Genomic DNA, 115,343 nt, shown 5'->3' on the forward strand with positions numbered 1-115,343 from the left:
CGGCGCCGCGCCGGCTGCGCCGCCGGGGCAGGCCGGCCGTCGTCGGGGCGGGCACGCCGGCCGGCTCGGGGGCGTCGTCGCGTACGCCTGCCGGGGGGACGGCGGGCACGACGGGCTCGGCCGGTTCGATCGAGGAGCGGCGGTGTGCGGCGGGCCTCGGCAGCGGGTCGGTCAGCAGCCGGAACGGTACGAACATCACGGCCCGTGTGCCGCCGTACGCCGAAGACCCGCTCAGCTCCACGTTGAAGCCCAGCTCCCGGCTCCAGCGCCCGACGGACGCCAGGCCGAGCCGGGGCACCGCACCCAGGCGGGTCAGGTCCAGGTCGTCGCGAAGATGGCCGAGGGCCTGGTGCAGGACGTCCGGCGGCATCCCGAGCCCGGCGTCGTCGATCTCGATGACCGCACCGGAGCCCACCTCCCGCACGCTGACGACCACGGGGGAGCTGGACGGTGAGAACACCGTGGCGTTCTCCAGCAGTTCGGCGATGGAGTGCATCAGCCCCTCCACGGCCGGGGGCACCGCGTACAGGGTCTGTCCGCCGTGCACCTCGATCCGCCCGAACTCCACGATCCGGGACTGGGCGCCCCGTACGCAGTCGTAGAGCGAGACCGGCCGGGTCTCCCGACGGGCGGGCCAGATTCCGCACATCACCAGCAGGGTCTGCGCCTTGCGGGTCATCTGGGAGGCCGCGTGGTCGGCCTTCATCACGTTGGCCATCAGCAGAGGGTCTTCGATGGAGCGCTCGACCTCGTCCAGGACCTGCTGCTGCACGGTCGCCATCACGTGCATGGTGCGCGCCACGGATTCGAAGGCGGCCTGCACCGAGTCGCGCAGGGTGCGCTCGCGGTGCACGGCCGTGTCCGAGCCGAGTGCGACGACGACCGATTCCAGCGCCCGGCCGAACTCCTCACCGGTCTCCTCCGGCGGCGCCATCGGCCCCGGCACGCCGTCCAGCCGCTGTCCGGTGTGCAGTCGCTCGGCGATGGCCGGGACGCGTACCGCGGCCAGATGCGCCACCTCGGCGCCCCGGGCGGCGGCCACTTCGGCCTCCCGGGCACGGTGTGCGCGTTCGGCGGACAGCCGCCGAGCGAGGACCAGTACGAGGGCGATCAGCAGGACGACGGCCGCGGCACAGGCTCCCGCGAGCGCCTGGTGCCACTCGGCGTCCACGCTGACGGCGACCCACCCCGCACAGGCGGCGGCCGCCAGGGAGACGGCCCATCCGGCGACGGCGGCGCTCGCACCGGGGGCGCGTCCTGGCTCCCTCGACGGCCGGCTCACCGCAGAGGCCCCGACCTGACGACCCTGCAGATACCGGTGCCAGCCACGAGAAGCGAAACCTTTCACGACATGTCGAACCCACGTTCGGGGTTTGGGGGCACGCAAAGCGTAGGTCAACCAGCCTCGAATTGTGCGGCGTTGATGCCTTTCAGTCACAACAGGAGGCTGAAAATCGCCCGTTGACGCCCCTGCGTGCCGTCCCGTTCCGGTGGTGCGTCACGTTCTTTCGGCCGGCGGGGAGCCACCGGCGGTACGGTGTGGCGCCGCGGCCTTCACCGGCACGGACCGCGCCCCCGCACCGCGCTCAGCTCTCGGGCGGCGGCGGCGCCGTGCTCTTCCGTACGACCAGGGTCGTCGCCAACTCCAGCCGGGTGGACACCGGTTCCTCGGCCCGTAGCCGCATCAGCATCTGTGTGGCCTCCTCGGCCATCCGACGCAGCGGCTGGTGGACCGTGGTCAGCGCCGGGCTCGCCCAGCGGGCGATCGATACGTCGTCGTAGCCGACCACCGAGAGGTCGTGCGGGACGCGCAGGCCGTGCGCCCGGGCGGCTTCCAGCACGCCGAGGGCCTGCAGGTCGCTGCCCGCGAAGATGGCGGTGGGCGGCTGGGGGCGGGACAGCATCTCGGTGGCGCGGTCGTATCCGCCCTCCACGTGGAAGTCGCCGAACAGGACGAGCTCGGGATCCATCTCCAGCCCCGCCATGGTCATCGCCGACCGGTAGCCGTCGAGCCGGGCGCGGGAGCAGAGCATGTCCTCGGGGCCGGTGACGATCCCGATGCGCCGGTGTCCGCGCTCGATGAGATGGCGGGTGGCGGCCAGTCCGCCGTTCCAGTTGGCGGAGCCGACCGAGGGCACGTCGGGGTCGGGGTCGCCCGCCGGGTCGATGATGACGAAGGGGATCGAGCGGGATCTGAGCTGCTGTTTCACTTCGCTGGGCAGCGTGGAGAAGACCAGCACGACACCGAGCGGCCTGCGCTGGAGCATCGCCTCCATCCAGTCCGGGCCGGGCGCGTGGCGGGTTCCGCTCTCGGTGAGGACGACCCCGGCGTTGTGGGCCTTGGCGACGTTCTCCACCCCTCGGATCAACTCCATCGCCCAGATGCTCTCCAGCTCGTGGAACACGATCTCGATGAGCGGCGCCTCGCGGGCCGACCGGGTGGTGCGCCGGTAGGCGTGGGCCTCCAGCAGGCGCTCCACCTTGACCCTCGTGGGGGTCGCCACGTCCTGTCGGCCGTTGAGGACCTTCGAAACTGTCGAAATGGAGACGCCGGCCCGCTCGGCCACCTGGGCCAGGGTGATGCGGCCCATTTCCTCGTCATCGCGCATGCCGAGGAGCATAAAGCACGGCTCGACCCCCAACCGTACGTAACGCTTCGATAACGCTGTGACCGAGGGTTGACCCCTCGGAGGGGGAGTCCTAGCGTCCCGACTCAGAAGTTTCGGCAATTGCTCCGAAACAGTTTCGAGAGGCGAGTCGATGAAGCAACGCGCACGGTTCTCGCGGACCGTCGTCGGTGGTGCCGCGCTGGCCCTGGTGCTGTCCCTGTCCGGGTGCGGGGGAGACTCCGACGCGGCCGGCGACGACACCATCCACGTCCTGGTCTACGGCGACGCGGCGAACAAGGTGGAGAAGGAACTCGTCGCCACCTTCAACAGGACGTCGGACGTGAAGGCCGTCCTGGACACGATCCCGGGCGCCGACTACCAGGCCAAACTTCAGACGATCATCAGCGGCAAGCAGGCGCCGGACGTCTTCTTCAACTGGGGCGGCGGCAGCATCAAGCCGTTCGTCGACGCCGGCCTGCTGCTCCCGCTGGATCCCTTCATCGCCGAGGACCCCGGCCTCAAGGCGAAGTTCCTGCCGTCCGTGTTCAACAGCGCGGTGGTCGACGGCACGTCCTACGGGGTCCCCATGCGCGGCACGCAGCCCGTGCTGCTGTTCAACAACGGCAAGGTCCTCGACAAGGCGGGCGTCGAACCCCCGGAGACCTGGGAAGACCTGCTGGCGGCGGTCGAGGCGCTGAAGGCCGACGGCGTCACCCCGATCGCGCTGGGCGGCGGCGACCGGTGGCCGACGCTGATGTGGTTCGAGTACCTCTACGACCGCATCGCCGGGCCCGAGCTCTTCCAGAAGGCACTGGACGGCGACAAGGACGCCTGGGCGAGCCCGGACAGCCGGAAGGCGCTGGGCAAGATCAGGGAGTTGGTGGACGCCGGGGCCTTCGGCACCAACTACGACTCGGTGAAGTTCACCGACCAGGGTTCCCCCACGCTCCTGGCGACCGGCCGGGCCGGCTTCGAGCTGATGGGCTCCTGGGAGTACTCGACGCAGCAGGACGCACACCCGGAGTTCGCGAAGAGCGACCTCGGATACAGCGCCTTCCCCTCCGTCGAAGGCGGCAAGGGCGACCGGGCGAACCTCGTCGGCAACACCAACAACTTCTACTCCGTGGTGAAGAGGACGAAGCACCCGAAGGCCGTCGCCGAGTTCCTGAAACTCATGTACTCGGACCAGTTCGTCAAGGCGCAGCTCTCCATCGGCAATCTGCCGACCACGACCAACACCGAAGGCCTCCTGGACACCGCCGCCAGCCCCGAGTTCGCGGAGTTCCAGTACGACATGGTCAAGGCGGCCCCGGCGTTCCAGCTCTCCTGGGACCAGGCGTACCCGCAGTCGGCTGCCACCGCGATGTACCAGTCCCTCCAGCAGTTCTTCAACGGCTCGATGGACGAGGACGCCTTCATCGAGGCCATGCAGGCGCTGCCGACCTCGTGACCTCACTCGAATCCGGACGCCCGGGGTTCCTCTGGGCGGCCCCCGCCGCCGTCTTCTTCGGCCTCTTCGCCATCGTCCCGCTGATCATGGTCGCCGTACTCTCCTTCGCCGGCTGGGACGGTCTGAGCGACCCGGAGTTCGCCGGCCTCGCCAACTGGAAGAAGCTCCTCGACGACCCCGTCATGATCAAGAGCCTCTGGCTGAGCGTCCTGCTCACCCTGCTCGGGGTCTGGGCGGCGGGGCGCCAGCGCAACCGGGCCGTCCTGTCCGCCATCTACTTCGTCCCGATGCTGCTGTCCATCGCGGCCGTGTCCGTGCTGTGGCGCGCTCTCCTCGACCCCAACCTCGGCGTCCCCGCGCAGGCCACCTGGCTGTTCGGCGACGGCAACCTCTTCGGGATGCAGGCGAGCGCGATCGGCGTACTGGTCTTCGTCAGCACCTGGCAGTTCACCCCGCTGCACACGCTGATCTACCAGGGCGCGGCGCGCGCGGTGCCGCCGGTCCTCTACCAGGCGGCGCAGATCGACGGCGCGGGCAGGGTGCGGCAGTTCTTCCACATCACGCTGCCACAGCTGCGCAACGCGATCATCACCTCGATGATCCTGATGGTGGTCGGCGGACTCACGACCTTCGACACCGTGCTCATCCTGACCCAGGGCGGACCGGGGAGCGACACCACCATCAGCGCGTACTACATGTATCAGAAGGCGTTCAAGAGTTTCGACTACGGATCGGCGTCGGCCATCGCCCTCCTCCTGGTGCTCGTCTCCACGCTCATCTCGCTGATCGTGGTGCGGCTCTCGGGTTACGACAGGATGCGCAGCACCATGGAGGGACTGTGAGGAAGAGCCGTCCCAACTACTTCGCCGGTTTCGGCTCGCTGGTCTGGCTCCTCGTGGTGGGGCTGCCGCTGTACGTGATGCTCATCGCCACGTTCCAGTCGCGCCCCGACTACGCGGCGAACGGCCCGCTGGCCTTCCCCGAGCACTTCACGCTCGACAACTACGTCAAGGACCTCGACAGCGGCTTCGCGCAGTACTTCCTCAACACGGTCGTCGTCACCGTGTGCGTGGTGGGCATCGTCGTCCTCCTCGTCCCGCCGCTGGCGTACACCATCGTCAGGAGCCGGGGCCGGGCCGCCACCACGGTCTTCCGGCTGTTCCTCCTGGGCCTGGCGATCCCCTCGCAGGCCGTCATCGTCCCGATGTTCTTCGTCATCAGCGAGGCCGGTCTCTACGACAACCTCATCGGCGTCATCCTGCCGACCGCGGCCTTCGCCATGCCGGTGTGCGCCCTGATCCTCACGGGCGTGATGCGTGACATCACCCCCGATCTGTACGAGGCGATGACGATGGACGGAGCCTCGTCCCGGCGCGTCTTCTTCCAGCTGGTGCTGCCGCTGTCCAAAAGCGGGCTCGCGACGATCGTCGTCTTCTCCGCCCTCCAGGCGTGGAACGGCTTCCTCTTCCCCCTCGTACTGACGCAGTCCGCGGAGACCAAGGTCATCACCATGGGGCTCTACGAATTCCAGACGGAACACGGCGTCGACACCCCGGGCCTGCTCGCCGCGGTCGTCCTGTCCATGCTCCCCATCCTGATCGTCTACCTGTTCGCTCGTCGTGCCCTGGTACAGGGGCTGATGGGGGTCGGAGGAAAGTGACCGCCGACATCGACAACGCCGGTGTGCGGAAAGCCGCCGGGACCACCGATTCCGCGGCGCCGGGAGTCGGCGCCACGGACCGCCGCACCGGGCCCTGGCACGATCCCGCCCTCACCCACGAGGCCAGGGCCGACGCCCTGATCGACGCCATGACTCTCCAGGAGAAGATCTCCCAGCTCGTCGGCGTCTGGGTCGGCGCATCCGACGAGGGCGCCGAAGTCGCGCCGTTCCAGCACGACATGGAGGAGGCCGTAGCCCTCGACGACCTTCTTCCGCACGGCCTCGGCCAGCTGACCCGCCCGTTCGGAACGGCTCCGGTCGACCCGGCCGTGGGCGCCCTCTCGCTGTCCCGCACCCAGGAGCGGATCGCCGGAGCGAACCGATTCGGCATCCCGGCGCTCGCCCATGAGGAGTGCCTCGCGGGCTTCGCCACCTGGGGCGCGACGGCCTACCCGGTGCCGCTGTCCTGGGGCGCCACCTTCCATCCGGAGCTGATCCGCGAGATGGCCGCCGCGATCGGCCGCGACATGCGCTCCGTCGGCGTGCACCAGGGGCTCGCCCCCGTACTCGACGTCGTACGCGACGCACGCTGGGGGCGCGTCGAGGAGACGATCGGCGAGGACCCGTACCTGGTGGGAACCGTCGCCACCGCCTATGTACGGGGACTGGAGTCGGCCGGAATCGTCGCCACGCTCAAGCACTTCGCCGGATACTCCGCCTCACGGGCGGGCCGCAACCTCGCCCCCGTCGGCATGGGGGCGCGGGAGCGGGCCGACATCATCCTGACGCCGTTCGAGATGGCCGTACGCGAAAGCGGCGTCCGGTCCGTGATGCACGCCTACACCGACACCGACGGGATCCCCTCCGCGGCCGACGGGCCGTTGCTGACCGGTCTGCTCCGTGACACCTGGGGCTTCGACGGGACCGTTGTCGCGGACTACTTCGGCATCGCGTTCCTGAAGACGCTGCACGGTGTGGCGGGAACCTTCGGGGAAGCGGCCGGCGCCGCACTCGCCGCGGGGGTGGACGTGGAACTGCCGACCGTGAAGACGTTCGGCAGCCCGCTGGCCGACGCGATCGCCGACGGCCTCGTCCCCGAGGCGCTGGTGGACCGTGCCGTACGTCGAGTCCTCGTCCAGAAAGCCCAGTTGGGGCTGTTGGACGCGGACTGGCGGCCTGAGCCGGCGGTGCTCACCGAAGCCGCAGGTGCGGACGGGTCCACAGGCGGGAACTCGGAGGCGCTGCGCGGGACCGTCCGTCTCGACAGCGACGAGAACCGCGCGCTCGCCCGGCGCGTCGCCGAACAGGCCGTCGTGCTCCTGCGCAACGACGGCATCCTGCCCCTGGCGGCGGGCGCCGCGGCCCCGGCCCGTATCGCACTCGTCGGGCCCAACGCCGACGCCCCGACGGCCGTCCTCGGCTGCTACGCCTTTCCCGTCCACGTCGGCGGCCAGCACCCCAGGACGCCGCTCGGCATCGAACTGCCCACCCTGCGCGAGGCATGTGCGGCGGAGTTCCCCCACAGCGAGCTCGTCACCGCGCCGGGTGCGGACATCGACGGCACGGACACCGGCGGGTTCGATGAGGCCGTCGAACTGGCCAGGGGCGCCGACCTCGTGATCCTCGCACTCGGCGACCGGGCCGGACTCTTCGGGCGCGGTACGAGCGGGGAGGGCTGTGACGCGCAGGACCTGGCCCTTCCCGGTGTCCAGCAGCAGCTGCTCGACGCCCTCCTCGACGCGGGCACGCCCGTCGTCGTCACCCTGCTGGCCGGACGCCCGTACGCCCTCGGGCGTGCGGTGGACGAGGCGGCCGCGATCGTGCAGTCGTTCTTCCCCGGCGAGGAGGGAACGACGGCCATCGCCTCGGTGCTCAGCGGTCGCGCCGCGCCGTCCGGCCGGCTGCCCGTCGGCGTGCCGCGTCACGCGGGCTCCCAGCCCTCCACCTACCTGGCGGCGCGGCTGGCCCACTCCAGCGATGTGTCCAGCGTCGACCCGACCCCGGCGTTCGCGTTCGGCCACGGTCTCACATACACCGCCTTCGAGTGGGGCGACCTCGTCGTGGAGCGCGGACGGGCCACGACGGAAGGGGAGTTCACGTTCTCCTGCACTATCCGCAACACCGGTGCGCGGGAGGGGACCGAAGTGGTCCAGGTGTATCTCCACGACCCGGTCGCCTCGGTGGTCCAGCCGGTACAGCGCCTCATCGGGTACGTACGTCTCGACCTGGGTCCGGGGCGGGCGGCCCGAGTGCGGGCGACGGTCCCGGCGGACCTCGCGTCCTTCACGGGCCGCGACGGCCACCGGATCGTCGAACCGGGCGATCTCGAACTGCGGTTGAGCGCGTCGAGCGACGACCCGCGCCTGACCGCCCGGGTCGCGCTGACCGGGCCGGTGCGAACGGTCGATCACACCCGGCACCTGCACATGGGCATCGCGACGGAGATCCTCACGGACGCCCCGTAGGCCGGACCGCGCCGACGGGGAGAGCAGGCGGTGGCACACGCTCCCCGGCGGCGCGGGTCAGCCGAGGACGAGGGGCAGGGTGGTCAGGCCACGGGTGAGGCGGGTCCGGCGCCAGGCCAGGGATTCCGTCGGGACGGCCAGGCGGGTGTCCGGGAAGCGGGTCAGCAGGGCGCGGAGTGCGATGTCGGCCTCGGCCCGGGCCAGCGGAGCGCCCGGGCAGCGGTGGATGCCGTGGCCGAAGGAGAGATGGCCCCCGGCGTCGCGGTCGAGGTCGAGGCGGTGCGGGTCGGGGAACGCGGCCGGGTCGCGGTTCGCCGCCCCGGGGGCGATGAGCACCGGGAAGCCCGCCGGGATGTCGACCCCGCCGACGCTCAGCTCCTCCGTGCTGTGGCGGAAGGTGGCCACACTAACCGGCGAGTCGTAGCGGAGCAGTTCGTCGAGGGCGCCGGGGATCAGGTCCGGGTCCCGGCGCAGGCGGTCGAACTCCTCCGGGTGCCGGAGCAGGGCCAGGACGGCGTTGCCGATGAACTGGGTGGTGGTCTCGTGCCCGGCGACCAGCAGGAGGGCGGCCAGGGAGACGGCCTCGTCCCGGTCGAGGCCGCCCTCGTCGCAGTCGCGCAGGAAGGAGTGGAGCCGGCCGTCGCCGGGGGTGGCGCGGGCCGTGTCGACGAGGTGGGTCAGATAGTCGCCGATCCGGTGCGACGCGGCGTCGACGCGGTCGGTGTCGGTCGCGTCGAAGAGGTCGTGGGACCAGCCGGCGAGCGCGGCGCGGTCGGATTCCGGCACCCCCAGCAGCTCGCAGACGACGGTGACCGGCAGTGGAACCGCCAGTTCCGCCACCAGGTCCACTTCCGCGCCCGGTCGCCACGCGGCCATGAGGTCGTCGACGACCCGGGTGATGTACGGGCGCAGTTCCCGGACGCGTCCGGTGGTGAACAGCGGCGTCGCCACCCGCCGGTGGCGGGTGTGCGCGGGCGGGTCGCTGGCCAGCATGTTGCGGGAGATCGCCGGGTGCAGATCGCGGTTCGAGGGCCGGTCGGCGAAGAAGCGGGCGGTTTCCTTGGACAGCCGGGGATCGGTGAACGCCGTGCGGGCCTCGGGGTGGCCGGTGATCAGATACGCGTGGTGTCCGCCGGAGCCGGTGGGAATCCGCTGGACCGGGCAGCCTTCGCGCAGCCGGTCGTAGGTGGGGTAGGGATCGGCGAAGAAGCGCGGGTCGCGCAGGGGGTCCTGCCGCGGGGCGGTCACGAGGCCGCTCCCGCGTTCTCGGCCACCGGGCGCCGCGCGTAGGCGTCCGCCACGAGCAGCAGCCACGCGGTCTCCGCCGGGAGGTCGCCCTTGCGGGAGCCGGTGCCGGCGGCGGGCGGGGCCTCGTCGCCGTCGAGGGGCAGTCCGGCGCGCTTCGCTTCGACGGCCGCGGCGATGACCGCCGCCTCCACCTCGGCCTCGCCCTCGGGGGTTTCGGCCGTGCCCCGGCGCGCGGCCTCGGCCGCCGCGGCGTCCCGTACCGACGCTCGACGGTACGGGCGCAGGGCCAGCACGCAGTCGTTGATCTCGATGACCCGGCGGTGCAGATGGAAGTCGAGGTCGTGGGCGTCCACTTCGGTGTCGCCCGGGTCGAGCACGACCTCGGGGACCGCCGAGGTGACCTCCCGCCACAGCGGTTCCAGCGCGGTGAACGAGTTGCGTTCCCAGCGGCGGCGGCGCAGTTGGCTGAGCGGCCACAGCAGGGCGGGGAGGGTGAGCCCGGCGGTGATGAGGAGGACGGCGACGGCGGGCGCGGTCACGCTGAACGCGCAGCGGAAGGGGGTCAACGGACCGGAGCAGCGGGCGTGGTCGGGAACGAGCCCCAGACCGAGGCCGATGGAGATCAGGGCGAACAGCTTGTACGCGGCGTAGACGAGGGCGAAGCCACAGCCGACCGAGGTGGTGCGCAGGCCCCAGCGCTGGCTGCGGCGGGTAGAGCGCTGGGAGTGGGCCCAGGTCTGCAGGAGGAAGTCCTTGGCCGTGTACGCCAGGTAGGAGATGTAGATGAGTACGTAGCAGGCGTACAACACCGGGTTCCGGCCCGTGAGTTGCTCGGCGACGAAGAACACGGTCATGCCGGCGACGGAGATCGCGAGGGCGATGACGCGCAGCCGGATCTGCCGCTCGGCCCGCTCGCGGTCCAGATTGAGCTGGAAGAGGAAGGCGAGGACCGAGGTGGCCGCCGTCAGGGTGAAGGTGTTGCTGAGGAGTCGGGCGACGTGGGGGACCACCGATTCGACCGCGCGCTCCACGGCGGGTGCGTAGGAGGCGAAGGCGAGGGCGAACGAGGTCATCAGCGCCGCCATCGCCCAGGTGCCGGTGGGGCGGTGGCCGCCGCGTCCGCGCACCCAGTAGACGGCGAAACACAGCAGCACGACGGCCGTGCCCGTGAACAGGATGTTGATCATTTCCGGTGGCGCTTCTTCCTGTGTGGCTCGGCGAACAGTGCGTCCCAGCTCTCGGCGCCGCTGGCGGGCCGGCTCGACGGGCCTTCGCGTCCCCGGTACATGAGTTGTCGGATCACGCTGGCCATCACCTCGGCCTCGCGCTCGTCCTCGCTCGTGTAGCTGGTCCGGCCGGACATGCGCCGCACGAGGGTGGGGTCGAACCCGATCGCGCGCAGGGTGTCCTGGTCCAGTTCCAGGCTGCCGGCGTGGTCGCAGATGATGTGGCTGATCTCGTGGGCGAGGATGTGGTTCTGGTGGAGGGGCGAGGTGGCTTCCTCGTAGAACAACAGGTCGGCGTCCGGAGTCTCCAGGCGGATGCCGCACGGGGCGTCCATGACGCCCAGGGTGCTCAGGGGGCGCAGGATGATGGGGCGTCCGCGCTCTTCGGCCACGGCGTCGCGGAGGTCGCGGGTGCTGAAGCGGTGCGGGAGCCGAAGCGCCTCGACGCGCGCCTCGCACGCGGCGCGAAGCTGCTCGAAGTCCATGTCCTCACTCTGGTGACGCCGGTCGGGTGGTCGGCCCGGGGCGGATCACCCCCTGAAGCCCGTGCGAGCGCACCAATGTTGACATGTTCGAGACGCCACCCGGCGGGCGGGGTGGGTGGTTCAGTCGTCCAGGTTCAGGTCGTGCGGGCTGTCGTCGGTGGTGAGCCCTTCGAGCTTCCGGGCCTGTTCGATCACGGTCGACAGCATCTTCAGGCTGTCGACGCTCAGGCCGTTGGCGCGCAGGGCCACCTTGCGGACGTCCTGGTCGCGCATGGCGGCGAGGAGGCCGATCTCCGCCTTCGTGCGTTCGGCCGCCGCACTGTCGACGAAGTAGCCCGCCGGTACGCCGAAGAAGTCGGCCAGGGCCTTGATGGTGTGCCGCGTCGGGTTCCGCTTGGCGCCGGTGCGCAGTTGCTGGATGGCGCTCGCCGTCACCCCGCGCCCCTCGGCGGTGGCCGCCTTACGGATGCCCTCGGCGACCTCCGCGTAGGTGTACGGCCCCCGGGAAGGGGGGTGCACCTCGCGGAAGAGGTGGTCCAGGAGTTCGGCGAAGGTGGGCGACTGGTCATCCTCCACGTACACGACCTCCTTGGCGTGATGCCGAGCCTTTGCCCACCACAGTGTTTCTCGAAGCCCTTCGGGCCGGCCCCGGCGACACTTTGGTTGACGCCGGGCAGTCACTCTGGTGTACGTTACCAATGCTTCGTCGCCACTGGAGTGTCGAGGGTGCAGGTGGCGGCGCCGGCCGGGCCGGGTCGAGCTTCACGGGGGTGAGCTCGTCCGTCAGCCCGGACCGCCGCCGCGACACCCGGGCCGCGGCGGCGGGGCCCATAGCCTCAGAGCCGCTTCGCGCTGCGCAGGGTCTTCGCGTAGTAGCCGTTGCCGTCCAGCCGGGAGACTCCGCCGACGTCGCCGATGGTCGGGCCGTTGATCTCCTCGCGGCTGGAGATGAAGATCAGGTGGCCCTCGGTGTCGTAGCCGAGGACGATGCCGACGTGGTCGAGGCGGTCCTTGGTGCGGGCGTCCAGCTTGAAGAAGACGAGGTCGCCGGGCTGGAGCTGGTCGATGGCGGACGGGCGGTCGTCGGCGCTCACCCCGGTCAGCGGAAGCACGTCGGCGCCCTCGTCGGAGCGGGCCATGCCGTTGGCGGTGCGCGGGAGGCCGTCGCCGGAGGTGTCCGACGACATCAGCGGGTAGCGGGTGCGGTAGCCGAGCACCATCCGTACGAAGCCCGAGCAGTCCAGGGACTTGGCGCGCATGGACTCCGGGGTGCCGGTCCGGCCGTCGCGGAAGGGGTAGGGCAGGCCGAGGTAGTCGTAGAAGTCGGACTGCTCCAGGCGCAGGTCGCCGCCCTCCGCACCGGTGGTGTTCAGCGGCCCGAAGTTGGCGTCACCGGCGTAGGCGACACCCTGCTCGTCCTTCTTCTGCGGGGCGCCGGCCACGTACTGGAAGGAGACGGCGAAGAGGTCGTCCTCCTTGCTGTCCTCGTACTCCGCGTACCAGTCCTTGAACCACTTCTCCTTCTCGGCGCCCTTCTTCCAGGGCTCCGGCATCAGACGCACCCAGTCCGTGGTGGAGACCTTGGAGGAAGTGGAGGCCGGTTCGGTGAAGGTGCGGGCCGGGCCGGTGAGGGTGGCCAGGCGCGCCCCGTCGGTGAACACCGCCTTGATCTGGCCGTCGGAGCCGCGCAGCACCGAGCGCGCGGGGTTCTCCAGCCGGGACCACGCGGCCTCGCCCTTGTCGTCGGAGGCGGCGCCGGAGGCCTTGCCGCCGTCCAGGACGCCGACGTTGCGGACCTCGGTCACCCCGGGCATCTCCTGCTTGCGCAGTTCCAGGGTGAGGTAGCCGGAGGTCGCGACGAGCGCCAGCACCACCAGACCCGAGACGACGGGCCGCGACTTCTTCTTCCCTGCCATCGGTTACTCCTCGGTTGTTCGTGGGCGGGCTGTCAGACAGCGGGCATGATGCCGAGCAGCAGCCCGGCGGCGACGACGATGTAGGCCATGAGCGAGACCGTGCCGGTGGCCAGCAGGGTGGGGCCCTTGGGCTGGCGCACCAGCTGGTAGGCGATCAGGCCCGGCACGATGAAGCCGAGCGTCTGGTTGCCGTAGAGCAGCGGGAACTCCAGCGAGAGCAGGATCATCACCGTGCTCTGGAGCAGCACGCCGAGCAGCACCACCGACGCGAACAGCCGCTTGCCGTAGAGGATCACCAGCCGCTGCATGACCTTGGTGCCGGCGTAGGTGAGGGCGGTGACGCCCAGCACCATGGCCGCGCGCTGGACGTCCTCGATCAGCGTCAGGGCGAGCCAGCCCGGAGTGATCATGCCGCCGGGCGAGAGGTTGGTCGTGAGATAGCACAACAGCGAGAAGAACAGCCCTATCGCGATACCCAGGGCGGCCATCTCAGGGGTCAGTGCGGCGGTGGTCAACGGGATCTCCGGGCGTCGTCGTGCGGCTCGTCGTGGGGCGGCCAGGTCTGCTGGGCGGGTTCGTACGGCTGCTGCCGCGCGCCGCCGAAGAACTCGAAGGGTCGGTCCTGGCTCCGGTCCTGCCCCTGGCCCTGCTGGGCGTACGGCTCCTGCTGCGCGTACTGCTCCTGCTGGGCGTACGGCCCCCGCTGTGCGTACTGCTCGTGGTGCTCGGGCTGCCGCCGGTAGGAGTCCGACGGCTGGGCCGGGATGCGGACCACCGGGATCTCCTGGGTCTGCGAGGCCTGGTAGCGCTCCTCGTACGCCGGGTGGTACGAGGCGAACGGGTCCAGGCGGGGCGCCTGCGCCGGGGTCGCGGCGACGGGGCCCGGTGCCTCCTCGTCCACCTCGCTCTCGTCGGCGGGGAGTTCGGCGAGGTACTCCAGCAGCTCCTCGCCCTGGCCGTGGATGTTGCCGATGGCCACCAGCGACGCGCCGTCGGACATCCGGCCGAGCATCGCCGGCATGAACTCCTCGGCGGCCCGCTTCTCACCGCCCAGGTCGACCGCCCGGTCCTGCCAGTCGGCGGGGATGGCGTCGATGGCGCTCTTGGCCGGGTGCCCGATGACGAAGACGTTGTCGGGCTGGAGGTCGGGGATGATCTCGCCCATCTGCCCGTTGCGCTCCACGCGGTCGGGGCGGCAGTTGATCACCACGTTCAGCGGGCGGCGGATGGCGCCGAGGTCGAGCAGCTGGTTGATGTTCATCAGCGTCGACTCGGGGTCGTTGGCCGCGAAGACGTTGGCGAAGGCGAGCCGGTTGCCGTCGGGGGCCACATAGCGCTCCACGGAGAGCACACCCGGGTCCGGCGGGGCGTCGTACATGCCCTGGAGGGCGACCTCGCGCTCCACGCCCAGGAGATCGGCGACGACCAGGGCGATCGCCACGTTCTCCTTGAAGGTGAACCAGCTGAAGCCGCGCAGCTCCTCGTCGCTGACGGTCTCCGGATCGGCGTACACCAGTTGGCAGTTCCGGGCGTCCGCCTCCTCCTGGAGGATGTGGAAACGTTCCTTCTCGGCGGTGACGCAGATCCCGTCCTCGGGCATCGAGCGGCACAGCGAGCGGGCCACGTCGTCGAGGGTGGGGCCCATCTCCGCGAGGTGGTCCTCGCGTACGTTGCACAGCACGCCGATCGTCGAGCGGATCAGCTTGCTCTGGTTGACCTCCTGGAGGGCCGGCATCACGGCCATGCACTCGATGACGAGCGCGTCGGGCCGGTAGGTGGCGGCCCGGCGGACGATGCCGATCTGCTCCACCACGTTGGCGATGCCGAACTTCCGGTAGACCGGCTCCTCGGTGGCGTCCGGGTGGATGAAGCGGGCGGCCGTGCCGGTCGTCTTGGCGACGGTGATCAGGTCACCGCCCCGCAGCGCACCCGCGCAGAGCCGGGTGATGGAAGACTTGCCGCGGATGCCGTTGACGAGCACCCGCGAGGGGATCGTGTGCAGCGCGGCGTAGTGCCGGCGCTGCTCCACGATGCCCGCGACGAGCAGGAACAGACTGCCGGTCAACAGGACGAAGTAGAGATAGAGCACGCTTGGTCACCTTCCTCCGGCGCCGGGCCGGGGCTCGGCGGGCCGACGCGCCTGGGTCTGCCGGCGGGCCTGCAACTGCTGGCGGATCAGTTCGAGGCTCCGGACGACAGCACCGACCTCGTCCTGGTAGCGGGGATAGTGCACGGTCTTGAGGTCTCCGTCGGCGAGCTTCTCGGCGCCGGCCGCGAGGGCCCGCAGGGGCCGTACGACGACGAGGTGGATCCAGCCCAGGCAGACCACGATCAGGGCGAGGCCCAGCAGACTGGCGAGCACGCTGCGGTCCTCGCGCTCGTAGGCGGTGATCTCGAACCGGGCGGCGTTCTGCCAGCTGACGACGGTCCAGCCGAGGTCGGATGCGACACCGCCGCCGGTGAACGGCGCGGCGGCGGCCACGGTGACCGCGCCACCGTCCCGGATGAGCAGCCCGTTCTCCAACGGCCCGGCGCCCACCCGCACATTGGCGGCGCGCACCAGGTCGGGCAGCACGTCGTTCGGCAGCCCCTCGAAGGCGCGGAAGCCGTCGCTGGCGGCGAGCGTCCGCGCTTCGGTGTTCACGATCCGGACCTCGCCGAGGCCGGGCCGCTTCAGGAGCGAGTTGAGGAACTCCACCCGCACCTCGCCGACGAGGGTCATGCCCTTGTGCTCCGGCACGGGCGCCCCGGCCTGGACGACGGGCTTCTTCTCGCCCTGGCCGGAGACGCGGACCAGCGAGGAGTCCTTCTCCGCGGTCCACGGGTGGGGGTCGCCGCCGGCCCGGGCGACGACGGCGCCGTCCTTGCCGACGACGTACAGCGCCTGATAGCGGGAGTGCTCCCGCAGGGCGCCCTTCAGCAGGGTCTCGGTCGCGGCGGGGTCGTCGGTGTCGAGCAGACGCGAGGTGGACACGAGGTCGGCCTGGGCCTCGTTGAGCGCCCGGCGGGCCCGGTCGGCGACCAGGTCGGTGCGGTCACGCTGGTCGTTGACCATGACGGCGGGGATGCTGACGGTCCCGTCCGTGCGGTTGAGCAGGAGCCCGACGGGAACGCACCACAGCAGCAGGAGGATCGCCGTCAGCACCAGCGGTCCTCGCGCACCGCCCCGGAATCTGCCGGGCGGCCGGGTACCGGCGGCGCCGTCCTGGGCGTCCGCGCCGCCGAGCTGACCGCGGATACGCTCCAGCGCGGCGCCGATCCGGGCGGCCTCGCCCCAGCGGGGCACCGTGACCGGGCGGATCAGATCGCCGCGGGCGAGCCGGCGGGACTCCAGGAACAGGCCGAGCAGCGGACGCTGCACGGTCATCCACAGCACGGCGACCGAGAGCAGTCCGAGCAGGACCAGGCCGCCCGCCGCGAGCAGACCGAAGAGCTGCCGGTTGTCCTCGGCGAGGGTCTGCTGCTGGACCACGGGAAGCATGGCGACGACCGTGAGGCCGAGGCCGGCGGCGACGCTCTCCCCGTCCTCCGGGTCGGAGGCGGCGAGGGAGGCGTACCCCATGGTGGCGACACGGCCGTTGTACGCCCCGCCCAGCAGGGTGCCGCTGACCCCGGGGTAGCCGCGGGAGCCGGGCTCCCGGGCGCTGACCGGGTTCTGCTCGGTCTCCTCGGCCGCCTGGTCGGACAGCCGGGTCATCTGCTTCTGCAGGAAGGTGAGTTCCTTGCGTTCCGCGTCCGAGTTGAGCGCCTCGGACTGCTCGAAGCCGGCGGTGGCGAGGATCTCGCCGCCCCGCGCGACGACGGCCATGCTGCGGAACGGGCCCAGGTTGATCGGGGGCACGGAGAGGCTGTTGGAGGCGACCAGCAGCTGCTGCGCCCCCTCCTTCCCCTCCAGCACGGCCATCGTCATCAGCCGTACGTCACCGGTCTCCAGCCGCACCATGCGCGGGGTGAGGGCCTTGTCGCCGGTGAGGACGTCCTTGTCCACCCAGGCGAGCGGGATGCGCTCCCCGCGGGCGGCGAGCACCTTGCCGGTGCCCAGGTCCAGCACCGTGGTGCCGGTCCACTTCTGGTACGCCTTGCTCAGGTCCGACAGCACGCGCTCGGGGTCCGCCGTACTGCCCGCTTTCAGCGCGGTGGCGGTGCGTTCGAGGTCCGTGACCCGCTCGTCGATCGAGGCGCGCAGGGCGATGGCGCCGTCCTGGGCGAAGTACTGCTGCGAGGAGAGCACCGCCTTGGGCACCACCGGTTCCGAACCCGGCCCCAGCACCTTGGCCGTGAGGCCGGCGAGAGCGAGGATCAGCACGCACAGCAACGCGATCGGCGGCCGGATGCCACCCAGCAGCGGCATGTCCGCACGTCTGCGGCTGCGCCGCCGGCCTTTCGGCACGAGGGGCGCGGCAGGAGTCGATGTCACCGGTTTTCTTCCTTGGTCGCTGCGGGTGCTCAGTGCCCGGAGGAAGCACCGCTGTCGCATGGCTGCGAGACGCTGTCACATAAAAGACGGATAAGCGCCTAATAGGTTGCGTCTGTCAGCGTGCGGAAATATGTGGGCCTGATCACTTGTCCAGCGACAGCCGCTTCAGGCCGTCACCGCCCGGCGCTCCACGGTTGTAGAGGAAGCCGCGCGTGCGGTCCTCGGCCAGCCGGTAGCGGGCGATCCGGTCGGCGGACAGCCCTTCGGGGCTGTCCAGCGCCTGCTGCACATCGACCAGACGGAGGTTCTCCACCGCGCCCTCGGGAGCCTTCTCCCCGGGCTCGACCTCGGGCGGGATGTCCATCTGCGTGGTGCGGTAACGGGCGGAGACGTCCCAGCCGTCGGCGGTCTCGCGGAACTCGAACCAGCCGATGGCCCCCTCCTCGGTGAGACCGGTCGGCGAGGAGTGCCGGGCCACCTGGTTGCCGAGGCCGTACGCGACCCAGGTGCCGTTGACCTTCTGGATCGGCTGCACCACATGGGCGTGATGGCCGATCACCAGGTCTATGCCGGTCTCCTCGGTGATCCGCTGGGCCATGTCCAACTGCGGGACGCTCGGCTCGTTGTAGTGCTCCAGGCCCCAGTGCAGCGAGAGCAGCACCACTTCGGCGCCCTGGGTGCGGGCCTGCTTCTCGGCCTTCTTGATCTCGTCCGTGCTGGAACGCTTGAAGGCCCAGCTCTGCTTCTTGGGCGTGGGGTTGAGGAAGGACTCCCAGGAGTACGAGAGGTGGGCCACCTTGACGCCGTTGACGTCCAGGATGTTGATCTGCTCCGCTTCCTTCGGCGTCCGCGCCGACCCGCTGTGCCCGAGGCCCACCTTGTCCATGGCGTCCAGCGTGCGCCGCACGGCTTTCAGCCCATGGTCGAAGGTGTGATTGGAGGCCGTCGAGCAGGTGTCGTACCCGACGTCCTTCAGGCCGGTCAGGATCTGCGGCGGAACCAGGAACTCCGGGTAACCCTGGAACGGCCCCTCGGGCTTCCCGACGGGCGTCTCCATGTGACAGATCGCGAGGTCGGCCTTGCTGATCACGGGCTTCACCCCGGCGAGCAGCGGTCCGAAGTCCAGTCCGGCCTCTCCGCGCCCGGTCTCCTCGGCATCCTTGGCGGCCTGTTCGACCAGCTCGGGATGGATGAGGACGTCGCCGGCCGCGGCCACGCTGAAGCTGCGCCCGCCGGCCTTGGCCTGGGGCTGCGCCGGCTCGGTGCCGCACGATGCGGTCAGGCCGACGGCTATCGCCAGGAGAGCCAGCGAACGACCCATACCGAGAGAATTACGGATTGTCACTGAGTCATACTTACATGACCCTCATGACCGACCTTCGGATTGTCATCACGGGATGGTCACATTTGCTGCGCATTTTCATCGCACTAGGTTTGCTCCTGGTTCTGGCCGGTTGCCAGGCCGATACGTCCCCGACCCCGGAGGATTCGGTTCCGCGCGCCCGGGAATTGGTCGACCTGCGCAGCCGCGTCCTCGGATACACGGCGAAGCTCCGCGCGGATGCTCCGTACAGTCCGCCGGACAAGGCGCAGCGCGTACGGCTGGCGAAGGCGGTCGGGAGTCTGCTGTCGGGTGACGCCCAGGAGGCGGAGCGGCAGCTCGCCCCGCTCGGTCTCGGCCTCACCCGGCTCACCGACACCGACTCGGGCCGCCGTTACGACGAGATCGCCGCCACCGGGCCGGGCCGGAGCGCCCGTTGGGGCCGGCTGTATCTGAACGCCGACTCCACAGTCCGCTGGAACGCCCAGGTCCCGCACCCCGTCTCCGACCGCGACACCGAGGTCCTCGGCGTCCGGCTCCTGGAACAGAACCCCGGCGGCGCTCTCGTTCTCGCGGGTGCCCACCGCCGGGCCGGCGAGAGTGACGCGGCCGATGTCGCCCACCGCGAGGACAGTGCCTTCCACGCGATCGTCGTGGAGCTGCAGAAGCGTGGCGTGCCCGGCGTCCAGCTGCACGGATTCGCCGACTCCGCCGACCGCCCCTACGACGCCGTCGTCTCCACCGGCGCCGTCGAGACGGCGCCCGCCGAGGTGGTGGCCATGGCCGACCGCATGGACGACAAGGGGCTGCGGGTCTGCCGGGCCTGGGCGGCGCGCTGCCCGCTGGAGGGCCGGGCCAACGTCCAGGGCCGCTCGGCGGATCGCGAACACGCCGGCTTCGTCCATGTCGAGCTGGCCCGGCACGCCCGCGCGGACGACGGGCGCGACACCGAGGAGGCCGTCGACGCCCTCGCCGGGCTGGTCGCGGGGTGGAATGCCGGCTAGGGCCTGTCGTCAAACCGCCGCCTGCCGCGCGACGACGGCAGTTTGACGAGAGTCCCTGGTCCGGCGCGAGTGTTCGGAGCGGGCGCCCCGGAGTTCACGCCCCCGGCGTGAGATCGGACCCGCTCCGGCGGGGAACCCGCAGCGGGTTGTCGTCGCGGAGTTCGGAGGGCAGGAGCGCGTCGGGCAAGGACTGGTAGCAGACCGGGCGCAGCCAGCGCTCGACGGCGAGGGTGCCGACGCTCGTCGTTCCGGGGGAGCTGGTCGCGGGCCACGGGCCGCCGTGCACCATCGCGTGGCAGACCTCCACGCCGGTCGGCCAGCCGCCCCACAGGACCCGGCCCGCCCGCTCCTCCAGTACCGGCAGCAGCTCCAGGGCCGCCGCCCGGTCGGCGCCCGTGCCGTGCAGGGTCGCCGTCAGCTGTCCCTCCAACTCCTCCAGGAGGCGCAGGAGTTCTTCGGCGTCCGACCAGCGCACGACGAGCCCGGCGGCCCCGAAGACCTCACCGGCGAGCTCCTCGTGCGCGGTGTACGTGGCCGCGTCGCACGTCAGGACCGCGGGCGGCGGTGCGTACGGGCCGGGACCGGCCGTGCCTCGGGCCACCTCCCGTACACCTGGGATGTTCTCCCACCGCCGTACGCCCTCGGTGTACGCCCGGGCGATGTCCGGGGTGAGCATGACCTGCCCCTCCGTGCCCTTCAGGGTCCGGGCCACGGCCGAGAGGAAGGCGTCGCCCGCCGGGCCGGCCGGCAGCAGCAGAAGGCCGGGGTTCGTGCAGAACTGCCCCGCGCCGGCCGTCAGCGACGCCACGTACGCCCCGGCCGCAGGCTCCGGTTCGGCGAGCGCTCCGTCGAGCATGATCACGGGGTTGACCGCGGACATCTCGGCGTGGACCGGGATGGGCGCCGGACGTGAGCGGCCGGCGGCGACCAGCGCCAGCCCGCCGGCCCGGGAGCCGGTGAATCCCACGGCGGTGATCCGCGGATCGCCGACCAGGGCGAGGCCGATGTCGTGGCCCCGCCCCACCAGCAGCGAGAACACCCCGGCCGGCATGCCGGTCCGCGCGGCGGCCGTGACCGCGCGGGCCACCGCCTCGCCGGTCCCCGGGTGCGCCGGGTGCGCCTTGACCACCACGGGGCAGCCGGCGGCCAGCGCCGACGCGGTGTCGCCGCCCGCGACCGAGAACGCCAGCGGGAAGTTGCTCGCACCGAACACGGCCACCGGGCCGAGCGGGATGCGCCGCAGCCGTACGTCCGTGCCCGAGGGCCCGGAGTCGATCCGGGCGTCGAGCGCCGTCCCGCTCCTGACCAGGTCGGCGAAGAGGCGCAACTGGCCGCAAGTACGGGCCCGTTCACCGGTCAGCCGGGCCGTCGTGAGCCCGGTCTCCCGGGCCGCGAGCTCCAGCAGGGCGTCGCCGAGCGCCTCGATCTCCGCGGCGCAGGCGTCGAGGAAGGCGGCCCGTCGCTCGGCTGGCAGGGTGCGGAAGGCGCGGGCGTCCGCGGCGGCGAGCCGGGCCGCCTCGGCGACCTGCTCCGTCGAGGCGTCCCGGAGCGGAGGGCCGAACGGTTCGCCGGTCGCGGCGGCGACCGCGTGCCAGGCCTCCCCGGTGCCGGGGACCTCGCGGCCGGCCAGGAGCGAATGCCCGGTCAGGAGCGAATGTCCGGTCAGGGGCGAGTGTCCGGTCGGGGGTGCGTGCTCGGTCCGGGGTGCGTGCCCGGCCGGGAGCGCGTTCCCGGTCGCGGGCGAGTGCTCCGCTCCGGTGAAGTGTTCGGCCCGGTGCGGGTGTTCGGTCGGGTTCACGGCGATGCGTCTCCCTGTGCGCGCCTGTGCGTGGCGCGCCGTCGTCGGGTGCCCGGGCGAAAGTCACCGGGGCGGCGGCGTTGTCCTGGGGTCGTCCGGATGTATAGCCTAAGCAATGGCATGTGACATTGCACTAGCGGTGCCGCGAACACACGTGAGGGCATGAAGGCGCTGTGGCCGTGTGAAACGGCACTAAGGGGTGGCCATGAAAGTCGTAGTCGTCGGCGCGGGCATCGTGGGCGCCGCATGCGCGTTCCATGCCGTCGCGGCCGGCCTCGACGTCACGGTTCTCGACCGGGGCCCCGTCGGCGCGGGCACGACCAGCCGGGGGGAGGGCAACATCCTCCTCTCCGACAAGGAGCCGGGGCCCGAACTGGAGCTGGCCCGGCTCAGCCGTGGTCTGTGGGACGAGGCCGTCGAGGAACTCGGCCCGGAGACCGTCGAGTTCGAGACCAAGGGCGGCCTGGTCGTCGCGAGCACACCCGAAGCCCTCACCGCCCTGCACGCGTTCGCCGCGGGCCAGGCGGCGGCCGGCGTCCGCACCGAACCGGTCGAGCGCCTCGGCGACCTCGAACCGCATATCGCGCCCGGCCTGCCCGGCGGCGTCCACTACCCGCAGGACGCCCAGGTGCAGCCCGTTCTCGCGGCGGCCGGTCTGCTGCGCGCCGCCGTGCGCCGCGGAGCCCGTACGTACACCGGCGAGGCCGCCGCCGCGGTCACCGCGGCCGACGGCCGGATCGTCGGAGTGCGTACCGCCGACGGCACGGTGCTGCCCGCCGACGCCGTGGTCAACGCCGCCGGCACCTGGGGCGGCGAGGTCGGCCGCCGGCTCGGCGCACCCGTCGAGATCCTGCCGCGCCGGGGCTTCGTCCTCGTCACCGAGCCGCTGCCGCCGATGATCCGGCGCAAGGTCTACTCCGCCGACTACGTCGCCAATGTCGCCTCCAGCGACGAGGGCCTGGAGACCTCGTGCGTCGTCGAGGGCACCCGCGCGGGCACCGTCCTGATCGGCGCCAGCCGTGAACGGGTCGGCTTCGACACCGCGATGAACCCGGCCGTGGTGGCCGCGCTCGCCGCGCAGGCGTGCCGCATCTTCCCGTTCCTGCGCGGCGTCCACCTGATCCGCGCCTACCGGGGCTTCCGGCCGTACTGCCCCGACCATCTGCCGGTCGTCGGCCCGGACCCCCGCGTTCCCGGCGTCGTCCACGCGTGCGGACACGAGGGCGCCGGCATCGGCCTCGCCCCCGCGACCGGCGCCCTGGTCACCGCCCATCTGCTCGGCAAGCCCTGGCGCGGCGCCGATCCGGCCGCCCACACCGGCCTGCTGCCCGACCGATTCCTCACCACCGGAGGTGTGCCGAAGTGACCGCAGAGACCGCAGAGACCGCAGAGATCGCAGAGATCGCAGCGACCGTGTTCACCGTGGACGGCGAGCCGTTGCCGTTCATCCCCGGACAGACCTTGGCCGCCGCGCTCGTCGCCTCGGGCCGGGTGGCCTGGCGGACCACCCGGGGCGGGCAGCGGCCCCGGGGGATCTTCTGCGGGATCGGCGTCTGTTTCGACTGCCTGGTGTCCGTCGACGGCACGGGCGGGCAGCGCGCCTGTCTGGTCCAGGCTCGGGCGGGCATGGCCGTCACGACCGGAGAGGCCGACGATGAGTGAGCCCCGGGACCCCGTGATGACGAGCGGGCCCCATGGCCTCGTGACGACGAATGAGCCCCGTGACCTCGTGGTGGTGGGCGCCGGCCCGGCCGGTCTGGCCGCCGCAGCCACCGCCCTGGACGGCGGGCTGCGGGTCGTCCTCGTCGACTCGGGCGTCGCTTTGGGCGGCCAGTTCTGGCGCCACCCACCGCCCCAGGTGCAGGGGGCCGTTCCGACCGCGGACCTCCACCACGGCCTGGGCGCCTACCGGGAGTTGTGCGCCACCCTGGCCGCCCACGAGCACACCGGCCGGCTCACGCTGCTGCTCAACCACCATGTGTGGACCACGGCTCGCGAGCGCGAGCACGACGGATTCACCGTCCACGCGGTGGACCGGAGCCGGGCGCCCGAGGAGCGGCCCGTCGTCCTGCGCGCCTCGGCCCTGCTGGTGGCGACCGGCGCCTACGACCGCCAACTCCCCTTCCCCGGCTGGGACCTGCCCGGTGTGCTCACCGCCGGTGGGCTCCAGTCGCTGCTCAAGGGCGGGGGAGTGGTGGCAGGCCGCCGGGTGGTCCTCGGCGGCACGGGTCCCTTCCTGCTGCCGGTCGCCGCCGCCCTCGCCGCACGCGGGGCGAAGGTCGTCGCCGTGTGCGAGGCGGCCGCGCCTTCGGCCTGGCTGCGCCACCCCTCGGCACTGCTGCGCAACCCCGCCAAGTGGGCCGAGGCCGCCCGATACGCCGGCACCCTCGCCCGGCACCGGGTCCCGGTCCGCACCCGTACCGCGATCGTCGGCGCTGAAGGAGGAGAGACCCAAGGCGAAGAGCCCCAAGGCGAAGAGCCCCAAGGAGGAGAGACCCAAAGCGAAGAGACCGAAGGCGGAGAGGCCCAAGGCGGAGCGGGGCGGGTCGCCGTCGTGCGCATCGCCTCCCTGGCCGCCGACGGGCGCCCGCTCCCGGGCACGGAGCGCCGGATCGAGGCCGACACCGTGGGCGTCGGCTGGGGCTTCGTCCCCCAGCTCGACCTCCTGCTCCCGCTCGGCTGCGACCTCGCCGACGCGGGCGACGGCACCATGGCCGCAGCCGTCGACGACGGACAGCGCACCACGGTGCCCGGGCTGTACACGGCGGGCGAGACCTGCGGTGTGGGCGGGGCCGCGCTCGCGGTGAGCGAGGGCCGCGTCGCCGCCGTCTCGGTCCTCGCCGACCTCGCCGCGCCGGGCCTGCCGAACGCCCGGCGGCTCGCCGCGGAGCGCCGGGCGGTGACCCGGCACCGCGCCTTCGCCCGGGCGATGGCACAGGCCCACCCCCTGCCACCGGCCTGGCCCGCCTGGCTGACCGACGACACCCAGGTCTGCCGGTGCGAGGAGGTCACCGCGGGGACGGTCCGGTCCGCCCGCGCCGACGACGCGGCAGCCGACCACCGGCAGGTCAAACAGCTGACCCGGGCCGGCATGGGCTGGTGCCAGGGCCGGATGTGCGGGCCCGCCGTGCACTGCCTCGTGGCCCGCGACGAGCCGTACGCCCCCGCCGAACGGCTGATCGCGACCCCCGTCACCCTCGGTGCGCTTGCCGATGCCGGCGAGTTCACCTCCGATCCCAGCGCCGATCCCGCCTCCGATCCCACCTGAGGAGTTCCCATGGACCGCACCTCCACCCGCACCCGTATGCCCTGGCACGGCGTCATCGTCGCGACGAGCCTCCCCTTCGACCGGGACCTGGCCGTCGACCACGGCGCCTACGGCGACAACGTCGCCTGGCTCGCCGAACAGGGCCTGCACGGCGTCGCCCCGAACGGCTCGCTGGGCGAGTACCAGACCCTGACGTACGAGGAACGCGACCGCGTCGTGGAGACCGCCGTCGCGAACGCCCCCGAGGGCTTCACCGTGATGCCGGGCGTCGGAGCGTACGGCGCGATCGAGGCGCGGCGGCACGCGCTGTTCGCCAAGGACGCCGGCTGCCAGGCCGTCATGTGCCTGCCGCCCAACGCCTACCGGGCCGACGACCGCGCCGTCCTGGAGCACTACGCGATGGTGGCCTCCGCCGGACTTCCCGTCACCGCCTACAACAACCCCATCGACACCAAGGTCGACCTGCGCCCGGAGCTGCTGGCCAAACTGCACGCCGAGGGCTTCATCGTGGGCGTGAAGGAGTTCTCCGGCGACGTCCGCAGGTGCTACGCCATCAATGAACTGGCCCCCGGCCTCGACCTGATCATCGGCACCGACGACACCCTCCTGGAGGTCGCCGTCGCCGGCGCCAAGGGCTGGGTCGCCGGCTATCCGCAGGTCTTCCCGCGCGCCTGCCTCGACCTCTACAACGCCTCGCTGGCGGGCGATCTCGACACCGCGCTGCCGCTCTACCGCCGGCTCCACTCCGTACTGCGCTGGGACAGCAGGACCGAGTTCGTCCAGGCGATCAAGCTCGGCCAGGACATGATCGGCCGGACCGGCGGCGTCTGCCGCCCGCCCCGGCAGGCCCTGGACCCGGAGACCGAGGCCGTCGTCCGCTCCGCCACCCAGGCGCTCATCGACGCGGGGATGAACTGACGTGCGCTCGAAGGTCTGTTACCACGCGGTCGATTCGCACACCGAGGGCATGCCGACGAGGGTGATCACCGGCGGGGTGGGCGTCCTGCCGGGCGCGACCATGGCGGAGCGGCGGCAGCGGTTCATGGCCGAACGGGACGGACTGCGCACCCTGTTGATGTGCGAGCCGCGCGGCCACGCGTCCATGTCCGGAGCCATCCTCCAGCCCCCGACCCGGCCGGACGCCGACTTCGGCGTGCTGTTCATCGAGGTCTCCGGCTGCCTGCCCATGTGCGGCCACGGAACCATCGGCGTGGCGACGGTCCTCGTGGAGACGGGCATGGTCGAGGCGGTCGAGCCGGAGACCCTCATCCGCCTCGACACCCCCGCCGGTCTCGTCACCGCGCGGGTCGCCGTGCGCGACGGCCGCGCGGAGTCCGTCACCCTGGAGAACGTCGCCTCCTACAGCCACGCGCTGGACCAGGTCGTCGAGGTGGCGGGCTTCGGCCCGGTCCGCTACGACATGGCGTACGGCGGCAACTTCTACGCGATCGTGCGCACCGAGGACCTCGGCATCCCCTTCGACCGGTCGGAGAAGGGGCGGCTGCTCGACGCGGGCCTGGCCGTCATGAAGGCGATCAACGAACAGAACCCGGTGGTCCATCCGGAGAACCCCGCGATCGACGTCTGCCACCACGTCTATCTGGAGGCCCCCGGCTCGACGGCCGAGCACTCGCGGCACGCCATGGCGATCCACCCCGGATGGTTCGACCGCTCGCCCTGCGGTACGGGAACCAGCGCACGGATGGCCCAACTGCACGTGCGGGGACTGCTGAAGGCCGGGCAGGACTTCGTCAACGAGTCCTTCATCGGCTCCCGCTTCACCGGCCGGATCCTGTCGGAGACCACGGTCGGCGACCGGCCCGCCGTACTGCCCTCGGTCACCGGCCGCGCCTGGATCACCGGAACCGCGCAGTATCTGCTCGACCCCACGGACCCCTACCCGACGGGTTTCACCGTATGACGGCCGACCCTGCCGCCGCCCGTTCCACCGGCCCTTCCACCGGCCCCGCCGCCGACCCTGTCTCCGGCCCGACCGGGACGGCACGTCCGTACACCACACCGATCCGGACCGCCGACTGGGACACCGGGGGCGAACCGTTCCGGATCGTGCCCGAGCCCCCGCCGGCCGTCACCGGGCCCGGGCTCACCGTCGCCGAGCGGCGTACGGTCGCCATCGCCATCGCCATCGCCATCGCCGACGCGGGCGCGCAGTGGACCCGGGCCCTGCTGTGCGGCGAACCGCGCGGCCACGCCGACAACGTCCCCGGCCATGTCCACGCGCGCGGCGTCGCGGTGGCGACCTCGTGCGGGGCCCTCACCGTCGACATCGCCTTCGGCGGCGCCATGTACGCCGTGCTTCCGGTGGACCGGCTCGGCCTCGGCCTGCGGGTCCGGCCGGAGGACGTCACCGCGCTCATCGCGGCCGGCCGCGAGATCCGCGACGCGCTGAACGCCGTCCGGGCCGCCGAACACCCGGACGACGCCCGGCTGTCCGGCGTCTACGGGACGGTCTTCACCGAGGAGGCCGCCGCCCCGGTCGAACTCCCGGACGGCACCAGACGGTTGCACCACTGCAACGTGACGGTCTTCGCGGACGGCCAGGTCGACCGCTCGCCGTGCGGCTCGGGCACCGCGGCCCGGGTGGCGCTCCTCGCCGACGCCGGGGAGCTGCGCCTCGGCGGCGAACTGCGGCACGAGTCGGTGGTGAGCTCCGTCTTCCGCGCCCGGATCGAGCGGCCGACCACGGTCCACGGCCGCCCCGCGGTCGTCCCGGCCGTGACGGGCACCGCGTACGCCACCGGAACCGGCCGCTTCACCGTCGATCCCGACGACGCCCTCGTACCCGGGTTCGTGCTGCGATGACGGTGACGCTCGACGCGGCGGACGTGTCCGCGCTCGGTCCGGTGGCCGCCGTCGCCGCGGTCCGGGAGGCGCTGGCCGGAGGGCTCGAACCGGACGGTGACGTACCGCGGGCGGTGGTGCCGCTGGCGCACGGTCAGGGGCTGCTGATGCCGTCCGAGCACGGCGGCTGGTACGGAGTGAAGGTCGCCACCGTCGCGCCCGGCAACGCCGCGCGCGGGCTGCGGCGGATCAACGCCACGTATCTGCTGCACGACAGCGCGACCCTGACGCCGGTGGCCCTGCTGGACGGGGTGGCTCTGACGACCCTGCGCACCCCCGCCGTCTCGGTCGCGGCGGGCCTGGAGCGGCTGCGCGCGCTCGCGGCCGGGTGCGGTGGGCTGCGTCTGGTGGTCCATGGCGCGGGCCCCCAGGGGGAGGGGCATGTCGCCGCCGTACGGGCCCATGTGCCGGTGGCCGATGTCGCGGTCGTCACCCGGCGCGGAGGACCCGTTCCCCACTGGGCGGACCGGCACCTGGCGGCGGACGACGGGGGAGTGGCGGCCCTGGTGCGGCGCGCGGAGGTCGTCGTCACCGCGACGTCCGCGCGCGCACCGGTGGTCGACGGGCGACTGGTGCGCGACGACGCGGTGGTGCTGGCGGTCGGCTCACACGAACCGGACGTACGGGAGCTCGACAGCGTGCTGATGGGGCGCGCCACCGTCCTGGTGGAGAGCCGCGCGACCGCCCTCCGTGAGGCGGGCGACGTCGTCATGGCGATCCGCGAGGGCACGCTCGCTCCGGACGACCTGGTCACCCTGGCGGACCTGCCCGACGCACGGGCCACCGGCCCGGCCGACCGCCCGCTGGTCGTGAAGACGTGCGGGATGGGCTGGCAGGACCTGGTGGTCGCGGCCGCGGCCTACCGGCGGAAGGAGGCGGCAGCGGGCGAGCGCGGCTGAGGCGGGCGCTCGCGCGCGGAGCTCCCGGACTTCGCCGTCAACGTGCGTTGCACCCAAGGTACTTCCGTACCAGCGACGTCAAAGCGCCCTATCCCCAACGGACTTCCGTACCAGCGACGTCAAAGCGCCACGCCCCTAACGGACTTACGCGTCAGCGATGTCAACGCGCTCCGCCCCACCGGGCTTACGCCTCAGCGCGCGCCGAGTTTGCGGGTCGGTGCGGCGCGTTCGGCCTCCCGCTTCCGGGCCGCCCACAGGGTCCGCACATGCGCGAGATGGCCGCGCATGTGCTCCTCGGCCGCCTCCGCGTCCCCCGAGATCATGATGTCCAGGAGCGCGGTGTGCTCCCGCGCCGAACCCACCAACGACCCTTCCTCGGACAGGTCGGTGAGTCCGTAGAGCCGGGAGCGCTTGCGCAGGTCGGCCACGGTCTCGACGAGGCGGGCGTTCCCGGCGAGGGCGAGCAGTTCGAGATGGAAGCGGCGGTCGGACTCCAGATAGGCGATCAGGTCGCCGCCCTGCGCGGCGGTCACGATCTCCTCGGCCACCGGGCGCAGCGCCTCCAACTGCTCGCGGGAGGCGGTGCGGGTCACGCGGCCGATGGTGGGGATCTCGATGAGCGCGCGGATCTCGGTGTACTCGTCGAGGTCGCGCTCGGAGAGTTCGGTGACTCGGAAGCCCTTGTTGCGCACCGCCTCGACCAGGCCCTCGCGGGCCAGGTCGAGCATGGCCTCGCGCACGGGCGTCGCCGAGACGCCGTACTCGGCGGCGAGGGTGGGCGCGGAGTAGATCACGCCGGGCTGAAGCTCGCCCGCTATCAGCGCGGCCCGCAGCGCGTTGGCCACCTGGTCGCGCAGATGCTCCTGCACCGAGATGAGTTTGCGGGACTTCAGCTCACTCATGCGTTCCCCTTCACGATTTGTCACCGCACTATACAATGTCACGTTGCGCGGCGGCGCGGCACCCTCCGGAGGGTGGTCGAGGGGCGCGGAGGTCGGCGGGCGATCCGGGCCCCGACCCGGACCCGAGGGGACACGTTTCGGTAACGGGGCGACGTACATCTTGGCTGTGCAATTTCACATTACTATGTTATGGGTCACACGATATGGACACGGGTGGCCGCTCGGCCGCCCGGATCGCCGCCGGGTCCAGGCGAACGGCCCGGCCCTCTTCCTCCCTCTCCCTCCGGCCCGTTCCGGCCTGTTCCGTTCCGCTTCGCCGCGTCCCCTTCCCGTACGAGGAGTGCACCCATGTCCCGTCGCACCCGCACGCTGTCCGTGACCCTGAGCACCTCGCTAGCCCTGGCCCTGCTGGGCGCCTGCACCGCACAGGGAGGTGGCGACCGCGGCCCGGACGGGCGCCAGCCCGGTGTCGCCACCGGCACCGTCATCGGCGGCACCCCGAAGCGGGGCGGCACCCTGACCGTGCTGTCCAACCAGGACTTCGCCCACCTGGACCCGGCCCGCAACTGGGTCATGCCGACCATGGACTTCGGCACCCGGCTGATCTACCGCACCCTGACCACCTTCCGGGCCGCACCCGGGAAGCAGGGCAGCGAGATCGTCCCCGACCTCGCGACCGACCTCGGCAGATCCTCCGACGGCGGCCGCACCTGGACCTTCACTCTGAAACCCGGACTCGTCTACGAGGACGGCACCCCGATCCGCGCCCGCGACATCAAGTACAACGTCGAGCGCTCCTTCGCCCCGGACCTCGCGGGTGGCCCCGACTACGCCCAGCGCTATTTGGCCGGCACCGAGGGGTACGCCGGTCCGCTGGACGGCAAGCACCTCGACTCGATCCGCACGCCCGACGACCGGACCATCGTCTTCTCGCTGCGCAGGCCCGTCGCCGAGTTCTCCTACACGGTCACGCTGCCCACCTTCTCTCCTGTGCCCGAGTCACGGGAGAAGGGCGTCCAGTACGACCTGCGGCCCTTCTCCTCCGGGCCGTACCGCATCGAGAGCTACGCACGCGGCAAGCAGCTGGTGCTGGTCCGCAACCCCCACTGGGACGCGGCGACGGACCCGGTGCGCAAGGCGTACCCCGACCGCGTCGTGGTGATCCAGGGCCTCAAGGGCGGCCAGATCGACGACCGGATCATCGAGAGCGCGGGCGCCGACGCCTCGGCGGTCGAGTGGTCCGACCTCCAGCCCTCCAGCGTCGCCAAGGTCCTGCCGAAGCCCGGCATCCGGCAGCGGCTCTCCGCCGAGCGCACCGGCTGCACCGACATGCTCGCGCTGAACACCTCCCGGGCGCCCTTCGACGACCCGAAGCTCCGTCGGGCGATGCAGTACGCCGTCGACAAGGAGGCCCAGGTGACCGCCAACGGCGGACCGGCCCTCAACGACGTCGCCACCGGCTATCTGCCCCCGTCGCTGACGGGCGGCCGGCCCGCCGACCCGGTCCACGACGGACCGGCCACCGGCGATGTGGAGAAGGCCGAGAAGCTGCTCGCCGAGGCGGGCAAGGCTGACGGCTTCGACACGACGATCACCGTGTCCACCGGCGACAAGACCCGCGCCGAGGCGCTCCAGCAGAGCCTGGCCCGGGTCGGCATACGGCTGCGGATCGAGACCGTCGACCCCTCGGTCTACTACGACACCATCGGCGACACCGCGGGCGCCCCCGACATGGCCATCAGCGGCTGGTGCCCGGACTACCCGTCCGCCGCCACCTTCCTGCCCTTCGTCTTCGACGGCCGCACCATCAAGCCCAAGGGCAACCAGGGCAACGTCTCCCAGTTCCGCGACAAGGCCGTGGAGAAGCGCATGGACGAGATCGCCGCGATGCCCGACGCGACCGCCGCCAACGCGGCGTGGACCGCGCTCGACCAGGAGATCCAGCGCTCGTCCCCGGCCATCCCGCTGCTCTGGGAGCGCAAGCCGCTGCTCGTCGGCGACAACATCGCCGGGGCCTTCGGACATCCGTCCTGGACCGGCCAGTTCGACTTCGCGGTGATCGGCCTGAAGGACCCGTCCCGGAGCAAGGGCTGAACGGACCGAAGGGACCGAAGGGACTGAAGGACTGAAGGACTGTAGGACTGAAGGAACGAGGACGCATCGCCATGACTCCCGTCATCAAGCCCACCGCCGGACCGACCGCCGGACCGCCCACCGGACCGACCGCCGGACCGCCCACGGGACCGGGCGCCGAACTGCCCGCCGGACCGACCGCAGCCCCGGCAGCCGGCGGGCCCGGCTCACCGGCCCCGCCCGACGCCCTCTGGCGGACCACCTGGCGCCGCCTGTGGGGCGACCGGGGCAGCCGGACCGCCCTGCTCGCCGCCGCCCTGCTCATCCTGGTCGCCCACACCGCGCCCCTGCTCAGCAGGCTGGGCGGCTGGTCGCCCACCGCCTTCGACGCCGACGCCATCGACCCGTACCTCGGCGGCCTGCCCCACGGCGCCCTCGGCGGCATCAGCGCCGAACACTGGCTCGGCGTCGAACCGGTCACCGGCCGCGACCTGTTCGCCCGCGTCGTCCACGGCGCCCAGGTGTCGCTGCTGATCGCCTTCGCCGCCACCGCGATCGTCGTCGTCACCGGCACCGCCGCCGGTATCGCGGCCGGCTACTTCGGCGGCCGCGTCGACACCGTACTGAGCCGGCTGATGGACCTCACCATGTCCTTCCCCTCGCTCATCTTCATGATCGCGATGATGTCGGTGGCCCAGGACGTCAACCGGGTCGTGCTGATGACCGTGGTCATCGGCGTCTTCGGCTGGCCCGGCATCGCCCGCGTGGTGCGCGCCGAGGCCCTCTCGCTGCGCCACCGCGAATACGTCGAGGCCGCGCGCGCCTGCGGCAGCGGGCCCTGGCGCATCCTCACCCGGCAGGTGCTGCCCAACATCTCCGGGCCCGTCATCGCGTACACCACGCTGCTGATCCCCGGAATGATCAGCACCGAGGCGGCGCTCAGCTTCCTCGGGGTGGGCGTGCGCCCGCCCACCCCCTCCTGGGGCCAGATGATCGCCGAGGCCGTCGCGTACTACGAGACGGACCCCATGTACTTCATCGTCCCCAGCGTCTTCCTCTTCGTCGCCGTCCTCGCCTTCACCGTCCTCGGCGACGCGCTGCGCGACATCCTCGACCCCCAGGGAGGACGCCCGTGATCGCCTACCTGGTCCGCAGGATCCTCGGTGTGACCGGCGTCCTGCTCGCCATCTGCGCCGTCACCTTCGTCATCTTCTACCTGCTGCCCGCCGACCCGGCCGCGGCGGCCTGCGGCAAGACGTGCAGCCCCGAACGGCTCGCGGAGGTACGCCACTTCATGGGCCTCGACCAGCCCGTGTGGCGGCGGTTCGGCGACTACCTCGCCGGGATCTTCACCGGCCGCGAACTGGGCGGCGGCCCGCACGCGTTGCAGTGCGGCTTCCCCTGCCTCGGCTACTCCTACGAGAACGCCCTGCCGGTCTGGGACCTGCTGATGGACCGGCTGCCCGTCTCCGTGTCGCTGGCCTTCGGCGCGGCCTGCCTGTGGCTGGTGCTCGGGCTGAGCGCCGGGGTGACCGCCGCCCTGCGCAAGGGCGGCCTCCTCGACCGCACCCTGATGGTCGGCGCGGTGGCCACGGCGTCGCTGCCCGTCTACTTCACCGCGGTGATGCTGCTCTACGGCCTGGTCCGGCTGACCGGGCTGCTGCCCTACCCCGCCTACGTCCCGCTCACCGACGACCCCCTGGCCTGGGCGGCCAATCTGCTGTTGCCGTGGATCGCCCTGGCCTTGCTCTACGCGGCGATGTACGCCCGGCAGAGCCGCAGTTCGATGATCGAGACGATGGCGCAGCCCTACATCAGGACCGCCCGCGCCAAGGGCCTGCCCGCCCGGACCGTCGTGGTCAAACACGGACTGCGCTCCGCGATGATGCCGGTGCTCACGCTCTTCGGCATGGACCTCGGCGCCCTGCTCGCCGGAGCGGTCATCACCGAGTCCATCTTCGGCATCCCCGGCGTCGGCCGGCTCTTCTACGACGCCCTGCAACGCTCCGACCAGCCCGTCGTGCTCGGCGTGACCCTGCTCGCGGCCTTCTTCATCGTGGCGGCCAACGTCGTCATCGACCTCCTGTACGCCGTCGTCGATCCGAGGGTGAGGAGCTGACGTGCCGCCCACCACCGAACCGGACCAGCCCCTGCTGCGCGTCCACGACCTGCGGGTCGCCTTCGACACCCCCGCCGGAATCGTCCAGGCGGTCGACGGGGTCTCCTTCACCGTGCCGGCCGGCCGCACCCTGGGTCTGGTCGGCGAGTCCGGCTCCGGCAAGTCGGTCACCTCCCTCGCCGTGATGGGCCTGCACCGCCGGGCCCGGGTCAGTGGATCGATCACCCTCGCCGGACAGGAACTCATCGGCCTGACCGACCGCCGGTTCGGCCGGCTGCGCGGACGCCGGATGGCCATGGTCTTCCAGGACCCGCTGTCCGCGCTGCACCCCGCGTACACGGTCGGCGAACAGATCGCGGAGGCCCACCGCCACCACTTCGGCAGCGGCCGGCGCGTCGCCCGCAGACGGGCCGTGGACATGCTCGGCGAGGTCGGCATCCCCGAACCGGCCCGCCGGGCGGGGGAGTACGCGCACCAGTTCTCCGGCGGCATGCGCCAGCGCGCCATGATCGCCATGGCCCTGTCCTGCGAACCCGAACTGCTCGTCGCCGACGAACCGACCACCGCGCTCGACGTCACCGTCCAGGCGCAGATCCTCGAACTGATCGCCCGGCTCCAGCAGGAACGCGGACTGGGCGTGCTGATGATCACCCACGACCTGGGCGTGGTGGCCCGCGTCGCCCACGAGGTGCTCGTGATGTACGGCGGGCGCGGCGCCGAACAGGCCCCGGTGGACGACCTGTTCCACAGCCCCGCGCACCCCTACACCCGGGGCCTCCTGGACTCGCTGCCCCGCCTGGACGACCCGGACGACGCCCCGCTGCGCGCCATTCCCGGCTCCCCGCCGTCCCCGGCCGAGCCACGGGCCGGCTGCCCCTTCGCGCCGCGCTGCCCCCGGGCGGCCGCCGCCACCGCTCCGGAGCGGGCCCGCTGCGCCGGGGAGAGCCCCCGACCTCGGAACGCACCCGGCGGCGGCCGGCTGGTCGCCTGCCATCTGCCCCTGCCGCCCACCCCGGCTACCCCGCACCCCGGTCCGGTCGGCGGGGCGCCCGTACCGGCCGAGGAGGCCCGATGAAACTCACGTACACCAACTCTCCGCGCTCGCAGGCACGTTCGGCCGAGGTCGACGGGGCAGAGGAACCCCTGCTGTCCGTACGCGGTCTGGTGAAGGCGTTCCCCGGCCGCCGCGTCCTGGGGCGCGCCGCCGCGCCGGTCCGGGCGGTGGACGGTGTCGATCTGGAGCTCGCGGCGGGGGAGACCCTCGGGCTGGTCGGGGAGTCCGGCTGCGGTAAGTCCACCACGGGCCGGATGCTGGTCCGGCTGCTGGAACCCACCGCGGGGACCGTCGAGTTCGAGGGCCGCGACATCACCCATCTCTCCCCGCGCGAGCTGCGGCCCGTCCGGCGGCGCCTCCAGATCATCTTCCAGGATCCGCACGCCTCCCTGAACCCGCGGCAGACCGTCGCCCGCATCATCGCCGAACCCCTGCTGGTGCAGGGCGCCACGGTCGGTGCGGCCCGGGAGCGGGCCGCCGAACTGCTCGACCTGGTGGGCCTGGGCGCCGAGCACCTGGACCGGCACCCGTACCAGTTCTCCGGCGGTCAGGCCCAGCGCATCGGCATCGCCCGGGCCCTGGCGACCGGCCCCCGCCTGATCGTCGCCGACGAGCCGGTCTCCGCGCTCGACGTGTCCGTCCAGGCCCAAGTCGTCAATCTGATGGAGCGTCTGGGCGAGGAGCTGGGGCTGTCGTTCCTCTTCATCGCCCACGATCTGTCCGTCGTGAAGCGGGTGTGCGACCGGGTGGCGGTGATGTATCTGGGCCGCATCGTCGAGATCGGCGACAAGCACGAGCTGTACGACAGTCCAGCGCACCCCTATACCCGCGCGCTGCTCTCGGCGGTCCCGCTGCCCGACCCGGCGGCGGAGCGGCGCCGGGAGCGGATCCTGCTGCTCGGCGACCCGCCGAGCCCCGCCGCGCCGCCCAGCGGCTGCGGCTTCCATCCGCGCTGCCCCAAGGCGCAGGCGCTCTGCCGCACCGATCGGCCGCTGCTCCGGGTCGTCGGCTCCGGCGCGCGCACGGCCGCCTGCCACTTCCCCGAAACGGGCTGAGCGGCTCCCGGCGGGCCGGGGTGCCCCGGCCCGCCGGGCAGCGTTCACCGGGAAGCCGCATCGGATTCGGTCCGATGCCTTCCTTATGAAGTGTGACCTGTGCAATGGTACATGGCACAGGTCGTGGGCATGTCAACTCCGGACATCGGCCCCATCCCGTCCGGCCGACAGCACGGCACGGCACGGCACGACAACACCCCCCGGCCCACGCCCCGGACATCCCATCGGTCACGCAGGTGCGTGCCTCCGATCCCTCATGGGAGGAAACAACGTGAGAACCACACTCGTCCGCCGAGGTGTGGGTGCCGTTCTGCCCCTGGCTCTCGCCGGGGCGATGAGCGTCGCGCTGCTCGCGCAGCCGGCCCAGGCGCAGCCGAACTCCCCTTCGGCCGCCACGGCATCGAACGCGTCGCAACCGTCCCGCCCCGCCGGGTCGGCCGACCCGGCGCCGCAGGCGCGGCAGTCCCCCACCTCGGACACCGGCCACCAGGCCAAGGGCCGGTTGAAGGCGTCCCAGCTCCCCCCGCTGAGCGCCGACAAGTCCGCCCTCAAGGAGGCCTACGGCCACCACGACGTCCCGCGGAAGCAGGACGCGGGCAAGAAGCCCTCGGCGAAGGCGGCCGCCGCGTGCGACCCGGCCGACTTCACCGGCCGCACCGGAAGCGAACTGGTGCGGCAGATCAAGGGGTCCACCACCGACTGCGTCAACACCCTGTTCAGCCTGACCGGAAGCAACGCCCAACTGGCCTTCCGCGAGGCCCAGATGGTCACCGTGGCCCACGCGCTGCGCGACAACGCCGCCTACTACCCGGGCGACGCGAGCACCGGCACCCCGCAGCTCGTCCTCTACCTCCGCGCCGGGTACTACGTGCAGTGGTACAACCCGGACGTCGTCGGACCGTACGGCAGCGCCCTGACGACCGCCATCCGCTCGGGCCTCGACAGCTTCTTCGCCAGCCCCCGCTCGCACGATGTCACCGACGAGAACGGCGAGACGCTCTCCGAGGCGGTCATCCTGATCGACAGCGCCCAGGAGAACGCCCGCTACCTCCACGTCGTCAAGCGGATGCTGGCCGACTACGACTCCTCCTGGAACGCCTACTCGCGGATGCTCGCCGCGGCCAACAACGTGTACACGGTGACCTTCCGGGGCCACCAGGTGCCCGCGTTCGTCAGCGCCGTCGAGGCGGACCCCGGCCTCATCGACTCCCTGTACCGCTTCGCCGCCGACCACATCGACCTGCTGGGCGGCGACCAGGCCTATCTGACCTCCAACGCCGGACGCGAGCTGGCCCGCTTCCTCCAGCACGAGAGCCTGCGCGGCAAGGTCCGCCCGCCGGCCACCGCCCTGCTCCAGCAGACCTCCATCACCGGCCCCACCGCCCCGCTCTGGGTGGGCATAGCGGAGATGGCCGACTACTACGACCGGGCGAACTGCTCCGACTACGGTGTCTGCGACCTCCAGGAACGCCTCAAGCGCGAGGTCCTGCCGGTCCGCCACACCTGTAGCCCCGGCATCCGCATCCTCGCCCAGCAGATGACGTCCGCCGAGCTGGACTCCAGCTGCACCAGCCTCATCGAGCAGGACGCCTACTTCCACCGGATCGCCAAGGACGACGGCCCGGTCGCCGACGACAACAACACCTCCATCGAGGTGATCGCCTACGACTCCAGCGCCGACTACCAGACGTACGCCGGCGCGATGTACGGCATCGACACCAACAACGGCGGTATGTACCTGGAGGGCGACCCCTCCGTCGTCGGCAATCAGCCCCGCTTCATCGCTTACGAGGCGGAGTGGCTGCGGCCGGACTTCCACATCTGGAACCTCAACCACGAGTACACCCACTACCTCGACGGCCGATTCACCATGTACGGCGACTTCGCCGAGGGCATGAGCACCCCGACCGTCTGGTGGGTCGAAGGCTTCGCGGAGTACATCTCCTACCACTACCGGGGCGAGCCCTACACCGCGGCGATGACCGAGGCGGGCAAGGGCACCTACGCCCTGAGCACCCTGTTCGGCACCGACTACAGCCACGACACCACCCGGGTGTACCGCTGGGGCTACCTCGCCGTGCGCTACATGCTGGAGCAGCACCCCGCCGACATGGACACGGTGCTCGGCCACTACCGCACCGGACAGTGGGATGCCGCCCGGACCCACCTCACCAGCACCGTCGGCACCCGCTACGACAGCGACTTCCGCACCTGGCTGGCGGGCTGCGCGGCCGGTGACTGCGGCGACGGCTCCACCACCCCCGTCTCCGAGTGCACCGACCCCGACACCCGCGTCCTGGGCGAGAACTGCCGCCGCAGCGACCTCTCCGCCACCACCGGCGACTACGCCTACCACTACCTGTACATACCGGCCGGCACCGCGCAGCTGAAGATCACCGTCAGCGGCGGCACCGGTGACGCCGACCTCTACTACAGCGGCACCGGCTGGGCCACCACCACCGCGCACACCAGCCGCGACACCGGCCCCGGCAACGCCCACACCCTGACCGTCACCGACCCGCCCGCGGGCGCCAACTACATCAGCCTGCACGCCGCGAGCACCTTCGGCGGGGCCACCCTCACCACCGGCTACTGATCCGCCCGCCGCACCCTCCGGCCGGGGCCGGGCGCCACTCGCGCCCGGCCCCGGACCCACTGTCAGTGCCTCCCCCTACAGTCGAAGACATCGCTCGGGGAACGCACCGGGGGAGTCGGGGAACACCGGAGAAGGGGCAACAGCCATGTCCGCCAACAGGATCCAGCACAAGGTGAATCACGTCGCTCTGGTCGTGGACGCCTCCGGTTCGATGTACCAGCACCAGGGGCAGCTGATCCGCGTCGTGGACGAGTTCGTGGCGGGTCTGAAGGCCGAGTCGGACAGCCTCGGCCACGAGACCCGGATCAGCCTCTACTCCTTCGACCACCGGGTGGAGAACCTGGTCTGGGACATGGACGTGAAGCATCTTCCGTCCATGCGCGGGCTGTACAAGGTCAACAACGGCGCCACCGCCCTCATCGAGGCCTCGCTGAAGTCCCTGGACGACCTGGGGCACATCTGGGAGGAGTACGGCGAGCACAGCTTCCTCCAGATCGTCGTGACGGACGGCGAGGAGAACGCCTCCGGCGGCGACCGGCGGCACGACGGCGACATGAGCATCCTCGGCCCCTGGCTCGACCGGATCACCACGAAGATGAACGGACTCCCGGGGCACTGGACCTCCGCGATCCTCGTCCCCAACTCCCTGGCGAAGCGCACCGCCCAGAACTACGGCTTCCCGGCCGGCAACATCGCCATCTGGGACGCGGACTCCCAGAAGGGCGTCGAGGACGCGATCGGCACCGTGCGCGCCGCCGCCACCAGCTTCCTGAGGGGCCGCGAGCAGGGCGTGCGCGGCACGAAGAACCTGTTCGCCGTCGGCCAGGACATATCGGTCGACGATGTGCGGGCCACCCTCGAACCGGTCGCGGCCGACAAGTACCGCCTGCTGAAGGTCGACAAGGAGATGGAGATCCGCGCCTTCGTCGACTCGCACCCGGGCGTCACCTACGAACGAGGCTCCTGCTACTACCAGTTGGGTACGCGAGTCCAGGTGCAGCCCGACAAGGAGGTCATCGTCGTCGAGAAGGACACCGACCGCGCCTACACGGGCGAGGCCGCGCGCAACCTCCTGTTCGGCGCCGGTGTCCGCGGGACCGTCTCGGTGAAGGCCGGCAACAACCCCAAGCTGGAGGTGTACGTGCAGAGCCGCTCGGTGAACAGGAAGCTCAAGGCCGACACACGCCTGCTCATCATGCTCTGAGGCCCCGCCTTTCGCCCACCCGCCCGGTGGCTCAGCCCGAGGTCGCCGGAGCCGATGAGTCCATGGCCACCGAGACGGCCAGCAGGCCCAGGGCGGTGCCCATCAGATAGCGCTGGGCGCGGAGCCAGGAGGGGCGGCGGGCGAGAAAGACGGCGATGGCTCCCGCCGCCAGGACGATGCCCAGATTGACGGTGAGGGCCACCGCGATCTGGACGGAGCCCAGCAGAAAGCCCTGGAGCAGGACGTTTCCCGCCTCCAGGCTGATGAACTGCGGGATGAGGGAGAGATACATGATGGCGATCTTGGGGTTGAGCAGATTCGTCATCAGCCCCATCGTGAACAGCTTGCGCGAGGAGTCGTGCGGCAGCTCCTTGGGCGCGAAGACGGAGATACCGCCGGGCCTCAGGGCGGTCCAGGCCAGGTAGGCCAGATAGCCGGCGCCGGCCAGCTTCACGGCCACGTACAGCTCGGGCACCGCGAGGAAGACCACCGACAGACCGAGGTTCGTGGCCAGCAGATAGACCAGGAAGCCCACGGCCACACCGCCGAGCGACACCACTCCCGCACGGCGTCCCTGGGTGATGCTCCGGGAGACGAGATAGATCATGTTCGGGCCCGGGGTGAGCACCATGCCCAGGGCGACCAACGCGACGCCCAGCACTCCGCTCAGCTCAACCATGCTTGCCCGCCGCTCTGTTCACCCGGAGCCGGACAACCCGGCGCTCTGTGCACCGACCGCGCTGCTCGGTGCAATCCGAGTCTAGGTTCGCCATTCTGGTCGGTTCAATAGTGAACATTGCACTCGGTGCAATGCTGTGCTTCGATGCCGTTCCACGCACCAGGGGAGGGGGAGCCCGTGAAGGACTTCCGGTCCGTCGCCGACCTCGTGGCGGCGGAGATCGCGGCCGGCCGGCTCAAGGCCGGGGAACGCCTGCCTCCGCAGCGGGAGTTCGCCCGGCGGTACGCCATCGCCAACTCCACCGCCGTCCGCGTCTACCAGGAGCTGGCCCGCCGCGGTCTCACCGTCGGCCAGGTCGGACGCGGCACCTTCGTCACGGACGCGCCCGGCGCGCCCGACCCCGCACCCGCCCTGTCCGAGCCCGCCGACAGCCGGGTCGACCTGGAGCTCAACCACCCCGTCGTGCCCGAACAGGCCGGGCTGCTCGCCGCCGGCCTGGAGAAGCTGGTGCGCTCCGACCAACTGGAGTCGGTGCTCCGCCCGGTCGGGCCGACCGGCACCTCCGCCGCCCGCGAGGCCGCCGCCGCACTCCTCGCACGGGGCGGCGGACGGCCCGACCCGGAACGGATCCTGTTCGCCGGGAACGGCCGCCAGGCCGTCTCCGCCGCCGTCGCCGCACTGACCCGGCCCGGCGCCCGGCTGGGCGTCGAGGAGTTCACCTACCCGGTGCTGAAGGCCATCGCCGCCCGGCTCGGCGTCACCCTCGTGCCGCTGGCCATGGACGAGGACGGACTGATCCCGGAAGCGGTGGAGGAAGCGCACCGCGCCGATCCGCTGCACGCCGTCTACGTACAACCTGTCCTGCACAACCCGCTGTCCGTCACCATGCCCGCGCGACGGCTCGACCGCCTGGCCGACGTGCTGCTGTCATCGGGCATCCATGCGATCGAGGACGCCGTCTGGGCCTTCCTCCGGGACGACCTGCCGCCCCTCGCCGCGCGGGCCCCCGAGCACACCGTCCTCGTCGACAGCCTCTCCAAACGCCTGTCCCCAGGACTGTCGCTCGGCTTCGCCGTGGCCCCCGCCGCGTCGGCGGGCCGGGTCGCGGGGGCCCTGCGCTCCGGAGGATGGGCGCCCATGCGGTTCCCCCTGGAGGCGATGGTGCGGTGGCAGCAGGACGGCACCGTCGACACCCTCGTACGGGCCAAACGGCGAGAGGCCGAGGTGCGGCAGGAGATCGCGCACCGACACCTCGGCGACTTCCGCACCCGCAGCGACCCGTCGTCCTACTACCGCTGGTGGGAGCTGCCCGCCCCCTGGCGCGCCGACACCTTCGTCGCCGCCGCCGCGCGGCACTCCATCGCGGTGACCCCGGCCGCCGCGTTCTCCGCCGGCCGCCACCGCGGCCCGCACGCGATCCGCCTCGGCCTGGCCTCCCCCACCCGGGAGGTGCTCTCCCGGGCCCTCGCCACCCTCGCCGACCTCGCCCGGTCCGCGCCGGACGAGCTGGCGGGGGACTGAGAGCTCATGAGGCGAAGCCGTGGTGGAACTGCACGGCTTCACCGAGAGCTGCGCGGGCTCCCTCGAAGTCGGCGAGTCGAGCAGCGACCGTGGCCACCGCGAGCCGTTCGGGCAGGGCAGCAGAGAATTTGAGACCGTGCACGGCGCGGCGATCGACATCTGGGAGAACGAGGGCAGGGCTGTCGCTCGCTGCTTGGTGACTCTCTTGCCACCTGTGGGGCGTCAGGTCTTCACGCAGGCGCACGTAGCAGTCCGTGGGGCGTTGGACGGGATCGGCGATGGCCGGCAGTGTCGCCGCCAATGTCGCGTTCGCGCGGTAGCCGGCCCAGGTCCACCAACGGACGTCCGCACCATGACGGCTGACCAGGGACCTGGTCGGGTGTACCAGTTCAGGTGCCTCGTCCTCCCGCCAGCCGGCAAGGCAAACCTCGGCCCGTCGAGTGAGGGAGACAGGAGGGTCGGCCCCGAGGAGCACGGTGCGCATCGCACGGGTGAGGGCGTAGGAGAGACCTAGGACCGAGCCACTGCTCCACTTGGCGACCCCGCCGCCGTCTGCTGGTTCGACGAAGGCTCGTTTTCGGGCCCAGTCGATGAACGTCACCTGCCAGCTGCGGCCACCGAGCAGAAGTCGCCGGGGTCCAGGGCGTTCTTCGGTCAGGACCGAGGGGTCCATCTGCCCGATCTCGGTGCGGCCGGCCAGAACGGTGAATTGGGGGGGAGCGGTGAAGGAGGCGGTGAGCTCGATGAAGTGACGGCGCCCGAAGCGCCGTTCCGCCTCGGGGCCGATGAAGAGAAGCCCGTCGTCCTCGTCCAGGAAGCCTTGTGCCACCAGGTGGCGCAGGATCGGCTTTGCCGAGGCGTCGAAAGGCGCCAGACCGTTCCATTGGATCGGCCACAACTGGTCACCGACCCGCTGCTGCTGGAGCGTGACCGCGAGCAACTGCTGGGCGACCAGATGGCGAGGCTCGGGCGGCGGGGTCACCGGCTCCACCCACCCCTCCCCCCACAGGAGGAGCAGTGCGGCTGCTTGAAGCAGGGTGTCCTTCCGGGTGGCGAGAAAGAGACAGTTGCGCGTGCTACCCGGGCGTCTGCCCGTACGCCCGATGCGCTGGAGGAACGAGGCGACACTGCTGGGCGAGTCGATCTGGATGACGCGGTCCAGATCACCTACATCGATGCCCAGTTCCAGCGTCGACGTGGACACGATGACGCAGTCCCGGGCCTCGGCGAAGGCTTGCTCCGATCGAGCTCTTTCCTCCGCCGAGAGTGAGGCATGCGACAGGAACACGGTCACTTCCCGCTCACGCAGGGCGGCGCCCAACTGCTCGACCTGTCGTCGGGAGTCACAGAAGACAAGCCGCTTTTCACCGCGGTGCAGCGCGGCAATGAGCTTGGCAGCGTTCTCCAGCGAACCGACGTAGTCCAGCTCGACCTCGCCCATCGGCGCTGGCCCGCTCGTGGAAGGGGTGGGCGAAATCACGCGGGCCGGCCGCTTCCCCGCCCCCGACCCTTGAAGCCAGGTGAGTAGCTGCTCAGGGTTGCCGACGGTCGCCGACAGCCCGATCCTCTGGACCGGGCGCCCGGTGACACGTTCCAGACGTTCCAGCACCGCGAGCAGATGCCAGCCGCGATCGTCCCCCGCGAAGGAGTGAACCTCGTCCACGACGACCGCTCGCACTGTTCCCAGAAGGTGCGCGTGATCGGTCTTCACACCAATGAGCATGGCCTCCAGCGATTCAGGGGTGGTGAGCAGGATGTCCGGCCGGTCGGCACGGATGCGCTGTCGCTGCGACCCCCTCGTGTCCCCGTGCCACAGTGCGGCACGGCGTCCCAGCCACTGGGCGTAGCCGTCCACACGCGTTACAAGGTTGTTGAGCAGTGCCTTGAGCGGACACAGATACAGCACGGACGTGCCGGACCATCGCTGCTCCGACATGGCGGACAGGATCGGCAGACAAGCCGCTTCCGTCTTCCCGCCCGCGGTGGGGGCGAGGAGAACGGCATCCTCTCCGTCCATCAGCGGGCGGATCGCCGCCCGCTGGAGGGGGCGTAGGTCCGGCCAGCCCAGAGTGTTCACCACATGGTGCAGGACGACCGGGTCCAGGCGGTCTACGGGGTCCTCGGATGCCGGCGGCTGCGCCACTACACGTCCAGTTCGATGTCGTCCGCCGAGCGGGTGGCCGCGGAGTTCCGTTCCACGTCGGTCAGTTCGTTGCTGCTGACGGTCAGCCGGTAGTGCTGCCGAGGGTCGAAGTCGTCGAATTGGTCGACCCGGTCCAAGACGTCCCCTACCAGCTTCTTCAGGAAAAGGCGCGGTGCCACTCCCACCTTGCCGCCGAGCGCACCGCCGACCGCGTGGGCAAGTTCGGCGACATAGGCGTCATCGACGACGGACACGACGCGTTCGGGGGCTGAGGCGCCCGCAGCATAGAGGTCACGGATGGTCACGCCCAGATTCACCAGCGAATCCTGGGTGAAACCGGGCAGCCGCAATTGCACCGCGCGGGGGTTGTCGAAGCGTGGGTCGGTGGTGAAATCGGTGGCAAGCCGTTGGGCGAGCGGGGCCAGGCGCTGCACGCCCTGCTGTCCGTCGTAGAAGGCGGGCGTACCCGTGATCACAAGGTAGAGGCCGGGGAAGCGGCCTGAGTGGATCTCGTCGATGAGCTGTCGCAGCGCGTTCAGAGCTTTGTCCCGCGCATCGGACCGTACCCGCTGGAGCGTCTCCACCTCGTCAAGTACGACGAACAGCCCACGATGCCCGGAGTCGCGCAACACGGTCAGCAGCCCTTGGAGAAAGCCGAGCGCACCGAAGTGGTCGAGGTCGCCTCGGACCCCGGCTGACCGCCGAGCAGCCGCAGCGACATGTGGTTGGCCGCCGAGCCAGGCGAGTACGGCTGCCGCTGTCGCTTCATCTCCCTCGGCGAGCGCCGAGCGGTAACCGCGCAGAGCGGTCGCGAACGACGGTGCGTGCCGCGAGACCTCGGCCAGCCGGGTGGTCAGCAATGCCTCGACTTCACGGGCCAGCTCATCCTCGCTTGCGCCGGCCGCAAGGGCGTCCTCCTCCAGCGCGTAGAACCAGGCGTCCACGATGGGCCGAAGCGCACTCGGCGGAAAACTTGCCGTAGCCAGCCGTTCAGTGAGCCGCCGGTAGACAGTCTCAAGCTTGTGCAGAGGCGTTTCCGTCTCCGAGACCTGGATCTCGGCGACCGCGAAGCCAAGCCGCTTGGCCCGCTCTCCCAGCCACCTCGTGAAGAACGTCTTGCCCGATCCGTACTCGCCGCGCACTGCCTTGAACACGGCCCCGCCCGAGGCGACCGCGTCCAGCTCGCCGTCGAGTGCGGAAGCGAAGCGGTCCAGGCCCGTTGCCAGCAGGTCGAGTCCGCTGTCGGGTACGGCCCCGCGCCGCAGCGCATCGATCACGGTGCGACGACGGGCGGCAGAGGTGGGAGGATTCGGTTTCGCTGAGCTCACCGGCTCAGTCTCTCACCCGGCATGACTGGGAGCCGGGGCTGTGCCGTGGGGGCTGCTGCCCTCCTTTACGGCTGGTACCGGTGTGAAAGACTCACATTGTGTTGCTGACCTATGTCGATGAGTCATACGACCGGGACCACTACTGGATGGTCGCTCTCGTCGTGGCGGAGAAGCATCTACGTCCACTTCATCGTGCACTCGACTCCGTCGTGGCCAAGGCAGCGGACCGCTACCCCGTCGACCGTCACGCTGAGCTGCACGGCCACGCGCTGGTGCAGGCCAGGGACGACTGGACGCGGATGGGTAACAAGGGTCACAACATGGTGCGGGCCCGCATCGGTGTCTACGCGGACGCCATGAAGGTGATCGGAGCTCATGACGTACGGGTCATCGTGCGGGGGCTCGACCTGCGGCCACACCGCAGTAACCATTTCGGTCCTGGAGCCTGTCCCTCGCCGCACGAAGTAGTTCTGCGGCAGCTGCTGGAAGAGATCTGCGAACACGTGCAGGTGCGGGATGAGCTGGCCTTGGTGATCGCCGACGAGATCGACGGGGCGGACGACCACCGACGGCATTTCCGTGACTACCAGCAGGATGCCGCCGGCGGCAGCGTGAGCGACAACCTGCCCTGTCTCGTGGACACCATCCACTTCGCACCCTCGAAAGCGAGTCGGCTGCTGCAGGCGGCGGACCTGATCGCGTATCTGCACCGTCGGCTGGTCAGCGGACAGGACAGCGACCCACGGGCGCGCAGGGCCAACGAGATGCTCTGGACACATGTGGCTCCACGTGTCGCCCACAGCCATTGCTGGGTGCCCGATCAGCACACCTGCTGACGCTTCCGGCCGAGCTGGCTGTGCCGATCGTGCCCCGATCAGCACAAAGGCCCCGCTTCCGCGGGGCCTGAGGCGAACCGGGCGTCAGTTTCTGGAGACGTCCCTGGGGCCGAGGCTAGCACGATGGCGCGCCCGTACGACTGCCTGTGCACAGTCCCGAAGCGCCCCGCTCAGCCCAGTTCGAATTGCTCTCGCAAGAGCCCTTGGTGCAGTCGTAGGGTCCGGCCGTCCGGCAGTGTCTCCAGGACCTGCACGCCGTCGTAATTGAGCAGCTGACGCAGGACGGCGGCGAAGCCGTCCGCGCGGGTGACCGGGAACTCCACACGTTGGGCCAGGGCCGTCACGGGGAGCGTGCCGCCCGCGTCGATGAGTGCCTGAACGGCCTGCCGAAACTTTTCCAGCTCGCGCTCGCGTGGTTTACGGGCCAGCAGCTCGACCTGATCCTGGAAGGCGGCCGCCCCGAACAGCCGGTGGACCAGGCTCTCGGTCTGCGTACGCAGCTCCGTCGTGACCAAAGCCTCCCCTGCCTCCTCGGCCGGGACCAGAACGACATCGAACAGCGAGTCGTGTGTGCGTGCCAGCTCGGCCTGGGTCTTGGACGGCGCCTGCCGAACGGGCTTCTTCGGAGGAGGCGTGATATCCGGAGATGGCGGCGGCACGGGAGACGGGGCTCGCTCGTCCAGGAACCACCATGAGGGCCGCTGGTCACCCAGCTCACGCCATTCCTTCGGGGGTGTCGCTCCGAAGGGCAGGAAGGCCAGCACCGGGATGGTGAACTCTGCGAGGGACGCCCCGCCGTGGTAGCCGGCTTTGAGAGCCGTATAGCGGGAATCCGCATCCCACAGAGCGACGATCGAGCCACCGGGATCGGGCCAGACGACCCGAGGACCGCTGAGCGGGATCTCAGCGGCTGACAGCGTCCCGCCAGGCAGGCGGTGGCGGGCCGACTCCGGGACACTCGAATCGACCTTCGTGCCACGCCGGTCCACGACGTGCCCGTGATCGCTGGTGATGAGCACGGCCATGCCCTGGGCCGCCGCCACCCGCAGCAAGTCGACCAGGCCCGGGATGTCCGAGGTTCGCCAGGTCCCGTCACCGAGCTTCTGCTCCTTGGCGAGCCGGTCGTCGATGGCGTTCAGGACGACAGCCACATGGGTGCGCCCGTCGGCGAGAGCTTCGCCGAGGGCGGGGCCGAATACCTCCCCGGCGCTCGACGTACGCAGGTCGTCCTTGTGGAACACGGCTGCCGGGGCCCCGCCCCACAGCTTCTGCTGAGGGAAGAGCCTCTTCTCGTCGGCCTGCGCTCCCTTCATCAGGCGGCCTGCGAAGAGAGAGGTGCGGGAGACAGCGGTCAGGGTCGGCAGAGCCGCAGCCATGGCCCGCCGGTGAGGTTCGCCGTCCTTGACCGGATCGAACTCGGCCCACGTGGAGCGCAGCTCCTGGCCGAGTTCAGTGGCGATCGCAGCACTCATTCCGTCCAGGACGAGGAGCAGGACGCGTCGGCCGTCGGTGCTGCGGACGATCGGCTTCACCACCCGGTCCAGGAAGGTCTCCACCGTGAGCATGGAGCCGGGGTGAGTGCCCGCCGCGGTCCACCTGGCCAGCGACCGCGCGAAGGCCCGGTCAATTTCGTGGCGGCGTTCGCGGACCCGTGCGCCGAGCTTGTCGTAGGCGGAACGTAGGACGGGGTCCGGGTCTCCTCCGGCCTCGATGTGTTCCAACGCCTGGTCCACCCACCCGGTCTCCGCGAGGTGGCGCTCTATTCCGGCGCCGGTGGAGTCGCACGCGGTGACCGGTTCAGCGGCGAGCCACTGTGTCAGGCGCCCCCCCATCCTGGCCCGCCGAATCCGGGTTTTTGCCTCGGGGGCACCGGCCCGCCGGTGCCCCTCCAAGTCCCGGAAGGCATCGGCGAGAGCGCCGGTCCGCCCCGATTCCAGGATGTGTCCCACCGCGGCGAAGCGGGCCTCCAGACCGGACGGCAGAAGTGGGCTCGCCTGGGCAGCGGATTCTGCTCCGAATTGCCGGACAAGTGAAGCGGCCCGGTCCAGGACGGTGTCGCCGATGCGACGTGCCTCCCGGGCCTCCTCGCTCTCGGAGCCCCCGGCCCGTGTTGCGGCGGCCAACAGGACGCCCAGGTAGTCCTCACAGGCCCGCCCGAAGGCCGACGCCATGTGGTCCAGCTGTTCTCCTGTGGCCAGGGGCTGCTCTCCGAACCATCGCTCGGCCCGGCCTCGCGCCAGATAGACCTGGGCGTCCGGAACGGCGTGTTGCCACAACGCGGCGCAGACCAGCCCGAACGCCACCGCTTCCTCGCCGTGCTCGGCCTCGACCAGGGCGAGGAGAGCCTGCCCGGCAAGGCCCGCCTGGTCCTCCTCGCTCAGGAAATTCCGCAGCCCCGCGCGTTCGGGGCCGCGCAGTTCGAGCAGGCGGCCGGGGCCACTGGGGCTCAGCGACCAGCCCAGCAGTGCGTGGATGTCCAGAGCGTCGTCCGTTCTCCGGACCCGATCCATCGGTCCATCCGACTCGGTGTCGTACCGCCCCAGTCGCAGCCGACGCAGGGCGAGGGCGGACAGGGCCTTTCGCCGGGAGAGCACGCCGCCGGCCAGGGGAGGCCAGCCCCCGGGTGGGGTGGCGTCCAGGAGAGCCTCGGCAGCCCAGTTGGCATGCCTGAGCCGGGTGTCGACCTGCTCGGCGCCGAAAGCCTCACGGACGACGTCCCAGCTGTCGAGCGTGTCGATGCGCTTCTTGTGGACGCGGGCGAGGATCGCGGGGTCGAGTTCGCTCTGTTCGCGGTCCGTCAGGATGACGAGCACCGCGGGGCCGGTAGAGCCCCCGTTAGTGGCGGGCTCCGCCCTGTCCCCGAGCGGTTCACCGAGATGGTCCAGGAGCAGCTCATGTACGGCAAGAGGCGAGGGGGCCGTGGAGATGCGGGCGGTACGCCCCTCGCTCCAAACCGGTTCTGTCGGACCGTCCCACTGCGGGGCGGAACGCAGGAGGACGGCACGGCGTCGCCCGGTGCCGGAGAGGGACGGGGCCAGCGACGTCTGGGACGACAGGTACTGGGTGATCGTGGCGACGTTCAGCCGGGCAATCGCCGATGTGCTCGTGACGCTCATGACTCGACGACCCGCCAGGTGATCTCGACTGCGGCTCCCGGTTCACGGGCCGCCAGATCGGCGATCTCGGCCTGGAGCTCGGCCACGGCCCGTGCCGCAGTCGTGCGCCCGCCGCCCGACCGCCGACTCCGCGAGCCACCCGGGGCGGGCTCCGCGATCCGGTCGGTGGGAACAGGCGGGTGACTGGTCCCGGTGTTCAGCGGCACCTGGTCCGCACCGGGAGTAGCCGGCGGGACCGGGGGCGGGGGAGTGACCGCGGCCCGGTTGCGCTTCACCAGCGCGAGCACTTCGCGCTGCGTGCGGGTGAGAGCGTCCTTCAGATCGATGGTCCGCTGGTCGCTCCCGGCCGCGTTGCGCAGGGAGTCCAGCAGGGCCTGCCCCTCGGGCCCTTCGTTGACCGCCAGCTCCAGGGTGGTCCAGGACGTGTCGGTCAGGGCGCGGGCGACGTCCTTTGCCTGGGTGATCGAGGAACCGAACCGATCCGCGCTCACCTGCCCGAGGTCGAAGGCGGCCAGCGCGTCCACCGTCTTCTTGGCCCCGGCCGCACCCTGCCCGGCGCTCTCGCCGAGAGACGTCAACAGCTCGACGGACCGCCGGGCGAGGGGCAGCCGCGCGGCCTCGTCGGTGCTGTCGAGCCGGAGGAATACCGCGTGCTCCTCCAGCTTGGCCACCAGACTGCTCGCGTAGTCCTTGTGGGCGTGCGCCGCCTGGACGATCTGGCGGGCGAACTGGTTGACCATGCGACCGCGCCGCAGCGTGGGAGCAGGCTCCCCGAAGATCGTGGCGAACCGCTGACGAGCCGTGTCCCAGTCCTCCTCGGAGGGCCGAGGCTGGCTGCGCAGCGCGTCGTGATCCTTGATCTGCGACAGCTCCGGTGCCGGGTCGAGCGGCATCCCGCTCCGGACCCACACCCGGTCGTCCATCTCCGCGAACGCGGCCACGATCAGCCGGGTGAGGAAGTCGGGGAGCCCGCGCGGCTGGGGCAGGTCGGTCCAGTCGGTGAGGGTGATCAGGGAGAGATCGCCTGTCACCCCACGCTCCCGTGCGAGCTGCCGGAAGTGGTCGGCCCAGAAGAGCGACAGCTCGAAGTACGCCTCCTTCTGCTGCCCGAGACGCAGGGGCCCCGCGATGCGCTGGAGCAGCTTCCGGTCCGCGGCCGGCACCTCGGTCCGGTGGTCACGGGCCTCCGCCGCCGCCCGGATATGCGTGAAGACCTTGCGTGCGTCGGCCGCCTTCAACGGGATGCCGGTGTGGTCCGGGTCCAGGTCCGGGTGCTCGGTGAACTGATCGGCGAGCAACTTGCCCGCCACGTGCCGCAGCCCGTCCCGCATCGACTGACCGACGGAGAAGACCAGCCCGTCGACGTCCCGCAGCGACTGGAGGTGCTCGGAGAAGCCCAGCTCCACATCGGTGGGCTTCTTCTCCGCCAGCCCGTACGCCTGCTTGAACGCGGCCTTCACGTTTTTGAGTAGCGACTCCCTCTGGGTCTCCAGCAACCCCTTGGCACGGGCCCGGTTGTCCGCGTTGAGATGGCCGGCGTACTGGGTGTCGAAGCGCTGCTCGTCCGAGAGGGCCTTGTCGATGACGACGAGGCGGCAGAAGTCGGTGTACCGCTGGGCGGAGAGGTGGGCGGGCAGCCAGGCGACCGTACGCCACGGCTCGCCGTCCTGCTGCTTCTCCCGGAGTCGTCGCACCCGGTTGACGTCGTCGATGGGCCCGTACTCGCCCTCGTCGTACGGGAGGTCGACGACGATCCTCCAGAGACCGTCCTCGTTCGGCGACAGGTCGTGGTCGGGCAGCTCCTCCTCGTCGGCGAGGTTGCCGAAGAGGACTTCCGCGCTGCGGCTCGTGCCGCGCCAGTCGAAGTTCACCCGGTTGGTCAACTGTCCGTGCTCGATGGCGAGTTCCTCGGAAAGGAGTCGCTTGGCGAGCGCCTGCCTGTTGCCCGGGTTGTCGTTGACCTTGGCGTTGGCGATGACGGAGTCGACGTCCACACCGGTCAGTTCGAGCCGGACTCCCGGGTTGGTGTCGGTGCCGGTCTCTTTGATCTCCGGGAAGCGGCCCGCCCACTCCGCGATCTTGTTTTTCAGGATGCCGTACTCGCGGCCCGGGATCGGGGCGACGACGGACCCGTAATTCAGGGCGGACAGCCGACGGATCGTGAGGTCGGAGAGCGCGGGCACGCTGGGCGCGAGCGCTGACAGCAGCAGGGTGCCCACGATCCGGTTGTCCCCAACGAAGATCTTCACCCGACCCCTCAGGTCCGGGTCGGCGATGCTGTCCGGGCCCCGGTGGGTGTACTGCTCGACATCCTCCTCGGACACGTTGTGCGTGCCGAGCAGGTAAGGACGCAACTTGGTGCGGTAGAGCTTGTCGGCCGCCTCGAAGACGACCTTGAGGCTGTCGGTGAACGGCTTGTCGCCACCGGCCGTGATCAGCGGGTAGAGGTCGCCCACCGGGATCAGGTCCCCGAGCCGCAGCTCGTCCCGGTGGTCGGCGAGCAGCTGCCCCATCAGCTTCATACCCGTCCGGTTGCGCTGGAGGGCGGAGGAGACGTGGACGAGTGTGTCCATGAAGGCGGGGGAGAACGGATACGTCAGCCGGAAGCTCTCCTCGTCGGCCCCCACCCCGTCGGCTCCTCGGTCCGAGCCCAGCAAGGTGTCCCACACCTCTTGGCGGACCTTGCGGGTCTTCTCGAACTCTGCGTTCACCAGCGTCGCCGACTCTGCGTCCTTCGGGGTCAGCAACCGCGCGTGCGCCACCTGAGGAAGGTTGCGGTCCTCCAACGTGATCTTGTCGAAGCGCCCGGAGGCGAGGTTCAGCGTGTCCTGGATGGACGACTCGGCGGCCCCCGACACCTCCTCGCCCACCAGCTCGCGCAGGTCGCGCTGGCGCGCGATGAACGACACCACGGGCACGGCACGCCGCGCGTCGCCGCCCTCCACGAAGTTGGTGATCTTACTGGCCTCGCGCGCCACGAACTTCTGGTCGTGGATCAGCGTCGCCAGCCAGAGGATCAGCTCGTCCAGGAACAGGATCAGCCCGTCGTAACCGAGGGACTTCGCGTGCTCGGCGATGACGGACAGGCCCGCGTCCAGCGACACGAACCCGTGCTCGTCCTCGGCGGCGTTCCTCGTGAAGCCGGGCAGCAGGTGCGCGTTGGAGTCCTCCACCAGCCGGGCGCGCAGCTCGGCCGGGGTCGACGGGCTCACCAGATTCAGCGCACGACCCGACTCGTGGACCTCCTCGGCAGCCAGCGCGGTGTCCAGCAGCTCCGGCTGCCAGGCGAACGCCTCGCCCCACTCGTCGTCCTCGTCACCACCGGTGGCCTCCGAGGGTGCGAGGCCGTCGATGATGAACCGGTCCCCGTTGCGCTCCCGCAGCGACCGGATGGTGTCGAAGAGCGCGTCCGTCCGGTACACCTGCGGCGTCGGAGCGTCCGGATGCAGCTTCTTCACATGCGTGACATAGCCCCCGAGTACCCGCTGCTCCAGGGCCTTCGCCCCGAGCATGTGGTACGGCACCAGCAGGAACCGCTTCCCGTCGGTGCCCAGCCACTCGTGCTTGGACAGCACCGGGTCGAGATCGGCACGCGCCCGTGCGGCGGGGCTACCGCTCAGCAGGGCGTGCAGCACCGCCATGAAGTGCGACTTACCCGAACCGAACGAACCGTGCAGATAGGCCGCCTTCGACGTGTGCCCGTCCAGGGCCGCCTTGATCAGCCCCAGCGCCTCGTCGAAGTTGTCCCGCAGCCGCTCCGTGACCACGTAGTCCCGCAGAGCGCCCTCGGCGCCGGCCGGGGTCGTCGCCTCCGAGAGGCGGAGGACGAAGTCCGAGGTCGACAGGGACTCCTTGATGTCGATGACATCGCGGAGCAGGGGCGGCTGCTGGGCCATGGGCGGTCTCACTCTCCGGCGGGCTGGTGGCAGGTGGTGTCGTCCGATCGTATGGCTTGGGTACGTCAGCGGACCAATGATCCCGCCGGCCCGGGGCCGCCCGGGGGTCAGACGAGGGCCACGCTCTTCGCCACGGCCTCCGGATCCACGAGGGAGCGCAGCTTCTCCCGGGTCTCGGGGTCGGTGGAGTAGATGATCGTTCCGACCATGCCCCGGGTCAGCAGCACCTTGTACGTGTTGCGGATGAGCCGCGCCACGTCGGCGTCCGGGGTCGCCTTGGTGAAGACCGGGTCCTTCGACGCCGTACGGTCGACCACCCACCGGTCGGTCCGCCACACCAGGTCGGGCCCCATGATCACGCCCGACCAGTCGTACTCGAAGCCCTGCGCGGTGTACACGCACCCGACCTGCCCGAACCCGGCCGGATCGGTCGCCCACAGCGGCGCTGGCGGAGCACCCAGCACGGAGCGGTCGCCGTACAGGTTCCACGGCCGGGCCCAGTCGCCGATGACGACGTCGGTGGGCAGGTTGGACATCTCCGGCGTGATCTTCGTCGTCCACTTCCAGCAGTACCCGGCCGCCATGCGCGCCCCGTACTTCTCCGCCCGCTTGGCGATCAGGAAGTCCTCCAGCTCCTGCGGGCTCTCGGCGGTCCGCAGCTCCACCTTGCCGTCCGGCTCCCACGCGACGGGGCCGTCGCCCTCCAGCCCCAGCAGGCTCGCGACCCACTTCACGTACGCGTCGCTGCCCCCGCAGCGGAACTGGCTGTCCAGCTCCACCACCACGCAGTCCAGGCCCATCGCGGCGGCGGCCGCCCCGATCTGCTCCTTGGTCCCCATCTCGCCGGGGCGCACAACCTGGTGCTGGTCCAGCAGGAACACCGGTACGCGGGCGGCCTCGATCAGTTCGGCGACCTGGGGGCGGTCGGTGCGCAGCTCGGCCTTGGTGTAGCGGTTGGCGGACGTCTTGCGGAGCCGGTGGGACTCGTCGCAGATGATGACGTCGAGATCGTTGGGCTCGGCGGCCATGAAGCTGTTGAAGTACATGAACAACTTCTTCACCTCGGGCTTCCGGTCCCCCACGACCTTGCGCATGGTCTTGGTGAACGACGCGGACCCGGTCGCGTGCAGAGCGGTCACTCCGCGCCGGTACAACTCGCCGAGGAGCGACAGGGCGATCACGCTCTTCCCCGAACCCGGCCCACCGGTCACGACGACTACCTGCTTGTGGTTCGACCGCTTCGCCTTCCGCACGGCGGAGAGCACCAGCTCGTAGGCGATCCGCTGCTCGTCCAGGAGCACGAACTGCTCTCGGTCGCGGACCTCGGCCGCCGCGACCGCCATCAACTGCCTGGAAGGGCGCACCTTCCCCCGGAGTAGAAGGTCGGCGGAGTGCGCCCCGGATTTGGGGGCGAGCCGCGAACGGAGGAAGTCGAGGAACGCCCCGCGCTGCTCGGCGGTGTACATCCGTCCCTGTACGTCCTCCGGCACCTGGCGCAGGGAGCTGATGCCGAACTCCGTAGCGTTGTGCAGGAAGGCCACCCCGGCGACGGACTCCGGGATCCGCTCCAGCGCGCCGTTGAAAGACAGCAGGTACGAGACGTAGCCCCGCACCTGCTCGACCGGGTGCAGAACGGGCCGCGGGTAGGCGTCGATCCGGCAGAGCAGCGGCTCGTCCTCCTCCGCGTACGCCTGGCTCCACTGCTTCAGCTCGACCACTACGTACGACGGCTCCCCGGTGACCGGGTGCACCCCGGCGAGCAGCACGTCGGCGCGCTTGCTGGTCAGGGGCAGGGAGTACTCGATGAGCATCTCGACCTCGCCGAGCCCCGCGTCGAGCAGCGCCCCGGTGAGAGCGGGGATGCTGCGCTTCCAGGACCGCACCTCGGAGTCCCCGGGATTACGGCCGTGCGCGTGCTTGAAGTTCTCCATCAGATGCAGCGACAGCGAACCTTCGAGGTTGCGGGCGGCGGCGGACTCGCGGAACAGCAAGGAATTGCCCCAGGCAGCACGAAATGACTCGTGCGGGTGGGGGCATGTCCTCTTCAGTCCGCTGACACGGAACGGAAGCCCGGCGGGCCGCTGAGATGATCCGTCTCATCGTAGGACGGGGGTATGACAGGCGGCGAGGTTTTTCGAACGCGAGGCCGGGAGGACCCCTCCCGGCGCGCGCCACCGGTGGCGGCCGCCCAGGTCAGAAGGGGTGCGGCTGTCGGCTGCGGGCGTTGACCTCGGCGAGCTGCGCGCTCAGGAACTCGCCCCGGCTGAGTGGTCGTAGGTGCCCCGGATTCGCCTCCCACTGCTTGCCCCCGCCGAGCGGCCGGAGCAGGACGTATGGGCTCCGATGGCCCACCACGAGCCCGACCCGGCCGCTCCCGCTGTCGTGGACGGCCACCCCGACCCCGGGGACGCCGTCCTCGGTCACCGGGCCAGCCCGTTGGTGATCGCGATCGCGAGGGCGTGGGCCACGGGCGCGGAGCACACGCCGAGGTGGACGAGGGCGTACCGGATTTTGCCGGACCGCTCCGTTGTTGGCTGCGTGTGGCCGTCGGCGTTCTCGCCGCTGCGTACGGAGAGGGCGTGCCGTCTTCGCGGAGGGTGTCGGCACACGGGGTACGGACGTCCATCGCGGGAAGCTGGATGCCGGCCCGGTACAGGGCTGTGGCGAGGGCGTCGCGGGCGTCCAGGGCTTCTTGTTTCGGCTGGTTGTTGCGCGGAACCTGCGCCCCGGCCGCAGGTCGTCAACTACCGTGCGTGAGAGGTGCGTTACAAGAATGTCCTGGTCAGGGGCGGAGTCCTGCCGAAGCCGGGGGAGCTTCCCCGGCCGGATCCGCAAGTTCCACACGTTCCACGTTTCACGGAGGGCGCGATGACGACGAGGCGAGCGGTCACGGGCCGCAGCAGGGAACCACGAGCCCAGTTCGCGGAGGAGTTGCGCCTCCTGCGCACGTCACGCGGCCACAGCCTGCGGCAACTGGGCGACCGGCTGGGCTGGGACTGGTCGCTGTTCGGCAAGATGGAAAAGGGCGAGACGGTCGGCGGCCCGGAGGTCGTCCAGGCGCTGGACACCCATTACGGGACGCCTGGGTTGCTGCTGGCGCTGTGGGAGCTGGCGGTCAGCGACAAGACCCAGTTCAAGGAGCGGTACCGGCGGTACATGGCGCTGGAGGCCGAGGCATGAGCATGTGGCACTTCGCGGTGAGCGTATTGCCGGGGTTGTTGCAGACGTCGGGGTACGCGAGGGAGATCCTGGCCTCGGGTGGGCTCAGAGGCGAGGCGTTGGAGCACAGGTCGAGGCTCGGATGGGGCGGAGAGAGCTGCTCACCGGCGAAGACGTGCCTCAGTTCCGGACCATCCTGTCTGAGGCGGTGTTGCGGACCCCACTGCGGGACCGGCAAGAGTGGGAGACGCAGCTGGAGGCCGGAGAGCGGGGTGACGTGACACTGCAGGTGGCACCGTTCAGCGCTGGCCCCCATGGCCTCACCAACGCCGATGTCATGTTCTCCGCCTGGCCGATGGGCGTACCGTGGCGTATGCCGAGAACGGGTACAGGGGCGAACTCATCGAGGAATCGGTACCGGTTGAGCGGCTGCAACATGCGTACGATTCGGTGCGCGAACTGGCTCTCTTTCACCAGCCGAGTCGCGGAAGTTTATTCTGCGCATCCTGGAGGAAGCACGTGCGAGCCCTTGATCTGAACGCAGCCACTTGGCGCAAGAGCAGCTACAGCAACCAGGGCGGCGGTCAGTGCCTTGAGGTTGCAGACGGCTACACGGCTGTGGTCCCACTGGGTGACAGCAAGAATCCGTCCGGCCCTGTACTCACGTTCGCGGCTGGCAGCTGGTCATCGTTTGTGTCCGCTGTGAGGAACGACGAGCTGAGCGCCTGATTTGGCTCTGATACGAGATGGCCCTCGCTGACACGTTCAGCGAGGGCCATCGACGTCACCGAGCGCGGGCTACTTCTTCTTGGCACCCCGCTTGACGGCGGCCGGCCGCCAGGCGCGCAGGTCGTCGTCAGTGAGCCCGTTCTCGCCCTGCACCATCTGCCGGTCGCCCCGGAAGTACTTGGCGGGGGAGGAACCGAAGGTGGCGTCGAACTCGTTGTGCCACTGGTCGAGCCAGGGCTGGAGTTCGAGCAGACCCGCGAGGAACGGGGTCAGCTCCTCGGAGGTCAGGGCCTCGTGGGACGCGATGTACGCGTCGAGCGCGTACGCCTGCTCACGGTGATCCCAGCCAGCCCAGCCGTACAACTCGGGCGTGGCCGCGTTGCTCTGCCCGTACGAGATGAACCGCTCCTTGGGCACGTCGAGCTTGCCGCGCGCCTTCCAGAAAGAGGGCCGCAGGAAGTCGGCGGAGGCGTACTTCGTTGGTTCTGGGATGGTGTCCCGGATCCTCCGCCTGGCTAGCTCGTCCGGGGCCGCGTCCTCCTGCCTCTGGAGATCCCACACATGCTCCCAATCCGCGCGCCTCTTCAACCCGGAGGGCTTGTAGCGCAGGGCGGCGAGGAAGGGCACGTGCTCGCTGGTCATCAGTTCAGCTACGACAGCGTGGAAGTCCTTGTGCGGCTCGTAGATCTTGGCGACGGAGACGAAGTCCTCGTCACGGGAGAGCGCGTCCGTGAGACGGGAGAGGGTGACTAGGGTGGGAAAATCATTTTCGTCGAACCAATGGTCCCGCTTCTCGATTTGTTCGAGCAGCCAGGAATTCAGAGCTGCCCGCTGTAGAGCATCCCAACCCTCAGTGGCCCATCGGCGTTTATAGTCAGGCTGCTCGACCATGCGAATCGCACGGTTGGACTCGATGGCGTTGATGCGTTTCTGGACGATATGGCGGTAGGTGGCGGGCCAGTGAGAGGGGACATCAGTCAGGGGTTTCGCCCCGTGTTGTCTGTGCCATTGAGGTGAGGCTTGACCCGCAGCTACTCGCCGAGCAAGCACAATCTCGAAAGCGCGCTCACCAAGCCTGAGGGGCGGGTTGACCAGGTCATCGGTTTGGTCTCCGGAGGTGTGGAAGTCTTCAGAGCCGAGGTTGTAGAGAGAGTAGATCTGCCAGTCCAGCTCCTCTTGGAGGCTGATCATCTTGGCCAGAGTTTTTTCCCACTTGCTTCGAGCATCGGTGAGGGAGGCTGCCGTTGGAGTTCTGGATTCGGCGATCGCGAAAGGGCTAGATTCGCCAAGTTGCCTCGAGAGAGATTCCAACGACCGTGCAAGGTTCACCGGATAGTGGGTGGGGAGAGGCAGCTTCGCGACGTTTGTTCCAGTGAATTCATAGATCCACGACCAGGGCTGATCGGACTGTCCGCCTCCCGATTCGGGGCTGCCTCCCTTCGGGTAGCTCACCTGTTTGAGCCAGAAGCAAGCTGTTGAGCTGTTGAGTACACCCAGTAGCCCGAGGTGCTTTTCCTCGTCCTCGTCGGCGTGAAGCTTGATGACTGGAGCGGTCTGCTTGAAAAGGGAAGTTCCCCGGTCCAAGGTGAAGTGACCGTGAGAAGAGTCTCGGGCAAAGGAGATCGCCCAAGAGTGTGCGCCTTCGTCCTTCGGGAGCTGATGCCACTGCCACCAGGCCCTCCCTGTCGAATGGTAGGTCCCGCCTGAAAAAGTGGCTCGGTTCCCCAACTCGGTCCGGTATGGCCAGAGTGCAGGAGAATTGGCAATGGTAGTTTCTAGGTCGAGCAGAGTTCGATCTTCCGAGTAGGGATAGAAGGCGAGATTGTTGGTATTTGCCCGCCAATCACGTACCCCACCGCCAGAGACTGTCGGGCGCAGCAGCGAGGACAGTTCGGCGGGCCATGCGTGCTTCGGGCGAATCATGACATCGTCTGCAGCTGTCATTCCTACGTACCCGAAACGCTTTGCCTGATTCCTCAGAATCCCAGGTGAATGAGAATCGATGGCCTCATTCAGCTCAAGCCCTCCATCGGCCAGGATCCATGGTTGCTTGGCGAAATAGCGATCCCGGTCCAGATCGCCGACCGATACCCACGGATTACTGGAACCTGGAGTGTCCAAGTTCTCGACGATGGCACCCCAGACCAGTCCTTCTTCCGCGCGCTTTGGTGCCTTCGGTTCACCCTGAACGCTGCGCACCGTTCGGATGGTCGACGCTCTCTGGCTCAGGCTGCGCCGCTTCCCGATCAGAATGACTGTGGGGGTGCCGTGTCCAGGGATGAATGCACCAGACGTGTCAATCACCTCGACGAGGTCAACTCGGTCGAGCAAGATAATCTCGACCAGTTTCTTCCCGAACTCTCGTTTCATGAAAGAGTTTGCGGTGATTTGCCCGACCATGCCGTATCCGAGCCCGGTCTGGGTATCGCCTTCCTTTGCCAGCTCGAAAAAGCGCTGTGCGAACGGAACCGACAAAGCGTATGTGCCTGAACACGCATCATACAATTCTCGATACAGTTGGTTGAGTTTCTTATCTTTCACTGTGATGTACGGAGGATTTCCCACCACTACGTGGTACTGCCCCTGCTGTAGAATTCCAGGATATTCAAGTACGTCCTCCGTGGAATAAGCGAACGAGGCCAACTCATCCTCGCCCTCCTCATCCCCATCCAGCGTTAGGTTCAGCTCCAACTGCCGAGCCTTGATCAGTGAGTCCCCCACCGCCAAGTGAATCGGCCACTCATACCCGGCCGCCTCCCCCAGCGTCCGCACTCCGCTAGCCGCCATAGCCGCCACCAGCAGCCGGAACCGCGCCACCGCCACCGCGAACGGGTTCAGGTCCACCCCGTGCACTGAGTCCAACGCGGCAGCCACCCGCTCATGCACACCGCGCCCCGGCTGCCCGTCCGCCCACAGCCGCACCAGCCGCCGGAACGCGCCCAGCACGAAGTGCCCCGACCCGCATGTCGGGTCGATCATCTTCAGGCCCTCGTACCCGAACTCCCGTACCGCCGGAGTCATCGTCCGGTCGAGGATGAACTCCTCCACGAACTCCGGAGTCTGCAGCAGCGCGTACGTCTTCCGCGCCGCCTCGCTCAGGTCCTGGTACAGGTCGCCCAGGAAGCGGGTGTCCCAGCCCTTCGTGCCGTCGCCGTCCTCCTCCAGCGGGTCCGTGAAGTCGTGGACGAGCACGCCCTCCTCGTTCCGGGCGCGCCAGAAGTCGACCAGGTCGCGGGCCCCGTCGTGCGACAGCGGGATCTGGAACAGCGGGTTGTGCTTCTTGTCGAAGAGCAGCCGGCCGGCCTGGCCCGCTCCCAGTTCCTCGAACGCCGTCTCCAGCCAGCCCCGGTACGTCGGGTCGTCCGACGTGGACACGTAGTCCTCGAAGCGGGCCAGGGCCAGGTCGCGGCGGTCGTCCTCCGGGGCCGTCAGGTACGGCTCCGGGATCAGGCGGTTGTCCTCGCAGAACCGGACGAAGACCGTGCCCAGCACCCACGCCACCGCGACCTGCGTGACGCGCTCGTCCAGCCAGGAGTTCCAGGTCGCCGCCGTACGGCCCAGCTTCCGGGCCCGGTCGTACTCCGCCCGCAACCGTGTACCCACCTCGGTGACGGCCTTCACCTGCTGGGACAGGTCTGTCTCGGCCGCCTTGACCTGCTGCTTCAGGTCGTTCAACAGAGCCTTGCGGTCGATCATTTGGTTTCTCCCTGGTGTTGCTGGACGCCGCTCCTGGCGGCGGGTACGGACCGGTGGACGCCGTCCACCCATGCGTCCGGAAGTTCGATCCACTCGCCCAGGCCCGCCTGATAGGCGACCGCGACCTGGCCGAGCTTCGGTTCGCGGGCCGGGTCGCCCTGCGGGACCAGCAGCCACAGCCCCCGCCCGCCGTGGCGTGCCGCCTGGGCCAGTCGGTGCAGGACGCCCATCGCGTCGTACCGGGCGAAGACATGCGCGTCCGTCAGCAGCACCGGCGGCGTCCCGGGGCCGCCCTCCGCCAGCAGCTCCCCTACGCGCGGTTCCACCGAGCCCCACGCCGTACGCGCGTACTCGGCGAACTTCACCGCGCCCCGGTGCCCCGGCTCCGCCGCGTCCGCCTTCAGCAGCGTTTCCCACGTCGGCTTCGTGCCCGGCGGGACCAGTGCGTGCAGCGCTTCCAGGAACAACTGCGTCGCCGACACCGCGTGTGCGCCCAGCGCACCGTCCCCGGTTTCGCGCGCCAGGGACCGGACGGCCTTGGGCGAGAGGTCCTGGCGTACCGTCAGAACCCGGTAGCCGTCCTTACGGGCCGACGCGACGAGGCGCTCATCGGTGCGTACGGCGGCTGCCACCAGCGGATCGTCCGCGTAGCGCGTGACCGCGGCCAGGTTCGTCGAGCGGCCCCAGCTGTCCGTGGTGAGATAGCTGGACGCCGCGTCCATCCTCGTCGGGAGATAGCGCAGGGTCCCGGTGTCCTCGCGGGTGGCGAGGGTCAGCTCGAAGCCCGCCTCGCGCAGCGCCTTCGTCAGCGGGCCGGCCGTCGGCAGGTCGGCGGTCGTGCCGCCCCGGCCGTCAGGCACGACCAGCTCCGGGAATCGCGCCCGCACCCGCTCGTGCACATCGGCACCGGTGATCCCCGGCTGCCGTCCCTCCGGAACTCCTGGGATCAGGCGCACGAGACCGGCCTGGGTCAGGCGCAGCGCGCGGACCAGATCCAGATCGCGGGGGTAGATCTCCAGGCGGGGGGTCGCCGCAGCGTTCTCCGAGGCGGCGGCGGCCAGCTCGACCAGGCGGCGTTCGTCCCACTCCACCGTCCCCGGCGGCGGTGCCAGTGCCGCCAGCTCGCCCAGGACTGTCGTCGCTGTCGGCAGGGTGTCCAGCTCCGCCAGGCTGCCAGCCTTCCTGCCCAGCCGGGCCGCGTAGTCAAGGAGGCCGGGAGCCGTCGGGGTGTCCGGAGGGTCGCCCGCTGTCCCCGCGCTCTCGTCCGGCTCCCGGACGTCCAGGGCCAGCAGACCTGCGCCGAGGGACTCGTCGGTGGCCCGCCGGTTGGGCTGGTGCTGGAACTGGGCGCTCTCCGGGTCGAACTGCTCCAGTTCCACCACGGCTCGTACCGCCGCCAGCGCCAGGGCCCGGCGCTGCTCCCGCTCGGACAGCTGCGTACCGCGCCGCACCGCGAGGGCGTCGGCGATCTCCGAGGCGGACGCGATTCGGCCCAGCCCCTTCAGGAGATCCATGATCTCCGCGCGCAGCGCCTGCACGGCCGGGTCCTTCCTCCAGCGCTTCCGCTCTTCCTTGAGCATCTGGTAGACGCGCTGCGGGGTCACTCCCACCAGTTCCGCGACGTCCTTCGGCCGGGGCCAGACCCCGATGGCCGGCAGAACGCCGCGCTCGTTCGGCAGGCGCAGCAGCAGACGGACCATCTCCACCTTGCTGCTGTTCGCGCCGTTGTTGTTCAGCTCCGGCACCAGGATCGTGGCGAGCGTGTCGAGGCTGACCGAGCGGAGCGCCGCCCCCGACAGTCCCGCCGACTTGCCATTCGTGGCGAGGGCGTCGACCACCGCCGCCTCGCCCGAGGTGAGCTGTGCCAGCTCCTCCTTTGCCTCTGCCCGGCCTCGGGCCGTCAGGGGGGACACCGGTGCCTCGCGCAGCAGCTCGCCCCACTCCCGCTGGCGGCGCTGCACCTCGCCCCGGGTCTTGGCACCGAGGCCCGGCGCGTTGACGAGCTTGCGGCGGCTGTAGTCGAGAAGGCCGCCGACGGTGGTGATGTCCAGGCCGTAGAGGAAGGACTGGGCGGCCTCGGTGAGCCCGGCCGCCGAGAGGTGGGTCTCGCGGGTGACGTTCTTGGCGAGCCGGTCGCGCTGCTGCTCAGCGCTGAGCGGCTCCGCGTCCGCGATGGCGGGGCGGCCGTCTTCGGAGACCGGTGCCGGAGTGGTTGCAGGGCGGGAGAAGCTGGACGGAACGGTCTGCGAGGCGTCCAGGAAGATCTTCCGCCAGGCGTCCCGCATCGGCTTCAGCTCGGGAAAGCGGCGGGCGGCGTCCCGGTGGAGGGCCTTCTGGAAGAACGCGACCAGCCCGTCCCGTACCGCAGGCTCGAAGGCGTCGGCCGCTACCGTCGGGTGCGGGAACTCCTGGTGGTCGGTCTGGCGGGGCAGGACGGAGCCGTCGCCCCACTTGGGCAGCTCACCGGAGGCCATCTCGTGCAGGGTGACCGCGACGGCGTACCGCTCCGCGTGGGAGTCGTAAGCGGTGCGGGTCAGCGTGCCGATGAACGGGTCCAGGTAGCCGTCCGTGCCCGCCTCGTACTCTCGCGCCGGATAACCGGCCAGCGAGAAGTCGATCAGGACCAGCTCGCGTGTGCGGTTCGGGCGGACGCGGATCGCGATGTTGTCGGGCTTGATGTCCCGGTGCCAGACGCTCTCGCCCTCCAGGAAGTCGACCGCGCCGAACAGGTACTCCCCGTACGCTTCCAACTGGTCCACCTGGAGACGCCCACTGTCGCGGAGCTGGCGGGCCACCGTCTCCTGGCGGCGCCGGGCGCGCTTGGACCCCGTCTCCGTGTTCTCCGCGTCGTCGTCCCGCTCGTCGCCCACATACTCCAGGGCGAGCAGAGTCCGTTCCGCGATGCGCAGGGGCTCCGGCTCGACGAGGCGAATGACGCGGGAGTCCGGGCGCAGCCGCCCCATCACCGCCGCCTCCCGGGCGAGCACCTCGCCGCGGCCGTCGGACAGGGCCACCTTCAGGACGGCCAGCGGCCGAGTGCCGCGCGCCGCTGCCTCCAGGTCCCGTACCAGGAATGCACGGCTCGTCGAGCCTGTCCCGAGGCGTCGGCGGACCTCCCAGCGCCCGCCCAGGACATCCCCGGCGACGGCTTCCAGCGGGTCCTTCTCCGAAGCCTCCGAGCTGGGGGGAACCGAAGGAGCGGTGAGCGCGTCCTCGACCAGTTCCAGCATCTCCAGGAACTCGTCGACCGTGGAGAGTCGTCGCTCAGGGCTGTACGCCGTGGCCGCCTGCACCAGATCGTCGATGTCCTCGGACAGGCCGTCCACCAGCGAACTCGGACGCAGACCCTCACCCGCCTCCAGCCGGGCCAGCAGCTCGGCCTGGCTAGCGGCAGGTGCTCTGCCGGTGACCAGGAGGTAGGTCAGGACGCCGAGTCCGTACACGTCCAGATACACCGGGTCCGCGCTCGGGGCCCGCAGCTCGGGGGCGAGATAGGCGTCCGAGCCCTCGGCGAGGTGCGTCGTGGACAGTGCTGTCGGGGCGAGTCGGGTCGAACCGGGTGCCGTGCCGCCCTGCTGGGTGGCGATCTGCCAGTCGGAGATCTGCAGCTTGGGGGTCAGCCACGAGGCTTCCTCTCCCAGGGCGTGGTCACGCCGCCCCCGGTCACGGGGAACGACGTGCACCGAGCGGGCAGCGAGCGCCCGGTGGAAAATCCGGCTGGAGTGGGCGGAACGCATCGTCTCGGCGAGCTGCCGTACCAGTGCCATCCGACCAAGGATGTCGAGCTTGTCGCCGTACTGGAGCAGGTACTCGTCCAGGCGCAGGGTCTGCGGGTGATAGTCGAAGATCAAGGCGGGCCCCGCCGAGTGCCCCGACGGGTTGTACTGCTTGAGCTGCACCACGCCCAGATGCTGGAACCTCTGCAGCACCGCGGCCTCGCGCCGGGCCGCGTTCTCCACCGAACGGCGGATGGTGGCGTCCGAGCCGCGCTCCCGCAGGTACACGCGGACACGGGCGGTCTCCGGCAATTCACTGTGTTCAGCGAGGTAGTCCGCCCAGGTCGGCCCGGTATCGAAGGACTTCCGCTTCAGCTCGTAGGGACCGACCTTGAACTCGGCATCGCTCTTGCGGATGCCGACACGGTCCAGCGCCTTCTTGATGTCGCGGGAGCCGGGTGCGGTGATTCGGCGGCGTTCGTCACGCGGCGGCTGCTTGAGCATGGTGACCAGCTCGTCGACGGTGTACACGCCGTTCTGGTCGTTTGCCGGAAGGCGGATGCGCAATGAGCCCTCGGTGAAACAGACGGCCTCGCCCACCCACACCCGCCTGCCGTGCTGGCCCATCAGGCCCGCCAGCTCCTTCGCCTTCTTGTCGACAAGATGCAGCGGATTGCCGTGCGGGATGCGGCGTCCGTTCGGCGCGGTCTGGACCCACGTGCCGTTCTCGCTGGTGAGGGAGCCGTGCCAGTTCTTCAGTTCGATCATGCAGACGCCGCCCGGGGCGACGACGAGCAGGTCCACCTCACGGACGTGGCCGCTGTTCGCGGTGAAGACGAAATTCGACCACGCCCGCCACGGGTCAGCGTCCGGCAGCTGCTCGCGGATGGCCTTCAGCCCACGCCGCTCATGGTCGAACTCCGACTCGGTGACCGTGGTCCACCGGCCTTCTCGCATGTGCTGTCCCCACCCGTTGGTTTCCGTGTCCCCTTGACTACCCCGGGTTGAACTGTGCTGTCCAGCGCGCGGAGTGGCCGGTGCGGGCCCGGAGGAAATCCTAGTCCCGGGCTGAAAGCCGGAAGAGCGAGCCGGGCGAAGGTGCTCAGCCACCGCCAGGAGGTGTGGTACCCGTGCCGGGAGCCGCCCTGCACCCTGCGGAGCCGAGGTTGTCGACCGGTCTGATGCGCGGCCTGCGAGCATGCCAAGATGGTGCTCATGGGGGATATGAACCTGACCTTTGACGACGGCACCGTGGTGCGCCTGCACCTCACTCCTGCCACGCGGGACACAGCTGTGCCGACAGAGCCCCCGGCCGGGCGGCCCGAGGCGGATGCGCCGCGGGACCTGCCGCCGGGCTTCGGCACCGCCCAGCCTGTGAGCGTCCAGAGCCGTGTGGCACAGACGCTCAGCCGGGGTGGTGAAGCGCTCACGGAGGCACTGCGGCCGCTGGGCGGCGTGCTGGACGGCATCCATCAGTCCTTCGCGGACATTGCGCAGCGGCCGGACGAGGTGACCGTCGAATTCGGAGTGACACTCGGTAGTGACCTGAGTCTCGGTGTGTTCTCGGGGAATGCGGAAGCCAGCTTCACCGTCACGGCGAGCTGGAACTTTGCCGGTGCCACTGAGCCGCCCGCGTCCCCGGAATCGCCCCTCGTGACGGACGGAGCGGCCACACCGGCCGTGCCGTGATCGAAACCTCGTATCATGTCTACCTCCCTCCCGAGTGACGCGGCGCTATATCGGTCATTCATGTCCGTCACCGGACCGGACGGCCGATTCGTCGGTGCAGCTGTTCTGATCAGTGAGTCTCTTGTGCTCACCGGTGCACATGTCGTCAACAGCGCACTGGGACGTACACAGTTCGAAACGGCCACTCCGCCACCGAATGCCGTCGTTTCCCTGTGCATGCCGCATGTGGATCCGGACCGGGTCCTGAGCGCGCGTGCCGAACCCGAGATGTGGTGTCCACCGCGCGTCTCCCAACTTCCCGGCAGCGGGCCCGTACCGGTGGGGCAGGCACAGTACTTCGGAGACCTGGCCGTGCTCCGGCTCAGCGAGCCCGCTCCGCACGGTGCTGAGCCGGCCGCCTTCCTGCCGGAGCGGGAAGGGCACGAGGTCGTCGCGCTGTGGGCCAGTGGCCATGAGCTCACGACCCTGCGCGCAATGCCCCGTGCCGTCGCCGAGTCCTGGATCGCGTTGGACGTCATCGGGGGCGCGGCCTACGAGGGATGCAGCGGAGGGCCTCTGTGGGACAGGACACGGGAAGCTGTCGTCGGCATCGTGATCGCCACTCATATTCCGACGCCGGGTGGCTCCGATGCCGCAGGGAGTCCCTCGAGCCTGTACGCGATCGGACTGCCCACGATCGAGGCCGAGTTGCCGGAGCTTCCGCCGCTAACCGTACCCACGGCGGTGAAGGGGCGTCAGCAATTGCTGCTCGCTCTGGAACAGCTTCTCCCCGGCGGTAACTCCGTGCGCGTGTGCGAGGCGAGGCTGTCCGCGAAACTCCGCAGGGAGTCGGCCGGGCAGGCTGCCGACAGTTACCGGCTGCTTTCGCTCGCCACCGGAGTGCGCCGAGGCGTGCCGGAGTTGGTGGACGTCATCAGGGAGTACATGGTGGACTCCGGCCCGGTTGGGTTTCCGGCCGGGAGCGCGCATTGGGACCAGCTCCTGTGCGCCGCGCGGGTGGTCAGTCCACGAGAACTGCTCACCGTGCAGCAGCGGCGAGACCTGGTCGGTCTCCTGGTGCGTTGTGACGGGGGAAGAGCGGACCTTGCCGGTCTGCTGCGTGCCGTGCTTCCGTACGTCGACGAGCTGCCCCCCGTGCAGGGGCTCGTGGACGCGACCGATTCGCTTGAGGGGTACGACCAGCCCGGCGGACGCCTCGTGCCGCCGCTGCTCCAGGCCGTGATCCGCATCGGACTCACGGAGGGTGCGGCAGAGAGCTCGGTGGCGCAGGACCTGGATGCCTGGGTCGACAGGGTGGCCGTCCGGCTGGGAGTTCCCACAGCCGCCGTCTACCAATACCGCCAGGACGCTCGGCAGTCCTCCGCCACTCGTCGCACCGAGGGTGTGGGACCACGCATCCAGATCGAGTTGCTGCCTCTCGCCCCGGGCCATCGCTTCACCTACCAGATCTGGGTCTGGACCGGCGAAGGGCGTCATGAGGTCGTCCAGGTCCAGGACTCCGAAGTGACCAGCGCGCAGGTCGTGGAGGGGATCCGGGCAGCACTGCGGACCGAAGTCCAGGAACACGTGGATCAGGCTCAGGTGGAGTTCTTCCTGGCACCTGCCTGGCTACGACTCGAGGTCGATACCTGGCGACTGGCCGGGGACGACGAAGAGAGTGGCTTCTTCCTCGGCATCAGTCGGCGCGTCGTTCTGCGAAGCTCCGGCCGCACGCGCGACAGCTACGCCGGCTGGAGGCGGCGCACCGCAGCACTCACATCCTCCCGGCCCGTAGTCCTCGACCACCGGTCGACCGACCCGGAAGTGGCACAGGCTCAGCTCGAGGCGGTTCCGAACGCCGGGATCGTCATCATGTGCTGCGAGCAGAAGCACCAGAGCCGGATACTTCTGCAGTGTCTCCAGGCCGGCGTGCATACGGTCCTCTGGAACCGGCAGGACCACGACTCCCATGCCGCAAAGCAGCTTCTCGACCTGTTGCACGGGATCAGCCACGTGGACATCCCCGAGACGGTCCGACTGGAGCGGGCTCGAGCGCTGGCGGACCCTGACTGCCTGACACACCACGGCCGCCGACTGTCACTCCTGTACGACGGCCCCGACCACCGGCCGCCGCCGTTTGCCCCTGACCCCTGGGCACTCACTCAGCCCTGATCCCACCTGCCTAGGAGAGCGACCGTGCCGCACAGCGCAGAGTCCGGACCCGAACACGACTCCGTAGCGACCCCGGAGAACTGGTGGGTGTTCCGAGGACCGGCAGACCTGCCGCCCCCACCCCCATGGCGGGGCATCGCGGGCTCGCCGGGGACTCAGGCGGCTCAGGAGTATCTGCTGAGCCCGGAGGACGTGGCAGTTGTCAACACCGCACTGCACCTGCGCCGCCCCCTGTTGGTCACCGGACGCCCGGGGACCGGTAAGAGTTCTCTTGCGTACGCTGTCGCCGAGGATCTCGGGCTGGGCGATGTGCTTCGCTGGCCGGTCAACAGTCGCTCGACGCTTGAGGACGCGCTCTGCCGCTATGACGCGGTTGGCCGACTGCGCGAGGTATCGCTCGAACGTGAACGGCGCTCGACCCGGGGGGCCTCCGGGAAGCTCAGGTACCGTGCCCGGGGCCGCCACTCGGACATCGGCGACTTTTTGCGGCTCGGTCCGCTCGGGACGGCCCTCGCCGCCCGGCGTGGCCCTCGGGTGCTGCTCATCGACGAGCTCGACAAGGCCGACATCGACCTCCCCAACGACCTCCTCGTGGTGCTGGAGGAGGCGCGGTTCGAGATTCCCGAGCTCGCCAGGCTCCCTGAGGGGCAGCAGAACGTGGAAGTCCTCGTCACCGGGAGCCGGGAGCGCGTTCCCGTGAACCGGGGCACTGTCACCTGTGAGAACTTCCCGATCGTCGTTATGACCAGTAACGGGGAGCGGGACTTCCCGCCTGCCTTCCTGCGACGCTGCGTGCGACTTGACCTCCAGGACCCGGGAGAGGAGAAACTTCGCGACATCGTCCGGCTGCACCTGGGCGACGAAGCGCTGGCCGAGGCGGAGGACCTCGTCCAGGACTTTCTGCAGAGAGCGGCCACCCAGACCCTGGCCACCGACCAACTCCTGGCCGCGGTGCACCTGCGGGTCACAGGCACCGACCTCACCAGCGAACAGCTGATTAACACGGTCATGCGGCGTCTGGACGAGGCATTTCCGGCATGATCGACCGTCTGCGACGGGTGCTGGACGAGCTCGGCTACCCGGTGACCGGCGCGGAGCTCCTTGACGTACTCCTGCTGGCTCGCACTCTGGAGGCGAGCAGAGCCGCCGCGTCCGCCGGGAGGGCGCAGGACGGGGCGACAGGTGGTGGGGAAGACCTCCTGGCCGACCCCTCGTCGCTGCCCGATGACGACCACGAGGAAGAGTCTGAGCCGCTCGCGGCCTCCGAGGCCCGGCCACGCGACCCGGACGAGCCGACCGAGCCAAGGCCTTCGCCGGGAGGGCGACGCCTCCTCTATTCCGACTCCGGGACATGTGACCCATCTGCGGGCTCGGCCGCCCGCGCTGTCCGCGTCCCCGGGCCGCGGACTCTGCCTGCGGCACTCCAGCTGGTCCGTTCGCTCCGGCCCTTGCGTGAGCGACAGGACCACCCGCACCGTACCGCCGTGGACGTTGAGGCCACCGTCAGGCAGACGGCTGAGGCGGGCCACTTCGACGTTGTGCTGCGCCCCACCCGCGAACTGCGGAATGTGGCCGTGCTGCTGGTCGACGACTCTCCGTCGATGAGGGTGTGGCAGTCACTCGTGACGGAGGTCGGACGGCTCCTCGAGCGCAGCGGCGTATTCCGCGCTGTCACCGTCCGTCGCATCGGTTCCCGCGGACTGCCGAGCGGACACCGATCCGGGAGCCTCAGGTCGGAGGCCACCCTGGTGCTCACGGACGGCGTCGATCCGGTCTGGAGGACCCGCGCGGCGGCCGATGCCATCGCGGCTCTGGGAGCACACGGTCCCGTGACTGTACTGTCTCCGTTGCCTCAGCGACTGTGGCGTGTCACTGGGCTTCAGCCCGAGCCCTTTCTGCTGTCAGCGGCCGAACGCTTCCCCACGGCAAGGCAGCTGAACGTTCTCGACGCGTTGACCGGAGAGGCCCTGCAGCCTGCTGCGGACCGTGTTCCCGTGCCCGTGGTCGCGCTCTCGCCGTCTTCGCTCGGCTCCTGGGCCCAGCTGATCACCCGCCCCACGACGCCCCGGTTGATGCATGCCACGGTCCTCGGGGCCGCTCATGAGGAACGTCCGGATGGGCCGGCTTCCCCCGCCGTGGCACCGGATCAGCTGATCGCGGCCTTCCGTGGATCCTTCTCCCCACAGGCGTACAGTCTGGCGGTCAGGCTCTCCACCATCAGTCAGTTCACCCCGCTTCTGATGCACCTGGTGCGCATCGCCACCCTTCCTGACGCCACCTCGACACAGGTGGCCGAGGTTCTGTTGGGCGGCCTGCTACGGCGTGCGGACGAGGACGTCATGCCCGCGGAGCTTGCGGGGGCGCTGCGAGAAGAGGGCCTCTACCTGTTTCGTCCCGGCGTACGCGAGCTGTTGTCGGCGGGGTTGAGCCGGGTTCAGACCCAGGAGGTCACCGAAGCCGTAGGCCGCGCGCTCGAGCCCTACCGTGGCCGGCTGCCGGACTTCGCGGCTCTCATGCCTGCCGCGAACGGCGCCCTCACGCTCTCGGAAGGGGCGACACCGTTCGCGGTACTGACCAACCATCCCGACTCCCCCGAAAGAGAGGTCGAACCGTCGGAGCTGCCGCCCTCCGACAGCCCAGCCCGGGTGGCGGCGGCCGATGGAGCGGCCTTGGCCCGTGGTTCCGCCGCAGCCGTCGTGGACGAGGCACGGAGCGGACGACTGACCGAACTGCTCGCCGAGCAGTTCGTCCGCGTCCATGGCCAACGACCGGCTCCGGGGGACGTTCGTCTGTGGGAACAAGGCGTCCCCGAACTCGCGGCGGTCCTCTGCGAAGCTGGTCTCTCGCAGGTCGAGCTGCTGATCGACTACACGCTGCCGATGAGCAGCAAGCGGGCGGATGTCGTCCTCGCCGGACCGAACGCGGCTGGTTCCGCTCCGTCGTACGTCGTGGTTGAACTGAAGCTGTGGGCGGCGGCGACCACGGATCCGGACGATCCCGCCCTGTGCTCCGTCGACACCGTCCCACGTCCTGTCCTCAACCCTCTGGAACAGGTGCGCGGCTACCGCGAGTACCTGACCCGCTTCGGCGGAGGTGCCGCCCGGTTCCGGGACCGCTTCAGTGGTGTCGTCTTCCTGCCCAGGGCTACGGAGCGCGGGGTAGCCGGTCTGAGAGAGAGACAACAGGGAGGGCAGGAGCTGCTGTTCACGGGGGAGGGGAGACGCGAGCTCGCCGCGCATCTCCGTGCGAGGTTCAGCAACCGGCGCCCGGGGGTGGGGGCGGCTGATGAACTCCTCCTCGATCGACCTTTCATCCCACCTCAGTTGATGTCGGTCGCCATGCAGGAGGTCAAGGAACGGACGCAGTTCGTCCTCCTCGACGAGCAGCAGGTGGCTTACCGTGCCGTCCTCGAAGCGGTACGTGCGGCGAGAAGCTCCGGCCGGAAGGAGGTCGTCGTGGTGACAGGCGGCCCCGGTTCGGGAAAGAGCGTGATCGCGCTGTCACTTCTCGGAGAGCTGCACAGGCGCGGGACGACGGCTCGGCATGCGACCGGCTCGGCGTCGTTCACCAGAACTATGCGTGCGATCGTCGGCGCAAGGAGTCCCGAAGTTCGGGGACTTTTCACATACTTCAACAGTTTCATGTCGGCTGAGCCCGACAGCGTCGACGTTCTCATCTGCGATGAGGCCCACCGGATTCGCTCGACCTCCGCGAACCGCTACACGAAACCTGAGCTGCTGCGCACCGGCAGAACCCAGATCGACGAGCTCATCGACGCGGCTCGTGTTTCCGTGTTCTTTCTCGACGAGGACCAAACAGTACGTACAGGAGAGACGGGAACGGCTGCGGGAATTGCCGCCGCGGCGCAGCGCAAGGGCCTCGCCGTTCGAACTGTGCCGCTCGACGGCCAGTTCCGCTGTGGTGGCAGCCGCTCCTTCCTGCGCTGGGTTAACCGGCTTCTCGGCCTGGAACCGGACGGCGCCACCACCTGGGAGCCGGACGGCCGGATGCGGTTCCTCGTCGCCGACACCCCGGCGGAGATGGAGTCGTTCCTTGAGGAGCGTCGGACCGAGGGGCTTAGTGCCCGTATGACCGCGGGGTACTGCTGGCCATGGTCAAGAGCGTCCCGGCAGGGAGATCCACTTCCGCAGGATGTCGTGATCGGGAACTGGGCACGGCCATGGCCACTGAGCGACGAGAGGGGTTTTCCCGGGGTGCCGTCGGCCTCCCTGTGGGCCACCGACCCTGCGGGGTTCGGGCAGGTGGGCACGGTCTATTCGGCGCAGGGGTTCGAGTACGACTGGGCCGGAGTCATCATCGGCCCCGACATGGTCTGGCGCGACGGACGATTCGTCACGGACCGCACGGCGTCGAAAGATCCGTCTTTCACCAGGCAGACGACTCCGGACGTCGAAGCGGATCGTATGATCCGGGCGACGTACAAGGTACTGCTGACGCGCGGCATGGCGGGGACGGTCGTTTACGCCACGGACGCCGAGACGCGTGAGCGGTTGCTCGCCCTGGGCGGGCAGCCTGTGGGCAGAGGCGGGCGCCGCCCCGAGGAACTGCTGGACCCGCCGCAGCGCGAAGCCGCCTACCGGCCTTCGTACAACGGTCCGGCACTGGTCACAGGAGGGCCTGGCACGGGAAAGACGCTGGTTGCCCTCCACCGGGTCAGGCATCTCCTGCTCCGGTCGTCCGACGCCCGCATCCTGCTGACGGGCGTGGCGGCCTCCTCTGTTGCCGTGCTGCGGCAGGGCCTGGCCTCACTCGTCGGGCACGACTCGACGCTTCTGGATCGCGTGGACGTGTGGACCGTCGACGCCTATGCGCGTGAGGCCGTGGCGCGGGCCGACCGTAGAGTTCCCCACGTCGTGACGGCCTTGCAAGAGCAAGCGCTCTGGAACCGGGTCGCGGACCGGATCGGCCGGGGGCTGACCGGACATTTCCTTTCCCAGGAGTACCGGCAGGTCGTCATCGCACAGGGGCTGCCGGATAGGGAGGCCTACCTCACGGCGTCCCGGAAGGGACGCGGAGCGGCCCTCCCGGCCGCACGGCGGGAACTGGTCTGGTCGGCGATGGAAATGTTCGAGGCGCAACTGCGTGATGAGGGGCGTGACAGCCGCTTCGGGCTGTGTCTTCGCGCCGCGCGGCTCCTCAGCACGGAGGGGATGTGGACCTACCGCCATATCGTGGTGGACGGCGCGCAGGACCTGCATCCCGCGCACTGGCGGGTGCTGAGGGCTGCCGTCGAACCCGATGCGGATGACCTTTTCATCGTCGGCGATCCGCACCAGCGCATCTATGACACGAAAACGTCGTTCCGCTCGCTCGGCATCGCCGTCGCCGGGCGCTGCACTCGACTCGACCGCAGTCACCGCTCCACAGCGGAGATTCTGAACTGGTCGACGCGACTCCTGCGGTCCGAACCGGTCGACGCATTGAGCGGTGACGGTTTCGACACGCTGGCCGACTATCACTCCCGGCTGCGCGGCTTCTCCCCTGACGTCATGGGCTACGGCTCCGCGGGCGAGGAGGTCGCCGGCCTTGTCGACCGGGTGCGCACATGGATCGGCCAAGGCATCGGGCCGGCCGACATCGCCGTGTGTGCTCGTTCCCGGGAGACATTGGCAGCCGCTCGCGGAGCGCTCCAGGAGGCCGGGGTCTCGGTGGCACCTCCTGGCAGTGCGATCGAGGCGCGGACGGGGGGAGTGAACCTGGCATCCGTTCATGCGCTGAAGGGCGCCGAGTTCCGCTGCGTAGCCCTCATCGGAGTGAGCGCCCGTGAGTGGCCGTTCGGTGGCCCGAATGCTCCGACGGAGCCGCAGCACGCGGATCCGGTGGTGGGACGCATGATGTTGTTCGTCGCCTGCACACGAGCGAAAGAAATGCTCGCCGTCTCCTGGAGCGGAGAGGCAAGCCCTATTCTGATGGAGGCCGTGGCCCTCGGCTGAGGAGTGCGCGGGCAGGTGTTCTTCACGTCAGCATAGCCGTCCCGGGCACGCGCCCGGGACGGCTACGAGGGCGTACGGGCGAGACCCTCACCGCCGGAAGTGCGACCGCCGTGATGGCTGGCCTCCTCAGGGCGCGCGGTCCCCCCGTGTCGAGGTCTCGTCGAGGAGCTCGTCGAGATCCTTCAAGCGGTCCAGGCCCTTGACCGCCCTCGCCATGCGGTGGTTGGCGCTCAGGGCGGTCCGGTGGCGGTGCAGGAAGGCCCAGTAGCCCGCCGTGTACGGGCACGCGTGCTCGCCGGTGCGGTCGGTGGGGCGGTAGGCGCAGGGCGCGCACAGGTCGCTCATCTTGTTGATGTAGGCGCCGCCGGAGGTGTACGGCTTTGTCGTCATCCGGCCGCCGTCAGCGTACTGCGACATGCCGACGACGTTGGGGAGCATCACCCAGTCGTAGCCGTCCACGAAGCAGCGGTGGAACCAGTCGGTCACGGCGGCCGGGTCCCAGCCGTCCTGGAGGGCCCGGCTGCCCAGCACCATCAGCCGCGGGATGTGATGGGTCCAGCCGGTGTCCCGGACCTGGGCCAGAGCGGTGGACAGGCAGCTCGCGGTGACCGCGTCCGCGTCCAGGTCGAGGAACCAGACGGGCAGCGGCGCGGTGTGGCGCAGTCCGTTGCGGCCCCGGTAGTCCTCGCCGAAATGCCAGTAGAGCTGCCACACGTACTCCCGCCAGCCGGCGATCTGGCGTACGAAGCCCTCGACGCTGTTGAGCGGGGCCCCGCCGGAGCGCCAGGCATCCTCGGCCCGCTCGACGCACTCGGCGGGGTCCAGGAGCCCCAAGTTGAGGGGGGCGGACAACAGGCTGTGGCTCATCGTGGGGTCGGCCGCGAGCATCGCGTCCTCGTAGCGGCCGAAGTCGCCGAGACGGTGCGAGACGAAGCGCCGGAGCGCGGCCAGCGCCTCCCGCCGGGTGACGGCGAAGCGGCGCGGACCGTCGCGGCCGACGAACGAGACCTCCCCGTCACGTTCCCAGCGGTCGAGGTCGTGGCGCACCTCGTCGTCGATCCCGCTCTCGGCCGGGCTGTACGGAGCGGGCACCTCCAGGGTCGAACACCCCTGGGGCGGCGGCTCGCGGTTGTCGTGGTCGAGGTTCCACGTCCCCCCGGCGGGCTCGTCGCCGTCCATGAGCAGCTCCTGGCGACGGCGGACCCACCGGTAGAAGCCCTCCATCCGCACACGGCCGCCGGTGTGCTCCTTCGCCCACGCCTCGAACTCCGCCCGCGGCAGCAGGAAGCCGCGGGCCGGGAGGACGTCGACCTCGTCCCGTGCGGTCACGAAGTCCAGGGCGGCGCGGGAGGTCGGGTGGCAGACCGTCAGGCGGTTCCCGCGTCCGTCGAACCCGGCCTCCGCCAGCCCGTCCGCGTAGGTCTCGGACTGTACGTAGCGGACGCGGTCGCCCAGTTCGGCCGCCCGGTGCCGCATCGCGGAGAGGACGAGGTGGGCCTTGGCCCGGTGGAAGCGGCGTCTGCGTAGCACGGACCGGGCCTCGATCATCAGGACGGGGGCGTGTGCGTCCGGTCCACCGCGGCGGGGGTCCAGGAAGTGGGGGCCGAGCTGGTCCCCGAAGAGCCAGTGCGTGCGTGGTGCCATGAGGTGTGCCTGTCCTGCAGTCGGGTACCCCTCCGCCAGGCTAGGGAAGGCGGGGAAGGCCCCGGCGACGCCACGCCGGGCCTCGGGAACCGCCATCTGCCGGGCGGGCGACGGCGGCAGTTCGACGACCGTCCCTACCGAGAGGAGGACGCCACGGTCATCCGGCGCAGGCCCGTGTACTGGAGCGCGGTATAGATCGTCACGATCAGCGCGCCGATCAGCAGGAACACCGTCCCGAACCCGTTGAGCGGCACGAAGTCCGCGAAGGCCGTCACCACGCACCCGACCGCGCACAGGGCGTTCACCGCGACGACGCCCCTGGCCAGGGCGGGCGGGATCACCGGATAACCCGCGATCAGGGCGAGGCAGGCCGCCCCGCCGATCTGGAAGATGCCGAACGCCACGGCGAAGGCCACCGGCATCCCGGTCGCGGAGCCCAGCGGCGCGGCGGCCGCGATCAGCACGACGCCCATCACGGCGGTGCTCACGCTGTCGACGCGCAGCACCAGACGGAGGAACCGGGCGGCGTCCCGTGCGGGGGCCGTCTCTGCGGACGGGGCGAGGGTGTATGTCATCTCGGATCTCCTTAGGCGGGCGGGTCGATGACACCGTGCCACGCCTCAGGTACCGGACTCCATGACCTCCGAGGTCAAGTGCCGCATGGCCGTCGCGGGGCTCCGGATACGGTGGGGTCATGGAGACCGAAGAGCCGCCCCGGGTGGGCCTGTTGCTCCGCGCATGGCGGCGACGTCGCAAGCTCAGCCAGCTCGACCTGGCCCTGATGGCGGATTCCTCGACCCGGCACCTCTCCTGCGTGGAGACGGGCCGCGCCCGGCCGAGCCGGGAGATGGTCCTCCGGCTCGCCGAGCACCTCGACGTCCCGCTGCGGGACCGCAACGGCCTTCTGCTGGCGGCCGGTTACGCCCCCGCGTACCGGGAGTCGCCGCTCGACAGCGAGCGGATGACCATGGTCCGCTCCGCGGTCAGGGCGATGCTGGCCGGCCACGAACCGTATCCGGCCGCCGCGATCGACCGGATCTGGGACATCGTCGACCACAACGACGCGATGTCCCTCCTGCTCGGCACCGTGCCGCCGCACCTGACGGAGTCGGGCGGCAATGTGATGCGGCTGATCCTCCACCCGGAGGGGCTCGCCTCGCAGTGTCTGAACTTCGCCCAGGTCCGCGCCCACGCGCTCGGCCGGCTGCGACACCAGGTCGACACCACCGGCCACAGCGACCTGCGGGAGCTGTACGAGGAGGTGTCCGCCTACCCGGTCCCGCCGGACCTCGACACCGACCCCGGCCCGGTGGACCCGACGGGCATCGTCGTCCCGCTACGCATCCGTACGCCGCTCGGCGACATGGCGTTCTTCAGCACGATCGCCACCTTCGGGGCCCCCGCCGACGTGACCCTCTCGGAACTCGCGGTGGAGTCGTTCTTCCCGATGGACGAGCAGACCGACGCGCTGCTGCGCACCCTGGCGGCGATGAGCGGCGAGGGCCGGTAGCGGCGCGCCCCCGGGCCGGCGGCGGTCGGTAGCGCCAAGCGCTGCGCCGACGGCGGTCAGTGGCGCGCGGTCCTGAGCCGGCGGCGGCAGGTAGCGCCCGGGCCTGAGCCGGCGGCGTTCCATGGTGGCCCGGTCCTGGGCCGATGAAGGTCAGCGACGGCCCGGTCCTGAGGTGGACCCCGGATTTCCGTGCGGGTGGGCCCGGTAGTCCCGCCCGTTGCTCCGCAGCTGCTGGGCCCGCAGCCGGGCCTGCTGCTCGATCAGCAACCCGTCCACGTTCTCGGTGGGCCCGCGGCGGCCGCGCCGCACCAGTACCACCACACAGCACGTGGCGACCCCGCCCAGCACCGCCAGTAATGCGACCAACGCCCCCATGAAGTCCCGCTCCCCCTGCTCCGGCCTGCCCGATGGTGGCGATTCTTCTTGCTCCGAGCCCCTCCCCGCAAGGTCGGCGTCGGTTGACTTCATACCCCTGGGGGGTACCCTTCGAGGTGAGTGGTCGCGACCCGGCGACCTCGACGAGGGAGTGGGTCATGCAAACCGGTCTCAAGATCTCGGCCTTCGCCGTGGGGCTCGCGGCGACCTTCGGGTCGGCGTACGCGGTGGGCGGCGCCCTGGATCCCGCCGTCGCCCCGAAGGAGGCGTCCCAGCAGGACGGCCACGGCGCGAAGGAGCACCCGGCGGCCGAGGAGGGTGCGACGGAGGGCAGCGCGACGGAGAAGGGCGCGGAGAAGCGTGCGGGGGAGGCCTTGGAGCTTCCCGGCGGCCTACAGGTCTCCGACGGAGGCTTCGCCCTCGACCTCAGCACCAAGCGCGTCGAGGCGGGCAGGCCGACCGAGCTGCGCTTCGCGGTCGTGGACGAGGACACCTCGCGCAACGTGACCGCGTTCAGCCGCGAGCACGGCAAGGAACTGCACCTGATCGTGGCGTCGAGCGACCTCACCACCTACCGGCACCTGCACCCCGTGCGGGCCGCCGACGGCACCTGGTCCGCCCCCGTCGAGCTTCCCGAGGCCGGCGGCTACCGGGTCTTCGCCGACTTCACCCCGGACGTGAAGAACGCCGAGGGCGTCACCCTGGGTGCGGACCTCGCCGTATCGGGCGAAGCGCGCCCCGAGCCGCTGCCGCGCGAGCAGAGGACCGTGACCGTCGACGGGTACGAGGTGACGCTCGACGGGGCGCTGCGCCCCGGGTCGGGCAGCGAACTCAAGCTGGAGGTCGAGAAGGACGGCAGGCCGGTCACCGACCTCCAGCCCTACCTCGGCGCGTACGGCCACCTCGTCGCGCTGCGCGCCGGAGACCTGGCGTACCTGCACGTCCACCCGAACGGCGAACCGGGCGACGGGCGGACGGAGCCCGGACCGGAGGTCTCCTTCACCGCGACGGCCCCGAGCAAGGGGGCCTACCGCCTCTTCCTCGACTTCCGGCACGAGGGGAAGGTCCGTACGGCCGCCTTCACCGTGCACGCCGGGGGAGCGGCGCCCGAGAAGTCCGTGCCGGAGGGCGGGGAATCCGCCGGTCACGGGCACTGAGCGGCGCTGAGCGGGCACTAGCGGACAGTCGCGCTCTCCGGCCGGGCTTCAGTTCACGTCGAGGATCTTGCCCACCAGCCGGGTCAGGGTCCGCCGCTCGGCAGCCGTCAGCGAGCCGAAGGCCCGGTCCAGCAGCCGCGGCACCCCGCCCTCCGCCTCCGCCAGCGCCGGTCCCGCCTCCGGGGTCAGGGTCACCGCGTAGGCCCGGCGGTCCCGGGGGTGGCGCTCACGCCGTACGAGGCCGGAGTCCTCCAGCCCGTCGATGCAGCCGACCATCACGCTGCGGTCGATGCGCAGCTGCTCGCTCAACTCCTGCTGGGAACAGGGGCCCACGTCGTTCAGCATCTTCAGCACGAGGTGCTGGGCCACGGTCAGATGGTGGCCGGACAGCTCCTCGTCGATCGTGCGGGCCACCAGCGTCGTCGCCCGGCACATCGCGATGTCGGGGCGCTCCTGCGCCAACTTGGAGAAGTACCGGTCGCGTTCGCCGCCCGCCGGCTCCCGGCTCGGCGAGGTGGGGCGGGAAGGCTGCGCGGCGGTCATGACTGCTCCTCCAGCGGTCCAGGACGGCGGGCCATCCGGTGGTTTCGAGATTGTCCGGTCCCAGAATGTTTCGCTCCCCCCTCAGCCTAGCGCCGCCTCCACGCACTACCGCCGATGATTTCATGCAAGATTGTTTGTATGCAGATGATATGGCTGCTACGTTCATCGGGAATCATCGGGAATTTCGGGAATCATCGGCTAGCGGACTGGTGTCTGCCGGATCGAATGGCGGCAAACGATGTCGGAATCTCAGACGCCCGTGACGGCAGGTCCGGGGGCCGCACGGGAAAGCACCGCCGTGGAACGGCTCGCCCCCGGTGACCCGCGGCTGTCCTTCGACGGGATCGCCGGCTGGGAACGGGGCGGCGGCGACGCCGAGCTGCCGCTGCGGATGCCGGTGGACCGGCTGGCCACCGCGATGTCCGCCAACTTCTCCCGGCTGGCCCGTACCACCGCCGGGGTCCGCTTCGCGGTCCGCACGGACGCCTCCGAGCTGGAGCTGGAGGTGGAGGCCGACCCCGGCGGCTCCCCGCTGGACGTACGGGTCGACGGCATCCTGGCCCACCGCTGGACCGGCGGTCCCGGACGCCACCGCATCGCCTTCCCGCTGCCCGGCGCGGGGAGCGGCGGACCCGCCGAAGTGGAGGTCTGGCTCCCGCATCTGAGCATCACCCGGATCGCGGCGGTGACCCTGCGCGGCCACCGGCAGCTGCTCCCGGCGGAGCGCACGGGCCGCCGCCTGCTGGTCCACGGAAGCTCACTCACCCACTGCATGTACGCCGCCGGGCCCTCGGAGACCTGGCCGGCCCTGGTCGCGGCCGAGCGCGGCTGGCGGCTGCGCAACCTCGGGTTCGCGGGGGAGGCGTACCTCGATCCGGTGGTGGCCCGCACGATCCGGGACACCCCGGCGGACCTGATCGCCCTGGAACTCGGCATCAACGCCTATATCCGGGGCGCGTTCACCGCCCGGAGCTGGGGCCCGGCCGTCTGCGGGTTCCTGGACACCATCCGCGACGGCCACCCGCACACCCCGGTCGTGGTGCTCACCCCGCTCTCCTCGCCCGTGCGCGAACGGGCCGTCAACAGCGCCGGGCTGACGCTGGAGGACACCCGGTCCCTGGCCGCCGAGGCGGTGAGGGTCCTGCAACGGCTGGGCGACCGCGCCCTCCACCTGGTGGACGGGCTCGCCGTCGCACCCGTCGCGGACGCCGGAAGGCTGTACGCGGACGGCCTCCACCCCACGGCCGAGGGCGAGTACGTGCTCGCGGACCGGATCGGCGCGGAGCTCGCGAACATCCCGGCGGCCCCGGAGGCGACCCCCGCAGCCGAGCCCGGCTGAACCAGCCGCACCCGCGAGACCGTGAGGCCCGTCGGCCCGTCGGCCCGTCGGCCCGTCAGCCCGTCAGTCCGTTGGCCCTGCGGCCCCGCCGCCCCCGCTTCCGCCGACTACCAGGCGTCCCAGTGCGCGATCCGCTCCGCCGCCACCCGCGGCCCCGGCCGGAAATCCGTGCCGATGGTGTGCGCGAGCGGAATCAGCGCGGTCTGGAGCACCGTCTCGTACGGGATGCCGAGCAGCTCGGCGGCCTCCTTCTCGTAATGCAGGTGCGGGGTCGTCCAGGCGGTTCCGAGCCCCCGGGAGCGGGCGGCCAGCATGAACTGCCAGACGGCCGGGAGGATCGACCCCCAGGTGTTGGCCTGCCCGACATGCGAACCGTTCTCGTGCCGGCCCTGGACCCGGATGCACGGGACGAGCAGCACCGGCACCTCGTGCAGATGGTCGTAGAGGTACTGGGCGCTGTCCGCGATCCGCTGCCCGCGCACCGGATCGCCCCGGTCCACCCCGTCCCGCACGACCTGCTGGCGCGGCCGGGCGAGCCCCAGCCGGTACAGATCCGCCAGCGCGGCCCGCTTCCCGGGGTCGGTGACCAGGACGAAGTCCCAGCGCTGCCGGTTACGGCCGGTGGGAGCCTGCGCGGCGAGCTGGAGGCACTCCTCGATCAGCTCGCGTTCCACCGGCCGGCTCAGGTCGAGACGCTTGCGCACCGCCCGGGTGGTGGACAGCACTTCGTCGGCGGTGAGGTCGAGCGGGGGCATGGCGCTCCGTCCGTTCAAAGTGTTCGAGTCGGACTGTTCTCGGACTGTTCTCGGACTGCTCTCGGACTGTTTCTCAGGGTGGGCTCGGAGTGTTCTCGGAGTGAGCTCGGAAGTGTTCGAGCCGTTCACATAACGATCAGTGCACGGGTGGCGCGGGCCTCGCCGCACGGGCGCGGGGCCGGTCGACGGCTTCGGCCGCCGGGCCGGAGACGCGGACCGCCGGTCGGCCGACGAACCGTCAGTACCCCGAACCCGGGCTCCTCCTGCCGTGGTGATGTCGCGCCGATGGTGGGCAACGGCCTTGTCCGCAGGGCCAGTACGCGGACCGCCTGCTTGCCCGTGGAGAAGCGCCGAGCCGTGGCACAGGACCCGACGGTACGGAGTATTCATCTGCTGGTCAATCATCTATTGCAAGATTAAATGTTTCGCGATTATGTCGCTTCCTGGTTTCCCGGGTGGGGCGAGGAGGGGTGCTTGTTGGTGCGCCGACGCGGCTGGCTTAGGCTTGCCTAACCTTCATTTGCTCGGCCAACCTGAGGACCTTCCATGCTCGGCTTCACCCGCGTGCGCCGCCACACCCTCGCCGCCACGGCCACCACCGTCGCCCTCGCCGTCGCCCTGGTCGGCTGCTCCTCGGAGGACGGCGGCGACAAGAAGGACGAGGCGAGCGTCTCGATCAAGAGCGCGCTCGGCACCGCGACGATCAAGGGGAAGCCCGAGCGCATCGTCACGCTCGGCCAGGGTTCCGCCGAGACCGCGATAGCCCTCGGCCAGACCCCGGTCGGCATCGAGAGCTACCCGTGGGGCAGCGACAAGTCCGGCTACCTGCCGTGGATCAACGAGGCCGTGAAGAAGTCCGGCGACAAGCTCCCCAAGCAGTTCACGGGCGGCGAGGAGATCGACTTCGAGGCGATCACCGAGCTGGAGCCGGACGTCATCCTCGCCCCCTGGTCGGGCATCACGCAGAAGCAGTACGACGTCCTCAAGGACATCGCCCCCACGGTCGCCTACCCGGACCAGGCGTGGAGCACCGACTGGGACCAGCAGATGGACATCATCGGCAAGGCGCTCGGCCGGACGAAGGACACCGACGCCCTCAAGAAGAAGATCGAGAAGCAGCTCGCCGACGCCGCGGCCACCCGGCCGAACTACAAGGACGTCACCTTCTCCTACATCTACAACTCCGGCCCCGGCACCCTCGGCGTCTTCAAGCCCGAGGAGCAGCGCGTCAAGATGGTCTCCTCGCTCGGCCTGAAGGTCGACCCGGTCGTCAACGGCTTCAAGGAGACCCCCGGCACCGACTCGGCCCTCATCGGCCTGGAGAACGCCGAGAAGCTCAAGGACAGCGACCTGATCTTCACGTTCTACACGGACGAGAAGAACCGCAAGGAGATCGAGGGCCAGAAGCTGTACGGCGCGATCCCCGCGATCAAGAAGGGCGCCGTCGTCGCGAGCAACGACAACTCCTTCGTCACCGCCTCCTCGATCATCAACCCGCTGACCGTGCCCTGGACGATCGAGCGCTACCTGCCGATCATCGACCAGGCCGTCAAGACCGCCGGCAAGTAACCCCGGCCGGGGTATCCGAAGGACCAGGGCCACCAGGCACACTCCACTCCCATGGCAACCACCACGGTCGCACCGCCGAGCGGCGCCGGTACCTCCCGTACCGGTGCCGCTCGGCTGGCGTTCCTCCTGCTCCTCGGGCTGCTCGCGCTGGCCCTCGCGCTCTGCGCGAGCGTCATGTTCGGCAGCCGCTCCACCTCGTTCGGCGATGTGCTCGACGTCCTGCGCGGCAGCGCCGACCCGAACATCACCGTCATCATCGAGAGCCGCTACCCCCGCACCGCCCTCGGTGTTCTCGCCGGACTCTGCCTCGCGGTCGCGGGCACCCTCATGCAGGGCGTCTCGCGCAACCCGCTGGCGGAACCGGGCCTCCTCGGCATCAACGCCGGAGCCTCCGCGAGCATCGTCGCCGCGACCGCCTGGCTCGGGGCCTCCGGCGCCACCGACACCATGTGGTGGGCGCTGCCCGGAGCGCTGGTCGCCGGCGTCCTCGTCCATGTCATCGGCTCCGCCGGTACGGGGACGAGCGTGGTGCGCCTGGTGCTCGCCGGAGCCGTGCTCACCGCCGTGCTCATGGCGTTCATCCAGGCCGTGACGCTCAGCAAACCGCAGGTCTTCGACAGCTACCGCTACTGGGTCGTCGGAGCCCTCGGCGGCCGGGACTTCGACGTGTTCTGGTCCGTCCTGCCCTTCGCCGCCGTCGGCTTCCTGCTCGCCCTCGCCCTCGGCCCGGGCCTCAACGCCCTGGCCCTGGGCGACGCGACCGCCGTCGCCCTCGGCTCGCACCCCGGGCGCACCAGGGGCGGCGGACTGCTCGCCGCCACCCTGCTCAGCGCCGCCGCGACGGCCGCCGTCGGACCGATCGCCTTCGTCGGCCTCGCCGTCCCGCACGTCGTCCGGGTTCTGGTCGGCGTCGACTTCCGGGTTCAGATCCTCTTCTCCGCCCTGATGGGCCCCACCCTCCTGCTGCTCGCGGACGTGGTGGGCCGGGTCGTCATGCGCCCCACCGAACTCATGGTCGGCGTCGTCACCGCCTTCATCGGCGCACCCGCGCTGCTCATCGCCGTACGCAGGATGAGGGGCACCTCATGACCGTCACCGACCGCACCGCCCCCGCGATCAAGGCCCCCCGGGGCTATCTGGTCATCGGCCGCACCGTCGCGATACCGATGCGCCGGGCCTCCGTGTTCGCCGGTGCCGGGCTCTTCGTGCTCCTCCTCGCGGCCGCCGTCACGACGCTGACCTGGGGACGCCTCGGCATCGACCTCGCCGACCTGCCCGCCGCGCTGCTCGGCGACGCCGAGGGCAAGGACCGGTTCGTCTTCAACCGGCTGCGCGGCCCCCGCCTCACCGTCGCCATCGGGGTCGGCGCGGCGCTCGGCCTGTCCGGCGCGCTGTTCCAGTCCGTCACCCGCAACCCGCTCGGCAGCCCCGATGTCATCGGGCTCTCCGCCGGTGCCGGTGCGGGCGCCGCGTTCTGCGCGCTGATGTTCCCCGACACCGTCCCCGTACCCGTCGGCGCGCTCATCGGCGCGATCCTCGCGATGGCCCTCGTGTACGTCTCCACCGGCACCGGTTTCCGCAACCCCGCCCGGCTCGTCATCGCCGGGATCGGGGTCGCCGCGATGGGCGCGGCCGTCACCCAGTACGTCGTCTACGCCCTGGAACGCGACAAGGCCTCCGTACTCACCGCCTACGTCAACGGCAGCCTGACGGCCCGCTCCTGGACCGACGCCACCACCGTCTGGCTGGTCCTGCTCGCCGCCACCCTGCCGGCCGCGCTGATCTCCCGGCGGCTCGACATCGGCGAGATGGGCGACGACATCGCCGAGGGGCTCGGCTCCGAGCCGAAGAAGGCCAAGACCCTCGCCGTGCTCCTGGCCATCGCCCTCTCGGCCGCCGCGGTCAGCGTCTCGGGCCCCATCGCCTTCATCGCCCTGACCGCGCCCCAGATCGCCAAACGCCTCACCCGCTCCTCCGGCCCGCATCTGCTGCTCTCCGCCCTGACCGGCGGCCTGCTGCTGGTGCTCGCGGACCTCTGCTCCCAGCAGCTGGCGCTCTTCGACGACCTGCCGGTCGGGATCTACACCATGGCCATCGGCGGCGCCTACCTCGGCTATCTGCTGGTACGGGAGTGGCGCAAGGGCGTGCTCTGAAAAGCTGGGCACCTGAGCACCGGTCAGGCCCCGGCCGCCCGCAGCTCCTCGAACAGCTCGCGCAGGGTCTCCTCGCTCGGGATGTGGTCAGGCGCGTCCTGCTCCGTCAGCCGGGCCGAGGAGAACAGCGCGGCGGTCGCCTCCGCCGCCGCGAACGGCACCTCCTCGTCGGCCGGCGCGTGCCACAGCCGTACGGGCTGCGCCACCCCGGCCGGATCGAACCCCCACTGGCGGGTCTGCAACCGCACCTCCCGGGCCGGTCCCCGCCAGCCGTGCCCGGCCAGACCCGTCAGCGCGGCGAGGGTCGAGGGGGAGGACGCGAACACCTCCGCCAGGTGCTCCGCCGCCCCGGCGAACCGGGCGACCACCTCCTCCTCGGGAGCCTCGCGGTAGAACGTCCAGGCGGGCTCGGCCGCTTCCGGATAGCGGTGCCGGATCGCGTCGTCGGCGACGTACGGCAGCCCGCTGAGGACCCAGACCCGTCGCACCCGCTCCGGAAGGCCCGCCGCCAGGGCGTACGCGTACGGCGCGCCCGCCGAGATGCCCAGGACGTCGAACGCGTCCACCTCCAGCGCCGCGAGCACCGGCAGCACCAGGGGCGTCCAGTCGGCGACGGCGGACATCGGGACCGGGTCGGAGAGCCCGTGGCCCGGGCGGTCCAGTGCGATCAGCCGGACGCCCGCGTCCCGCGCCGAGACGTCCCAGAGGTCGGGCAGTCCGGCGTCGCCCAGCAGCCCGTGGTGCAGCACCACGGGCCGGCCGAGCGGATCGCCGTACTCGGCGAAGCCGCGCGAGGTGCCGTCGATGGTCAGGGCCGTGCGCTTCACGCGTTCTCCTGGTGAGTGATCCTGGTGGCGAGGCCGTCCAGGAAGATGCCGAGCTTGTCGTCGAACCAGCCGCGCCGGTGCCAGGTCTCCTCGGCGGCGAACGCCGCCTCGAAGGGGTGCGGGCCCGCCGACTCCCGCGCCCAGGCGCGCCGATACCGCTCCCGGGCGGTGAGCGAGCCGCCCGCCGCGTCCGGCACCGCACGGTCCAGGCCGCGCATCGCGACGGAGGAGGAGAACACCAGGTCCGCCACGAAGTCCACGGCCACCGCCGCGTCCCGGTTGCCGAGCCCCGCCCCGACGAGCGCCCCGCCGTACCCGCTCAGCCGGTCCACCATGGCGCGGGGCGCGACAGGCGTCGTCAGGATCACCTCGTCCAGCCCCGGGAACGCCTCACAGGCCCCCCACAGGGCGTCCGCGAACCCGCACAGCAGCTCGCGCCAGGGCAGCTCGGCCGAGGGCCACACGGTGCGCTCCGCGACCAGCTCGATCGCGGCGCGCACCAACTCCTCGCGGTTGTCGACATAGCGATAGAGCGTGGAGTGGCCGACGCCCAGCCGGGCCGCGACGCCCGGCATGCTGAACGCGGCGACCCCCTCGGCCAGCGCCGCCTCCGCGATGGCGTTCCGGGTCAGCGACGGGGGCCGGCCGGGGCGTCGGCCCGGCCCGGCGGCGGCGGTCCGTTTCATGAGGCGTCCGCCGCGATCCGCCAGCCCAGCGCCCGGTGGCGCTCGTTCCAGAAGCGGGCGTAGCGGCCGTCGCGGGCCATCAGCTCCTGATGCGTCCCCACCTCCGCGACCCGCCCCTCGTCGAGCACCACGATCTGATCGGCGCCGGTCACGGTGGACAGCCGGTGGGCGATCACCAGCAGCGTGCTCGTCTCCCGCAACGCCTCCATCGACCGCTGGACGTACGCCTCGTTCTCCGGGTCCAGCGCGGCGGTCGCCTCGTCGAGCAGCACGATCGGAGCGCCCTTCAGCAGCGCCCGCGCGATCGACACCCGCTGCCGCTCACCGCCGGAGAGCGAGGCGCCCGCCTCACCGACCCGCGTCTCCCAGCCGTCGGGCAGCCGCTCGACGATCTCGTCGACCCCGGCGAGCCGCGCCGCTTCCAGCACATCCGCCTCCGCCGCGTCCGGCCGGCCGACCCGGATGTTGCCGATGAGGGTGTCGTCGAAGAGGTACACGTCCTGGAAGACCAGCGAGAGCTGCTCCATCAGGGCGGACGTCGTCTGGTCGCGTACGTCCACCCCGCCGACCCGGACCGTCCCCGCGTCCACGTCGAAGAACCGGGCGATGAGCCGCGTCAGCGTCGTCTTCCCGGAACCGGACGCCCCCACCAGCGCGGTCACCGTACGCGGCGCGACCGTGAACGAGACGTCCTCCAGCACCACTTCACCGGCCCCCGGAGACTTCACCGACCGCCCGGGGTAGCCGAAGCGCACCCCGTCCACCTCCACCGCGCCCGGGGTCGTCACCGGCGTCGAGCGCTCCGGCTCCGGCAGCGGCGGCTCGTCCAGCACGGCCCGCACCCGGCCCATGTCGTTGCGCGCCATCCGCACCACCGCCGCGAAGTCGCCGACCTCCGCCAGCGGCCCGGCGAAGCGGGCCACCAGCGCCAGCAGCGCCACGAGTTCGACCGGATCCACCGCCCCGTCCAGCGCCAGCGACGCCCCGACCCCGATCAGCGCCGAGAAGCACAGCTGCACCGCGAACCCGCCGAGCAGCATGCCCGGCACCGACATCCACACCTGCCTGCGGGCGGCGGACCGCTGCTCCTCCAACGCGGCCTCCAGCGGCGCGTACCCGTCCGTGGTCCGGCCGAAGGCGCGCAGCACCGGCTGGTTGCGGGCGAACTCCAGGACCCGGCCGGAGGCCTCCACCCCGGCCGCGTCGTCGATCTCGTCCATCCGGCTCAGCAGCCGTACGGAGAGCCGCGCGGCGAACAGGATCAGCGGCGAGCAGACCAGCGCGGCCAGCCCGAGCCGCCAGTCGAGGAACAGCATCACGACGACCACCGTCACCGGGGTCAGCACCCCGGTCACCAGCGGTTGCAGCAGATGCGCGCAGCTCCCCGCGATCGACAGCACCGACTTGGTGCCCATCCGGGTCAGCCGGCCCACCGTCGTCCCGTCGAACCAGCCCAGCGGCAGCGCCGCCACATGGTCGCCGAGCCGGTGGTGCAGCGTGGTCAGGATGACCAGCGCCACCCGGAACCCGAGCATGGCCTGCACATAGTGCGCCCCGAGCGTGAGCAGCACCGCCACCGCCAGCCACCCGGTCCAGCGGGCCGCGCCGCCGGTGTCGCCGCCGAGCAGATCGCCGAGCACGGGCACGAGCAGGGAGACGGCGAGGCCCTGGGCGACCCCGTAACCGCACAGGGCGGCGAGATAGCGGAAGAGGACCGCGCGGTGCGCGCTGCCGAGGACGGCGGAGAGATCGCGGATCATACGACTGCCCTTTCGTGCGTGGCCCACATCCGGGCGTAGAAGCCGTCCGCCGCGAGGAGTTCCGGGTGCCGGCCGCGCTCGACGATCCGCCCTTCGCGCAGGACGGCGATCTGGTCGGCCTCGACGATCGTCGGGAGCCGGTGCGCGATGACCAGGACCGTACGGCCCCGGACCAGCAGGGCGATGGCGTCCTGGATGGCGGCCTCCGACTCGGGGTCGGCGAACGCCGTCGCCTCGTCCAGGACGAGGACCGGGGCGTCGGCCAGCAGGGCGCGCGCGATGGAGACCCGCTGCGCCTCGCCGCCGGACAGGACGGCGTCCTCGCCCACGACGGAGTCGTAACCGCGCGGCAGCGCCTCGATCCGCCGGTCGATCTGTGCGGCGCGGGCGGCCTCGCGCACCTCCTCCTCGCTCGCGCCGGGCCGGGCGAGGCGGATGTTGTCGCGGACGCTGGTGCGCAGCAGCTGGACGTCCTGGAGGACGAAGCCGATGTGCCGGTAGAGCTCCTCGGTCGCGATCTCGCGCACATCGACGCCGCCGATCGTGATCCGCCCGCCGGTGACGTCGTGGAAGCGGGGCACCAGCGAGGCCAGCGTCGACTTGCCGGACCCCGAGGGCCCCACCAGCGCGGTGACCGTCCCGGGCGCGAGGCGCAGGCTCACGCCGTCGAGGACGTCCACGGCACCGTCGTAGCTGAACGTGACCTCGTGCAGCTCGACCTCATGGCCGTCCGGGACCTTCGGGTGGACGGCCTCCGGCAGCACCGGGGTGTCCAGGACGGCGGCGATGCGCTCGGCGGCGGCGGAGGCCTCGCGCCGGGCCTGGGCGCCGAAGCCGAGGGTGACGAGCACGCTCGGGATGACCATGGCCACCATGGACGCGGTGAGGACGTCGACGGGGGAGACCCAGCCCTCGTGCACGAACCAGATGCCGCCGGCCAGATTCACCAGCAGCACCACGGGCGCCGAGACGGCCATCGACGAGAACGCCTCCAGCTTCAGCATCGGGCGCACCCAGCCGCTGTAGTGGTCGCCGAACCGGGTCGCGGCCTCCCGGTAGCCCGCGTGCGCCTCGCCCGCCCGGCCGAAGGTCTTCACCACGCCGATGCCCGTGACGAACTCGACGATGGCCTTGTTGATCGCGGCGGTCGCGGCGTTGAGCCGGTCCATCTGCGGTCCGAAGTCCCTCATCATGTACGCGTACGCACCGGCGTAGAGCGGCAGCGTGGCCAGCGCCAGCAGGGCGAGCCGCCAGTCCAGCCAGAACAGATAGCCGAGCCCCGCGACCGGCACGGTCACCGCGGCCGTGGTCTCCACCGAGCTGTGGGCGACCAGGTAGTGCAGATCGTGGACGTCGTTCTGGGCCGCCTTGCGCACGGTGGCCGAGGAGTTGGCGGTGAACCAGCCGAGCGGGGCGCGCCCCAGCCGGGCCACGATACGGCGGCGCAGCGAGGCCTGGAGCGCGACGTCCGCGAAGTGGGTGACCGCGAGGGCCACCCCGCCGAAGAGCGCCCGCACGGAGAGCCCGAACACCGCGATCAGCACGGCCCCGCGCACCTCGCCCGCATCGGTGGGGCCGGGCGCGAGAAGGACCTTGGCCAGCTCGGCGATGGCGATGTACGGAACGATCGTGGCGGCCGCGCCGATGATCTGGAGCGCCATGGCGAGGCGGGTACGGGCCCGGACCGGGGCGAGCATGGCGGCGAGAGCGGCCCGCGCGGCCCGTGCCCGGGCTTTCGCGTCGGGTTCCGGGCCATGCGGCGATCTCTGCTGCGGGCCGTCGTCCTGTTCCATCCGCACGCGCCTCCTCAGGGCAGACCTCGGAACAGCCTCATCCGGACAGGCTGTCTTGGTTAGGTGAGCCTACCCTTAGTTAATTGGCGCTGGACAGGGCTTCGCCCGTTCTGTGGAAGGGAGTTCGCCTGTGGGGCGGGGGCCGGGAGCCGCGCCGGAGCGGTGACGACTGGTCACGTACAGGTTCGTCGACCATACTGCCCGCCGTGGAGCAGAGCATAGATTCGAACAAGAAGCCCGAGTTCGCCGCAGGCACCGACCCGGCGTTCATCCCCCTGCCCGGACTGGCGGCGCCCGTCGCGACCCGGAAGCCCGAAGCGGAATCGGAGGACGGTCCGGAGGACGCTGTTCCGGAGTCGGTGTCGGAACCGGAGGCGGACCGCGACGACGAGTCCGAAGCGGTGGCTGCGGAGGCCGACAAGGAAGCGGAAGCGACGGCGGACGCCGCCGAAGCGGAGGACGGGGCCGAGGGCGACGAGGCCGAGGAGGGCCCCGTATTCGAGGTCAGCGACCGGCGCGGTTCGATCCGGGTGGCCCGGGAAGGCGTCCGTTTCCGGCTGGACGACCAGGAAGCCGAGTTCGGCTGGGACGAGATCGGCGCCGTGGAGACCACCCCGGCCCGTTTCGGCCGCAGGTTCACCGTGACCGTCCACCTCTCGACCCGCCGCTGGTTCAACGCCGAGGTCGAGGCGGCGAGCCGCAGTGAGCTCAAGGGCTGGCCGGCCGAGCTGGACAAGGTCCTGGACGCCTACTTCGAGGAGTGAGGCCTACGTCGGGTCCGGAGCGGTCGTGCGCGAGACACCCCCGCGGGGGTGTCTCGTCGACCGGGTGGCCAGGGCGGTCCGGGCAGCGCTTCCGGCCGCGCCGAGCCGAGCCCTGCCGTCAGGGGCGTTCACGCTTGCGGCCCCGGACACGCATCGCGACGTAACCGACCAGGGCGACGACGGCCAGCGCCAGCACGACCTTGGACACCACGCCGACGTACGCCCCGACCACGTCCCACTGGTCGCCGAGCCAGTACCCGGCCATCACCAGCACGGTGTTCCACGCCAGGCTCCCCGTCGCCGTCAGCGCGACGAACACCGGCAGCGGCATGCGCTCCACGCCCGCGGGCACCGAGATCAGGCTCCGGAACACCGGCACCATGCGGCCCAGCAGGACCGCCTTGGTGCCGTGCCGGGCGAACCACGCCTCCGTCCGCACCAGATCGGACGCCTTGACCAGCGGCAGCTTCGCCCACCAGGCGTGCATCCGCTCCCGGCCGAAAACGGCCCCGACCCCGTATAGGACGACCGCTCCGACGACCGAGCCGAGCGTTGTCCAGAACAGGGCCGAGGCGATGCTGAGCACGCCCTGCGAGGCGGCGAACCCGGTCAACGGCAGGATGACCTCGCTGGGCAGCGGCGGAAACACGTTCTCCAGCGCGATGGCCGCACCCGCACCGGGCCCGCCGAACGCCTCGACAAGTCCGGCGGCCCAGCCGGCGATACCCCCCTGCGGTTCCGGGCCGGCCGACAGCTCCCGGGCCGCTGACAGGGTCAGGTGCATGTGTCCATGGTCCCTCAGGCCCCGTCGAGCACCACCGAACGGCTCAGGTGGCGCGGCAGATCCGGGTCGAGCCCCTGTGCGGCCGCGCGGGCGAGGGCGAGGCGCTGTACGCGTACGAGGTCGGCCAGCGGGTCGAGGGCGTCGTCCACCCACCGGGCGCCCGTCGCGCGCACCTGCTCCGGCAGCCCCTCGGGGGCCTCGCCGAACATCCAGGTCGCGGTGCCGGCGGTGGAGATGCTGATGGGCCCGTGGCGGTACTCCATCGCGGGGTAGGACTCGGTCCAGGACAGCGACGCCTCCTTCATCTTCAGCGCCGCCTCATGGGCCAGACCGACCGTCCACCCCCGGCCGAGGAAGGAGAACTGGGTGCTCCGCAGCAGCTCTTCGGGCAGCGGCTCGGCGAGCGCGGTCTCCGCGTCCGCGACCACGTCCTCGGAGTGCAGGCCGAGGTGGGCGCGGAGCAGGGTGAGGGCGGTCGTGGCGAAACGCGTCTGCACGACGGACCGTTCGTCGGCGAAGTCCAGGACGACGAGATCGTCGGCCGCCGCCCTGACCGGAGTCTCCGGATCCGCCGTGACGGCCACCGTGCGCGAGGTGCCGCGCAACCGGTTCAGCAGCGCCAGTACCTCGGTCGTGGTCCCCGAGCGGGTCAGTGCGACGACCCGGTCGTAGCCGCGGCCGAAGGGGAACTCGGAAGCGGCGAAGGCGTCCGACTCGCCCTGGCCGGAGCCCTCGCGGAGCCCGGCGTAGGCCTGCGCCATGTAGTAGGAGGTACCGCAGCCGACGACCGCGATCCGCTCGCCCGCGACGGGCAGGGCTGCGGCCTCGGGGCCGTCGGCCAGGGCGGCGGCGCGCCGCCAGCACGCGGGCTGACTGGCTGTCTCGGTCTCGGCATACGACACGTCTGCACTCCACGGGAACGAGGTGGACCACGGGAAAGGGGCTGATCAAGCCCGCATGTAGAATTCTGCACGTTACATGCAGTTATCGAGCAAAAACAAGCAAGGTGCAGGTGGGTGAAGGGCTCCCGGGAGACCCTGTGCGACGCTTGCGGCGGTCCGGCCACCGGCGACCGCGTTCCCGCGAAACGCGGTGCTCGCGCCGGACGGTGAGGAGACGCTCTTGTCCAGGGACGCCCGGTGGGACGCGCTGCTGGAACTGGTCGGCAAGCACGGCAGGGTGGACGTCGAGGAGGCGGCGACGGCGCTCGACGTCTCGGCCGCCACCATCCGCCGCGATCTGGACCAGCTGGCCGAACAGCACCTGCTCACCCGCACCAGGGGCGGAGCGGTCGCGCACGGGGTCTCGTACGAGCTGGCGCTCCGCTACAAGACGGGCCGTCACGCCCCGGAGAAGCAGGCCATCGGCCGTGCGGTGTCCGGCCTCGTCGCCGTCGGCGAGGTGGTCGGCCTGACCGGTGGGACGACCGTGACCGAAGTGGCCAGGGCGCTGGCGGTGCGCCAGGACATCGTGGGCGAGGCGACGGTGGCGGGCGGACACCCGACGCTGACCGTGGTGACCAACGCCCTCAACATCGCGAGCGAGCTGGCGATCCGGCCGCAGATCAAGATGGTCGTGACGGGCGGGGTCGCGAGGCCCCAGTCGTACGAACTGACGGGCCCGCTCGCCGTCGGCGTGATGAACGAGATCACCCTGGACGTCGCCGTCCTCGGGGTGAACGCCATCGACATCGAACGGGGCGCGTACGTCCACCACGAGGGCGAGGCCAGCGTCAACCGGCTGCTCGCGGAACGGGCCCAGCGGGTGGTGGTCGCGGCCGACTCGTCGAAGATCGGCAAACGGGCCTTCGCCCGGGTCTGCGACCTCGGGCTGGTCGACGTCCTGGTCACCGACTCCAACATCGCGGCGGAGGCGAGGGACCGGTTCGGCGAGGCCGGGGTCCAGGTCATCGCGGTCTGAACAGACGTCCGTCGGGTACGGGAAGCGCCACGGGCGGGTACCGGAAGCGACACAGAGACCGACTTCACCGTGTCGTTGGTACGCCGAACGGGTGAGGGACGAGAGGATTGCCCGATGAACAGTGAGTGCAGCCGGCGGCAACCCGACCGGCTCGACGACGGGGTGGCCCTGTGAGCAGGTACGACAGGTATGACAGATACGACGCCACCGACGAACAGTGGGAGGGGCTCGCCCAGGTCGTACCGCTGCGCGGCCGCGACGAGTGGCCGTCCCGGATCGACCACCGCACCGTCCCGGACGAGCGCGCCGCCGAACAGCGCCGCCTCGTCGTGCTGCGGGTGCAGGTCTTCGCGGACGCACGCGAGGTCGCCGAGTATCTGGTCGCCCAGGTGCCGGTGCTGCTCGACCTGACGGCGGCGGAATCGGACGTGGCGAAGCGGATTCTCGACTTCAGCAGTGGTGTGGTCTTCGGCCTCGGCAGCGGCATGCACCGCGTCGACCGCAATGTCTTCCTGCTCGCGCCGGTCGGCATGGAGGTCGAGGGAGTCACGCCCGCGGGTCTCGCCCAGTCGTAGGAAGCGGCAGTCGGGGCGGCAGCCGGCTCGGACCGCCGCCCCCGGCCGCGCACGTGCCGCCGCTTCCGTGGGCGGGCGAGGGGGCGCTGTCGGTGGCCGGTGATAAACCTGGGGCTGTGACGGACATCGATGTGGCAGAACTCCAGCGGCGGCTGGCCGCGTTCGCGGCGGCGCGGGACTGGGGGCGGTACCACACCCCGAAGAACCTGGCGGCCGCGCTCAGCGTCGAGGCCTCCGAACTCCTGGAGATCTTCCAGTGGCTGACGCCCGAACAGTCGACGCGGATCATGGAGAGCCCCGAAGCGGCCCACCGGGTCGCCGACGAGGTGGCGGACGTGCTCGCCTATCTCCTGCAGTTCTGCGAGGTGTTGGGCATCGACCCGACGGCGGCGCTGGCGGCCAAGTTGGAGCGGAATGAGAAGCGTTTCCCCGTGCCGGGTGCTTCGGAACCCCACGATCGTCACTCTTCGGAGTGATCGAGATATCCACAGTCGACTTCGTGTCCACAGATTTCCGATTTCCTCTGGCCTTACGGTGCTGTCTACCTCACTGTGGGTAATGAATGAGGTGAGCGGGTTTTCGTACGGACGGGGGAGACACATGGAAGCGGAGCGACTCATCGAGGCGGGGCGGCGGGCTCTGGCGGGCAGCCGGGGCGCGCTGGAGGTCATGGCGGAGGCCTGGCAGGCACAGGCGCTCGCCCGGGCGGTCGGCAGCCGGCTGGCGCTGTACGGCCCGATGGAATTACGGAGCGAGGCGCGGGCGCTGGGGGAGATCGGCGCCGGATGCTCGGCCCTGGACCACCCCGCGGTGCTCTCCGGCGGCGCCAGGGCGGCCCAGCTGTCCGGGATCGCCGATGTGCGGCCGGTCCTGGCCGGGCTGGCGCTGCTGCTCGGCGAGGCCGGGATCGCGCTGGTCGGGGTGGCCTGCGACACGGGGGAGGACGGTCTGTACTGGCAGTGCATCGAGGCCATGGACGCGGCCGACGAATCACTGGACCGCGTGCACGGGATGCTGAGACGGCTGGCGGAGCGGGAGAGGGAGCGGGACGGCCCCTACGGCGGCATACGCGGCCCCGCACCATCGGCGGCGGGGCCTTAGGAACACGTCCTGAGGGGCACGTCCTGAGGACCACGGGGAGAGGTGGAGATATCGGGGGGCCCGGCCGGGCCGGTCAGGAGGACCGGGGGCCGGAGGGGCAGGATGGAGGCATGGATCTCCGCATCTTCACCGAGCCCCAGCAGGGGGCCGACTACGACACCTTGCTCACCGTCGCCAAAGCCGCCGAGGACCTGGGCTTTGACGCCTTCTACCGCTCCGACCACTATCTCCGCATGGGCTCCGGCGACGGTCTGCCCGGACCGACGGACGCCTGGATCACCCTGGCCGGACTGGCGCGCGAGACCCGGCGGATCCGGCTCGGCACGCTGATGACCGCCGGCACGTTCCGGCTTCCCGGGGTGCTGGCCATCCAGGTGGCCCAGGTCGACCAGATGTCCGGCGGCCGGATCGAACTGGGCCTGGGGGCGGGCTGGTTCGAGGAGGAGCACAAGGCCTACGGCATTCCGTTCCCGAAGGAGAAGTTCGGCCGCCTGGAGGAGCAGCTCGCGATCGTCACCGGCCTGTGGGCCACGGAGGTCGGCAAGACCTTCAGCTATGACGGGACCTACTACCAGCTCACCGACTCGCCCGCGCTGCCCAAGCCCGCCCAGGCCAAGGTGCCCGTCCTGATCGGCGGCCACGGTGCGACGCGCACCCCGCGGCTCGCCGCGCAGTACGCCGACGAGTTCAACATCCCGTTCGCCTCGCTGGAGGACAGCGAGAAGCAGTTCGGCCGGGTCCGGGCCGCCGCGCAGGCACACGGGCGCTCGCCGGACGACCTCGTGTACTCCAACGCGCTGATCGTCTGCACGGGCAAGGACGACGCCGAGGTCGCCCGCCGCGCGGCGGCCATCGGCCGGGACGTGGAGGAGCTCAAGGCGAACGGGCTGGCGGGATCGCCCGCCGAGGTGGTCGACAAGATCGGCCGCTACGGGGCGATCGGCTCGTCGCGGATCTATCTCCAGGTCCTCGACCTCGACGACCTGGACCATCTGGAACTGATCTCCTCGCAGATCCAGTCCCAGCTGACCTGACCTGACCTGACCTGACCTGACCTGACCTGACCTGACCTGACCTGACCTGACTCGGACGAAGGAGGAGATGGCCGTGAGCACCGGCAGCACACTCGCCGACGCACTGGACGCCGGGCCCGTCCTGCTGGACGGCGGGCTCTCCAACCAACTGGAGGCGCAGGGCTGCGACCTGTCCGACGCGCTCTGGTCGGCCCGGCTGCTGGCCGACGCGCCGGAACAGATCGAGGCCGCTCACCTCGCCTACCTCCGGGCCGGGGCGCAGGTGCTCATCACGGCCAGCTATCAGGCCACCTACGAAGGGTTCGGGCGGTACGGGATCGACCGGGCAGGGGCCGACGCCCTGCTCGCCCGCAGCGTGGAGCTGGCCCGGGGCGCCGCCGACGCGGCGCGCCGGGCCGAACCGGGGCGGCGGACCTGGGTCGCCGCGTCCGTCGGGCCGTACGGGGCGATGCTCGCGGACGGCAGCGAGTACCGGGGGCGCTACGGGCTGAGCGTCCGGGAGCTGGAGCGCTTCCACCGCCCCCGGGTGGCGGCGCTGGCCGCCGCCGGGCCCGACGCCCTGGCGCTGGAGACGGTGCCGGACCTGGACGAGGCGGAGGCGCTGGTCCGGGTGGCCGAGGAGACCGGGCTGCCGTACTGGCTCTCGTACAGCGTGGCGGGCGGGCGGACCCGGGCCGGCCAGCCGTTGGAGGAGGCGTTCGCGGTGGCGGCGGGGCGGGCCGCCGTCCTCGCGGTCGGGGTCAACTGCTGCGAGCCGGAGGAGACCCAGGAGGCCGTGGAACAGGCGGTGACGGTCACGGGCAGGCCCGCCGTGGTCTATCCGAACAGCGGGGAGGGCTGGGACGCCGGAGCACGTGGCTGGACCGGGCGCTCCACCTTCGACCCGGACCGGTTGCGGGCCTGGACCGGGGCCGGGGCCCGGCTCGTCGGGGGCTGCTGCCGGGTGGGGCCGGACCTGATCACGGAGCTGGCCGGACGGCTGGAGCGCTAGAGGGCGTTCCGGAGGCGACTGGGCGCGGCGAAAATGCCTGGTGGGGGCAGGGGGTGAGGATCATACTCGGACAGGTGTTCCTGACAATCGGTACGACCGGCACCCCTGAACGCCCCGCCACGGACCTGGGCTTCCTGCTGCACAAGCATCCCGACAAGGCGCAGGCGTTCTCCACCTCGCACGGCACGGCGCACGTCTTCTACCCCGAGGCGTCCGCCGAGCGCTGCACGGCCGCACTCCTGCTGGAGGTGGATCCGGTGGCGCTGGTGCGGCGCGGCAAGGGCAAGGGCCGCGGAGGCGCGCCCGACGCGGCGCTCGCGCAGTATGTCAACGACCGCCCCTACGCGGCGTCCTCGCTGCTGTCGGTCGCCATCTCCGCCGTGTTCAAGTCCGCGCTCGGCGGTGTCTGCCGGGCCATGCCGGAGCGGGCCGAAAGCCCGTTGCCGCTGCGGATCGAGCTGCCCGCCCTGCCGGCCCGGGGCGGCGCCGAGCTGGTGCACAAGCTGTTCGCGCCGCTCGGCTGGTCGCGGGTCGAGGCCATGGCCGTACCGCTGGACGAGCAGTTCCCCGCGTGGGGCGACTCGCGCTATGTACGCCTGGTGCTGGAGGGCGAGTTGCGGCTCGCCGACGCCCTGCGGCAGCTCTACGTCCTGCTCCCGGTGCTCGACGACGCCAAGCACTACTGGGTCGCGCCCGACGAGGTGGACAAGCTGCTGCGGGCCGGGGAGGGCTGGCTGGCCGACCACCCCGAGCGGCCGCTGATCACCCGGCGCTATCTGGCCCGTCGCTGGGGGCTCACCCGCCAGGCCGAGCAGGCCCTGGAGCTGGTCCGGCTCGCCGAGTCGGACGACCTCGACGTGGGGTCCGTCGACAACGCGGTGGACGAGAGCGTCGACACGGACGAGAAGCCCGTCCCGCTCGCCGAGCAGCGGCGCACCGCGATCCTCGACGCGCTGCGCGCCGCCGGGGCGAGCCGGGTGCTCGATCTCGGCTGCGGCCAGGGCCAGTTGGTGCAGGCGCTCCTCAAGGACGCGCGGTTCACCGAGATCGTGGGCGTCGACGTCTCGATGCGCGCCCTCACCATCGCCTCGCGCAGGCTGAAGCTGGACCGGATGGGAGAGCGCCAGGCGGACCGGGTCACCCTGCGGCAGGGTTCGCTGACCTACACGGACAAGCGGCTGGCGGGGTACGACGCCGCCGTGCTCAGCGAGGTCGTCGAGCACCTGGACCTGCCCCGGCTGCCCGCCCTGGAGTACGCGGTGTTCGGCGCGGCACGACCGGGGACCGTGCTCGTGACCACGCCGAACGTCGAGTACAACGTCCGCTGGGAGACCCTCCCGGCCGGACACGTCCGGCACGGGGACCACCGTTTCGAATGGACCCGGGCCGAATTCCGCGACTGGGCCGGGCAGGTCGCCGAACGGCACGGATACACCGTCCGGTATGTGCCGGTCGGGCCGGACGACCCCGAGGTGGGGCCGCCGACCCAGATGGCCGTGTTCACCCGCACCACCGAGCAGACCACCCGCACCACCGAGCAGACCGAGAAGAAGAAGGAGGCGGAAGCCGCATGAACAGCGACCACAGCACCACCGGCGCGGAGACCGCCGCCGGGACCACCGACCGGACCACCGCCGCCGCGAGCCCCGCGCGCACCCTGCCGGTGACCGACCTCTCCCTGGTCGTCCTCATCGGCGCCAGCGGATCGGGCAAGTCCACCTTCGCCCGCAAGCACTTCAAGCCGACCGAGGTCATCTCCTCGGACTTCTGCCGGGGCCTGGTCGCCGACGACGAGAACGACCAGAGCGCCAGCCGCGACGCCTTCGACGTGCTGCACTACATCGCCGGCAAGCGCCTGGAGGCCGGGCGGCTCACCGTGATCGACGCCACCAGCGTCCAGTCCGAGAGCCGCAAGCAGCTAGTCCAGCTGGCCCGGAAGTACGACGTCCTGCCCATCGCCATCGTCCTCGACCTTCCCGAGGAGGTCTGCGCCGCGCGCAACGCGGCCCGCCCCGACCGGGCCGGCATGCCGCGCCATGTCATCCAGCGGCACCGCCGCGAGCTGCGGCGTTCCCTGCGCGGCCTGGAGCGCGAGGGCTTCCGCAAGGTGCACGTCCTGCGCACCGAGGAGGAGGCTTCGAGCGCCGAAGTGGTCCTGGAGCGCCGCTTCAACGACCTGCGCCACCTCACCGGCCCGTTCGACATCATCGGGGACATCCATGGCTGCCGCTCCGAGCTGGACACCCTGCTCGGCAAGCTCGGCTATGTGGACGGCGCCCACCCCGAAGGGCGTACCGCCGTCTTCGTCGGCGACCTCGTCGACCGGGGCCCCGACAGCCCCGGCGTGCTGCGCCGCGTCATGTCCATGGTGTCGGCGGGCAACGCCCTCTGCGTCCCCGGCAACCACGAGAACAAGCTCGGCCGCTATCTCGCGGGCCGCAAGGTCCAGCTCACCCATGGGTTGGCCGAGACCGTCGAGCAGCTGGAGCGCGAGGACATCGAACACCCCGAGTTCCGGGGGCAGGTGCGGGAGTTCATCGACTCGCTGGTCAGCCACTACGTCCTGGACGACGGCAAGCTGGTGGTCTGTCACGCCGGGCTGCCCGAGAAGTATCACGGCCGCACCTCCGGCCGGGTCCGCTCGCACGCGCTGTACGGGGACACGACGGGGGAGACCGACGAGTTCGGCCTGCCCGTGCGCTACCCGTGGGCCGAGGAGTACCGGGGCCGCGCCACCGTGGTCTACGGCCACACCCCGGTGCCCACCACCTCCTGGATCAACAACACCATCTGCCTGGACACCGGGGCCGTCTTCGGCGGGAAGATGACCGCGCTGCGCTGGCCGGAGCGCGAACTCGTCGACGTACCCGCCGAGAAGGTCTGGTACGAGCCCGTCAAGCCGCTGACCACCGAGGCGCCCGGGGGCCGGGAGGGCCGGCCGCTGGACCTCGCCGACGTCCAGGGCCGCCGGGTGGTGGAGACCCGGCACCTGGGCCGCGTCGCCGTGCGCGAGGAGAACGCCGCCGCCGCGCTCGAAGTGATGAGCCGGTTCGCCGTCGACCCGCAGCTCCTTCCCTACCTCCCGCCCACCATGGCCCCCACCGCCACCTCCCGCGAGGACGGCTTCCTGGAGCATCCGGCCGAGGCCTTCGCGCAGTACGCCGCCGACGGTGTGGAGCGGGTCGTGTGCGAGGAGAAGCACATGGGCTCCCGGGCCGTCGCCCTGGTCTGCAAGGACGCCGGGGCCGCGACCGCGCGCTTCGGCACGACGGGCCCCACCGGCGCGCTGTACACCCGCACCGGACGCCCCTTCCTGGACGACCCGGCCATGACCGAAGCGGTCCTGGACCGGCTCCGTACCGCCGTCACCGCCGCCGGGCTCTGGGCGGAGTGGGACACCGACTGGGTGCTCCTGGACGCCGAACTGATGCCGTGGTCGCTCAAGGCGGGCGGGCTGCTGCGCTCGCAGTACGCCGCCGTCGGCGCCGCGTCCGGCGCGGTCTTCCCGCCGGCCGTCGCCGCCCTGGAGCAGGCGGTCGCCCGGGGCATCGAGGTGGCGGACCTCGGCGGGCGCCAGCAGGACCGCGCGCGGGACGCGGCCGCGTTCACCGAGGCGTACCGGCGCTACTGCTGGCCCACCGAGGGGCTGGACGGGGTGCGCCTGGCCCCGTTCCAGATCCTCGCCGTCCAGGGCCGCTCGCTGGCCGGCGTCCCGCACGACGAGCAGCTGGCCTGGCTGGACCGGCTCGTGGAGCACGACCCGACCGGGCTGCTCCAGGTCACCCGCCGGCTCGTCGTCGACACCGGCGACGCGGCCTCGGTGCGCTCCGGTGTCGACTGGTGGCTGGAGATGACCGGGCGCGGCGGCGAGGGCATGGTCGTCAAACCGCTCGGCGCCCTCGTCCGGGACGCCGAGGGCCGGCTCGTCCAGCCCGGCATCAAGGTGCGCGGCCGGGAGTATCTCCGCATCATCTACGGCCCCGAGTACACCCGCCCGGAGAATCTGGAGCGGCTGCGCTCCCGGTTCCTCGGCCACAAGCGCTCGCTGGCGCTCCGGGAGTACGCACTCGGCCTGGAAGCTCTGGACCGGCTGGCGGAGGGCGAACCGCTGTGGCGGGTCCACGAGGCGGTGTTCGCCGTCCTGGCCCTGGAGTCGGAGCCGGTGGACCCCCGGCTCTGAACGAACCGATGGGCGGTTCGCCGGGTGAACGGCGCTCCGCGCGGTGAGGATGAAGGCATGGGATTCCATGTCGATTCCGAAGCCGGGCGGCTGCGCCGCGTCATACTGCACCGCCCCGATCTGGAGCTGAAGCGGCTCACCCCCAGGAACAAGGACGCGCTCCTGTTCGACGACGTCCTGTGGGTGCGCCGCGCCCGGGAGGAGCACGACGGGTTCGCCGACGTGCTGCGCGACCGGGGGGTCGCCGTGCACCTCTTCGGCGATCTCCTGCGCGAGTCCCTCGACATCCCGGTCGCCCGGCGGCTCGTGCTGGACCGGGTCTTCGACGAGAAGGAGTACGGCCCGCTCGCCACCGAGCATCTGCGCGCCGCCTTCGAGGAGTTGTCCTCCGAGGAGCTGGCGGAGGCACTGGTCGGCGGCATGACCAAGCGGGAGTTCCTGGAGCGGCACAGCGAGCCGACCTCCGTCCGCTTCCATGTAATGGACCTGGACGACTTCCTGCTGGGCCCGCTGCCCAACCACCTCTTCACCCGCGACACCTCGGCGTGGATCTACGACGGGGTGTCCATCAACGCGATGCGCTGGCCGGCCCGGCAGCGCGAGACCGTCCACTTCGAGGCCATCTACCGCCACCACCCCCTCTTCACCGGACCGGAGGCGGGCGCCTTCCACCACTGGTCGGAGGGGCAGGACGACTACCCCTCGACCATCGAGGGCGGTGACGTCCTGGTCATCGGGCAGGGCGCGGTCCTGATCGGGATGAGCGAGCGCACCACCCCGCAGGCGGTGGAGATGCTGGCCCGGGGCCTCTTCGACGCCGGTTCGGCGCGCACGATCGTGGCGCTCGACATGCCCAAGGCCCGCGCGTTCATGCACCTGGACACGGTGATGACGATGGTCGACGGCGACACGTTCACCCAGTACGCAGGTCTCGGCATGCTCCGCTCGTACACCATCGAGCCCGGCAGCGGCCCCCGGGAGCTGAAGGTCACCGACCATCCGCCCGAGCACATGCACCGGGCCATCGCCGCCGCCCTCGGCCTCGACTCCGTCCGGGTGCTCACCGCCACCCAGGACGTCCACGCGGCCGAGCGCGAGCAGTGGGACGACGGCTGCAACGTCCTCGCGGTCGAGCCCGGCGTGGTCGTCGCGTACGAGCGCAACGCCACGACCAACACCTATCTGCGCAAGCAGGGCATCGAGGTCATCGAGATCCGGGGCAGCGAGCTGGGCCGGGGGCGGGGCGGACCGCGCTGTATGAGCTGTCCGGTCGAGCGGGACCCCGTGGCGTGAGGTCCCGCACATGGCCCCGCATGTGCGCCCGCATACAGCCCCGCGCAGGGCTCTGTATAGGGATGCGGTTAGTCGTATAGACTTCCAGTTCTGCCGCGTGCAGTGCGCCGATCCCCGCCCGACCCAGGAGCAGTCATCATGGCCATAGACCTCACCGGCCGCCACTTCCTCAAGGAGCTGGACTTCACCTCCGAGGAATTTCTCGGCCTGGTCTCGCTGGCCGCCGAGCTCAAGGCGGCCAAGAAGGCCGGGGTCGAGGTCCAGCGGCTGCGCGGGAAGAACATCGCGCTGATCTTCGAGAAGACCTCGACGCGTACGCGCTGCGCGTTCGAGGTCGCCGCCGCCGACCAGGGCGCCTCCACCACCTACCTGGACCCCTCGGGCTCCCAGATGGGCCACAAGGAGTCCGTGAAGGACACCGCCCGGGTGCTCGGCCGGATGTTCGACGGGATCGAGTACCGGGGCGACAGCCAGCAGGCGGTCGAGGAGCTGGCCGCGTACGGCGGGGTGCCGGTCTTCAACGGGCTCACCGACGACTGGCACCCCACCCAGATGCTCGCCGATGTGCTCACCATGGCCGAGCACGGCGACGGGCCCGTCACGGAGACGGCCTTCGCCTATCTCGGCGACGCCCGCTTCAACATGGGCAACTCCTACCTGATCACCGGCGCCCTGCTCGGCCTGGACGTCAGGATCGTCGCCCCCGAGGCCTACTGGCCGGACGAGGCCGTCGTGGCGCGGGCCCGGAAGCTCGCCGAGGTCAGCGGCGCGACGGTCACCCTCACCGACGACATCGCCGAAGGCGTGCGGGGCGCCGACTTCGTCGCCACCGACGTCTGGGTGTCGATGGGGGAGCCCAAGGAGGTGTGGGCCGAACGCATCGCCGCGCTCGCACCGTACGCCGTGACGATGGACGTCCTGCGGGCCACCGGCAACCCGGACGTGAAGTTCCTGCACTGCCTGCCCGCCTTCCACGACCTCGGCACCCAGGTCGGCCGGGACATCCACGCCACGTACGGGCTGACCGAGCTGGAGGTCAGCGACGAGGTCTTCGAGTCCGCGCACTCGGTCGTGTTCGACCAGGCGGAGAACCGGATGCACACCATCAAGGCCGTGCTGGTGGCGACGCTGGCCGGGAAGTAGCCCCGCGCGGTACGTGCGCATACGGGGCAGGCGCGGTACGTATACGGGGCAGGGGTTCGCATGCTCATACACCCGATTGGGTGAACATGCGCGGTGGTGGCTACGATGTCGCCTCTTGGTGGGGTTCGGGCTCGTGATGCCCGGACCCCTTCCCATGTCGCCCGGCGTCCCCACGGCCGCCGTCAGCGCAGGGAACGTCCCCCCACTGCACCACCAGAGATGAGAACGTCCCGCATGAGCCCCGGTCTGCCGCGTTCCGGCACCCCGAAGCCCCCCGGCCTCCCCCAGCGGGACCTGCGCCGCAAGAGCCCCGATCAGCTCATCGCCGAGTCCGGCGGCGACCTGGAGGGCCACGGCCTCAAGCGCACGATGGGCCTGTTCCAGCTCGTCTGCTTCGGCGTCGGCGCGATCGTCGGCACCGGCATCTTCGTCGGGCTGTCCGACAGCGTCGCCGAGGCCGGGCCCGCCGTCGTGATCTCGTTCGTCCTCGCGGCGATCACCTGCATCTTCACCGCCCTGTCCTTCGCGGAGCTCGGCAGCGCCATCCCGGTCTCCGGAAGCTCCTACTCCTTCGCGTACGCGGCCCTCGGCGAGCGCACCGCCTTCCTCGTCGGCTGGTGCCTGCTGCTGGAGTACGGCGTCTCGGTCTCCGCCGTCGCGGTGGGCTGGAGCCAGTACGTCAACGAGCTGCTGAACAGCCTGATCGGCTGGGAACTCCCCGAGGCGCTGTCCTCCGGACCCGGCGACGGCGGAGTGATCAACCTGCCCGCGGTCGTCGTGATCGCCATGGCCGCCACCCTGCTGGTGCGCGGCGTCCGCGAGAGCGCCACCGCGACCGCCGCGATGGCCGTCCTGAAGATCGGCATCCTGGTCGCGTTCTGCGCCGTGGCGTTCAGCGCGTTCCAGGACGACAACCTCATGCCGTTCGCCACCCACGGGCTCGGCGGGATCACCGCCGGTGCGTCGCTCGCGTTCTTCTCCTACATCGGCTTCGACGCCATCACCACCGCCGGCGAAGAGGTCAAGAACCCCCGGCGGAACATCCCCCTCGCCATCCTGATCTGCATCGGCGTCGTCACCCTGCTCTACTGCGCCGTGGCGCTCTCGGCCATCGGCGCGATCGGCTCGGACGCCGTCGCGAACCAGAGCGCCGCTCTCTCGATCGCCGTCAACCAGGTCACCGACTCCACGGTCGGCGGCGGCATCGTCGCCTTCGGCGCGGTCGTCGCCATCGCCTCGGTGGTGCTCGCCGTGATGTACGGGCAGACCCGCATCCTGATGTCGATGTCCCGCGACGGACTTGTCCCGCGCGTCTTCGAGCGGGTCTCGCCCAAGACCCACACCCCGGTCGCCAACACCTGGATCGTCGCCTGCGTCTTCGCGGTCCCGGCCGCCTTCGTCCCGCTGGACGTCGTCGTGAACCTGACCACCATCGGCACGCTCGCCACGATGGTCGCCGTCAATATCGCGGTGGTGGTGCTCCGCCGTCGCAACCCCGAGCTGAAGCGGACCTTCCGGGTGCCGCTCTACCCGGTCAGCCCGCTGCTGGGCGTCGCCTTCTGCCTGTATCTGATGTACGGGACCGGCTGGACGACCTGGGTCCAGTTCGCGGTCTTCCTGGCCGTCGGCTCGCTGCTCTACGCCGGCTACGGCCGCAAGCGCTCCCGGCTGGTCAGCTCCCCGGGGACGGACCCGGCTGCGCCGGTATCGCCGGAAGCGTGAACCAGACGGCCTTGCCGTGCTCCGTGGTGCGGTGACCGCACGCGGAACTGAGGGTCCGGATCAGCAGCAGGCCGCGGCCGTGCTCCTGCCAGGGATCGACCTCACAGCCCGGCTGCGGCCGGGACAGGTCGCCCGGCGGAGCGGGGTCGCGGTCGTGCACCTCGACCTGGCAGCCGGTGGGCATCAGCTCCACGACCAGCTCGATGGGCTCGCCGCCCCGCGTGTGCTCGACCGCGTTGGCCACCAGCTCGGCGGTCAGCAGCTCGGCGGTGTCGCTGTCGGCCGGGGCGTCGATGTCCGACAGCGCCGTACGGATGAGAGCGCGGGCGATCGGCACGGCCGCGGTGGAGTGCGGCAGGGCGATGCGCCAGGAGGCGGGAACGGGGACGTCGGGCGGCACGGCAGGGTTTCCGTTCGGGAGCGGGTCTTCCTCGAAGCGGGAGGTCTCGACTTCTCGGGTTCACGTCGTACTTCTGGGGTTCACGTCGTACTCGTGTCGGGACTTCCCGGTTTCAACCTTACGAACCGCTCCGGTCCAGCCATAGAGGCGGTCGGCCGGAGCAAAGGGGACTTTCGCCACAACAGTCTCATGGATGCTGTATTGCGACCTCGTGACGGCAGTCACGTAAGGGTGATAACTTCGGAGGCGGAACGCGACCCGCGCACGGCCGGCACCAGCCCGATCGCTGAAGGGGACCCCTCCATGAGCCCGTTTCCCAGCTCCGCCCCGAGCACCGAGGAATGGCGACATCTGCGGCTGACGCGGGACGGCGGTGTGGTCACCGTCACATTCGCCCGCCCCGAGAAACTCAACGCGCTCACCTTCGGCGCCTACGCGGATCTGCGCGACCTCCTCGCCGAGCTCTCCCGGGAACGGTCCGTCCGCGCCCTCGTCCTCGCCGGCGAGGGACGCGGCTTCTGCTCCGGCGGAGACGTCGACGAGATCATCGGCGCCACCCTGGCCATGGACACCGCCCAGCTCCTCGACTTCAACCGGATGACCGGACAGGTCGTCCGGGCCCTGCGGGAATGCCCCTTCCCCGTCATCGCCGCCGTCCACGGCGTCGCCGCCGGAGCCGGAGCCGTGCTGGCCCTGGCGGCGGACTTCCGGATCGCCGACCCGTCGGCCCGCTTCGCCTTCCTCTTCACCCGGGTCGGCCTCTCCGGCGGCGACATGGGCGCGGCCTATCTGCTGCCCCGGGTCGTCGGCCTCGGCCACGCCACCCGGCTCCTGATGCTCGGGGACGCCGTCCGCGCCCCCGAGGCGGAGCGCATCGGTCTCATCAGCGAGCTGGCCGAGGAGGGCAGGGCCGACGAGCGCGCCGCCGAGCTGGCCCGCCGCCTCGCCGACGGCCCTGCCCTCGCCCTCGCCCAGACCAAGGCCCTGCTCACCGCCGAGCTGGACATGCCGCTCGCCGCCTCCGTCGAACTGGACGCCAACACCCAGGCCCTCCTGATGCACGGCGAGGACTACGCCGAGTTCCACGCCGCCTTCACCGAGAAGCGGCCGCCCAAGTGGCAGGGGCGATAGCCGTGCAGGCCCCCGGAACGACCCGGCGTCCGGACGCCGCCGTGCCGGACCGCGTGCGGCGCATCGCGGTCATCGGCGGCGGCCCCGGCGGCCTCTACGCCGCGGCCCTCCTCAAGCGGCTCGACCCGGACCGCGAGGTCACCGTCTTCGAGCGCAACGCCCCCGACGACACTTTCGGCTTCGGCGTCGTCCTCTCCGACGAGACCCTCGGCGGCATCGAACACGCCGACCCCGAGGTCTACCGGGCCCTGAGCCGCGAATTCGTCCGCTGGGACACCATCGACATCGTCCACCGCGGCCGCACCCACACCTCCGGCGGCCACGGCTTCGCCGCCCTCGGCCGCCGCCGGCTCCTGGAGATCCTGCACGAACGCTGCGCCGGTCTCGGCGTCGACCTCCGCTTCCGCACCGTGGCGCCGCCCGCCGCCGAACTCGCCGCCCGGCACGACCTGGTCATCGCCGCCGACGGCGTGCACAGCGCCACCCGCGCCGCGCACACCGACGCCTTCGGCCCGAGCGTCACCGAGCACCGCAACCGCTACATCTGGCTCGCCGCCGACTTCGCACTCGACGCCTTCCGCTTCGAGATCGCCGAAACCCCGTACGGCGTCATGCAGTTGCACGGCTACCCGTACGCGACGGACGCCTCCACCGTCATCGTCGAGATGCGCGAGGAGGTGTGGCGCGCCGCCGGGCTCGACACCTGTGACGCGGCCGAATCCACCGCCCGCTGCGCCAAGTTCTTCACCGAGGCCCTGGACGGCCGCCCCCTCCGCGGCAACCGGTCCTCCTGGCTCGCCTTCCGTACGGTCACCAACTCCCGCTGGTCCCACGGCAACACGGTGCTCATCGGCGACGCGGCCCACACCGCCCACTTCTCCATCGGCTCCGGCACCAAGCTCGCCGTCGAGGACGCCCTGGCGCTGGCCGCCTGCGTCGAGGAACAGCCCGACCTGCCGACGGCGCTGGCCGCGTACGAGGCCGAGCGCCGCCCGGTCGTCGCCTCCACCCAGCGCGCCGCGGCCGCCAGCCTGCGCTGGTTCGAGGAGCTGGCCACCTATGTGGAACAGCCGCCCCGGCGCTTCGCGTTCAACCTGCTCACCCGCAGCCGCCGGGTGACCCACGACAACCTCCGGCTGCGCGACGCCTCGTTCACCGCCGCCGTCGAGGAGGAGTTCGGCTGCCCGCCCGGCACCCCGCCGATGTTCACCCCGCTCCGCCTGCGCGGCCTGGAGCTCCGCAACCGCGTCGTCGTCTCACCCATGGACATGTACTCCGCCACCGACGGGCTCCCGGGCGACTTCCACCTCGTCCACCTCGGCGCCCGCGCGCTCGGCGGCGCCGGGCTCACCATGACGGAGATGGTCTGCGTCAGCCCCGAGGGCCGCATCACCCCCGGCTGCACGGGCCTGTGGAACGCCGAACAGGCCACCGGCTGGCGGCGGATCACCGACTTCGTCCACACCTCCGCCCCCGGCGCCGCCATCGGCGTCCAGCTCGGCCACTCCGGCCGCAAGGGCTCCACGAAGCTGATGTGGGAGGGCATCGACCAGCCCCTGGAGAGCGGCAACTGGCCCCTGACGGCCGCTTCCTCACTGCCGTACGTGCCCGGCGTCAACCAGGTCCCGGCGGAGCTGGACCGGGCCGGACTGGACGACGTACGCGAGCAGTTCGTGTCGGCGGCCCGGCGCGCCGCGAGCAGCGGCTTCGACCTCCTCGAACTCCACTGCGCCCACGGCTATCTGCTCTCCGGCTTCCTCTCCCCGCTCACCAACCACCGCACCGACGCCTACGGCGGATCACTTCAGAACCGGCTCCGCTTCCCCCTCGAAGTCTTCGACGCCGTCCGCGAAGTCTGGCCCGACGAACGCCCGATGACCGTGCGGATCTCCGCCACCGACTGGGCCGAGGGCGGCACCGACACGGCCGACGCCATCGCGATCGCCCGCGCGTTCGCCGCCCACGGTGCCGACGCCATCGACGTCTCCACCGGCCAGGTGGTCCCCGAGGAGCGCCCCGAGTACGGCCGCTCCTACCAGACCCCGTACGCCGACCGGATCCGCAACACCGTGGACGTCCCCGTCATCGCGGTCGGCGCGATCTCCTCCTGGGACGACGTCAACTCCCTGCTCCTGGCGGGCCGCGCCGACCTCTGCGCCCTGGCCCGCCCCCATCTGTACGACCCGCACTGGACCCTGCACGCGGCGGCCGAACAGGGCTACAGCGGCCCCGGCGCGCCCTGGCCGCTCCCGTACGGCGCGGGCAGCCGGCCGCCCCCGACCGGCCGCACCGACGGACCGAAGCCCCGGCTCAGGTTGGGCTGACCGGACACATGTGGCAGAGGCACGGCGTGGGGTGGGGCGCGCCGTGGTGGGTCTCGCGGTATCCGGCGGCGAGCCGCTCCAGCAGCCCGGCCAACTCCTCGGCCTCCTCCCGCGACCGCGGGCGCACGCCGATCGCTTCGGCCCGCCGCAGCACGACCGGCGCGAACACCGACTTCGCCCGGAAGGTGTGCAGATGGCGCGAGCCCGTGTCGACGGTGATCCACCGGCCGGTGCGGGCCCGCCCGATGGTGGTCACCTGCTCGTGCCCCATGCCCGGGTAGGTGTCGACGACGTACACCTTCGCCCCGCCCCGGTACGTCCTGGTCCCCGGCCGCAGCTCCTGCCCGCCGTCCCCGTACCGCCGCCACCGCACCACGTTCGCGGCGACGAGCCACAGCGGCTCCGGTGTCACGGGCTCCGCGCTCACACGTCCCTCCTCAACTGGACCCGGTCCGCCACCGGTTCGTAACCGATGCGCAGATACACGCCGTTGCTCGTCGGGTTGGCGAGGTCCGTGAAGAGCAGCACCTCCGCCGCGCCCGCCGCCGATGCGGCCCGGGAGGCCTCGGCCGTCACGGCGGCCGCGTACCCCCGGCCACGGAATTCCGGCGGCGTGTACACCGACGTCACCCGCACCGTGCCCGCCAGCATCCGGGTGCGCCCCGCCAGCGCCACCGGCGCCCCGCCGCTCTCCCAGAGAGTGAACGCCCCGCGTTCCGTGCCCTCGTCCACCAGCCACTCGGCCGAGGACTTGGACTGCCCGGTCGCGGCGGCGAATCCGTGCATCCACTCCACCAGCAGCGCCCGGTCCGCCCGTGTCGCCGCCCTGGCCCGGCCCTCCGGCGCGGGGGAGGGCCGCCGCAGCGCGCCCAGCCGGTACAGCCGCTGCTCCTGCACGGTCCGGTAGCCCGGCAGCAGGGCGGCCAGCCACGCCGCGGTGTCCCGGTCCGCGTTGACGCCGTCGAGGTCAGGACCCGCCCCCAGGGCCGCCGCCAGTGGTACCACCGCCTCCGCGGGCACGGCGGTCAGCAGCGCCACATGGGGCGGAGTACGCACCAGGGTGCCCACCACCGCCCCGTCCGCCCCGCGCCACCAGCCGAGCACCGGATCGCCCGCACCGTAGACATGCGGGCCGGAGCGCCTGAGCCGTTCGGTGACCGTCAGCGCCACCGTGTGCTCGACCGGCCGCGCGGCGATCGAGGGGCCGGCCGCGGCGAGGAACATGTCGACGTCGTCGGTGAAGGTCCAGGTCATGCCTCATCCTGCCCGTGAGCGAGGGCCCGGAGCACCCGGATTTCACCCCCGGCAGGCCCTACCCCCGTACGTACCGCTCCCCGGCGTCCCGCAGCCGCTCGTGCAGCCGGCCGAACACCTCCGCCGACCGGCCGCCCGGCCAGTCCGCGGGCAGCAGCTCCGGCGGCAGACCCGGGTCCGCGTACGGGAGTTGCCGCCACGAGTCCAGCGCCAGCAGATAGTCCCGGTAAGCGGTCTGCGGGCGGGGTTCGCCCTCGGAGTCCCCGGCCGTCTCCCAGTCCCGCAGCACCGGCTCGTGCAGTTCCAGGAAGTCATGGTGCAGGCGCGCCACCGCACCCAGGTCCCACCAGCGGGCCACCGCCTCGCGGGTGGCGGCGAAGCCGAGGTGCTCGCCGCGGAACAGGTCGACGTACGGGGCGAGTTCGAGCCGCTCCAGGGTGTGCCGGGTCTCCTCGTACAGCCCGGCCGGGGCGATCCACACCCCGGGCGCGGCCGTGCCGAAACCGAGGCGGGCCAGCCGGGAGCGCAGCAGATGCCGCTTGCTGCGCTCCGCCTCGGGCACGGAGAACACCGCCAGCACCCAGCCGTCGGCGAGCCGCGGTGCGGGGTGCCGGTAGATCCGCCGGTCGCCGTCGTCCAGCAGCTGCCGGGCGTCCGGCGACAGCGCGTAACCCGCCGAGCCGTCCGCCGCCCGGGCGGCCACCAGCAGCCCGCGCCGTTTCAGCCGCGAGACGCAGGACCGTACGGACGGGGCGTCGACGCCCACGGCGTGCAGCAGGCGGATCAGCTCGGACACCGCGAACGGCGAGCCGTCCGCCGGACGGCCGTAGGCGCCGTAGAGCGTGATGATCAGGGAGCGGGGGGTGCGCAGCTCGGCCACGTGATCACTCTAGGCTCTGTCTTCCCGGAGCAGGAACCGCTGGAGTTTGCCGGTCGCGGTGCGTGGCAGGGACTCCTCGAACACGAAGACGCGCGGGCACTTGTGCGGGGCCAGATTGGCCTTCATATGGGCGCGCAGTGAGTCGGCGGTCTGCTCCGAGCCCTCCGTCAGCACGACGTGCGCCACCACGATCTCGCCGCGCAGTTCGTCCGCCCGGCCCACCACGGCGGCCTCCGCGACCTCCGGATGGCGCAGCAGGGCGTCCTCCACCTCGGGGCCCGCGATGTTGTAGCCGGAGGAGATGATCATGTCGTCGGCGCGGGCCACATAGCGGAAGTAGCCGTCCGGTTCGCGGACGAAGGTGTCGCCGGTCAGGTTCCAGCCGTGCCGGACGTACTCCGTCTGCCGCGGATCGGCGAGATAGCGGCAGCCGACCGGGCCGCGCACGGCGAGCAGTCCCGCCTCGCCGTCGGGCAGCTCGTCGCCGTGCTCGTCCACCACCCGGGCCTGCCACCCCGGCACGGGCACCCCCGTCGTGCCCGGCCGGATCGCGTCGTCGGCGGCGGAGATGAAGATGTGCAGCAGTTCGGTGGCCCCGATGCCGTTGATGATGCGCAGCCCCGTCGCCTCGTACCAGGCCTGCCAGGTCGCCGCCGGCAGGTTCTCCCCGGCCGACACACAGCGGCGCAGCGCCGAGAGGTCGTGGCCGTCCAGCTGCCCGAGCATCGTGCGGTAGGCCGTCGGCGCGGTGAACAGCACCGAGACCCGGTGCCGGGCCAGCGCGGGCAGCAACTGCTGCGGGCCCGCCTGCTCCAGCAGCAGCGTGGAGGCCCCGGCCCGCAGCGGGAAGACCAGCAGCCCGCCCAGGCCGAACGTGAAGCCCAGCGGCGGGCTGCCCGCGAACACGTCGTCGGCCGAGGGCCGCAGCACCTGGGCGGAGAAGGTGTCGGCGATGGCCAGCAGATCCCGGTGGAAGTGCATACAGCCCTTGGGGCGCCCGGTGGTCCCCGAGGTGAACGCGATGAGCGCGACCTCGTCGGCGGCCGTGTCCACCGCCCGGTACGGGCCGGAACCGGAGTGCGCGGCGGCCAGCCGGGTGAGGTCCGCGGGCCCGTCCCCGCCGAACGCGGTGACCCGCAGACCGGCCACGTCCGCCTCCGCCAGGTCCGCCGTCGACCGGGCGTCGCACAGGGCGTGGCCGATCCGCGCCAGTGAGCAGATGGTGGCCAGCTCACTCGCGCGGGCCTGCGCCAGTACGGTGACGGCGACCGCGCCCGTCTTCATGACGGCGAGCCAGCAGGCGGCCAGCCAGGGCGTGGTCGGCCCGCGCAGCAGCACCCGGTTGCCCGGCACGACGCCCAGGTCCTCCGTCAGCACATGGGCGACGCGGTCCACCGTCTCCCGCAGTTCGCCGTAGCTCCAGACGCCTCCGTCGCCGGAGCGCAGCGCGGGACGGTCGGCGCCGTACTCCTCGACGGTGCGGTCCAGGAGTTCGCGCCCGCAGTTCAGCCGGTCGGGGTAGTGCGGCGCCGGATCGTCCAGGAGGAGTTCCGGCCACTGGTCCGGCGGTGGGAGATGGTCGCGCGCGAAGGTGTCGATGTGGGCGCCGACAGCGCGCCCGGACCGCTCGGAATGCGCACCGGGGACGCGTACGGACGCGTCGGCGGCGGCTGTGGGCGTGTTCGGCGAGGAATTCGGCTCCATGAAGGATCGCCCCCTTGTCGCCTCTGGAGCGTATCGTTTGGGTGACGGTAGTCAACGGTCCGCGATAAGACATGACGTGCGATGCAACGGGACATGACGTGTGATGCACCGCGACGAGCTGCCACGCGACGCGACAGGACACGCGAAACGACGCGACAAGAGAGGCGCCGCCATGACGGCATTCTCCCTCGAACCGGAACAGACCGCCTGGTGCGAAGAGCTGCGCACCCTCGCCGCACAGGAGCTGCGCCCGCTGGCGGAGAAGGGTGAGCCCGGGCGCGTCAACCGCCCGCTGCTGGCCGCCCTGGGCGAGCTGGGCCTGCTGGAACGGATGTTCGCTTCCGGGGCGCTGGATCTGTGCCTGCTCCGCGAATCCCTGGCCCGGGGCTGCACCGAGGCCGAGACCGCGCTCGCCCTCCAGGGGCTCGGCACCACCCCGATCGTCCAGGCGGGCACCCCCGCCCACCGCGAGCGCTGGCTCCCGGAGGTCCGGGCCGGGCGGGCCGTCGCGGCGTTCGCGCTGAGCGAGCCGGGCGCGGGCTCCGACGCGGCGGCCCTGAGCCTGGCCGCCGAGCCCACCCCGGCCGGCTGGGCGCTCACGGGCGAGAAATGCTGGATCTCCAACGCCCCCGAGGCCGACTTCGCCGTGGTCTTCGCCCGGACGACCCCCGGCGCGGGCTCCCGTGGCATCACCGCGTTCCTGGTCCCGTCCGACCGGCCCGGACTCACCGGCTCCGCCCTCGACATGCTCTCCCCGCACCCCATCGGCACCCTGGAGTTCGACGGCGTACCGGTCACCGCGGACGATGTCCTCGGCGAGCCCGACCGGGGCTTCCGGGTCGCGATGAACACCCTCAACCTCTTCCGGCCCAGCGTCGGGGCCTTCGCCGTCGGGATGGCCCGCGCCGCCCTCGACGCGACCCTGGAGCACACCGCCCACCGCACCGCGTTCGGCGGCCCGCTGAGCGACCTCCAGGCCGTCTCGCACCAGGTCGCCGAGATGGCCACCCGCACCGAGGCCGCCCGCCTCCTCGTGTACGCGGCGGCCGCGGCGTACGACGCGGGGGAGAGCGGAGTGCCGCGCCGCGCGGCGATGGCCAAGCTGTACGCCACCGAGACCGCGCAGTACGTCGTCGACGCCGCCGTCCAGCTGCACGGCGCCCGGGCCCTGCGCCGGGGCCACCTGCTCGAACACCTCTACCGCGAGGTCCGCGCGCCGCGGATCTACGAGGGCGCGAGCGAGGTGCAGCGCACCATCATCGCCAAAGAGCTGTACGCGAACGCCGCCCAGCGGCCCGGCCCCCACGAGCCACCCGCCCAGCAGCCCGCGTCCCCGACCCAGGAGCCGCCCGCATGAGTCCGTCCCACCGGATCAACCCGGCCGAACTCTCCCCGCCCACCGGCTTCTCGCACGCCGTCGTCGCCACCGGCGGGCACCTGGTCTTCCTCGCCGGGCAGACCGCGCTCGACCCGGACGGCAAGGTCGTCGGGGCCACGCTGCCCGACCAGTTCGCCGTCGCGCTGGGCAATCTGCTCACCGCCCTCCACGCGGCCGGCGGCGCACCCGCCGACCTCGCCCGGGTCACCGTCTACGCCACCGACGTCGCCGACTACCGCTCCCACGCGGCCGAGCTGGGCCGGATCTGGCGCAGGCTCGCGGGGCGCGACTACCCGGCGATGGCGGTCATCGGGGTGGCCCGGCTCTGGGACGAACAGGCGATGGTCGAGATCGACGGGGTCGCGGTCCTGCCGTGAGGCCCCCGGCTCCCGAGTAGCGGCGGCGGCGCG

Annotated in this window: 87 protein-coding genes and 1 pseudogene; 49 read left to right on the top strand and 39 right to left on the bottom strand. The window is 71.0% G+C overall.

Features of this window, described 5'->3' with window-relative positions; genetic code table 11:
• Both G3I54_RS15320 and G3I54_RS15325 read right to left on the bottom strand, forming a co-directional pair.
• Window positions 1-1,282, bottom strand: a 1,282-nt coding sequence (locus G3I54_RS15320; RefSeq protein ID WP_164615047.1) for an ATP-binding protein, incomplete at its 3' end; no start/stop codon positions are given.
• Window positions 1,283-1,586: 304 nt separating this feature from the next.
• Complete coding sequence (locus tag G3I54_RS15325) at window positions 1,587-2,621, bottom strand: LacI family DNA-binding transcriptional regulator (RefSeq protein WP_164615049.1); 1,035 nt, start codon at window positions 2,619-2,621, stop codon at window positions 1,587-1,589.
• A gap of 139 nt (window positions 2,622-2,760) precedes the next feature.
• Between G3I54_RS15325 and G3I54_RS15330 the strand changes: the two genes are divergently transcribed.
• The 4 genes from G3I54_RS15330 (at window position 2,761) to G3I54_RS15345 (ending at window position 8,184) form a co-directional block, all read left to right on the top strand.
• Window positions 2,761-4,059 carry an extracellular solute-binding protein gene (locus G3I54_RS15330; protein WP_164615051.1) on the top strand — a complete coding sequence of 433 codons (1,299 nt, stop codon included), beginning with the start codon at window positions 2,761-2,763 and terminating at the stop codon, window positions 4,057-4,059.
• Complete coding sequence (locus G3I54_RS15335) at window positions 4,056-4,901, top strand: sugar ABC transporter permease (protein WP_164615053.1); 846 nt, start codon at window positions 4,056-4,058, stop codon at window positions 4,899-4,901. The genes G3I54_RS15330 and G3I54_RS15335 overlap by 4 nt, the downstream gene beginning before the upstream one ends.
• Window positions 4,898-5,719, top strand: a complete 822-nt coding sequence (locus tag G3I54_RS15340; protein ID WP_164615055.1) for a carbohydrate ABC transporter permease — start codon at window positions 4,898-4,900, stop codon at window positions 5,717-5,719. The genes G3I54_RS15335 and G3I54_RS15340 overlap by 4 nt, the downstream gene beginning before the upstream one ends.
• A 149-nt stretch (window positions 5,720-5,868) precedes the next feature.
• Window positions 5,869-8,184, top strand: a complete 2,316-nt coding sequence (locus G3I54_RS15345; protein WP_203686363.1) for a glycoside hydrolase family 3 N-terminal domain-containing protein — start codon at window positions 5,869-5,871, stop codon at window positions 8,182-8,184.
• Between the two features lie 57 nt (window positions 8,185-8,241).
• On the opposite strand, the gene G3I54_RS15350 is transcribed toward G3I54_RS15345, so the two are convergent.
• The 9 genes from G3I54_RS15350 to G3I54_RS15390 all read right to left on the bottom strand — a co-directional run bounded on the left by G3I54_RS15350 (window position 8,242) and on the right by G3I54_RS15390 (window position 18,797).
• Window positions 8,242-9,432 (bottom strand): cytochrome P450, encoded by a 1,191-nt coding sequence (locus tag G3I54_RS15350; RefSeq protein WP_164615059.1) that lies wholly within the window; start codon window positions 9,430-9,432, stop codon window positions 8,242-8,244.
• Complete coding sequence (locus G3I54_RS15355; protein WP_164615061.1) at window positions 9,429-10,619, bottom strand: MAB_1171c family putative transporter; 1,191 nt, start codon at window positions 10,617-10,619, stop codon at window positions 9,429-9,431. Before G3I54_RS15355 ends, G3I54_RS15350 begins: the two co-directional genes overlap by 4 nt.
• A complete protein-coding gene (locus G3I54_RS15360) occupies window positions 10,616-11,143 on the bottom strand; it encodes a regulator component (protein WP_164615062.1) in 528 nt (175 codons plus the stop codon). Before G3I54_RS15360 ends, G3I54_RS15355 begins: the two co-directional genes overlap by 4 nt.
• 120 nt (window positions 11,144-11,263) lie before the next feature.
• Window positions 11,264-11,719 (bottom strand): helix-turn-helix transcriptional regulator, encoded by a 456-nt coding sequence (locus G3I54_RS15365; RefSeq protein ID WP_164615064.1) that lies wholly within the window; start codon window positions 11,717-11,719, stop codon window positions 11,264-11,266.
• A gap of 260 nt (window positions 11,720-11,979) precedes the next feature.
• Window positions 11,980-13,059, bottom strand: coding sequence for an NlpC/P60 family protein (locus G3I54_RS15370; RefSeq protein ID WP_164615066.1), 1,080 nt, complete (start codon window positions 13,057-13,059; stop codon window positions 11,980-11,982).
• Between the two features lie 32 nt (window positions 13,060-13,091).
• Window positions 13,092-13,574 (bottom strand): poly-gamma-glutamate biosynthesis protein PgsC/CapC, encoded by a 483-nt coding sequence (locus tag G3I54_RS15375; protein WP_006128197.1) that lies wholly within the window; start codon window positions 13,572-13,574, stop codon window positions 13,092-13,094.
• Window positions 13,571-15,148 (bottom strand): poly-gamma-glutamate synthase PgsB, encoded by a 1,578-nt coding sequence (gene pgsB / locus G3I54_RS15380; RefSeq protein ID WP_164615069.1) that lies wholly within the window; start codon window positions 15,146-15,148, stop codon window positions 13,571-13,573. Before pgsB ends, G3I54_RS15375 begins: the two co-directional genes overlap by 4 nt.
• Before the next feature lie 6 nt (window positions 15,149-15,154).
• Window positions 15,155-17,410: a HAMP domain-containing protein gene (locus tag G3I54_RS15385; RefSeq protein WP_164615219.1), complete on the bottom strand. Its 2,256-nt coding sequence runs from the start codon at window positions 17,408-17,410 to the stop codon at window positions 15,155-15,157.
• Window positions 17,411-17,618: 208 nt separating this feature from the next.
• The gene (locus G3I54_RS15390; protein ID WP_164615071.1) at window positions 17,619-18,797 is read right to left on the bottom strand and encodes a CapA family protein; all 1,179 of its coding nucleotides are present in this window, start codon (window positions 18,795-18,797) and stop codon (window positions 17,619-17,621) included.
• Between the two features lie 188 nt (window positions 18,798-18,985).
• Here G3I54_RS15390 and G3I54_RS15395 point away from each other — a divergent pair, with 188 nt between their 5' ends.
• Window positions 18,986-19,801 (top strand): hypothetical protein, encoded by an 816-nt coding sequence (locus tag G3I54_RS15395; RefSeq protein ID WP_239144385.1) that lies wholly within the window; start codon window positions 18,986-18,988, stop codon window positions 19,799-19,801.
• Between the two features lie 94 nt (window positions 19,802-19,895).
• On the opposite strand, the gene G3I54_RS15400 is transcribed toward G3I54_RS15395, so the two are convergent.
• A complete protein-coding gene (locus tag G3I54_RS15400; protein WP_203686370.1) occupies window positions 19,896-21,467 on the bottom strand; it encodes an aldehyde dehydrogenase (NADP(+)) in 1,572 nt (523 codons plus the stop codon).
• A 337-nt stretch (window positions 21,468-21,804) separates the two neighbouring features.
• On the opposite strand from G3I54_RS15400, the gene G3I54_RS15405 reads away from it, so the two are divergent.
• From G3I54_RS15405 to G3I54_RS15435, 7 genes are read left to right on the top strand one after another with little or no spacing between them, the layout of a single operon-like run.
• On the top strand, window positions 21,805-22,965 hold the full coding sequence (locus tag G3I54_RS15405; protein WP_164615077.1) for an FAD-dependent oxidoreductase: 1,161 nt from the start codon (window positions 21,805-21,807) through the stop codon (window positions 22,963-22,965).
• Window positions 22,962-23,261 (top strand): (2Fe-2S)-binding protein, encoded by a 300-nt coding sequence (locus tag G3I54_RS15410; RefSeq protein WP_343240339.1) that lies wholly within the window; start codon window positions 22,962-22,964, stop codon window positions 23,259-23,261. The genes G3I54_RS15405 and G3I54_RS15410 overlap by 4 nt, the downstream gene beginning before the upstream one ends.
• 16 nt (window positions 23,262-23,277) lie before the next feature.
• A complete protein-coding gene (locus G3I54_RS15415; protein WP_164615223.1) occupies window positions 23,278-24,867 on the top strand; it encodes an FAD-dependent oxidoreductase in 1,590 nt (529 codons plus the stop codon).
• Between the two features lie 9 nt (window positions 24,868-24,876).
• Entirely contained in the window at window positions 24,877-25,785 is a 909-nt protein-coding gene (locus G3I54_RS15420; RefSeq protein WP_164615079.1) for a dihydrodipicolinate synthase family protein, read from the top strand.
• 1 nt (window position 25,786) lies between these two features.
• Window positions 25,787-26,788 carry a proline racemase family protein gene (locus tag G3I54_RS15425; protein WP_164615081.1) on the top strand — a complete coding sequence of 334 codons (1,002 nt, stop codon included), beginning with the start codon at window positions 25,787-25,789 and terminating at the stop codon, window positions 26,786-26,788.
• Entirely contained in the window at window positions 26,785-27,690 is a 906-nt protein-coding gene (locus tag G3I54_RS15430; RefSeq protein ID WP_164615083.1) for a proline racemase family protein, read from the top strand. Before G3I54_RS15425 ends, G3I54_RS15430 begins: the two co-directional genes overlap by 4 nt.
• Window positions 27,687-28,628: an ornithine cyclodeaminase family protein gene (locus G3I54_RS15435; RefSeq protein ID WP_164615084.1), complete on the top strand. Its 942-nt coding sequence runs from the start codon at window positions 27,687-27,689 to the stop codon at window positions 28,626-28,628. Before G3I54_RS15430 ends, G3I54_RS15435 begins: the two co-directional genes overlap by 4 nt.
• Before the next feature lie 191 nt (window positions 28,629-28,819).
• Here G3I54_RS15435 and G3I54_RS15440 read toward each other — a convergent pair whose 3' ends face one another.
• On the bottom strand, window positions 28,820-29,530 hold the full coding sequence (locus tag G3I54_RS15440) for a GntR family transcriptional regulator (RefSeq protein WP_164615085.1): 711 nt from the start codon (window positions 29,528-29,530) through the stop codon (window positions 28,820-28,822).
• Between the two features lie 348 nt (window positions 29,531-29,878).
• On the opposite strand from G3I54_RS15440, the gene G3I54_RS15445 reads away from it, so the two are divergent.
• The 7 genes from G3I54_RS15445 (at window position 29,879) to G3I54_RS15475 (ending at window position 39,631) form a co-directional block, all read left to right on the top strand.
• Window positions 29,879-31,624 (top strand): ABC transporter substrate-binding protein, encoded by a 1,746-nt coding sequence (locus G3I54_RS15445; protein ID WP_164615086.1) that lies wholly within the window; start codon window positions 29,879-29,881, stop codon window positions 31,622-31,624.
• A gap of 71 nt (window positions 31,625-31,695) precedes the next feature.
• Window positions 31,696-32,739, top strand: coding sequence for an ABC transporter permease (locus G3I54_RS15450; protein WP_239144386.1), 1,044 nt, complete (start codon window positions 31,696-31,698; stop codon window positions 32,737-32,739).
• Entirely contained in the window at window positions 32,736-33,722 is a 987-nt protein-coding gene (locus tag G3I54_RS15455) for an ABC transporter permease (RefSeq protein WP_164615087.1), read from the top strand. Before G3I54_RS15450 ends, G3I54_RS15455 begins: the two co-directional genes overlap by 4 nt.
• Window position 33,723: 1 nt before the next feature.
• Window positions 33,724-34,797 carry an ABC transporter ATP-binding protein gene (locus tag G3I54_RS15460; RefSeq protein WP_164615088.1) on the top strand — a complete coding sequence of 358 codons (1,074 nt, stop codon included), beginning with the start codon at window positions 33,724-33,726 and terminating at the stop codon, window positions 34,795-34,797.
• The gene (locus tag G3I54_RS15465; RefSeq protein WP_164615089.1) at window positions 34,794-35,831 is read left to right on the top strand and encodes an ABC transporter ATP-binding protein; all 1,038 of its coding nucleotides are present in this window, start codon (window positions 34,794-34,796) and stop codon (window positions 35,829-35,831) included. Before G3I54_RS15460 ends, G3I54_RS15465 begins: the two co-directional genes overlap by 4 nt.
• Before the next feature lie 334 nt (window positions 35,832-36,165).
• The gene (locus tag G3I54_RS15470; RefSeq protein WP_203686377.1) at window positions 36,166-38,427 is read left to right on the top strand and encodes a M9 family metallopeptidase; all 2,262 of its coding nucleotides are present in this window, start codon (window positions 36,166-36,168) and stop codon (window positions 38,425-38,427) included.
• Between the two features lie 145 nt (window positions 38,428-38,572).
• A complete protein-coding gene (locus G3I54_RS15475) occupies window positions 38,573-39,631 on the top strand; it encodes a VWA domain-containing protein (protein ID WP_164615090.1) in 1,059 nt (352 codons plus the stop codon).
• Between the two features lie 31 nt (window positions 39,632-39,662).
• On the opposite strand, the gene G3I54_RS15480 is transcribed toward G3I54_RS15475, so the two are convergent.
• On the bottom strand, window positions 39,663-40,310 hold the full coding sequence (locus G3I54_RS15480) for a LysE family translocator (protein WP_164615091.1): 648 nt from the start codon (window positions 40,308-40,310) through the stop codon (window positions 39,663-39,665).
• Window positions 40,311-40,487: 177 nt separating this feature from the next.
• Between G3I54_RS15480 and G3I54_RS15485 the strand changes: the two genes are divergently transcribed.
• Entirely contained in the window at window positions 40,488-41,831 is a 1,344-nt protein-coding gene (locus G3I54_RS15485; protein ID WP_164615093.1) for a PLP-dependent aminotransferase family protein, read from the top strand.
• A 4-nt stretch (window positions 41,832-41,835) separates the two neighbouring features.
• On the opposite strand, the gene G3I54_RS15490 is transcribed toward G3I54_RS15485, so the two are convergent.
• Both G3I54_RS15490 and brxD read right to left on the bottom strand, forming a co-directional pair.
• On the bottom strand, window positions 41,836-43,974 hold the full coding sequence (locus G3I54_RS15490; RefSeq protein ID WP_164615095.1) for a DEAD/DEAH box helicase: 2,139 nt from the start codon (window positions 43,972-43,974) through the stop codon (window positions 41,836-41,838).
• Window positions 43,974-45,302 carry a BREX system ATP-binding protein BrxD gene (brxD, locus tag G3I54_RS15495; RefSeq protein WP_164615097.1) on the bottom strand — a complete coding sequence of 443 codons (1,329 nt, stop codon included), beginning with the start codon at window positions 45,300-45,302 and terminating at the stop codon, window positions 43,974-43,976. Before brxD ends, G3I54_RS15490 begins: the two co-directional genes overlap by 1 nt.
• A 98-nt stretch (window positions 45,303-45,400) precedes the next feature.
• On the opposite strand from brxD, the gene G3I54_RS15500 reads away from it, so the two are divergent.
• The gene (locus G3I54_RS15500) at window positions 45,401-46,138 is read left to right on the top strand and encodes a DUF3800 domain-containing protein (protein WP_164615099.1); all 738 of its coding nucleotides are present in this window, start codon (window positions 45,401-45,403) and stop codon (window positions 46,136-46,138) included.
• A gap of 170 nt (window positions 46,139-46,308) precedes the next feature.
• Here the strand turns inward: G3I54_RS15500 and pglZ are convergent, their stop codons facing one another.
• From pglZ to G3I54_RS15525, 5 genes are all read right to left on the bottom strand, one after another.
• Window positions 46,309-49,254, bottom strand: a complete 2,946-nt coding sequence (gene pglZ / locus G3I54_RS15505) for a BREX-2 system phosphatase PglZ (RefSeq protein WP_164615101.1) — start codon at window positions 49,252-49,254, stop codon at window positions 46,309-46,311.
• Window positions 49,251-53,150, bottom strand: a complete 3,900-nt coding sequence (locus tag G3I54_RS15510; RefSeq protein ID WP_164615103.1) for a phage resistance protein — start codon at window positions 53,148-53,150, stop codon at window positions 49,251-49,253. The genes pglZ and G3I54_RS15510 overlap by 4 nt, the downstream gene beginning before the upstream one ends.
• 107 nt (window positions 53,151-53,257) lie before the next feature.
• The gene (locus G3I54_RS15515) at window positions 53,258-55,141 is read right to left on the bottom strand and encodes a DUF2075 domain-containing protein (RefSeq protein ID WP_164615105.1); all 1,884 of its coding nucleotides are present in this window, start codon (window positions 55,139-55,141) and stop codon (window positions 53,258-53,260) included.
• 202 nt (window positions 55,142-55,343) lie between these two features.
• Entirely contained in the window at window positions 55,344-55,574 is a 231-nt protein-coding gene (locus G3I54_RS15520) for a hypothetical protein (RefSeq protein WP_164615107.1), read from the bottom strand.
• Complete coding sequence (locus G3I54_RS15525; protein ID WP_239144387.1) at window positions 55,571-55,759, bottom strand: hypothetical protein; 189 nt, start codon at window positions 55,757-55,759, stop codon at window positions 55,571-55,573. Before G3I54_RS15525 ends, G3I54_RS15520 begins: the two co-directional genes overlap by 4 nt.
• Window positions 55,760-56,018: 259 nt before the next feature.
• On the opposite strand from G3I54_RS15525, the pseudogene G3I54_RS39500 reads away from it, so the two are divergent.
• Together G3I54_RS39500 and G3I54_RS15535 are read left to right on the top strand one after the other, a co-directional pair.
• Window positions 56,019-56,842: pseudogene (locus G3I54_RS39500) on the top strand (helix-turn-helix transcriptional regulator).
• Window positions 56,829-57,038 (top strand): DUF397 domain-containing protein, encoded by a 210-nt coding sequence (locus G3I54_RS15535; RefSeq protein WP_164615109.1) that lies wholly within the window; start codon window positions 56,829-56,831, stop codon window positions 57,036-57,038. The pseudogene G3I54_RS39500 and the gene G3I54_RS15535 overlap by 14 nt, the downstream one beginning before the upstream one ends.
• A 69-nt stretch (window positions 57,039-57,107) precedes the next feature.
• On the opposite strand, the gene pglX is transcribed toward G3I54_RS15535, so the two are convergent.
• On the bottom strand, window positions 57,108-60,734 hold the full coding sequence (pglX, locus tag G3I54_RS15540; RefSeq protein WP_164615111.1) for a BREX-2 system adenine-specific DNA-methyltransferase PglX: 3,627 nt from the start codon (window positions 60,732-60,734) through the stop codon (window positions 57,108-57,110).
• Window positions 60,731-65,407: a BREX system serine/threonine kinase PglW gene (gene pglW, locus G3I54_RS15545; protein ID WP_164615113.1), complete on the bottom strand. Its 4,677-nt coding sequence runs from the start codon at window positions 65,405-65,407 to the stop codon at window positions 60,731-60,733. The genes pglX and pglW overlap by 4 nt, the downstream gene beginning before the upstream one ends.
• Before the next feature lie 249 nt (window positions 65,408-65,656).
• Between pglW and G3I54_RS15550 the strand changes: the two genes are divergently transcribed.
• From G3I54_RS15550 to G3I54_RS15565, 4 genes are all read left to right on the top strand, one after another.
• Window positions 65,657-66,139, top strand: coding sequence for a CU044_2847 family protein (locus G3I54_RS15550; RefSeq protein WP_239144388.1), 483 nt, complete (start codon window positions 65,657-65,659; stop codon window positions 66,137-66,139).
• A gap of 60 nt (window positions 66,140-66,199) precedes the next feature.
• Entirely contained in the window at window positions 66,200-68,290 is a 2,091-nt protein-coding gene (locus tag G3I54_RS15555) for a trypsin-like peptidase domain-containing protein (protein WP_239144389.1), read from the top strand.
• A 108-nt stretch (window positions 68,291-68,398) separates the two neighbouring features.
• Complete coding sequence (locus G3I54_RS15560; RefSeq protein ID WP_239144395.1) at window positions 68,399-69,331, top strand: MoxR family ATPase; 933 nt, start codon at window positions 68,399-68,401, stop codon at window positions 69,329-69,331.
• Window positions 69,328-74,244 (top strand): SAV_2336 N-terminal domain-related protein, encoded by a 4,917-nt coding sequence (locus G3I54_RS15565; protein ID WP_275407968.1) that lies wholly within the window; start codon window positions 69,328-69,330, stop codon window positions 74,242-74,244. The genes G3I54_RS15560 and G3I54_RS15565 overlap by 4 nt, the downstream gene beginning before the upstream one ends.
• A gap of 126 nt (window positions 74,245-74,370) precedes the next feature.
• Here G3I54_RS15565 and G3I54_RS15570 read toward each other — a convergent pair whose 3' ends face one another.
• Window positions 74,371-75,888, bottom strand: coding sequence for a cryptochrome/photolyase family protein (locus G3I54_RS15570; RefSeq protein ID WP_164615120.1), 1,518 nt, complete (start codon window positions 75,886-75,888; stop codon window positions 74,371-74,373).
• 134 nt (window positions 75,889-76,022) lie between these two features.
• The gene (locus G3I54_RS15575; protein WP_164615122.1) at window positions 76,023-76,463 is read right to left on the bottom strand and encodes a hypothetical protein; all 441 of its coding nucleotides are present in this window, start codon (window positions 76,461-76,463) and stop codon (window positions 76,023-76,025) included.
• A 119-nt stretch (window positions 76,464-76,582) separates the two neighbouring features.
• On the opposite strand from G3I54_RS15575, the gene G3I54_RS15580 reads away from it, so the two are divergent.
• Window positions 76,583-77,398: a helix-turn-helix transcriptional regulator gene (locus G3I54_RS15580; protein WP_164615124.1), complete on the top strand. Its 816-nt coding sequence runs from the start codon at window positions 76,583-76,585 to the stop codon at window positions 77,396-77,398.
• Window positions 77,399-77,548: 150 nt separating this feature from the next.
• On the opposite strand, the gene G3I54_RS15585 is transcribed toward G3I54_RS15580, so the two are convergent.
• Window positions 77,549-77,773 (bottom strand): hypothetical protein, encoded by a 225-nt coding sequence (locus G3I54_RS15585; protein WP_164615126.1) that lies wholly within the window; start codon window positions 77,771-77,773, stop codon window positions 77,549-77,551.
• Window positions 77,774-77,931: 158 nt separating this feature from the next.
• On the opposite strand from G3I54_RS15585, the gene G3I54_RS15590 reads away from it, so the two are divergent.
• The gene (locus G3I54_RS15590) at window positions 77,932-78,930 is read left to right on the top strand and encodes a hypothetical protein (RefSeq protein ID WP_164615128.1); all 999 of its coding nucleotides are present in this window, start codon (window positions 77,932-77,934) and stop codon (window positions 78,928-78,930) included.
• 48 nt (window positions 78,931-78,978) lie between these two features.
• Here the strand turns inward: G3I54_RS15590 and G3I54_RS15595 are convergent, their stop codons facing one another.
• On the bottom strand, window positions 78,979-79,473 hold the full coding sequence (locus G3I54_RS15595) for a MarR family transcriptional regulator (protein ID WP_164615130.1): 495 nt from the start codon (window positions 79,471-79,473) through the stop codon (window positions 78,979-78,981).
• Between the two features lie 238 nt (window positions 79,474-79,711).
• Between G3I54_RS15595 and G3I54_RS15600 the strand changes: the two genes are divergently transcribed.
• Window positions 79,712-80,812: a GDSL-type esterase/lipase family protein gene (locus tag G3I54_RS15600; RefSeq protein WP_164615132.1), complete on the top strand. Its 1,101-nt coding sequence runs from the start codon at window positions 79,712-79,714 to the stop codon at window positions 80,810-80,812.
• Between the two features lie 107 nt (window positions 80,813-80,919).
• Here the strand turns inward: G3I54_RS15600 and G3I54_RS15605 are convergent, their stop codons facing one another.
• Window positions 80,920-81,567, bottom strand: coding sequence for a nitroreductase family protein (locus G3I54_RS15605; RefSeq protein WP_164615134.1), 648 nt, complete (start codon window positions 81,565-81,567; stop codon window positions 80,920-80,922).
• A gap of 546 nt (window positions 81,568-82,113) precedes the next feature.
• Between G3I54_RS15605 and G3I54_RS15610 the strand changes: the two genes are divergently transcribed.
• Genes G3I54_RS15610 through G3I54_RS15620 form a run of 3 tightly spaced genes read left to right on the top strand, consistent with a single transcriptional unit; the run spans window position 82,114 to window position 85,289 of the window.
• Window positions 82,114-83,136 (top strand): iron-siderophore ABC transporter substrate-binding protein, encoded by a 1,023-nt coding sequence (locus G3I54_RS15610; protein WP_164615136.1) that lies wholly within the window; start codon window positions 82,114-82,116, stop codon window positions 83,134-83,136.
• A gap of 51 nt (window positions 83,137-83,187) precedes the next feature.
• Entirely contained in the window at window positions 83,188-84,225 is a 1,038-nt protein-coding gene (locus tag G3I54_RS15615; protein ID WP_164615138.1) for an iron chelate uptake ABC transporter family permease subunit, read from the top strand.
• Entirely contained in the window at window positions 84,222-85,289 is a 1,068-nt protein-coding gene (locus tag G3I54_RS15620) for an iron chelate uptake ABC transporter family permease subunit (protein WP_164615140.1), read from the top strand. Before G3I54_RS15615 ends, G3I54_RS15620 begins: the two co-directional genes overlap by 4 nt.
• Before the next feature lie 23 nt (window positions 85,290-85,312).
• Here the strand turns inward: G3I54_RS15620 and G3I54_RS15625 are convergent, their stop codons facing one another.
• From G3I54_RS15625 to G3I54_RS15640, 4 genes are read right to left on the bottom strand one after another with little or no spacing between them, the layout of a single operon-like run.
• On the bottom strand, window positions 85,313-86,116 hold the full coding sequence (locus G3I54_RS15625; protein ID WP_164615142.1) for an alpha/beta hydrolase: 804 nt from the start codon (window positions 86,114-86,116) through the stop codon (window positions 85,313-85,315).
• Window positions 86,113-86,802: a helix-turn-helix domain-containing protein gene (locus tag G3I54_RS15630; protein WP_164615144.1), complete on the bottom strand. Its 690-nt coding sequence runs from the start codon at window positions 86,800-86,802 to the stop codon at window positions 86,113-86,115. Before G3I54_RS15630 ends, G3I54_RS15625 begins: the two co-directional genes overlap by 4 nt.
• Window positions 86,799-88,562, bottom strand: coding sequence for an ABC transporter ATP-binding protein (locus G3I54_RS15635; RefSeq protein ID WP_164615146.1), 1,764 nt, complete (start codon window positions 88,560-88,562; stop codon window positions 86,799-86,801). The genes G3I54_RS15630 and G3I54_RS15635 overlap by 4 nt, the downstream gene beginning before the upstream one ends.
• Window positions 88,559-90,355, bottom strand: a complete 1,797-nt coding sequence (locus G3I54_RS15640; RefSeq protein WP_164615148.1) for an ABC transporter ATP-binding protein — start codon at window positions 90,353-90,355, stop codon at window positions 88,559-88,561. Before G3I54_RS15640 ends, G3I54_RS15635 begins: the two co-directional genes overlap by 4 nt.
• 206 nt (window positions 90,356-90,561) lie before the next feature.
• On the opposite strand from G3I54_RS15640, the gene G3I54_RS15645 reads away from it, so the two are divergent.
• The gene (locus G3I54_RS15645) at window positions 90,562-91,119 is read left to right on the top strand and encodes a hypothetical protein (protein WP_164615150.1); all 558 of its coding nucleotides are present in this window, start codon (window positions 90,562-90,564) and stop codon (window positions 91,117-91,119) included.
• A 118-nt stretch (window positions 91,120-91,237) separates the two neighbouring features.
• Here the strand turns inward: G3I54_RS15645 and G3I54_RS15650 are convergent, their stop codons facing one another.
• Together G3I54_RS15650 and G3I54_RS15655 are read right to left on the bottom strand one after the other, a co-directional pair.
• Complete coding sequence (locus G3I54_RS15650; RefSeq protein ID WP_164615152.1) at window positions 91,238-91,903, bottom strand: DedA family protein; 666 nt, start codon at window positions 91,901-91,903, stop codon at window positions 91,238-91,240.
• A gap of 14 nt (window positions 91,904-91,917) precedes the next feature.
• The gene (locus tag G3I54_RS15655) at window positions 91,918-92,805 is read right to left on the bottom strand and encodes a sugar isomerase (RefSeq protein WP_164615154.1); all 888 of its coding nucleotides are present in this window, start codon (window positions 92,803-92,805) and stop codon (window positions 91,918-91,920) included.
• Between the two features lie 220 nt (window positions 92,806-93,025).
• Here G3I54_RS15655 and G3I54_RS15660 point away from each other — a divergent pair, with 220 nt between their 5' ends.
• The 11 genes from G3I54_RS15660 to G3I54_RS15710 all read left to right on the top strand — a co-directional run bounded on the left by G3I54_RS15660 (window position 93,026) and on the right by G3I54_RS15710 (window position 105,862).
• The gene (locus tag G3I54_RS15660; protein ID WP_164615156.1) at window positions 93,026-93,823 is read left to right on the top strand and encodes a DeoR/GlpR family DNA-binding transcription regulator; all 798 of its coding nucleotides are present in this window, start codon (window positions 93,026-93,028) and stop codon (window positions 93,821-93,823) included.
• Window positions 93,824-93,993: 170 nt separating this feature from the next.
• Entirely contained in the window at window positions 93,994-94,398 is a 405-nt protein-coding gene (locus G3I54_RS15665; protein WP_073220783.1) for a cell division protein SepF, read from the top strand.
• Between the two features lie 116 nt (window positions 94,399-94,514).
• The gene (locus tag G3I54_RS15670; RefSeq protein WP_164615159.1) at window positions 94,515-94,874 is read left to right on the top strand and encodes a nucleotide pyrophosphohydrolase; all 360 of its coding nucleotides are present in this window, start codon (window positions 94,515-94,517) and stop codon (window positions 94,872-94,874) included.
• 124 nt (window positions 94,875-94,998) lie between these two features.
• On the top strand, window positions 94,999-95,499 hold the full coding sequence (locus G3I54_RS15675) for a DUF6099 family protein (RefSeq protein ID WP_164615161.1): 501 nt from the start codon (window positions 94,999-95,001) through the stop codon (window positions 95,497-95,499).
• 110 nt (window positions 95,500-95,609) lie between these two features.
• Window positions 95,610-96,533 carry an LLM class F420-dependent oxidoreductase gene (locus G3I54_RS15680; protein ID WP_030079886.1) on the top strand — a complete coding sequence of 308 codons (924 nt, stop codon included), beginning with the start codon at window positions 95,610-95,612 and terminating at the stop codon, window positions 96,531-96,533.
• Window positions 96,534-96,600: 67 nt separating this feature from the next.
• Window positions 96,601-97,524, top strand: coding sequence for a homocysteine S-methyltransferase (gene mmuM, locus G3I54_RS15685; RefSeq protein WP_164615164.1), 924 nt, complete (start codon window positions 96,601-96,603; stop codon window positions 97,522-97,524).
• Between the two features lie 74 nt (window positions 97,525-97,598).
• A complete protein-coding gene (locus G3I54_RS15690) occupies window positions 97,599-99,098 on the top strand; it encodes a 3' terminal RNA ribose 2'-O-methyltransferase Hen1 (protein ID WP_164615166.1) in 1,500 nt (499 codons plus the stop codon).
• Window positions 99,095-101,704 carry a polynucleotide kinase-phosphatase gene (locus G3I54_RS15695; RefSeq protein ID WP_203686346.1) on the top strand — a complete coding sequence of 870 codons (2,610 nt, stop codon included), beginning with the start codon at window positions 99,095-99,097 and terminating at the stop codon, window positions 101,702-101,704. The genes G3I54_RS15690 and G3I54_RS15695 overlap by 4 nt, the downstream gene beginning before the upstream one ends.
• Window positions 101,705-101,761: 57 nt before the next feature.
• Window positions 101,762-102,997 (top strand): arginine deiminase, encoded by a 1,236-nt coding sequence (locus G3I54_RS15700; RefSeq protein WP_164615168.1) that lies wholly within the window; start codon window positions 101,762-101,764, stop codon window positions 102,995-102,997.
• Window positions 102,998-103,135: 138 nt separating this feature from the next.
• Complete coding sequence (gene argF, locus G3I54_RS15705; protein ID WP_164615170.1) at window positions 103,136-104,140, top strand: ornithine carbamoyltransferase; 1,005 nt, start codon at window positions 103,136-103,138, stop codon at window positions 104,138-104,140.
• A 234-nt stretch (window positions 104,141-104,374) separates the two neighbouring features.
• Window positions 104,375-105,862 carry an amino acid permease gene (locus G3I54_RS15710; RefSeq protein ID WP_164615172.1) on the top strand — a complete coding sequence of 496 codons (1,488 nt, stop codon included), beginning with the start codon at window positions 104,375-104,377 and terminating at the stop codon, window positions 105,860-105,862.
• Here G3I54_RS15710 and G3I54_RS15715 read toward each other — a convergent pair.
• Window positions 105,813-106,262, bottom strand: a complete 450-nt coding sequence (locus tag G3I54_RS15715; RefSeq protein WP_164615174.1) for an ATP-binding protein — start codon at window positions 106,260-106,262, stop codon at window positions 105,813-105,815. The two genes, G3I54_RS15710 and G3I54_RS15715, sit on opposite strands and share 50 nt — an antisense overlap.
• Window positions 106,263-106,565: 303 nt before the next feature.
• Here G3I54_RS15715 and G3I54_RS15720 point away from each other — a divergent pair, with 303 nt between their 5' ends.
• Together G3I54_RS15720 and G3I54_RS15725 are read left to right on the top strand one after the other, a co-directional pair.
• A complete protein-coding gene (locus G3I54_RS15720; protein ID WP_164615176.1) occupies window positions 106,566-107,393 on the top strand; it encodes an enoyl-CoA hydratase family protein in 828 nt (275 codons plus the stop codon).
• A gap of 53 nt (window positions 107,394-107,446) precedes the next feature.
• The gene (locus G3I54_RS15725; RefSeq protein WP_343240340.1) at window positions 107,447-109,717 is read left to right on the top strand and encodes a bifunctional salicylyl-CoA 5-hydroxylase/oxidoreductase; all 2,271 of its coding nucleotides are present in this window, start codon (window positions 107,447-107,449) and stop codon (window positions 109,715-109,717) included.
• Here G3I54_RS15725 and G3I54_RS15730 read toward each other — a convergent pair.
• From G3I54_RS15730 to G3I54_RS15745, 4 genes are read right to left on the bottom strand one after another with little or no spacing between them, the layout of a single operon-like run.
• Complete coding sequence (locus tag G3I54_RS15730) at window positions 109,704-110,144, bottom strand: hypothetical protein (RefSeq protein ID WP_164615178.1); 441 nt, start codon at window positions 110,142-110,144, stop codon at window positions 109,704-109,706. The two genes, G3I54_RS15725 and G3I54_RS15730, sit on opposite strands and share 14 nt — an antisense overlap.
• Window positions 110,141-110,971 (bottom strand): GNAT family N-acetyltransferase, encoded by an 831-nt coding sequence (locus G3I54_RS15735; protein ID WP_164615180.1) that lies wholly within the window; start codon window positions 110,969-110,971, stop codon window positions 110,141-110,143. The genes G3I54_RS15730 and G3I54_RS15735 overlap by 4 nt, the downstream gene beginning before the upstream one ends.
• Window positions 110,972-111,029: 58 nt before the next feature.
• The gene (locus G3I54_RS15740) at window positions 111,030-111,851 is read right to left on the bottom strand and encodes a PaaX family transcriptional regulator C-terminal domain-containing protein (RefSeq protein ID WP_164615182.1); all 822 of its coding nucleotides are present in this window, start codon (window positions 111,849-111,851) and stop codon (window positions 111,030-111,032) included.
• 9 nt (window positions 111,852-111,860) lie between these two features.
• Entirely contained in the window at window positions 111,861-113,555 is a 1,695-nt protein-coding gene (locus G3I54_RS15745) for an AMP-binding protein (protein ID WP_164615184.1), read from the bottom strand.
• Between the two features lie 172 nt (window positions 113,556-113,727).
• Here G3I54_RS15745 and G3I54_RS15750 point away from each other — a divergent pair, with 172 nt between their 5' ends.
• Together G3I54_RS15750 and G3I54_RS15755 are read left to right on the top strand one after the other, a co-directional pair.
• On the top strand, window positions 113,728-114,912 hold the full coding sequence (locus G3I54_RS15750; protein WP_164615186.1) for an acyl-CoA dehydrogenase: 1,185 nt from the start codon (window positions 113,728-113,730) through the stop codon (window positions 114,910-114,912).
• On the top strand, window positions 114,909-115,310 hold the full coding sequence (locus G3I54_RS15755) for a RidA family protein (protein WP_030577659.1): 402 nt from the start codon (window positions 114,909-114,911) through the stop codon (window positions 115,308-115,310). Before G3I54_RS15750 ends, G3I54_RS15755 begins: the two co-directional genes overlap by 4 nt.
• Window positions 115,311-115,343: the final 33 nt, after the last annotated feature.

It is taken from the genome of Streptomyces sp. SID14515 (assembly GCF_010548505.1).
GTDB classification, from domain to species: Bacteria; Actinomycetota; Actinomycetes; order Streptomycetales; family Streptomycetaceae; genus Streptomyces; species Streptomyces caviscabies.

Excerpts from the sequence above, each read along its gene's own strand:
- G3I54_RS15325 (WP_164615049.1), bottom strand. The coding sequence starts at position 2,621 with ATGCTCCTCGGCATGCGCGATGACGAGGAAATGGGCCGCATCACCCTG.
- G3I54_RS15330 (WP_164615051.1), top strand. The coding sequence starts at position 2,761 with ATGAAGCAACGCGCACGGTTCTCGCGGACCGTCGTCGGTGGTGCCGCG.
- G3I54_RS15345 (WP_203686363.1), top strand. The coding sequence starts at position 5,869 with ATGACTCTCCAGGAGAAGATCTCCCAGCTCGTCGGCGTCTGGGTCGGC.
- G3I54_RS15355 (WP_164615061.1), bottom strand. The coding sequence starts at position 10,619 with ATGATCAACATCCTGTTCACGGGCACGGCCGTCGTGCTGCTGTGTTTC.
- G3I54_RS15360 (WP_164615062.1), bottom strand. The coding sequence starts at position 11,143 with ATGGACTTCGAGCAGCTTCGCGCCGCGTGCGAGGCGCGCGTCGAGGCG.
- G3I54_RS15370 (WP_164615066.1), bottom strand. The coding sequence starts at position 13,059 with ATGGCAGGGAAGAAGAAGTCGCGGCCCGTCGTCTCGGGTCTGGTGGTG.
- G3I54_RS15385 (WP_164615219.1), bottom strand. The coding sequence starts at position 17,410 with ATGCCGCTGCTGGGTGGCATCCGGCCGCCGATCGCGTTGCTGTGCGTG.
- G3I54_RS15390 (WP_164615071.1), bottom strand. The coding sequence starts at position 18,797 with ATGGGTCGTTCGCTGGCTCTCCTGGCGATAGCCGTCGGCCTGACCGCA.
- G3I54_RS15405 (WP_164615077.1), top strand. The coding sequence starts at position 21,805 with ATGAAAGTCGTAGTCGTCGGCGCGGGCATCGTGGGCGCCGCATGCGCG.
- G3I54_RS15415 (WP_164615223.1), top strand. The coding sequence starts at position 23,278 with ATGACGAGCGGGCCCCATGGCCTCGTGACGACGAATGAGCCCCGTGAC.
- G3I54_RS15420 (WP_164615079.1), top strand. The coding sequence starts at position 24,877 with ATGGACCGCACCTCCACCCGCACCCGTATGCCCTGGCACGGCGTCATC.
- G3I54_RS15430 (WP_164615083.1), top strand. The coding sequence starts at position 26,785 with ATGACGGCCGACCCTGCCGCCGCCCGTTCCACCGGCCCTTCCACCGGC.
- G3I54_RS15435 (WP_164615084.1), top strand. The coding sequence starts at position 27,687 with ATGACGGTGACGCTCGACGCGGCGGACGTGTCCGCGCTCGGTCCGGTG.
- G3I54_RS15440 (WP_164615085.1), bottom strand. The coding sequence starts at position 29,530 with ATGAGTGAGCTGAAGTCCCGCAAACTCATCTCGGTGCAGGAGCATCTG.
- G3I54_RS15445 (WP_164615086.1), top strand. The coding sequence starts at position 29,879 with ATGTCCCGTCGCACCCGCACGCTGTCCGTGACCCTGAGCACCTCGCTA.
- G3I54_RS15450 (WP_239144386.1), top strand. The coding sequence starts at position 31,696 with ATGACTCCCGTCATCAAGCCCACCGCCGGACCGACCGCCGGACCGCCC.
- G3I54_RS15465 (WP_164615089.1), top strand. The coding sequence starts at position 34,794 with ATGAAACTCACGTACACCAACTCTCCGCGCTCGCAGGCACGTTCGGCC.
- G3I54_RS15470 (WP_203686377.1), top strand. The coding sequence starts at position 36,166 with ATGAGCGTCGCGCTGCTCGCGCAGCCGGCCCAGGCGCAGCCGAACTCC.
- G3I54_RS15475 (WP_164615090.1), top strand. The coding sequence starts at position 38,573 with ATGTCCGCCAACAGGATCCAGCACAAGGTGAATCACGTCGCTCTGGTC.
- G3I54_RS15480 (WP_164615091.1), bottom strand. The coding sequence starts at position 40,310 with ATGGTTGAGCTGAGCGGAGTGCTGGGCGTCGCGTTGGTCGCCCTGGGC.
- pglZ (WP_164615101.1), bottom strand. The coding sequence starts at position 49,254 with ATGAGCGTCACGAGCACATCGGCGATTGCCCGGCTGAACGTCGCCACG.
- G3I54_RS15510 (WP_164615103.1), bottom strand. The coding sequence starts at position 53,150 with ATGGCCCAGCAGCCGCCCCTGCTCCGCGATGTCATCGACATCAAGGAG.
- pglX (WP_164615111.1), bottom strand. The coding sequence starts at position 60,734 with ATGATCGACCGCAAGGCTCTGTTGAACGACCTGAAGCAGCAGGTCAAG.
- pglW (WP_164615113.1), bottom strand. The coding sequence starts at position 65,407 with ATGCGAGAAGGCCGGTGGACCACGGTCACCGAGTCGGAGTTCGACCAT.
- G3I54_RS15550 (WP_239144388.1), top strand. The coding sequence starts at position 65,657 with ATGGTGCTCATGGGGGATATGAACCTGACCTTTGACGACGGCACCGTG.
- G3I54_RS15555 (WP_239144389.1), top strand. The coding sequence starts at position 66,200 with ATGTCCGTCACCGGACCGGACGGCCGATTCGTCGGTGCAGCTGTTCTG.
- G3I54_RS15565 (WP_275407968.1), top strand. The coding sequence starts at position 69,328 with ATGATCGACCGTCTGCGACGGGTGCTGGACGAGCTCGGCTACCCGGTG.
- G3I54_RS15570 (WP_164615120.1), bottom strand. The coding sequence starts at position 75,888 with ATGGCACCACGCACGCACTGGCTCTTCGGGGACCAGCTCGGCCCCCAC.
- G3I54_RS15575 (WP_164615122.1), bottom strand. The coding sequence starts at position 76,463 with ATGACATACACCCTCGCCCCGTCCGCAGAGACGGCCCCCGCACGGGAC.
- G3I54_RS15580 (WP_164615124.1), top strand. The coding sequence starts at position 76,583 with ATGGAGACCGAAGAGCCGCCCCGGGTGGGCCTGTTGCTCCGCGCATGG.
- G3I54_RS15585 (WP_164615126.1), bottom strand. The coding sequence starts at position 77,773 with ATGGGGGCGTTGGTCGCATTACTGGCGGTGCTGGGCGGGGTCGCCACG.
- G3I54_RS15590 (WP_164615128.1), top strand. The coding sequence starts at position 77,932 with ATGCAAACCGGTCTCAAGATCTCGGCCTTCGCCGTGGGGCTCGCGGCG.
- G3I54_RS15595 (WP_164615130.1), bottom strand. The coding sequence starts at position 79,473 with ATGACCGCCGCGCAGCCTTCCCGCCCCACCTCGCCGAGCCGGGAGCCG.
- G3I54_RS15600 (WP_164615132.1), top strand. The coding sequence starts at position 79,712 with ATGTCGGAATCTCAGACGCCCGTGACGGCAGGTCCGGGGGCCGCACGG.
- G3I54_RS15605 (WP_164615134.1), bottom strand. The coding sequence starts at position 81,567 with ATGCCCCCGCTCGACCTCACCGCCGACGAAGTGCTGTCCACCACCCGG.
- G3I54_RS15610 (WP_164615136.1), top strand. The coding sequence starts at position 82,114 with ATGCTCGGCTTCACCCGCGTGCGCCGCCACACCCTCGCCGCCACGGCC.
- G3I54_RS15615 (WP_164615138.1), top strand. The coding sequence starts at position 83,188 with ATGGCAACCACCACGGTCGCACCGCCGAGCGGCGCCGGTACCTCCCGT.
- G3I54_RS15620 (WP_164615140.1), top strand. The coding sequence starts at position 84,222 with ATGACCGTCACCGACCGCACCGCCCCCGCGATCAAGGCCCCCCGGGGC.
- G3I54_RS15630 (WP_164615144.1), bottom strand. The coding sequence starts at position 86,802 with ATGAAACGGACCGCCGCCGCCGGGCCGGGCCGACGCCCCGGCCGGCCC.
- G3I54_RS15635 (WP_164615146.1), bottom strand. The coding sequence starts at position 88,562 with ATGATCCGCGATCTCTCCGCCGTCCTCGGCAGCGCGCACCGCGCGGTC.
- G3I54_RS15640 (WP_164615148.1), bottom strand. The coding sequence starts at position 90,355 with ATGGAACAGGACGACGGCCCGCAGCAGAGATCGCCGCATGGCCCGGAA.
- G3I54_RS15650 (WP_164615152.1), bottom strand. The coding sequence starts at position 91,903 with ATGCACCTGACCCTGTCAGCGGCCCGGGAGCTGTCGGCCGGCCCGGAA.
- G3I54_RS15675 (WP_164615161.1), top strand. The coding sequence starts at position 94,999 with ATGGAAGCGGAGCGACTCATCGAGGCGGGGCGGCGGGCTCTGGCGGGC.
- G3I54_RS15680 (WP_030079886.1), top strand. The coding sequence starts at position 95,610 with ATGGATCTCCGCATCTTCACCGAGCCCCAGCAGGGGGCCGACTACGAC.
- mmuM (WP_164615164.1), top strand. The coding sequence starts at position 96,601 with ATGGCCGTGAGCACCGGCAGCACACTCGCCGACGCACTGGACGCCGGG.
- G3I54_RS15695 (WP_203686346.1), top strand. The coding sequence starts at position 99,095 with ATGAACAGCGACCACAGCACCACCGGCGCGGAGACCGCCGCCGGGACC.
- G3I54_RS15700 (WP_164615168.1), top strand. The coding sequence starts at position 101,762 with ATGGGATTCCATGTCGATTCCGAAGCCGGGCGGCTGCGCCGCGTCATA.
- argF (WP_164615170.1), top strand. The coding sequence starts at position 103,136 with ATGGCCATAGACCTCACCGGCCGCCACTTCCTCAAGGAGCTGGACTTC.
- G3I54_RS15710 (WP_164615172.1), top strand. The coding sequence starts at position 104,375 with ATGAGCCCCGGTCTGCCGCGTTCCGGCACCCCGAAGCCCCCCGGCCTC.
- G3I54_RS15720 (WP_164615176.1), top strand. The coding sequence starts at position 106,566 with ATGAGCCCGTTTCCCAGCTCCGCCCCGAGCACCGAGGAATGGCGACAT.
- G3I54_RS15735 (WP_164615180.1), bottom strand. The coding sequence starts at position 110,971 with ATGACCTGGACCTTCACCGACGACGTCGACATGTTCCTCGCCGCGGCC.
- G3I54_RS15745 (WP_164615184.1), bottom strand. The coding sequence starts at position 113,555 with ATGGAGCCGAATTCCTCGCCGAACACGCCCACAGCCGCCGCCGACGCG.
- G3I54_RS15750 (WP_164615186.1), top strand. The coding sequence starts at position 113,728 with ATGACGGCATTCTCCCTCGAACCGGAACAGACCGCCTGGTGCGAAGAG.
- G3I54_RS15755 (WP_030577659.1), top strand. The coding sequence starts at position 114,909 with ATGAGTCCGTCCCACCGGATCAACCCGGCCGAACTCTCCCCGCCCACC.